General features: G+C 48.0%; 104 protein-coding genes (1 of these 104 running past the window's edge). 54 read left to right on the forward strand and 50 right to left on the reverse strand.

The window, feature by feature from the left end; genetic code table 11:
* Positions 1–70: 70 nt before the first annotated feature.
* Positions 71–2,797: a preprotein translocase subunit SecA gene (gene secA / locus Q4Q54_RS08955; protein ID WP_261273716.1), complete on the reverse strand. Its 2,727-nt coding sequence runs from the start codon at positions 2,795–2,797 to the stop codon at positions 71–73.
* Between the two features lie 60 nt (positions 2,798–2,857).
* Positions 2,858–3,757 (reverse strand): M23 family metallopeptidase, encoded by a 900-nt coding sequence (locus Q4Q54_RS08960; RefSeq protein ID WP_006079901.1) that lies wholly within the window; start codon positions 3,755–3,757, stop codon positions 2,858–2,860.
* Positions 3,758–3,784: 27 nt separating this feature from the next.
* On the opposite strand from Q4Q54_RS08960, the gene Q4Q54_RS08965 reads away from it, so the two are divergent.
* Positions 3,785–4,231 (forward strand): DciA family protein, encoded by a 447-nt coding sequence (locus tag Q4Q54_RS08965; protein WP_311988246.1) that lies wholly within the window; start codon positions 3,785–3,787, stop codon positions 4,229–4,231.
* A gap of 12 nt (positions 4,232–4,243) precedes the next feature.
* Here Q4Q54_RS08965 and lpxC read toward each other — a convergent pair whose 3' ends face one another.
* The 15 genes from lpxC to mraZ all read right to left on the reverse strand — a co-directional run bounded on the left by lpxC (position 4,244) and on the right by mraZ (position 21,249).
* Positions 4,244–5,164 (reverse strand): UDP-3-O-acyl-N-acetylglucosamine deacetylase, encoded by a 921-nt coding sequence (gene lpxC / locus Q4Q54_RS08970; RefSeq protein ID WP_011845621.1) that lies wholly within the window; start codon positions 5,162–5,164, stop codon positions 4,244–4,246.
* Positions 5,165–5,344: 180 nt separating this feature from the next.
* Entirely contained in the window at positions 5,345–6,532 is a 1,188-nt protein-coding gene (gene ftsZ, locus Q4Q54_RS08975) for a cell division protein FtsZ (protein ID WP_006079898.1), read from the reverse strand.
* Between the two features lie 33 nt (positions 6,533–6,565).
* Positions 6,566–7,801: a cell division protein FtsA gene (ftsA, locus tag Q4Q54_RS08980; protein WP_006079897.1), complete on the reverse strand. Its 1,236-nt coding sequence runs from the start codon at positions 7,799–7,801 to the stop codon at positions 6,566–6,568.
* Positions 7,782–8,531, reverse strand: coding sequence for a cell division protein FtsQ/DivIB (locus Q4Q54_RS08985; protein WP_311988247.1), 750 nt, complete (start codon positions 8,529–8,531; stop codon positions 7,782–7,784). Before Q4Q54_RS08985 ends, ftsA begins: the two co-directional genes overlap by 20 nt.
* A gap of 151 nt (positions 8,532–8,682) precedes the next feature.
* The gene (gene murC, locus Q4Q54_RS08990) at positions 8,683–10,149 is read right to left on the reverse strand and encodes a UDP-N-acetylmuramate--L-alanine ligase (protein ID WP_311988248.1); all 1,467 of its coding nucleotides are present in this window, start codon (positions 10,147–10,149) and stop codon (positions 8,683–8,685) included.
* A 2-nt stretch (positions 10,150–10,151) separates the two neighbouring features.
* Positions 10,152–11,240, reverse strand: a complete 1,089-nt coding sequence (gene murG / locus Q4Q54_RS08995) for an undecaprenyldiphospho-muramoylpentapeptide beta-N-acetylglucosaminyltransferase (RefSeq protein ID WP_006079894.1) — start codon at positions 11,238–11,240, stop codon at positions 10,152–10,154.
* Positions 11,240–12,451, reverse strand: a complete 1,212-nt coding sequence (gene ftsW / locus Q4Q54_RS09000; RefSeq protein WP_259511933.1) for a cell division protein FtsW — start codon at positions 12,449–12,451, stop codon at positions 11,240–11,242. The genes murG and ftsW overlap by 1 nt, the downstream gene beginning before the upstream one ends.
* Positions 12,441–13,760 carry a UDP-N-acetylmuramoyl-L-alanine--D-glutamate ligase gene (gene murD / locus Q4Q54_RS09005; protein ID WP_311988249.1) on the reverse strand — a complete coding sequence of 440 codons (1,320 nt, stop codon included), beginning with the start codon at positions 13,758–13,760 and terminating at the stop codon, positions 12,441–12,443. Before murD ends, ftsW begins: the two co-directional genes overlap by 11 nt.
* Before the next feature lie 6 nt (positions 13,761–13,766).
* A complete protein-coding gene (gene mraY / locus Q4Q54_RS09010; RefSeq protein WP_311988250.1) occupies positions 13,767–14,849 on the reverse strand; it encodes a phospho-N-acetylmuramoyl-pentapeptide-transferase in 1,083 nt (360 codons plus the stop codon).
* The gene (gene murF / locus Q4Q54_RS09015) at positions 14,850–16,232 is read right to left on the reverse strand and encodes a UDP-N-acetylmuramoyl-tripeptide--D-alanyl-D-alanine ligase (RefSeq protein WP_011982225.1); all 1,383 of its coding nucleotides are present in this window, start codon (positions 16,230–16,232) and stop codon (positions 14,850–14,852) included.
* Positions 16,229–17,728 carry a UDP-N-acetylmuramoyl-L-alanyl-D-glutamate--2,6-diaminopimelate ligase gene (gene murE, locus Q4Q54_RS09020; protein ID WP_311988251.1) on the reverse strand — a complete coding sequence of 500 codons (1,500 nt, stop codon included), beginning with the start codon at positions 17,726–17,728 and terminating at the stop codon, positions 16,229–16,231. The genes murF and murE overlap by 4 nt, the downstream gene beginning before the upstream one ends.
* Positions 17,725–19,479, reverse strand: coding sequence for a penicillin-binding transpeptidase domain-containing protein (locus tag Q4Q54_RS09025; RefSeq protein ID WP_106648319.1), 1,755 nt, complete (start codon positions 19,477–19,479; stop codon positions 17,725–17,727). Before Q4Q54_RS09025 ends, murE begins: the two co-directional genes overlap by 4 nt.
* 13 nt (positions 19,480–19,492) lie before the next feature.
* Positions 19,493–19,807, reverse strand: a complete 315-nt coding sequence (gene ftsL / locus Q4Q54_RS09030; RefSeq protein WP_220591820.1) for a cell division protein FtsL — start codon at positions 19,805–19,807, stop codon at positions 19,493–19,495.
* 10 nt (positions 19,808–19,817) lie between these two features.
* Positions 19,818–20,759: a 16S rRNA (cytosine(1402)-N(4))-methyltransferase RsmH gene (rsmH, locus tag Q4Q54_RS09035; protein ID WP_311988252.1), complete on the reverse strand. Its 942-nt coding sequence runs from the start codon at positions 20,757–20,759 to the stop codon at positions 19,818–19,820.
* A 31-nt stretch (positions 20,760–20,790) separates the two neighbouring features.
* Complete coding sequence (gene mraZ, locus Q4Q54_RS09040) at positions 20,791–21,249, reverse strand: division/cell wall cluster transcriptional repressor MraZ (RefSeq protein ID WP_006079885.1); 459 nt, start codon at positions 21,247–21,249, stop codon at positions 20,791–20,793.
* Positions 21,250–21,986: 737 nt separating this feature from the next.
* Here mraZ and Q4Q54_RS09045 point away from each other — a divergent pair.
* On the forward strand, positions 21,987–22,316 hold the full coding sequence (locus Q4Q54_RS09045) for a hypothetical protein (RefSeq protein ID WP_006079884.1): 330 nt from the start codon (positions 21,987–21,989) through the stop codon (positions 22,314–22,316).
* A gap of 153 nt (positions 22,317–22,469) precedes the next feature.
* Here Q4Q54_RS09045 and glpK read toward each other — a convergent pair whose 3' ends face one another.
* Positions 22,470–23,954, reverse strand: coding sequence for a glycerol kinase GlpK (glpK, locus tag Q4Q54_RS09050; RefSeq protein ID WP_311906418.1), 1,485 nt, complete (start codon positions 23,952–23,954; stop codon positions 22,470–22,472).
* Between the two features lie 315 nt (positions 23,955–24,269).
* On the opposite strand from glpK, the gene Q4Q54_RS09055 reads away from it, so the two are divergent.
* The gene (locus tag Q4Q54_RS09055; protein ID WP_311988254.1) at positions 24,270–25,571 is read left to right on the forward strand and encodes an FAD-dependent oxidoreductase; all 1,302 of its coding nucleotides are present in this window, start codon (positions 24,270–24,272) and stop codon (positions 25,569–25,571) included.
* A 47-nt stretch (positions 25,572–25,618) separates the two neighbouring features.
* On the opposite strand, the gene Q4Q54_RS09060 is transcribed toward Q4Q54_RS09055, so the two are convergent.
* The 5 genes from Q4Q54_RS09060 to leuA all read right to left on the reverse strand — a co-directional run bounded on the left by Q4Q54_RS09060 (position 25,619) and on the right by leuA (position 32,267).
* On the reverse strand, positions 25,619–26,968 hold the full coding sequence (locus Q4Q54_RS09060; RefSeq protein ID WP_311988255.1) for an outer membrane protein transport protein: 1,350 nt from the start codon (positions 26,966–26,968) through the stop codon (positions 25,619–25,621).
* Between the two features lie 526 nt (positions 26,969–27,494).
* Positions 27,495–28,100 (reverse strand): 3-isopropylmalate dehydratase small subunit, encoded by a 606-nt coding sequence (gene leuD / locus Q4Q54_RS09065; protein WP_311988256.1) that lies wholly within the window; start codon positions 28,098–28,100, stop codon positions 27,495–27,497.
* 27 nt (positions 28,101–28,127) lie between these two features.
* On the reverse strand, positions 28,128–29,534 hold the full coding sequence (leuC, locus tag Q4Q54_RS09070) for a 3-isopropylmalate dehydratase large subunit (protein ID WP_311988257.1): 1,407 nt from the start codon (positions 29,532–29,534) through the stop codon (positions 28,128–28,130).
* Positions 29,534–30,628 (reverse strand): 3-isopropylmalate dehydrogenase, encoded by a 1,095-nt coding sequence (leuB, locus tag Q4Q54_RS09075; protein ID WP_006079879.1) that lies wholly within the window; start codon positions 30,626–30,628, stop codon positions 29,534–29,536. Before leuB ends, leuC begins: the two co-directional genes overlap by 1 nt.
* A gap of 70 nt (positions 30,629–30,698) precedes the next feature.
* Positions 30,699–32,267 (reverse strand): 2-isopropylmalate synthase, encoded by a 1,569-nt coding sequence (gene leuA, locus Q4Q54_RS09080; RefSeq protein ID WP_107949505.1) that lies wholly within the window; start codon positions 32,265–32,267, stop codon positions 30,699–30,701.
* 507 nt (positions 32,268–32,774) lie between these two features.
* Between leuA and Q4Q54_RS09085 the strand changes: the two genes are divergently transcribed.
* Positions 32,775–34,556: a diguanylate cyclase domain-containing protein gene (locus Q4Q54_RS09085; protein WP_311988258.1), complete on the forward strand. Its 1,782-nt coding sequence runs from the start codon at positions 32,775–32,777 to the stop codon at positions 34,554–34,556.
* Here Q4Q54_RS09085 and recQ read toward each other — a convergent pair.
* On the reverse strand, positions 34,538–36,361 hold the full coding sequence (gene recQ, locus Q4Q54_RS09090; protein ID WP_311988259.1) for a DNA helicase RecQ: 1,824 nt from the start codon (positions 36,359–36,361) through the stop codon (positions 34,538–34,540). The genes Q4Q54_RS09085 and recQ overlap by 19 nt on opposite strands.
* Before the next feature lie 439 nt (positions 36,362–36,800).
* On the opposite strand from recQ, the gene Q4Q54_RS09095 reads away from it, so the two are divergent.
* Together Q4Q54_RS09095 and rarD are read left to right on the forward strand one after the other, a co-directional pair.
* Positions 36,801–37,265, forward strand: a complete 465-nt coding sequence (locus Q4Q54_RS09095; protein WP_107403397.1) for a thioesterase family protein — start codon at positions 36,801–36,803, stop codon at positions 37,263–37,265.
* A gap of 201 nt (positions 37,266–37,466) precedes the next feature.
* The gene (gene rarD, locus Q4Q54_RS09100; protein WP_311988260.1) at positions 37,467–38,351 is read left to right on the forward strand and encodes an EamA family transporter RarD; all 885 of its coding nucleotides are present in this window, start codon (positions 37,467–37,469) and stop codon (positions 38,349–38,351) included.
* A gap of 22 nt (positions 38,352–38,373) precedes the next feature.
* Here rarD and Q4Q54_RS09105 read toward each other — a convergent pair whose 3' ends face one another.
* From Q4Q54_RS09105 to radC, 5 genes are all read right to left on the reverse strand, one after another.
* Positions 38,374–38,907: a PH domain-containing protein gene (locus tag Q4Q54_RS09105; protein WP_311988261.1), complete on the reverse strand. Its 534-nt coding sequence runs from the start codon at positions 38,905–38,907 to the stop codon at positions 38,374–38,376.
* 119 nt (positions 38,908–39,026) lie between these two features.
* Entirely contained in the window at positions 39,027–40,346 is a 1,320-nt protein-coding gene (gene argA / locus Q4Q54_RS09110; protein ID WP_311988262.1) for an amino-acid N-acetyltransferase, read from the reverse strand.
* 323 nt (positions 40,347–40,669) lie between these two features.
* Entirely contained in the window at positions 40,670–40,843 is a 174-nt protein-coding gene (gene rpmG / locus Q4Q54_RS09115; RefSeq protein WP_006079871.1) for a 50S ribosomal protein L33, read from the reverse strand.
* A gap of 6 nt (positions 40,844–40,849) precedes the next feature.
* Complete coding sequence (rpmB, locus tag Q4Q54_RS09120) at positions 40,850–41,086, reverse strand: 50S ribosomal protein L28 (protein ID WP_006079870.1); 237 nt, start codon at positions 41,084–41,086, stop codon at positions 40,850–40,852.
* Positions 41,087–41,207: 121 nt separating this feature from the next.
* Entirely contained in the window at positions 41,208–41,885 is a 678-nt protein-coding gene (radC, locus tag Q4Q54_RS09125; protein ID WP_006079869.1) for a RadC family protein, read from the reverse strand.
* Positions 41,886–42,007: 122 nt separating this feature from the next.
* Here radC and coaBC point away from each other — a divergent pair, with 122 nt between their 5' ends.
* The 5 genes from coaBC to folE all read left to right on the forward strand — a co-directional run bounded on the left by coaBC (position 42,008) and on the right by folE (position 47,359).
* Positions 42,008–43,231, forward strand: coding sequence for a bifunctional phosphopantothenoylcysteine decarboxylase/phosphopantothenate--cysteine ligase CoaBC (gene coaBC / locus Q4Q54_RS09130; RefSeq protein WP_311988332.1), 1,224 nt, complete (start codon positions 42,008–42,010; stop codon positions 43,229–43,231).
* Complete coding sequence (gene dut / locus Q4Q54_RS09135) at positions 43,228–43,686, forward strand: dUTP diphosphatase (RefSeq protein ID WP_311988263.1); 459 nt, start codon at positions 43,228–43,230, stop codon at positions 43,684–43,686. Before coaBC ends, dut begins: the two co-directional genes overlap by 4 nt.
* Before the next feature lie 34 nt (positions 43,687–43,720).
* Complete coding sequence (gene slmA / locus Q4Q54_RS09140; protein WP_006079866.1) at positions 43,721–44,314, forward strand: nucleoid occlusion factor SlmA; 594 nt, start codon at positions 43,721–43,723, stop codon at positions 44,312–44,314.
* 135 nt (positions 44,315–44,449) lie between these two features.
* A complete protein-coding gene (locus tag Q4Q54_RS09145) occupies positions 44,450–46,438 on the forward strand; it encodes a S9 family peptidase (RefSeq protein WP_311988264.1) in 1,989 nt (662 codons plus the stop codon).
* A 270-nt stretch (positions 46,439–46,708) separates the two neighbouring features.
* Positions 46,709–47,359, forward strand: a complete 651-nt coding sequence (gene folE, locus Q4Q54_RS09150; protein WP_006079864.1) for a GTP cyclohydrolase I FolE — start codon at positions 46,709–46,711, stop codon at positions 47,357–47,359.
* A 177-nt stretch (positions 47,360–47,536) separates the two neighbouring features.
* Here the strand turns inward: folE and pyrE are convergent, their stop codons facing one another.
* Both pyrE and rph read right to left on the reverse strand, forming a co-directional pair.
* A complete protein-coding gene (gene pyrE, locus Q4Q54_RS09155) occupies positions 47,537–48,178 on the reverse strand; it encodes an orotate phosphoribosyltransferase (protein ID WP_006079863.1) in 642 nt (213 codons plus the stop codon).
* A 176-nt stretch (positions 48,179–48,354) separates the two neighbouring features.
* Positions 48,355–49,068 (reverse strand): ribonuclease PH, encoded by a 714-nt coding sequence (rph, locus tag Q4Q54_RS09160; RefSeq protein ID WP_006079862.1) that lies wholly within the window; start codon positions 49,066–49,068, stop codon positions 48,355–48,357.
* A 537-nt stretch (positions 49,069–49,605) separates the two neighbouring features.
* On the opposite strand from rph, the gene Q4Q54_RS09165 reads away from it, so the two are divergent.
* Entirely contained in the window at positions 49,606–50,469 is an 864-nt protein-coding gene (locus tag Q4Q54_RS09165; RefSeq protein WP_006079861.1) for a YicC/YloC family endoribonuclease, read from the forward strand.
* Positions 50,470–50,526: 57 nt separating this feature from the next.
* Here Q4Q54_RS09165 and Q4Q54_RS09170 read toward each other — a convergent pair whose 3' ends face one another.
* The 3 genes from Q4Q54_RS09170 to Q4Q54_RS09180 form a co-directional block, all read right to left on the reverse strand.
* Positions 50,527–50,706 carry a HipA N-terminal domain-containing protein gene (locus Q4Q54_RS09170; RefSeq protein WP_011982214.1) on the reverse strand — a complete coding sequence of 60 codons (180 nt, stop codon included), beginning with the start codon at positions 50,704–50,706 and terminating at the stop codon, positions 50,527–50,529.
* Positions 50,706–50,987 carry a helix-turn-helix domain-containing protein gene (locus Q4Q54_RS09175; RefSeq protein WP_006079858.1) on the reverse strand — a complete coding sequence of 94 codons (282 nt, stop codon included), beginning with the start codon at positions 50,985–50,987 and terminating at the stop codon, positions 50,706–50,708. Before Q4Q54_RS09175 ends, Q4Q54_RS09170 begins: the two co-directional genes overlap by 1 nt.
* A gap of 386 nt (positions 50,988–51,373) precedes the next feature.
* Entirely contained in the window at positions 51,374–52,507 is a 1,134-nt protein-coding gene (locus tag Q4Q54_RS09180; RefSeq protein WP_115335681.1) for a hypothetical protein, read from the reverse strand.
* 181 nt (positions 52,508–52,688) lie between these two features.
* Here Q4Q54_RS09180 and Q4Q54_RS09185 point away from each other — a divergent pair, with 181 nt between their 5' ends.
* On the forward strand, positions 52,689–53,327 hold the full coding sequence (locus Q4Q54_RS09185; RefSeq protein WP_006086643.1) for an ERCC4 domain-containing protein: 639 nt from the start codon (positions 52,689–52,691) through the stop codon (positions 53,325–53,327).
* Between the two features lie 34 nt (positions 53,328–53,361).
* Here Q4Q54_RS09185 and yjjG read toward each other — a convergent pair whose 3' ends face one another.
* Positions 53,362–54,099 (reverse strand): pyrimidine 5'-nucleotidase, encoded by a 738-nt coding sequence (yjjG, locus tag Q4Q54_RS09190; protein WP_311988333.1) that lies wholly within the window; start codon positions 54,097–54,099, stop codon positions 53,362–53,364.
* Positions 54,100–54,338: 239 nt separating this feature from the next.
* On the opposite strand from yjjG, the gene Q4Q54_RS09195 reads away from it, so the two are divergent.
* Positions 54,339–55,235 carry a LysR family transcriptional regulator gene (locus Q4Q54_RS09195; RefSeq protein ID WP_311988265.1) on the forward strand — a complete coding sequence of 299 codons (897 nt, stop codon included), beginning with the start codon at positions 54,339–54,341 and terminating at the stop codon, positions 55,233–55,235.
* Positions 55,236–55,338: 103 nt separating this feature from the next.
* Entirely contained in the window at positions 55,339–55,815 is a 477-nt protein-coding gene (locus Q4Q54_RS09200) for a PD-(D/E)XK nuclease superfamily protein (protein ID WP_259566514.1), read from the forward strand.
* Positions 55,816–55,850: 35 nt separating this feature from the next.
* Here Q4Q54_RS09200 and Q4Q54_RS09205 read toward each other — a convergent pair whose 3' ends face one another.
* Both Q4Q54_RS09205 and Q4Q54_RS09210 read right to left on the reverse strand, forming a co-directional pair.
* Entirely contained in the window at positions 55,851–57,806 is a 1,956-nt protein-coding gene (locus tag Q4Q54_RS09205; RefSeq protein ID WP_259484179.1) for a DUF2075 domain-containing protein, read from the reverse strand.
* Positions 57,803–58,033, reverse strand: a complete 231-nt coding sequence (locus tag Q4Q54_RS09210) for a helix-turn-helix transcriptional regulator (RefSeq protein WP_311988266.1) — start codon at positions 58,031–58,033, stop codon at positions 57,803–57,805. The genes Q4Q54_RS09205 and Q4Q54_RS09210 overlap by 4 nt, the downstream gene beginning before the upstream one ends.
* A 665-nt stretch (positions 58,034–58,698) precedes the next feature.
* Here Q4Q54_RS09210 and Q4Q54_RS09215 point away from each other — a divergent pair.
* Complete coding sequence (locus Q4Q54_RS09215; RefSeq protein WP_311988267.1) at positions 58,699–59,652, forward strand: sulfotransferase; 954 nt, start codon at positions 58,699–58,701, stop codon at positions 59,650–59,652.
* A 9-nt stretch (positions 59,653–59,661) separates the two neighbouring features.
* On the opposite strand, the gene Q4Q54_RS09220 is transcribed toward Q4Q54_RS09215, so the two are convergent.
* From Q4Q54_RS09220 to Q4Q54_RS09235, 4 genes are all read right to left on the reverse strand, one after another.
* The gene (locus Q4Q54_RS09220; RefSeq protein ID WP_311988268.1) at positions 59,662–61,080 is read right to left on the reverse strand and encodes an MFS transporter; all 1,419 of its coding nucleotides are present in this window, start codon (positions 61,078–61,080) and stop codon (positions 59,662–59,664) included.
* A 196-nt stretch (positions 61,081–61,276) separates the two neighbouring features.
* Positions 61,277–62,341, reverse strand: coding sequence for a phosphotransferase enzyme family protein (locus Q4Q54_RS09225; protein WP_006086635.1), 1,065 nt, complete (start codon positions 62,339–62,341; stop codon positions 61,277–61,279).
* Positions 62,334–63,206, reverse strand: coding sequence for an NTP transferase domain-containing protein (locus tag Q4Q54_RS09230; RefSeq protein ID WP_311988269.1), 873 nt, complete (start codon positions 63,204–63,206; stop codon positions 62,334–62,336). The genes Q4Q54_RS09225 and Q4Q54_RS09230 overlap by 8 nt, the downstream gene beginning before the upstream one ends.
* Before the next feature lie 204 nt (positions 63,207–63,410).
* Positions 63,411–65,072 carry a hypothetical protein gene (locus Q4Q54_RS09235; RefSeq protein WP_311988270.1) on the reverse strand — a complete coding sequence of 554 codons (1,662 nt, stop codon included), beginning with the start codon at positions 65,070–65,072 and terminating at the stop codon, positions 63,411–63,413.
* Positions 65,073–65,324: 252 nt separating this feature from the next.
* Between Q4Q54_RS09235 and gmk the strand changes: the two genes are divergently transcribed.
* The 30 genes from gmk to Q4Q54_RS09385 all read left to right on the forward strand — a co-directional run bounded on the left by gmk (position 65,325) and on the right by Q4Q54_RS09385 (position 96,678).
* Positions 65,325–65,948 carry a guanylate kinase gene (gene gmk, locus Q4Q54_RS09240; protein WP_106648352.1) on the forward strand — a complete coding sequence of 208 codons (624 nt, stop codon included), beginning with the start codon at positions 65,325–65,327 and terminating at the stop codon, positions 65,946–65,948.
* 58 nt (positions 65,949–66,006) lie between these two features.
* Positions 66,007–66,285 carry a DNA-directed RNA polymerase subunit omega gene (gene rpoZ, locus Q4Q54_RS09245; protein WP_007651394.1) on the forward strand — a complete coding sequence of 93 codons (279 nt, stop codon included), beginning with the start codon at positions 66,007–66,009 and terminating at the stop codon, positions 66,283–66,285.
* A 45-nt stretch (positions 66,286–66,330) separates the two neighbouring features.
* Positions 66,331–68,436 carry a bifunctional GTP diphosphokinase/guanosine-3',5'-bis pyrophosphate 3'-pyrophosphohydrolase gene (spoT, locus tag Q4Q54_RS09250; protein ID WP_105251161.1) on the forward strand — a complete coding sequence of 702 codons (2,106 nt, stop codon included), beginning with the start codon at positions 66,331–66,333 and terminating at the stop codon, positions 68,434–68,436.
* A gap of 25 nt (positions 68,437–68,461) precedes the next feature.
* Entirely contained in the window at positions 68,462–68,845 is a 384-nt protein-coding gene (locus Q4Q54_RS09255) for a RidA family protein (protein ID WP_006079838.1), read from the forward strand.
* A gap of 227 nt (positions 68,846–69,072) precedes the next feature.
* On the forward strand, positions 69,073–70,737 hold the full coding sequence (locus Q4Q54_RS09260; RefSeq protein ID WP_311988271.1) for an AMP-binding protein: 1,665 nt from the start codon (positions 69,073–69,075) through the stop codon (positions 70,735–70,737).
* 179 nt (positions 70,738–70,916) lie between these two features.
* The gene (locus Q4Q54_RS09265; RefSeq protein ID WP_006079835.1) at positions 70,917–71,861 is read left to right on the forward strand and encodes a calcium/sodium antiporter; all 945 of its coding nucleotides are present in this window, start codon (positions 70,917–70,919) and stop codon (positions 71,859–71,861) included.
* A 214-nt stretch (positions 71,862–72,075) separates the two neighbouring features.
* The gene (locus Q4Q54_RS09270; RefSeq protein WP_311988272.1) at positions 72,076–72,780 is read left to right on the forward strand and encodes a hypothetical protein; all 705 of its coding nucleotides are present in this window, start codon (positions 72,076–72,078) and stop codon (positions 72,778–72,780) included.
* 85 nt (positions 72,781–72,865) lie between these two features.
* Positions 72,866–73,945, forward strand: coding sequence for a sensor histidine kinase (locus Q4Q54_RS09275; protein WP_311988273.1), 1,080 nt, complete (start codon positions 72,866–72,868; stop codon positions 73,943–73,945).
* Positions 73,945–74,541, forward strand: a complete 597-nt coding sequence (locus Q4Q54_RS09280; protein ID WP_310803130.1) for a response regulator transcription factor — start codon at positions 73,945–73,947, stop codon at positions 74,539–74,541. Before Q4Q54_RS09275 ends, Q4Q54_RS09280 begins: the two co-directional genes overlap by 1 nt.
* 184 nt (positions 74,542–74,725) lie before the next feature.
* Positions 74,726–76,801: an ATP-dependent DNA helicase RecG gene (gene recG / locus Q4Q54_RS09285; protein WP_259523169.1), complete on the forward strand. Its 2,076-nt coding sequence runs from the start codon at positions 74,726–74,728 to the stop codon at positions 76,799–76,801.
* Positions 76,802–77,000: 199 nt separating this feature from the next.
* A complete protein-coding gene (locus Q4Q54_RS09290; protein WP_311988274.1) occupies positions 77,001–77,897 on the forward strand; it encodes a DUF3014 domain-containing protein in 897 nt (298 codons plus the stop codon).
* Positions 77,898–78,244: 347 nt separating this feature from the next.
* On the forward strand, positions 78,245–78,979 hold the full coding sequence (locus tag Q4Q54_RS09295) for a beta-ketoacyl synthase chain length factor (protein ID WP_311988275.1): 735 nt from the start codon (positions 78,245–78,247) through the stop codon (positions 78,977–78,979).
* Positions 78,972–79,847, forward strand: coding sequence for a lysophospholipid acyltransferase family protein (locus tag Q4Q54_RS09300; RefSeq protein WP_311988276.1), 876 nt, complete (start codon positions 78,972–78,974; stop codon positions 79,845–79,847). Before Q4Q54_RS09295 ends, Q4Q54_RS09300 begins: the two co-directional genes overlap by 8 nt.
* Positions 79,831–80,085: a phosphopantetheine-binding protein gene (locus Q4Q54_RS09305; protein ID WP_006079824.1), complete on the forward strand. Its 255-nt coding sequence runs from the start codon at positions 79,831–79,833 to the stop codon at positions 80,083–80,085. Before Q4Q54_RS09300 ends, Q4Q54_RS09305 begins: the two co-directional genes overlap by 17 nt.
* A 9-nt stretch (positions 80,086–80,094) precedes the next feature.
* A complete protein-coding gene (locus tag Q4Q54_RS09310; RefSeq protein WP_011982196.1) occupies positions 80,095–80,343 on the forward strand; it encodes an acyl carrier protein in 249 nt (82 codons plus the stop codon).
* A complete protein-coding gene (locus Q4Q54_RS09315; RefSeq protein ID WP_311988277.1) occupies positions 80,343–80,891 on the forward strand; it encodes a hypothetical protein in 549 nt (182 codons plus the stop codon). The genes Q4Q54_RS09310 and Q4Q54_RS09315 overlap by 1 nt, the downstream gene beginning before the upstream one ends.
* On the forward strand, positions 80,888–82,252 hold the full coding sequence (locus tag Q4Q54_RS09320) for an AMP-binding protein (RefSeq protein ID WP_311988278.1): 1,365 nt from the start codon (positions 80,888–80,890) through the stop codon (positions 82,250–82,252). The genes Q4Q54_RS09315 and Q4Q54_RS09320 overlap by 4 nt, the downstream gene beginning before the upstream one ends.
* Complete coding sequence (locus tag Q4Q54_RS09325) at positions 82,245–82,649, forward strand: thioester dehydrase (protein ID WP_311988279.1); 405 nt, start codon at positions 82,245–82,247, stop codon at positions 82,647–82,649. The genes Q4Q54_RS09320 and Q4Q54_RS09325 overlap by 8 nt, the downstream gene beginning before the upstream one ends.
* Complete coding sequence (locus Q4Q54_RS09330) at positions 82,643–84,502, forward strand: glycosyltransferase (protein ID WP_311988280.1); 1,860 nt, start codon at positions 82,643–82,645, stop codon at positions 84,500–84,502. The genes Q4Q54_RS09325 and Q4Q54_RS09330 overlap by 7 nt, the downstream gene beginning before the upstream one ends.
* A complete protein-coding gene (locus Q4Q54_RS09335; RefSeq protein ID WP_311988281.1) occupies positions 84,499–86,073 on the forward strand; it encodes an aromatic amino acid ammonia-lyase in 1,575 nt (524 codons plus the stop codon). The genes Q4Q54_RS09330 and Q4Q54_RS09335 overlap by 4 nt, the downstream gene beginning before the upstream one ends.
* Positions 86,070–86,501 carry an acyl-CoA thioesterase gene (locus Q4Q54_RS09340; RefSeq protein ID WP_311988282.1) on the forward strand — a complete coding sequence of 144 codons (432 nt, stop codon included), beginning with the start codon at positions 86,070–86,072 and terminating at the stop codon, positions 86,499–86,501. The genes Q4Q54_RS09335 and Q4Q54_RS09340 overlap by 4 nt, the downstream gene beginning before the upstream one ends.
* Positions 86,501–87,316 (forward strand): outer membrane lipoprotein carrier protein LolA, encoded by an 816-nt coding sequence (locus tag Q4Q54_RS09345; RefSeq protein ID WP_311988283.1) that lies wholly within the window; start codon positions 86,501–86,503, stop codon positions 87,314–87,316. The genes Q4Q54_RS09340 and Q4Q54_RS09345 overlap by 1 nt, the downstream gene beginning before the upstream one ends.
* A 2-nt stretch (positions 87,317–87,318) precedes the next feature.
* Entirely contained in the window at positions 87,319–89,850 is a 2,532-nt protein-coding gene (locus tag Q4Q54_RS09350; RefSeq protein ID WP_311988284.1) for an MMPL family transporter, read from the forward strand.
* Positions 89,851–89,873: 23 nt separating this feature from the next.
* Positions 89,874–91,163 (forward strand): NAD(P)/FAD-dependent oxidoreductase, encoded by a 1,290-nt coding sequence (locus Q4Q54_RS09355; protein ID WP_311988285.1) that lies wholly within the window; start codon positions 89,874–89,876, stop codon positions 91,161–91,163.
* Positions 91,164–91,167: 4 nt separating this feature from the next.
* Complete coding sequence (locus Q4Q54_RS09360; RefSeq protein WP_311988286.1) at positions 91,168–91,956, forward strand: DUF3261 domain-containing protein; 789 nt, start codon at positions 91,168–91,170, stop codon at positions 91,954–91,956.
* Positions 91,957–92,005: 49 nt separating this feature from the next.
* The gene (locus Q4Q54_RS09365; protein WP_311988287.1) at positions 92,006–93,205 is read left to right on the forward strand and encodes a beta-ketoacyl-[acyl-carrier-protein] synthase family protein; all 1,200 of its coding nucleotides are present in this window, start codon (positions 92,006–92,008) and stop codon (positions 93,203–93,205) included.
* 1 nt (position 93,206) lies between these two features.
* A complete protein-coding gene (locus tag Q4Q54_RS09370; protein WP_011982185.1) occupies positions 93,207–93,743 on the forward strand; it encodes a hotdog family protein in 537 nt (178 codons plus the stop codon).
* Positions 93,744–93,920: 177 nt separating this feature from the next.
* A complete protein-coding gene (locus tag Q4Q54_RS09375) occupies positions 93,921–94,646 on the forward strand; it encodes a 3-ketoacyl-ACP reductase FabG2 (RefSeq protein ID WP_259570436.1) in 726 nt (241 codons plus the stop codon).
* Positions 94,647–95,906 carry a beta-ketoacyl-ACP synthase gene (locus Q4Q54_RS09380; RefSeq protein ID WP_311988288.1) on the forward strand — a complete coding sequence of 420 codons (1,260 nt, stop codon included), beginning with the start codon at positions 94,647–94,649 and terminating at the stop codon, positions 95,904–95,906. It begins immediately after the preceding gene.
* Positions 95,907–95,934: 28 nt separating this feature from the next.
* Positions 95,935–96,678 carry a hypothetical protein gene (locus Q4Q54_RS09385; RefSeq protein ID WP_311988289.1) on the forward strand — a complete coding sequence of 248 codons (744 nt, stop codon included), beginning with the start codon at positions 95,935–95,937 and terminating at the stop codon, positions 96,676–96,678.
* A 464-nt stretch (positions 96,679–97,142) separates the two neighbouring features.
* On the opposite strand, the gene Q4Q54_RS09390 is transcribed toward Q4Q54_RS09385, so the two are convergent.
* Complete coding sequence (locus tag Q4Q54_RS09390) at positions 97,143–98,138, reverse strand: hypothetical protein (protein WP_311988290.1); 996 nt, start codon at positions 98,136–98,138, stop codon at positions 97,143–97,145.
* A gap of 713 nt (positions 98,139–98,851) precedes the next feature.
* Between Q4Q54_RS09390 and Q4Q54_RS09395 the strand changes: the two genes are divergently transcribed.
* Positions 98,852–99,328 (forward strand): GNAT family N-acetyltransferase, encoded by a 477-nt coding sequence (locus Q4Q54_RS09395; protein WP_311988291.1) that lies wholly within the window; start codon positions 98,852–98,854, stop codon positions 99,326–99,328.
* A 52-nt stretch (positions 99,329–99,380) separates the two neighbouring features.
* Here the strand turns inward: Q4Q54_RS09395 and Q4Q54_RS09400 are convergent, their stop codons facing one another.
* Positions 99,381–100,568 (reverse strand): benzoate/H(+) symporter BenE family transporter, encoded by a 1,188-nt coding sequence (locus tag Q4Q54_RS09400; RefSeq protein ID WP_311988292.1) that lies wholly within the window; start codon positions 100,566–100,568, stop codon positions 99,381–99,383.
* Between the two features lie 163 nt (positions 100,569–100,731).
* Between Q4Q54_RS09400 and Q4Q54_RS09405 the strand changes: the two genes are divergently transcribed.
* Positions 100,732–101,307: an XRE family transcriptional regulator gene (locus tag Q4Q54_RS09405; protein ID WP_311988293.1), complete on the forward strand. Its 576-nt coding sequence runs from the start codon at positions 100,732–100,734 to the stop codon at positions 101,305–101,307.
* A gap of 145 nt (positions 101,308–101,452) precedes the next feature.
* On the forward strand, positions 101,453–101,776 hold the full coding sequence (locus Q4Q54_RS09410) for a rhodanese-like domain-containing protein (protein WP_012586539.1): 324 nt from the start codon (positions 101,453–101,455) through the stop codon (positions 101,774–101,776).
* Positions 101,777–101,861: 85 nt separating this feature from the next.
* On the opposite strand, the gene azoR is transcribed toward Q4Q54_RS09410, so the two are convergent.
* The 6 genes from azoR to Q4Q54_RS09440 form a co-directional block, all read right to left on the reverse strand.
* Complete coding sequence (azoR, locus tag Q4Q54_RS09415; RefSeq protein ID WP_063884975.1) at positions 101,862–102,458, reverse strand: FMN-dependent NADH-azoreductase; 597 nt, start codon at positions 102,456–102,458, stop codon at positions 101,862–101,864.
* 159 nt (positions 102,459–102,617) lie between these two features.
* Positions 102,618–103,070, reverse strand: a complete 453-nt coding sequence (locus tag Q4Q54_RS09420; RefSeq protein ID WP_006086590.1) for a thioesterase domain-containing protein — start codon at positions 103,068–103,070, stop codon at positions 102,618–102,620.
* Positions 103,071–103,193: 123 nt separating this feature from the next.
* Positions 103,194–103,631, reverse strand: a complete 438-nt coding sequence (gene dtd, locus Q4Q54_RS09425) for a D-aminoacyl-tRNA deacylase (RefSeq protein ID WP_006079790.1) — start codon at positions 103,629–103,631, stop codon at positions 103,194–103,196.
* A gap of 17 nt (positions 103,632–103,648) precedes the next feature.
* Positions 103,649–104,254 carry a hypothetical protein gene (locus Q4Q54_RS09430; RefSeq protein ID WP_311988294.1) on the reverse strand — a complete coding sequence of 202 codons (606 nt, stop codon included), beginning with the start codon at positions 104,252–104,254 and terminating at the stop codon, positions 103,649–103,651.
* Complete coding sequence (locus Q4Q54_RS09435; protein WP_311988295.1) at positions 104,251–105,216, reverse strand: alpha/beta fold hydrolase; 966 nt, start codon at positions 105,214–105,216, stop codon at positions 104,251–104,253. Before Q4Q54_RS09435 ends, Q4Q54_RS09430 begins: the two co-directional genes overlap by 4 nt.
* A 36-nt stretch (positions 105,217–105,252) precedes the next feature.
* On the reverse strand, positions 105,253–106,224 hold the full coding sequence (locus Q4Q54_RS09440) for a virulence factor BrkB family protein (protein ID WP_311988296.1): 972 nt from the start codon (positions 106,222–106,224) through the stop codon (positions 105,253–105,255).
* A gap of 81 nt (positions 106,225–106,305) precedes the next feature.
* On the opposite strand from Q4Q54_RS09440, the gene Q4Q54_RS09445 reads away from it, so the two are divergent.
* From Q4Q54_RS09445 to Q4Q54_RS09460, 4 genes are all read left to right on the forward strand, one after another.
* Positions 106,306–106,527, forward strand: coding sequence for a hypothetical protein (locus Q4Q54_RS09445; RefSeq protein ID WP_006079786.1), 222 nt, complete (start codon positions 106,306–106,308; stop codon positions 106,525–106,527).
* Positions 106,528–106,556: 29 nt separating this feature from the next.
* Positions 106,557–107,210 carry a DUF2959 domain-containing protein gene (locus Q4Q54_RS09450; RefSeq protein ID WP_311988297.1) on the forward strand — a complete coding sequence of 218 codons (654 nt, stop codon included), beginning with the start codon at positions 106,557–106,559 and terminating at the stop codon, positions 107,208–107,210.
* Between the two features lie 266 nt (positions 107,211–107,476).
* Positions 107,477–108,691, forward strand: coding sequence for a 4Fe-4S binding protein (locus Q4Q54_RS09455; protein WP_311988298.1), 1,215 nt, complete (start codon positions 107,477–107,479; stop codon positions 108,689–108,691).
* Between the two features lie 84 nt (positions 108,692–108,775).
* Entirely contained in the window at positions 108,776–110,668 is a 1,893-nt protein-coding gene (locus tag Q4Q54_RS09460) for an LTA synthase family protein (RefSeq protein WP_311988299.1), read from the forward strand.
* Positions 110,669–111,250: 582 nt separating this feature from the next.
* Here the strand turns inward: Q4Q54_RS09460 and typA are convergent.
* The gene (gene typA / locus Q4Q54_RS09465; RefSeq protein WP_106651716.1) at positions 111,251–113,062 is read right to left on the reverse strand and encodes a translational GTPase TypA; all 1,812 of its coding nucleotides are present in this window, start codon (positions 113,060–113,062) and stop codon (positions 111,251–111,253) included.
* Between the two features lie 1,023 nt (positions 113,063–114,085).
* On the opposite strand from typA, the gene glnA reads away from it, so the two are divergent.
* Positions 114,086–115,343: the 5' portion of a glutamate--ammonia ligase gene (glnA, locus tag Q4Q54_RS09470; RefSeq protein ID WP_106648392.1), read on the forward strand. The gene runs 152 nt beyond the window's last position; 1,258 of the gene's 1,410 nt are visible here — the first part of the coding sequence; it begins with the start codon at positions 114,086–114,088; its stop codon lies beyond the right edge, outside the window.

Here is a 115,343-nt window from a genome sequence, read left to right on the forward strand (position 1 = left end):
GCAACTTAGATAAGTTGCCTTTAGTGTGCGTTCTATTCTACTTATTCAGTAGGCTTAATCTGTCAGCAGATTAACTTAACTTGCCGTGACATTGTTTGTACTTGCGACCTGAGCCACAAGGACAAGGATCGTTACGACCCACTTTCTCACCATCACGGATCATCGGTGCTTGCGCAGTGACAGCTTCATGCTCATCACCACCGCCAACAAGCGACTCTGCCGCTGCGTGTTGATAGTCGCGCTGGATCTTGGCATCTTCTTCACGACGACGCGCTTCCATTTCTTCCACATCCGACTGAGCTTGAACTTGTACTTTCGACAGCACACTGATGACGTCGTGTTTCAAGGTGTTCAGCAGTTGTTGGAATAACTCAAACGACTCACGCTTATATTCTTGCTTTGGATTTTTCTGCGCGTAACCACGTAAGTGGATACCTTGACGCAGATGGTCCATCGCCGCTAAGTGTTCTTTCCACAGACCATCGAGTGTTTGCAGCATAACGGCTTTCTCGAACTGGCGTAGCACTTGCGCGCCAACCATTTCCTCTTTCGCCTTATACGCATCGCCCCAAGCAGTAATAATACGCTCACGCAGACTTTCTTCATGCAGATCGTCTTCTTTATCTAACCATTCTTGGATAGGTAATTTGAGCATAAATTCTTGGTGTAGACGTTGCTCTAAACCCGGGATATCCCAGAGCTCTTCTACTGATTGTGGTGGAATATATTGATCGATTACCGCGCCAATCACATCGTCTTGGATGTTTTGGATAGTATCTTCAATACTTTCCGCATCCATCAACTCGTTGCGCTGGGCGTAAACCACTTGGCGTTGATCGTTGGCTACGTCATCAAATTCGAGTAATTGCTTACGGATATCGAAGTTACGAGCTTCAACTTTACGTTGAGCATTTTCAATTGCGCGAGACACCCATGGATGTTCGATCGCTTCACCTTCTTCCATGCCCAGCTTTTTCATCATGCCAGAGACACGATCCGAGGCGAAGATACGCATTAAGCTATCTTCCATCGACAGATAGAAGCGTGATGAACCCGCGTCACCTTGACGACCCGCACGACCACGTAACTGGTTGTCGATACGGCGTGATTCGTGACGTTCAGTACCTAGGATGTGTAAACCACCTGCGGCAACGACTTCATCATGACGAACTTGCCAGTCGGCTTTGATCTTAGCTTTTTGATCAGCGGTTGGATTATCGAGCGCATCGATTTCCATGTTCCAGTTACCGCCAAGCACGATATCGGTACCACGACCTGCCATGTTAGTGGCAATAGTCACAGCGCCAGTACGACCTGCTTGGGCGACGATTTCAGCTTCTTTTTCATGGAATTTCGCGTTCAAAACTTGATGTGGGATTTTTTCCTGCACCATTAAGCGCGCTAGCAGTTCAGACTGTTCGATTGAGACCGTACCCACCAACACTGGCTGACCACGTTCGCGGCAATCTTTAATGTCTTTGATGATAGCTTGATATTTTTCATCGGCGGTCAGGTAAACCAAATCCGCCATATCCTTACGCACCATTGGACGGTTAGTCGGCACAACAACTGTGTCTAATCCATAGATGTGCTGGAATTCGAACGCTTCAGTGTCGGCTGTACCTGTCATACCTGCCAGCTTCTCGTATTGACGGAAGTAATTCTGGAAAGTGATCGAAGCCAATGTTTGGTTTTCGTTTTGAATATGCACGCCTTCTTTGGCTTCGACAGCTTGATGTAAGCCTTCTGACCAACGACGACCCGGCATAGTACGACCCGTGTGTTCATCGACTATGATGACTTCATTGTCTTGTACTATGTAATCCACATCACGCTCAAACAGCGTGTGCGCACGGAGCGCCGCGTTAACATGATGTAACAGGGAAATATTTGCAGCAGAATAGAGTGAGTCACCTTCGGCTAACATGCCGCGCTCGATCAGCAGGTTCTCTACTTTTTCTTGACCACGTTCGGTGAAATGCACTTGTTTGGCTTTTTCATCGATGCTGTAGTCACCTTCACCCACATACTCTTCAGAGTCTTCTTTATCCTGACGGATAAGATTTGGGATAAGCAGGTTGATCTTGATGTAAAGCTCAGAGCTATCTTCAGCGGCACCAGAGATAATCAGCGGTGTACGCGCTTCGTCGATTAAGATTGAATCCACTTCATCGATTAGGGCGTAATGCAACGGACGTTGTACCCGTTCTTGCGGCGAAAACGCCATGTTATCGCGCAAATAATCGAAACCAAACTCGTTGTTGGTACCGTAAGTGATATCGGCGTTATAGGCATCTTTCTTTGCCTGCTGACCGAGACCTGCCACGTTGATGCCGACGGTTAAACCAAGGAACTCAAACAGCGGACGGTTATTCTCGGCATCACGACGTGCTAAGTAATCGTTCACGGTAATCACGTGAACGCCTTTGCCCGTCAATGCGTTTAAGTAAGCGGGCAAGGTTGCCGTTAAGGTTTTACCTTCACCCGTACGCATCTCAGCAATACGGTTACTGTCGAGCACCATACCACCGAGTAACTGTACGTCGAAGTGGCGCATGTCAAATACACGCTTAGACGCTTCACGTACTGTCGCAAACGCTTCAGCCATGATGCTATCTAATGAAGCGCCGGCAGCTAAACGCTCACGGAACTCAGCGGTTTTCGCTTTTAATGCTTCATCGGTTAATTTTTCATAATCAGCTTCTAGTGCGTTAATGCTAATAACGATCTTTTGAAGCCCTTTAAGGGTGCGGTCGTTGCGACTACCAAATACTTTTGTCAGTAATTTACCAAACATCTGAATCACTTATTCTCTGTAGGCCAAGTCCATGATGGAAACTAGAAGCCAATGTTTCAATTAACTTGCTTTGCGGTAGACAAACTTTTGTGGATCTATCTGCTGTCCGCCGCGCAACACTTCATAATGCACATGAGCCCCAGTTGAGCGCCCAGTGCTTCCCATACTGGCGATTGCATCGCCTTTTGCGACCACATCACCTACAGTCACTGACAAAGCTTTATTATGGCCATAACGCGTATGTAAACCGTTACCATGGTCTATTTCGACCAACTCGCCATAACCGAACATGTTCCCAGCCCAAGTTACTACGCCTGCAGCAGTCGCAACAACTTTGGCCCCTTCTCGGCCGGTAAAATCAATCCCCTTATGCACAGTCCTGCGACCGTTGAAAGGGTCATTACGTAATCCGTAGGGCGACGATAACCAACCTTTATCGAGTGGGATCCCTGATATATAACGTTCATCATCTATATGGTGGTTAGATGACACTGTTTCAAGTAGTGAAAGCTGAACATTATTATTGTCAATTCGTGATGCCAACTTATCCATATCGTCGATAAGCTGTCCGAGCTCGATGTTAGTGCCTAATTCGCTCAAACCACCCACACCAACTTCGGATGAGAAATCGAAATCTTCATCCAATTTGTTCTGCTGGGCGACCTGTTGACCTAAGGCTTCGAGACGGGTGATCTTGGCTTGCATACGTGCAACATGAGTCACTAGCATAGCCAGTTGAGACTCGGTAGCACTTTTTAGCTCTAAGACTTGTTTCTTTTGTTGTTCGCGCACGAGACGATCGTTATCGACACTGGCTTGCTGATCTTGAAATCGAGCTGAGTTGTGTTGATAAATACCGGACCCAGTGGCCAACAATAGTATTGGAAGTAGCAACCAGCGTTTACTGGGCTGCCAGCGTGTGACGCCATTCCGACCTTGAATAAATACTGTTACACTCATAGCCTAATTCAGCCATCTTATTATCTTATGAAAAAGCCCCCTCAAGATCTCAGCCAATTACTGCATCAATCGGGCAAATTACCCGACCTTGCTGAGAAAGCGGAACTACTTATGTATCTGAATCATCATGTGAAGCAGATTATCGTAGGTCCTGTTGCGGAGCAGCTAAAAGTCGCTAATTTCCGCCAGGGTGTTCTTGTGGTTGAAACCACTTCGGCGGCCTGGGCTGCACGAATTAATTTCCAAAAGCCGAAGCTACTAGCGCAGCTTCAAGCAGAAACGCTCCCAATCCTTACCGCAATTGAAGTTAAAGTCAACCCGAGATTAGCAATGTATGACGCAAAGCCTAAACAGGGACACAAAGAATTAAGCCCTGCGGCAGCGGAGCATATTGCGGCATTAGCGGAAAATATTGGCGGTTCACTGGGCGAAAAACTAAAACGGCTGGCCTCATTGGCCAGCCGTAATAAATAATCTCACCGCTTTTTAAGCAAATACAGCGCCACCTGGCACGGTAAAGCTAACGGGAACATCGGCTTCTTTTTCAAAGCTAACCAACTCCCACGCATCCTGTTGCGCGAGTAAAGCACGCACCAATTGATTGTTCAACGCATGACCGGTTTTATACGCAGTAAACTCACCTAAAATAGCGTGTCCAGCCACATATAAATCACCAAACGCATCTAGAATTTTGTGCTTAACAAATTCGTCCTCATAACGCAGGCCGTCGGGATTAAGGACGCGATATTCATCAAGTACAACTGCGTTTTCCATGCTGCCGCCCAACGCTAGGTTGTTGGCTCGCAGATATTCGATATCACGCATAAACCCAAAAGTACGGGCGCGGCTGATATCTTTCACGAAAGCAGACGTTGAAAAGTCCATCACCACGTGCTGCTGGCTACGAGCGATCTCTGGGTGTGCGAAGTCAATTTTAAAATTGACTCTAAAACCTTTAAAGGGTTTTAGCTCGGCCCATTTGTCGCCATCTTCAACACGCACAGGGCGCTTAATCTTTAAGTACTTCTTAGGTGCGGCCTGCTCTTTAATACCCGCAGACTGCAATAAGAAGACGAATGGGCTCGCACTGCCATCCATAATAGGAATTTCAGGCGCGTCCACTTCGATTACGGCGTTATCTATGCCTAAACCCGCAAGTGCTGCAAATAAATGCTCAATGGTCGAGATACGAATACCTTCGTCATTGACAAGTGCCGTACACATAGTGGTTTCACGAACTTGCTCTGCCTTCGCTGGAATGGCGACGGCAGGACTCAAATCAGTGCGCACGAGTACGATCCCTGAATTAACGGGCGCGGGCATTATGCTCAAAGTGACCTTGTTGCCAGAATGCAATCCGACACCAGTAGTTTTCACCATTTTCTGAACAGTTCTTTGAAATATCATTCAGTTACCCGTTTAAATGCCAATTATAAAGCCTAATATTTGTACACTCAGCGTCGGCAAATTGGCCGCACTGGTTCAACATAATAACATAACTTTATTATGTCACACAAATGCAGCTATGCTGTGGTATTGCCCAAAACGAACAACACCTCACATATACGCTGGACTCAAACGCTATCGCTAGTCAGCTTGCTTACGCAAAAATGCTGGAATATCAAGATAATCCAACTCATGCTTTGTCGATGGTGCAGGCTGTGGAGCTGGCTGTGGAGCCGCTGGCAATACGTTGCCTTTTGGCGCAGCGTAGTTCACATGTACCGCTTCTTCGACATAGGCTTCGACTTTTGGTTCCACAACTACTGGCTCTGGACGAGGCGCAGGCTTAGACACCAATTGAATATCTGGACGCTTTTCAGCACCAATACCAGTAGCAACAACCGTTACACGCAGCTCATCACTCATTTCTGGGTCGATGACAGCACCCACAACCACAGTCGCGTTGTCAGAGGCATAAGCCTTAACGTGATTACCAACCGTTTCGAATTCTTCGATACTCATGTCCATACCCGCAGTGATGTTAACTAACACACCACGCGCACCGGCTAAGTCGATGTCTTCTAATAATGGGCTGGCAACAGCAGCTTCAGCCGCTTCTTCAGCACGGTCTTCACCGCGAGCGACGCCTGTGCCCATCATGGCATTACCCATTTCAGACATCACAGTCTTCACGTCGGCGAAGTCGACGTTAATCAGACCTGGACGAGTGATAAGTTCGGCAATACCTTGTACCGCGCCAAGTAACACGTTATTCGCTGCGGCGAACGCATCGAGTAAAGAAGTGCCACGGCCCAATACTTTTAATAATTTTTCATTTGGAATCGTGATTAACGAATCCACGTGCTTAGCCAGCTCAGCAATACCTTGCTCAGCATAAGCCATACGCTTTTTCCCTTCGAATGGGAAAGGCTTAGTCACAACCGCAACGGTCAGAATACCTTCTTCGCGAGCGATTTGAGCGACAACTGGTGCAGCACCAGTACCTGTACCACCGCCCATACCGGCAGCGATAAAGATCATGTCTGAGCCTTTGATCGCCGCGCGAATGTTTTCGCGGTCTTCTTCAGCTGCTGCACGACCCACATCTGGGTTTGCTCCTGCTCCGAGACCTTTAGTGACATCACGTCCTAATTGAATCGTTGAGCCTGCACCTGATTTTCTCAGGGCCTGAGCATCTGTATTGGTAACGATAAACTCAACACCTTCAATGTTGTGTTTGACCATATGTTCGACAGCGTTACCGCCGCCGCCGCCAACGCCGATGACTTTAATCACCGCGTCGTCTGAGTGAGTATCCATGATCTCAAACATTGTCTGATCTCCGTGTTGCCTGCGTTATGAAAATTAAAATTCGCCCTTAAACCAGCTTTGGACCCGATTCCAAGCGCTAGTTACCCCTTGGCGCTCAGGACGTTCGAACTGACGTTCGATCACCCGTCGTGCACCGTAATGAAGCAGTCCGACTCCAGTGGAGTAAATAGACTGGTCCACGTATTCATATAAACCTTTGATCGGTAGCGGTGACGCTACACGAACTGGCATGCCGAACGTCGCTTCCGCAATATCGACCACACCTTGAATCGACGCTGTGCCACCTGTGAGCACAATACCTGCAGCGATTTGATCTTCTAATCCACTATCTTTCAGCTCTTTGAGCACTAACTCAAACAGCTCTTGGTATCTTGGTTCTACCACTTCGGCGAGCGTGTGACGTGACATGCTACGTGATGGACGTCCACCTACCGATGGCACTTCGATACTGTCTTCGCGGCTCACCATAGAGCTGCGCGCACAGGCGAATTGCACTTTGATTTGTTCAGCATGTGACGACGGCGTGCGGAAAATCTTCGCAATGTCGTTGGTCACTTGGTTGCCCGCAACAGGCACAACCGCACAATGACGCAAGGCGCCGTTGGTATATACCGCAATATCTGTGGTGCCACCGCCGATATCGACGATACACACACCTAAGTCTTTCTCATCGAAGGTCAGCACGGCATCGGCTGAGGCAATCCCAGAGAACACTAAGTCGTCGACCTTAAGGCCACAACGCTCAACGCTCTTAGTGATGTTCTTCGCCATATCATTGGCGCAGGTCACTATGTGTACCTTGGCTTCCATACGCATGCCAGACATACCGATTGGGCTGCGAATGCCGTCTTGCACGTCGATCGCATATTCCTGTGGCAGCACATGCAAGATGCGACGTTCGGTCGGGATCTTCACCGAGCGAGCCGTGTGGATCACGTTATCAACGTCTTCCTGTGTCACTTCTTCATCGTTGATCGAGACCATGCCGTTTTCGTTTTGGCAGGCGATGTGTTTACCAGAGATGCTCAGGTAAACCGATGACACTTGGCAATCGGCCATTAATTCCGCTTGATCGAGCGCACGTTGCACACTGCGAACTATCGAATCTAAATCGTTAACGCCACCTTTATCCATACCTCTTGAGGGATGGTTGCCAAGGCCGACTATGCTGATTTCGCCATCGGGCAGAACTTCGCCTATGATCACTGCGACCTTAGAGGTTCCTATATCCAATCCGACGATAAGGTTTCTATCTTGGTTTTTGATCATTAATTATCGGCTCTCTTGTTTGTGCATCGCCCCAGCCTACGGCCAACCCTGTGTCGTAGCGCAAATCTACTCTGGCGACGGATTTATCTTGTTTCGCCAAAACCGGATAAACAGTTATAAATCGCTGTATCCGTGCAATTTTATCTTCTCGACCTAAATCTAAAACGATGCCGTTTCCTAAGGTCGCGTGCCACGCATGTCGCGGCGTCAAATTCAAACTGGCTAAGGTAAAGCCATTAATCTTTAACAGTGAGTTGATCTGTGCATACACAGTCAGCACCTCAAGACCCATATCGTCTGGCCCTGATAACTGCGGTAAATGCTCCAGCTCTGGGTGCGATGGCGCTTCAAACACTTCGCCATGCACGTTCAACCAAGCGTCACCATTCCAATGGGCTGCTGGTTGCTGCTCCTGCAAATATACCCTGAGTTTCGCTGGCCACTCACGTCTTACCGACGCGCGATACACCCAAGGTAAGTCTTCTAACGCCTGTTGCACTAAGGTGATGTCAGCACTAAAAAAACTCCGCTGCATTAAATCCTGTAGTGCCACTTGTATATCTTTATCTGTGGTGTAAGCCCGCTCACCTTTGATGGCAACGGCCTCAATCGGCAAGGTGCTGGCATCGTTTAAAAATTTATGTAGTTGGTATCCACCAAATACAAAACTGGCCACGATGAAGAATAAAAAGCCAGCCCCGCTCCACAGATACCAATTAACCCGTGACATTCTTGCCCGCCAGTGCCGCCTCTTATCACTCCAAGACACGCTTCATTCCACCTTTAACGACACTCATTAAAAACCACAGAAAACCGGCCATTATATAGACCAAAATCCTTTGGTCAAAATTTCCTTTTCCTCGCAGATCAAGCGCTAAAGATCAGCTTGCTTGCGCAGGTAATTCCGCAACGGCAAAGCCCAATTCTGTCGTCGCTAACAATCGTGACAGGGCGCCAATATTACCTGCACCTTGGGTGAGTAATAAATCCCCCTCTTGCAATACATCGGGCAATACCTCTGCGAGCTGATCAGGACTGGCGATAAAGATCGGATCTAACTGGCCACGCAGGCGAATTGAGCGACATAAGGCTCGGCCATCGGCACCAGTGATCGGCGCTTCACCCGCACTATAAACATCGAGCAACAGTAAACAATCCACTTGGGATAACACTTCCACAAAATCTTCATACAAATCACGGGTACGGGTGTATCTGTGTGGCTGATACGCCATAACCAGACGCTTGTCTGGCCAACCTGCACGGGCTGCTTTAATGGTCGCGGCAACTTCACTGGGGTGATGGCCATAATCATCGACTAACATAACTTCGCCCTTGGGCGTAGCAAACTTGCCCAAATGCTGGAAACGACGACCTATACCTTGGAACTCCACTAACGCCAGAGTAATGGCGCTATCGTCGATTTCATCTTCGGTCGCGACCGCTATCGCAGCTAACGCATTGAGCACATTATGTTGACCCGGTAAATTCAGCACCAGATCGAGATCCGCTTTGCCTTTACGTCTCACAGTGAAACGACACTGATGCCCTTGCTGACTGAAATTCAGCGCTTGCACGTCCGCATCGTCACTAAAACCATAGGTCACGAGTTGACGACCAATCCGCGGCATGATTTCGCGCACCACAGCATCGTCGATACACACAACTGCGACACCGTAAAACGGCAAGTTATGTAGGAAATCCACGAAGGTCGATTTCAATTTTTCGAAATCACCGCCATAGGTATCCATATGATCGGCTTCAATATTAGTTACCACACTGACCATAGGCTGCAAATGCAGGAAGCTCGCATCACTCTCATCGGCTTCGGCAATCAAGTAACGGCTGGTGCCTAATCTGGCGTTGGTACCGGCGCTATTGAGCAAGCCACCAATCACGAAGGTTGGATCCCGCCCCGCTTGACCGTACACGCTGGCGATAAGGCTCGTTGTCGTGGTTTTACCATGGGTGCCCGCAATTGCCACACCATGACGGTAGCGCATCAACTCGGCTAGCATTTCGGCGCGGCGCACAATAGGAATACGTAATTCTTTAGCAGCAAGGATTTCTGGGTTTTCCAGATTAATCGCCGTGGAGACCACGACCACATCCACTTGCTGCACGTTTTCGGCGGCATGACCAATTTGGATCTTGGCACCGAGCAAACACAATCTGTCGGTCACGGCATTTTGCGCGATATCCGAACCACTCACCTGATAGCCTTCGTTCACTAACACTTCGGCGATCCCGCCCATGCCCGCGCCGCCAATGCCGACGAAGTGAATACGCTTAATACGGCGCATTTCTGGGATCATGCTTCTCAGTTGTGCATATCTTTCTGTCTTAGTCATGCTTATCCTTTCTCAGCAAGGCTGATGCACACTGCGGCAACTTGTTCAGTCGCATCCAGTACGGCAACGTCTCTCGCTCTTTGGCCCATACGGGCTAATTCTGTTCTGTCATTGGCAAGCAGTTGTAATTTGCCCGCCAGTTTATTCACGTCCAAGATGGCCTGTGGCAATAGGAAAGCTGCGCCAGCCTCAACCAATACTTGGCCGTTACGGGTTTGGTGATCATCCACCGCATGGGGATAAGGCACCAGAATACTCGGTAGCCCCACCGCCGCTAACTCAGACACCGTCAGCGCACCGGCGCGGCACAATACCACATCAGCCCAGCGATAAGCGGCTTCCATGTCGTCGATAAACTCGGCGATATTCACGCCGCCATCTTGCCCATGTTGCTGATAAGCCGCCTTCACGCCCGCAAGATTATCTTTACCCACTTGATGCCAAACCGTAACAGACTGCTGCTGACTCAGAATCGCAACCGCTTCAGGCATTAGATCATTAAAGACTTTGGCGCCAAGGCTGCCACCGACAACTAATACTTTTAAGGCTTCATCAGCCTCTGGCTTTGGTTCTGCGCCTAAGGCAATCAATTCTTGGCGAATCGGATTACCAACAACCTTGGCCTTCACTGTGGTAAAGGTATTTTTAAAGGCACATAACACTTGCGTCGCAATCCGCGACAACAACTTGTTCGTCATCCCTGGGATGGCATTTTGCTCATGTAGTACCAATGGAATGCCGGCTAATCTTGCCGCCACACCACCTGGGCCACTGGCGAATCCACCCATGCCAAGCACGACATCGGGTTTAAACTCAGCAATCACGGCCTTAGCCTGCAATATTGAGCGCACCACTTTAAAGGGCGCCGCGAGTTTACGTATCAAACCATTGCCGCGCACACCTTTGATATCGATGAAATCAATATCAAATCCATACTGGGGCACTAAACGCGCCTCCATACGATCGGCCGTGCCTAACCAACGCACTTGCCAACCCTGTTGAGCTAGATACTTAGCCACTGCCAGCGCCGGGAACACATGTCCTCCCGTACCACCCGCCATGACTAAAATTCGTTTTCCTGCTGGGGTCATCACTTCAATCTCCCTTGCACGGCCTGAACTAATGTCATGCGCCGTTCGTAATCAATGCGTAGCAACATCATGGCTGCCGCCGTCATGACCCATAAACTACTGCCGCCGTAGCTGATAAAAGGCAATGTCAGTCCTTTGGTCGGTAACATGCCGATACTCGCGCCAACATTAACCACAGTCTGGAAACATACCCAAATACCAATGGCGTAACCTAAATAACCTTCGAATGGCTTATCCATGGCTAAGCACAAATTGCCCAAACGAATCGATCTCAGCGCCACAAACAGCAGCACAGATAACACAGCGATAATGCCGATAAAACCTAATTCTTCCCCGATCACGGCGAAGATGAAGTCAGTGTGCGCTTCAGGCAGATATTCTAATTTTTGAATACTGTTGCCCAGCCCTTGGCCAAACCAATCGCCACGGCCATAGGCCATCAAAGATTGCGTCAACTGGTAACCACTACCAAAGGGATCTTGCCAAGGATCCATAAACGATGTCACCCGGCGCATACGGTAAGGTTCTAACAACACCAAAGCCACAAACGCCAAAACGCCGGCAAAAATCAGGGCGAAGAAATCGAGCAAACGTGCTCCCGCCAAAAACAGCAGACCAACGGTACCGACGAACAACACCACAACCGTCCCTAAGTCGGGCTGCATCAAAATCAGCACAGCGTAAATGGCAAATACCGCAATCGGTTTATAGAAACCCTTAGCGTTCTCGCGCACTTCCTGATGACGACGCACTAAATAGCCCGCCATGTAGATGGCAAAGGCAAATTTAGCGACTTCCGCCACTTGGATGCGTATTGGGCCTATCGATAACCAACGCGTCGCGCCGTTTACCGTAGTACCGACCACTAAAACCGCCAGCAACATCAAGCCCACAACCAATAGCAACATGGGGCTCCAGCGCTGCCAAGTTTGCATTTCAACTCTTAATACAAATGCCGCAATGGCTAAGCAACCCACTAAATAACCCACATGGCGAGTCATAAAATAAAACGGGTTACCCGTGAGCGTTTGCGCTTCGGGCATTGAGGCCGACATCACCATCACAAAGCCAAAGCCAATCAAAGACAACACAGCCGTGAGCAAAGCACGGTCGTACAATTGCACGCCCGGCACTTCGGTATCACGTTGCCAATTGGGCATTGCTGAACGCAAACGCCCAAATAGGCTAAGTTGTCTTACATCACTCGCCATTAAGTTGCTCCACAAGGTTTCTAAAATCGTCGCCTCGAGCCATAAAGTTACTGTACATATCTAAACTGGCGCAGGCTGGTGACAATAAAACGATATCGCCAGAGGTCGCTAATTCAGCGGCTTTCGTTACCGCTGCCGCCATAGTATCGACCTTCACCGCGCCGTCTTTTAACGCGGCAATCTTTTTGCCATCACGACCTAAGGTAATGAGGTGTGTTACTTTCGCTAACGCCACACCTAAAGGTTTAAAATCAGCACCTTTGCCGTCGCCGCCAGCAATCAAAATAATATCGCCTAAGTGATCACTCAAACCATCGAGCGCGGCAACGGTGGCACCGACGTTCGTTGCTTTCGAGTCATTGACATAGGTCACGCCATTCTTAATGCCAACCACTTCACAGCGATGGGATAAGCCGGTAAAGCTACGCGCCACTTTTGCCATAACCTGCTTATCAACACCGACAACATCCACAAGCGCCATTGCTGCGAGTAGGTTGGCATGGTTATGACTGCCAATCAGGGAGACTTCTGTGATCGGCATGATTTCGCTGCTGCCGTGATAAATCTTGCTGTCGCTGATGCCCCATTCGTCCGCTTCTGGCGAAGCTAAACCAAAACTGTTTTGGTTCATTGGCTCTGGCGGTACGGTCAGTTTATCGTCGCGATTAAACAGCACGGCGCGGCTTTGTTTGTATAAACGTAATTTAGCTTCGCGGTAGGCAGCGATATCGCTGTATCTGTCCATGTGGTCTTCGCTGATATTCAAACAGGTCGCCACCACACACTTAAGGCTATGGGTGGTTTCCAATTGAAAGCTCGACAACTCAAGCACAAATAAGTCGGCATTTTCATGCAGTAAATCCAGCGCAGGCACACCGATATTGCCACCAACGGCAACGGCAATACCCGCTTCCCTTGCCATTTCGCCCACAAGCGTAGTGACAGTTGATTTACCGTTAGAGCCAGTAATACCGATAACGCAAGGTTTACGGTCAGCAATCTCACGGGCAAATAGCTCCACATCGCCAATCACTTCGATGCCCATATCCACAGCGGCACGCACCTCTGGGGTATAAGTGGCAATGCCGGGACTGATAATGATCTGCGTCGCTTGCACGAGATAACGGCAATCGAATCCGCCAGAAATCAGCTTCACATCAGGAAAAGACGTCGCTAATGTTTCGGCGCCCGGAGGCTGCCGACGACTGTCCATCACCAATGGCGTAATGCCCTTTCCACACAAATAGCGCACGACGGACAACCCCGTTGCCCCTAAACCTAACACTATGTGTGAATACTGATTTTGCATAACCAATTACCTTAACTTCAACGTGGCTAAGCCAAGTAAGACGAGGAATATCGAGATAATCCAAAAACGCACTATCACCCGAGGTTCAGGCCAGCCTTTTAACTCATAGTGATGGTGTATCGGCGCCATGCGGAAAATACGCTGGCCGCGTAACTTGTACGAACCTACCTGCAGAATGACTGACAGGGTTTCCATCACGAACACACCGCCCATGATCACTAACAAAATTTCTTGGCGAACGAGCACTGCAATTGTGCCCAGTGCAGCACCTAATGACAGAGAACCCACATCGCCCATGAAGACTTGCGCAGGGTAAGTGTTGAACCACAAAAAGCCCAGACCCGCACCGACAATGGCGGTACAGACAATCACAAGCTCACCCGAACCGGGTAAATGCGGAATATGTAAGTAGTTTGCAAACTGCGCGTGACCCGATAAATAAGCAATCAAGGCAAACGCCGCCGCGACCATTACCGTCGGCATAATGGCCAAACCGTCGAGGCCGTCGGTTAAGTTCACCGCATTACTCGACCCCACAATAGTGAAGTACGCCAATACGATAAATACGGCGCCCAGTTGCGGCATTATGTCTTTAAAGAAAGGCACCACTAACTGGGTTTCACCTGGATTTACCGCTGTGGCATATAGGAAAAAAGCAATGAGCAGCGCAGCCAAAGATTGCAGAATGTACTTCCAGCGCGCGATCAAACCTTTAGTGTCTTTACGCACCACTTTGCGGTAATCGTCGATAAAGCCGATCAGACCGAAACTGCCGAGCACAAACAACATCACCCACACATAGCGGCTACCGAGATCGCCCCACAGCAATACACTGATGAAGATAGCGGCCAATATCAGCAAGCCACCCATAGTCGGCGTGCCACGCTTACTAAAATGTGATTCTGGACCATCGTTACGCACGACCTGACCAATTTGCAGTAATTGCAAACGTTCAATCAGTTTAGGGCCAAACCATAAGCTAAAAACCAATGCGGTCAATAAGCCTAAAATGGCTCGAAACGTCACATAGGAAAACACGTTAAACCCGGTATGAAAACGGGTTAAATACTCGGCCAGATATACCAGCATTTACACTAACTCCCCACGCCCGAAGGCTACTGTTAGTCCATCCACGACCCGCTCCATGGCGGCGCTACGTGAACCTTTAACGAGAACCGTTACCTGTCCCGGTAACTGGTTAATATGCTTTATGAGTTTTTCTACTAACGTCGCCACACTGTCATAGTGCTCCGCACCGAAAGCTTGGCTCGTATGCTGACTTAAGGTTCCAGTGCAAAACAAGGCATCTATCCCCTGTTGCTTGGCCAGTTGCCCTAGTTCAGCGTGTAAAAGGGGCGCATTGTCGCCTAATTCTCCTAAATCTCCCAGTACCAGACAGCGATTTTCAGAAATTTCCTTTAACCAAGCGATTGCCGCCCCAACGGACACAGGATTCGCGTTATAGCTATCGTCGATTAGACGAACGCGTCCCAATTGACTCGGCTGCATGCGCCCTTTAACTGGCGTTAATTGGCTTAAGCCTTCTGCGATTTCTGTCAAACTTAATCCCAATGCAATACAAACACTTGCAGCGGCGAGAGCATTACTCACCTGATGACGGCCCGCCAGTGGCAAGACTACTTGGCAAGATTCACCTAAATAATTGAGCATAAAACGATAGCAGCCATCGGCATTGGCCTTATGACCTGTAGCGATGACATCGATATGACGTTTAGCAGCACCATCTTGCTGGGAGAAACTCAGTTGCTTATAAGGTCTTGCCTTAACGCTCATAAAATCGGCGAAGGCATCATCGGCGTTGATGATGGCGGTGCCATCGGCCTGCAGATGATTAAAAATTTCCGACTTAGCCTGCGCGACCCCCGCTTGCGATCCAAATCCTTCTAAGTGGGCACTGCCGACGTTATTCACCAGCGCCACGTTCGGACGCACGAGTCCCGAGGTGTAATCAATTTCACCTTTATGGTTTGCGCCGAGTTCGAATATCCCAAACTCATCCGCTGGCGTTAAACGCAGCAAGGTAAGCGGCACACCGATTTCATTGTTGAAGTTACCAGCGGTATAGAGGATTTGATGCTTTGCCGACAGAATGGTCGCGATCATTTCCTTCACGCTGGTCTTACCGTTTGAGCCTGTTAACGCCACGCAAATCGGATTGATTTGGTCACGGACATAAGCCCCTATCGCGCCCATGGCTTTTTGGCAATCGGGCACAATCAGCTGCGGAATATCAAAGGCTAATTCGCGCTCGACCATTAACGCCGCGGCGCCGTTCTCAATAGCGGTTGCAGCAAAATCATGGCCATCAAAACGCTCACCCTTTAAGGCAACAAACAGGGTTGCAGCGCCGATTTTGCGGCTATCACTGCTTAAATCTTCGATGGTGACGTCGTCACCGACTCGAAACGTACCTAAGTGTTGACTTAGGGTCTCGAGAGAAAGAGGGATCATCTTGATTGCTCCGATAACTGGCGTGCCAGGGCGCGTTCATCATAGTCATGACGCACACCTGCCGCCTCTTGGTAAGTTTCGTGGCCTTTGCCCGCAAGCAAGATCACATCGCCAGGTTTCGCCAATGCCACAACCTCTTTAATTGCTGCGATACGGTCAACCTGAGTCAATGCCTGCTGAGGGTGGGTTAGCCCTTGGATAATATCGGTAATAATTTGCGCGGGGTCTTCACTACGCGCATTGTCGCTCGTCACCATAATGCGGTCAGCATATTGCTCTGCAGCTTTGCCCATCAAAGGACGCTTGCCCTTATCACGGTCGCCACCACAGCCAAATACGCACCATAAATCACCGGCACAATGGCGACGTAGCGCGTTTAACGCTTGTTCAATCGCATCTGGCGTATGGGCATAATCGACCACTAAGGTAATGTTATTCGCAGTTGTGAAACGCTCCATACGACCTGCGACAGGCATTAGGTATTGCACTTGCTCGGCTAACGCTTTCATATCAAAACCTTGCAGATACAAGGCTGAGAGCGCCGCGAGTAAATTAGAAAGATTAAAGGCACCAAGAAGTGGTGAGTGGATTTGAGTCTCGCCCTCGGGCCACACTAAGGTTGCACTGACACCTTGATCGTCAAACTTGGCATTTTTAGTATAAAAAGCCGCGGCTTGATGACCTTCAATACTAAAGCCCCACATTTGCGCAGGCACAGATTTAAGTTCAGTCAACCAAGATGCACCAACCGCGTCGTCGAGATTTAATAAACCGTGACCTAAGGTGCTGAAACGAAATAGGCTTTGCTTAGCGGCGGCATAGCTTTCCATATCGCCGTGGTAATCGAGGTGATCCCGCGTCAGATTGGTGAATACGGCAACATCGAAGGGGACAGCGTCGACTCGGCCTTGCACTAAGCCGTGGCTCGACACTTCCATAGCGCAGACACTCACGCCTTGGGCTTCAAAGTCATGCAACTGACGCATTAAGGTAATAGCATCGGCTGTGGTGTTACCGCTATCGACAAGCTCACCCCAAAGGCCATTGCCAAGGGTGCCCATCACGGCGGCTTTGCGGCCGAGCGACGTTATCAGCTGGGCAATCAGTTGGCTTGTCGAGGTTTTGCCATTAGTGCCTGTAATACCAATCACCCCAAGGGATGTTGCCGCAGACTGATGCGCTAAGGGATAACGCTGGGCGGCAATTGCCGATACTTGGCGGCTCAACTGGAAAACATAAATCTGTACGCCGTGCTCGGCATTATCTCTGAGCAACACTTTGCCATGCTGATCGGCATCATCCGTGTGGACTAATACGGCTGCAGCACCTAAATCTAAGGCTTTTTCAATAAACTGTCTGCCATCGACCTTATGCCCTGGCAGCGCCAAAAACACATCGCCGCGACGTATTGCGCGGCTATCTAAGGTCAAATCGTTGAAGGACTGCGCGCCGGCATAATGCAGCCAAGGCGCAAGCAGATCCCGTAATAACATCATTCTGCTCTCCCGGCGGCGATACCCGCCAATTGCACTTGTTCTTTATCGGTAATGGGTTCAACGTTTAACATTTGCAGTGCGCCAGACATGACTTTGGCAAATGCCGGCCCCGCCACTGAACCACCATAATAGAGATCGCCCTTAGGCTCGTTTACGACGACCACTATCGCTAACTTAGGATTATTCGCTGGGGCAACACCCGCAAATAAAGCAACATAATCATCACCATAACCGCCAGCAACCGCCTTACGGCTTGTACCAGACTTGCCCGCAACTGGATAACCGTCGATATGCGCTAAGGTGCCCGTGCCGCCTTTTTCTGTCACGCCAACCAGCATTTGCATCACATCGTGTGCCACATCTTCAGAAATGACTCGCTCACCGACCGGTGGCTTTTTCAGTTTCATAATTGAGACGGGAAATAAGGTGCCGCCATTGCCTAAGGTGGCGTACATGCGTGCAAGTTGCAGTGTGGTTGCGGTTAAACCGTAACCGAAGGACAAAGTGGCGCGCTCAAAGTCAGACCAACGGTGACGGTCTTGGATCACACCCGCGCTTTCACCCGTAAGGTTGATCCCTGAGAAGCTCCCAAGCCCCATAGATTGATAGGTGCCGAGTAACTGCTGCACCGGAATAGACAAGGCCAATTTACTGATGCCGACGTTACTGGATTTCGCCAGAATACGCGCCAAACTCATGTCGCCATAGTTGGCGGGGTCGCGCACTTGGCGGCCGCCTAAACGCATCCAACCCGGTGAAGTGGCAATAATATCGGTCGATTTAACTGTACCAGCTTCAAGCGCGGCAGCCACAACAAAGGGCTTAATGGTCGAACCTGGCTCGAAGGTATCAGTCATGGCGCGGTTACGCATTCTGAAGGTTTGCAGATTGTCGCGCGCATTGGGGTTGTACGATGGCGTATTCACCATAGCCAACACTTCACCCGTGTGGATATCGAGTACGACGATGGAACCAGAGGTCGCTTGGTTCATCTCTGTGGTGCGTTTCAGCTCGCGGTATGCTAACTGCTGAATCCGTTGATCTATACTGAGCACGAGATCATTCGGGCTTTCGCCTTCTTGGATGATATCGAGGCGCTCAACCACATGACCATCGCGGGATTTACGCACTTTCTGTTTTGAAGGCGTCCCCGTTAGCCAGCTATTGTAAGCATTTTCTACGCCTTCAATCCCAACATCATCAATGTTAGTGATGCCGATTAACTGAGCTGTGATTTCACCGCCAGGGTAATAACGACGGGATTCCGACTTAAGGAAAACACCGGGTAATTTCAGCTGAGTGATGTAGTCCGCGACCGCTGGGGTAATTTGGCGTTTCAAGTAGGTAAAGCGTTTGGTGGGATTACCGCGTACCCGGTCTAATAAATCTTCTACAGGTTCATGCAATACATCAGCTAACGCTTGCCAGCGACGCATATCCGCAAAACCATTGTTATCATTGACTTGTTTAGGGTCAGCCCAAACAGCACGTACTGGCACACTAACGGCCAACATGTCGCCATTGCGATCTGTGATCAAACCTCGCTGCACCTCACGGCTCGTGGTCCGTAAGGTACGCATATCGCTTTCATGGCGTAATTTGTCAGGCTCAATAATTTGAATGTAGGCTGCGCGTCCCACTAGGCTGCAAAATAGCGTACACACAAACCCCACCACTACGTATAAACGCCAATGGATTAGTTGTGGTTTCTGCGGTTTGCTTACCCGTTTGATTTTCGCTTGCCTAGTCATATCTTCCCTATAATCACGGCACCTTTACCACAACTTCTTCGCTGGGTAACGGACGACTCATGTTGAGTTCCTTAGAAGCAATGCGCGTAATACGACTGTGCTCAGTCTGCGATTGCTCCTCTAATAATAAATTGCGCCACTCAATATCTAATCTATCTCGCTCTTGTAGCAACTGATCCCACTGGGTTGTGAGCTGGCGACTAACATGGCTGCCATAAACAACCGCGACCGCATTACAGAGCACGAGCAGCGCTAATAACAAGATCCATTTGTGCTGCCATAAATCGTGTAAGACAATACGTGGCAGGTTGATCGAGGGCTTACTCACAATACGCCCCTTAGTAATCTAAACGCTCGGCAATGCGTAACACTGAGCTACGAGCTCTGGCATTGCGTTCGATTTCTTCGTCGGAAGGCATAATCGCCTTACCAACTGCGCGAAGCTTACGCGACTTGTTAATCTGATCTTCAGTGATCGGAAGACCGTGCGGCACACTCTCGCCTTGGCTATGGCGGCGAATAAAGCGCTTCACAATGCGATCTTCTAAAGAATGGAAACTGATGACCGACAAGCGCCCTTGGGGGGCCAGCACATTGACGGCTCCTTCAAGTGCCTGATCAATTTGATCTAATTCACTATTGATATAAATGCGGATCGCTTGAAACACCCGAGTCGCAGGATGCTTATTGCGTTCTTTATTTTTAGTGATACGCGCAATTAAATCGGCTAAATCTTTGGTACGTAAAAACGGCGTTTTCTCACGATCGGCAGCGATACAACGGGCAATATGACGTGCATTTTTCTCTTCACCGTAAGTTTTAAATATCCAAGCCATATCTTCAATTTCGGCACGAGCCAACCATTGCGCAGCCGTTTGGCCTTGGCTGTTATCCATCCGCATATCGAGTGGACCATCGCGTAAAAAACTAAAACCGCGTTCAGCATCGTCAAGTTGCGGCGAAGACACACCTAAATCGAGTAATACGCCATCTATTTTGCCCACTAGCCCAAGCTCTTCGACGTAATCGGCTAATTGGCCAAAACCACCATGCACGATTTGAAAGCGAGGATCGTCAGCAAATTGTTTCGCCGCTTCAATCGCTTGGGGATCTCTGTCGATGGCGATCAATCGACCATGTTCACCGAGTTGTTGTAATACTTGTCTTGAATGACCACCGCGGCCAAACGTGCCATCGATATAGATGCCATCGTCTTTGATGTTTAAACCGCCAACCGTTTCTGCTAGCAGTACGGATAAATGGGCAAATTCTTGACTCATTACTCTCTTCTTATTTAGTTATCACGACTCGTTAAAGTGAAAAATCCGCGAGGCGCTCGTTACTGGCAAGCTCCTCACTTCGAATCGTTTCCTGACACTCATCGATTTGCTGCAGCCAAGATTGCTCATCCCACAGCTCAAATTTATTCAATTGCCCCACCAGCATGATGCGCTTATCTAAATTGGCATATTGCCTTAGCGGTGGCGGCAGTAATATGCGCCCATTACCGTCGAGCTCCACTTCGTGGGCATAACCAAGTAACAGACGTTTCAACGATCGCTGGGTTTTATCGGTATCGGAAAGCGTTAACAACTTAGCTTCGATCAATTCCCATTCATGGATTGGATACAAGAGTAAACAGGCGGATTGGATGTCGACGGTAATCACGATGCGGCCTTGGTGCTCAAGCTGCAAAGGTTCGCGGTATCGCACTGGAATAGCGATCCGTCCCTTTGTATCTAAGTTGATAGCACTGGCTCCACGAAACACGCTAATTCATCCTTTCCTGTGATTTTTGATCCACAAATATCCACTATTTCCCACAACTGCTAAGTTTAGGGACAGTCGACAAGCAATGTCAAGGGATGGGATCCTTTTATAAATCCAGTCGGCAAGCGGGTTAGCAGCATGTTGAGCACTTAACCTAGCGACAAACTTTTGACATGAAAGACCACGAGAGATCGACTAAACAGAAGAAACTACAGGAATAAATTGCGCCGAAATATTCAGCAACCTTTTGCTTTCAGGTGCTTGCGATGAAAAAAATGGGGGATTAATTCTGTATTTGTGGAATTTTACGGGTCGAGGAATAACCTTAAGCCCAAAAAAGTAACAAAATAAACTTAAATTCAACCTTATTAGACAGTCAAAAAAGAGTTGGATTTAGCACGAAAATCTAAATAATTATCCGAAATAAAGACGATCATCTTTTTGCAGATGGTTGAATATTAATGTCACGATTGCGAGAAGGCTCAAAATTTCTAGCCAAAATCCACCAAAAGCTCTACGCAAATCCAACAAAATTGCCTCGATTTCGAACTCGCTACTACTTGTTTCTTCTCAACCACTATGCTTCTTTCTTGCTGAGCACTGCTTTAATTCACATCTGTTGCTCATACCAAAACCTAAGCCCCTCATTCGCCTTAAACACTTAAACGGCGTATAGTCTAAATATTAACCGACTCCTGCCGATAACACGTTAAGAGCTGTAGTAACAAGGAGGCGTTATGAGTGGATTGGATAGCATTTATGCCATGCTGGCGCAGCCAGTGAAAGCCGTGTTGCACCCTAAACGGGTCGTCGACCAAGTGAGTAGTGCAACCGCAAATGCCCCCGATAGCCATGAAACACCGCAGTCGCAGTTACCCCCAACGTTAGAAGGGCGCGACGCGAAAGTCAGGGAGAGACGCAAAGATGCTGATAACAACAAGAATAAGAAACGCCGTGCATCGGATGAGCCTGAAGAATTAAAAGAAGGTGTCGTGCTTGAAGTGACCGACGATACCGCGGAAATCAAAAAGCCACCGAGCCAACATATTATTGATGTTGAAGTATAAATCCGTCTTAATATAAAACGGAAAAGGCGCAATCCTATTGGATTAGCGCCTTTTTATTCACCACAATCGAGTCATATTTCAAACCAACTCAATATCAAATTTAAGCATGCCTCAAGTCCAACGACTTGAGTTGAATAGCTTAAGTCGAATAGCTTAGGCGCGAGTTCTGGCGACGGCATCTTGCCAACCTGCGTATAACCGCCCCCGAGTCTCGGCATCAATATTGGGGATAAAATGCTTATCGATACAAGCTTTATGTTCAAGCTCAATGACACTCTCCCAAAAGCCCACCGCCAAGCCAGCTAAAAATGCCGCGCCCAAAGCCGTTGTCTCACAAACACTCGGCCTTAGTACTTCGACATCGGTGATATCGGCTTGAAACTGCATCAAAAAATCATTGGCGACCGCGCCGCCATCCACCTTTAAACGCTTAAGGCTGACGCCACTGTCTTTGGTCATGGCATCGAGTAAATCTTTACTCTGGTAAGCGATAGATTCTAACGCCGCCCGAATAATATGATTACGGTTGGCGCCACGGGTTAAACCAAATAGTGCGCCACGGGCATTGGGATCCCAATAGGGTGCCCCGAGTCCCACAAAAGCGGGCACTAAATACACGCCATTGGTATCAGCAACCTTAGAGGCAAAATACTCAGTATCACTGGCGTCACGAATAAGCCCCAGTTCATCGCGCAGCCATTGAATGGTCGCGCCACCCATGAAGACTGAACCTTCGAGGGCATAGTTCACTTCGCCCTTCGGTCCCACGGCAACTGTGGTCAGTAACCCATGGTTAGAGCGCACCGCTTTGGTCCCGGTATTCATCAATAAAAAACAACCAGTGCCATAGGTATTCTTCGCCATGCCGGGCTCGACACACAGCTGGCCAAAAAGCGCCGCTTGTTGGTCGCCCGCCATCCCCGCGACTTGGATTTCACTGCCTTCACCGGCAATCCGCGTAGTGCCATACACGCTGCAGGAAGGCTTAACTTCTGGCAACATCGACAAGGGAATGTCTAAAGCTTCAAGTAACTTGTTATCCCAAGTCAGGCTATGGATATTAAACAGCAGAGTACGGGCGGCATTGGTGGGATCGGTGACATGCACTTTGCCCTCGGTTAACTTCCACACTAGCCAAGTATCGATAGTGCCGAACAACAACTCACCGCGTTCAGCTTGCGCACGGGCATTGGGCACATTATCTAGAATCCACTTGATCTTAGTGCCTGAAAAATAAGGGTCGAGTAATAGGCCCGTGTTTTCACGCACATACTCTTCTAGCCCTTGGGCTTTGAGTTGCTCACAAATTTGAGAGCTGCGACGGCACTGCCACACAATCGCGTTATAGATAGGTTTACCTGTGGCTTTCTCCCAAATGACTGTAGTTTCCCGCTGATTGGTAATGCCAATCGCGGCCACTTCATCGCTGTGGATCCCCGCGCGCGCCAGCACTTCAATTAATACTGAACTTTGGCTTGCCCAGATCTCCATGGGATCATGCTCGACCCAACCCGGATTCGGATACAACTGGGTGAATTCCCGCTGAGACACGCTGACAATGTTTGCGTCGTGATCGAACACTATCGCCCTTGAGCTGGTCGTGCCTTGATCTAAGGCCACCACGTATTTTTTCTGCACGCTTTCCTATCCTATTTCTATTCCGAGTAACACTCTGAATGCCCACGAGTTTGGCTCTATCACCACAACTACGGACTTAAAAAATAATTGTGGATACTGAATATATTCGCAATAACGCCCTATGACCAGCCCAACAGCGACGTTGCCCTAGCGTGGGCTAATTCAAATAAATCATAGAAAGCATACAAATAGAGTTGCAAACAACTAAAGACGACCTACGCTTACATATAATTAGAAAAATCTAATTGATAGAAATTCAGTAAATGCCAACACCGAGGTCGACGCATTGATGATTTAATCAGTTTGAAGGAATGCATGATGAAAAGAGTGATAGTGATAGGTGCAGGACTGGGTGGCGTTTCCGCCGCATTTGAACTTAAGCAACGACTTCCGGCCGACTGCGAAGTAGGAGTGATCAGTGAAGGAGACTATTTTCAGTTTGTTCCATCCAATCCTTGGATTGCCTTAGGGGAGCGAACACGTGATGAAATTAGCCTACCGATAGGCGCTTACTTGAATAAGCGCAAGATCAGTTACTCGGGTGAAGGCGTTACCCATATCGATCCTATTAAGCGTCAGCTCACTCTAGGCAACGGCAGCACCGACCACTATGACTATCTTGTGATCTGCTCAGGCCCCAAACTCGCCTTCGAGAATGTGCCTGGTGCGGGTCCCGAAGGTTTCACTCAATCTATCTGTACGTTAGATCATGCGGAAAAAGCCTACGCGTGTTTTCAGCAACTACTCGCCTCACCCGGCCCCGTCGTGGTTGGCGCATTACAAGGAGCCAGTTGCTTCGGGCCCGCCTACGAATATGTGTTATCGCTCGAACACTTATTGAGAAAACATAAAATTCGCCAGCATGTTCCCATCACTTTTGTCACCAGCGAACCCTATGTTGGCCATATGGGATTAGGTGGTGTTGGTGATTCTAAGTCCTTAATGGAACATGAATTTAGAGAGCGAAGTATCAAATGGATTTGCAATGCAAAAACCACTCACTTCGAGCCAGGCATGGCCTATGTGGATGAGCTAGATAGAAAAGGCGAAGTCGAGTTTCAACATGAGCTACCTTTCTCGCTCGCCATGTTTCTGCCCTCTTTCAAGGGCAGCGCGGCGATTGCAGCCGTACCCGAACTCTGTAATGAAAAGGGCTTTGTGTTGACCGATAGCTATCAACGCTCACCACGCTATCCCGAGATCTACGCCGCAGGTGTCTGTGTGGCGCTGCCGCCACTGGAAAAAACTCCCGTTCCTATTGGTGTACCTAAGACTGGCTTTATGATCGAATCCATGACCACTGCAATTGTGGATAATATTCTCGCCAGCTTAAAAGGCGAGTCTCCCAACACTAAACCCACACTCAATGCGATTTGTCTGGCCGATATGGGCGACAAAGGCGCCGCATTTGTCGCTTTACCCCAAAATCCACCGCGCAATGCTAACTGGACCTCCATGGGTAAATGGGTACATGTCGCCAAAATTGCCTTTGAGAAATATTTCCTCTACAAAGTTCGCCACGGAACGAGTGAGCCCATCTATGAAAAATATGTGCTCGGCAGTTTAGGTATCCATCGAACCCATGAGCCTGAAGATCCAAAACCACCTCAAGAATAAAACAAAAAAGCCCTGAAGATTCAGGGCTTGATTAAACTACGTAGAACTTACATCGTATAGCTCATCTGGATACCCGCAAGCCACACATCGCCGCTTGCTTCGCCGTTAAAGTTAACCGTCGCTAGATTCAATAGATTTTGTTGCTCGTTGATGGGCGCATCGCCTGTTGCTTTGATATAGGTTACAGCAAAATCAAGGTTCAGATTCTTAGTTGCCTGATAACCGGCGCCCACAGAGAACCACAGACGGTCAGAGTCTGGAATTGTGGTTGTGCGCCACTCGTCCTGCGCCGCCGTTTTATCTAGCGCCACACCGGCACGCACTAACCAAGCATTATTGACTTGGTAAGTGGTTCCCAGCGCGAAGCGCCAGTTATCTTCGAAGTGTTCTTCTTTAACTAAATCAGACTCTAAACCGCCCTTAGGTTTAACCTCGCCAGGGAAATACGCCACCAGTTGATCGAATACACTCCAATCGGTCCAGTTCACACTCGCGTGCATGGCCCAGTTATCGGTCAATTGGTGATGGGAAGCAATTTCTGCAAAAGCAGGCAATTCAAGTGGTAAATACCCTTCGATAGATACATCTTGGCCGCCGGTATAAATCACACCTGAAGCATGACCATCTAGCTCTAATTTAACGCCACTGTGATACGCAAAACCTAAACGGTGAGCGGGATTAATCTGCCAGCTTGCACCTAACTGCCAGCCGTAACCGATATCATCACCCTTCATGCTCTTAAGCTCAGTACCACCTGGTGGCAACACAGCCTGCACTGGAGCCGGCAGAGCAGGCTTGATACCATCGACCCAACCGGGTAATGAGGCACCAATTTCGCCCTCACCATAAACAATACGTACACCAGCACCGACGCTGACAGCGTCATTGATGCGATAAGCGATGTTTGGATTAAACTCAACTGTGGTAACCGAAGTCTTATTACCAAAAATGGCCGCGGCGTGGGTCGCAGGTAATTCAGTGGCGAGGCCATAGTTAGAGTTTACCGCTAGGCCCCAAGTCCATTGATCATTTAGCTGATTTGAATAATAAAAGTTAGGTACCAGCGCATCATCGGCCACATCCAGTGCATCGCCACCTTTCATAACGACAGGATCTGGACCAAGTAACGGTGAGCTTAGGCTCACATCACCAGTCACATCGACATTTGGCATCACATAAATACCACCCGCAGAGAGCTGACGACCTTCAAGGTAAGTTAGCATGGCTGGATTTCGACCTTGAGCCGAAGCGTTATCCGCCATAGCGGCTTCACCCGCAAAGGCGCGGCCTAACCCTGTGGCAGAATATTCGGCTAATTGAAAACCTGCGGCATGGAGTTGAGTCGTTGAACTTAACAAGGCTGCAGTGACAGCCAAAGTCAGAAGACGTTTTTGCATTATCATTCTCTAATCATCTTATTGTTATCTGTACTACTTAAATGAGTACTGCGGCATTCAGGCAAAATAGAGCAAACACTCCAGATTGAATGCGCAGCAGTTTACTTATGCAGAAGATGTTTGCAACCAAAGGAGATAAAACAGATGAAAAAACTAAATAAATTCCAATATTGGATATTTTTAGTGATAAAGATCAATATTCAAACATCAAAACACAGTCATCACTAGACTTAAAACTCGCTATTGGAGAAAACCAAAAAAGCAATAAAACCAATAAATATATTAATATCAATGAATTAAATAAATAAAAACCATAAACAACTGTAACTTATTTTTCTTAGCCACATTTAGCATAAATCACTAACATCTGAATGATTTTATATTTAGATAGAACAATCAGTTTAAATAAACATTAAATACAATACGTTAACTAATAGGCATTTAATAGAAAGGAACAAAAACGCCTAGATTTTCATCTAGGCGCATTATCAACATCCATCAGATGGTACAAATGTGCGCTGAAAACCTAACGGCGCCAGCCTTGGATTTGGGTTTCGTACTGACTGATTTGCGCAGCATGGGACAAGGTCAACCCAATCGCATCTAAACCGTTGAGTAGCTTATGTCTCGCCGATTCTGCCAGCGTAAAACTAAACTCGGCGCCCGACGGTGAAATCACTTTGCAGCTTGTGAGATCAACCGTAATTTGTGCACCTGCTTCTGCCGCCACTTCATCCATTAATTGGCGCACCTGCGCGTGGGTTAACACCACAGGTAATAGGCCGTTATTGATTGAGTTACCGTAAAAAATGTCAGCAAAACTCGGCGCAATAATCGCACGCAGACCAAAGTCTGCCAGCGCCCAAGGTGCATGTTCGCGGCTTGAACCACAACCAAAGTTTTCCTGCGCCAACAGAATCGACGCGCCTTTATAGCGGCTTTGATTCAATGAAAACTCAGGATTTGGCAGATCGCCCGCATCATCTAAATAACGCCAGTCGTGGAATAAGTGCACACCAAAACCATCGCGGGTCACCTTAGACAAAAACTGTTTCGGAATGATCTGATCCGTATCGATATTGGTGCTGTCTATCATGACCGCAAGCCCGCTATGGGTTGTAAAAGGTTGCATTAACTTCTCCTCTTGGGTTTACGGTAATTAGTAAGGTTTACGAATATCGACAAAATGCCCTGCCACCGCAGCAGCTGCGGCCATTGCTGGACTCACCAAATGGGTACGACTGCCGCGGCCTTGGCGACCTTCGAAGTTACGGTTACTGGTCGAGGCGCAGCGATCGCCCGCTTCTAATCTGTCGTCATTCATCGCTAAACACATAGAACAGCCCGGTAAACGCCACTCAAACCCCGCTTCGATAAAGATTTTATCTAAGCCTTCGGCTTCGGCTTGTGCTTTTACTTGGCCAGAACCTGGAACGACAATCGCGGTGACGCCACTCGCCACTTTACGGCCCTTGGCATGTACGGCGGCGCTGCGTAAATCTTCAATCCGTGAGTTAGTACAAGAACCGATAAACACCTTGTTGATACTGATATCTGTCATCGGTGTGCCCGCACTCAGGCCAATGTATTCTAAAGCCTTTTCCATACTAGCTCGGGTGCTTGGATTGGCTTCATCAATAGGATTAGGCACTTTGCCATCAATCGCAACGACTTGTCCTGGGTTAGTGCCCCAGGTCAATTGCGGCGCAATATCGGCAGCATCTAACTCAACGACAGCATCAAACACCGCGCCGTCATCGGTTTTAATGGCTTTCCAGTAAGCGACAGCCTCCGCCCAATCTTCGCCCTTAGGTGCAAATTCGCGGCCTGCTAAATAGTCGAAAGTGGTTTGATCCGGCGCGACCATGCCCGCCTTAGCGCCCATTTCAATCGCCATGTTGCACACTGTCATGCGGCCTTCCATCGACAGGGCTTCAATCGCCTCGCCGCAGAACTCCACCACGTAGCCAGTACCACCATCCATACCGATTTTACCAATAATAGCGAGGACGATATCTTTGGCGGTCACGCCATCGGTGACATGACCACGCACTTCAATCTTCATGGTTTTAGCTTTTAACTGACGCAGCGTTTGCGTTGCTAACACGTGCTCAACTTCCGATGTGCCAATCCCAAACGCCAATGCGCCAAAGGCGCCGTGGGTGGCGGTATGGGAATCGCCACAGACAATCACAGTGCCAGGTAAGGTAATGCCTAACTCTGGGCCCATTACATGCACAATCCCTTGATTAGGATGATGAATATCATATAAGCGCACGCCAAAGTCTTTACAGTTTTGCGCTAGGGTTTCCACCTGAGTGCGCGCCATCGGGCTTAGGGCATCTAAACTGGCGCTGCGGGTTGAAGTATTATGATCCATAGTGGCAAAGGTTTTTTCCGGCGCGCGCAGCTTGCGACCCGCCACCTTCAAACCGCTGAATGCTTGAGGTGACGTCACTTCATGGACTAAATGTCTGTCGACATAAATGACCGGCGCTTCGCCTTCAGGAGAAGCAACGATATGTGCATCCCATACTTTTTGGTACAAGGTCTTTGCGTTCGTCATTACACACCTTCCTTTATAGCATTGGCGATAAAGTCACCCATTTCTGCCGTCGATTTCGCTTCACTACGCTTGTCGCTGCTCAATAACTCACCGGTTAAATAGCCAGAGTTCAAGGCTTTGCTCACGGCGCGCTCAATCGCACTCGCCGCTTCTTCTTGTTTCAAGCTATGACGCAACATTAATGCTGCCGACAGAATTTGCGCGACTGGGTTGGCTATCCCTTTACCCGCGATATCCGGCGCACTGCCACCCGCAGGTTCGAATAAACCAAAACCACTGCTGTTCATGCTCGCCGATGACAACAAGCCCATAGAGCCCGTTAACATGGCGATTTCGTCGGATAAAATGTCACCGAACAGGTTAGAACATAACATCACATCGAACTCATCGGGGCGGCGCAGCAGCTGCATAGTCGCGTTATCGATATAGATATGTTCCAGCTCGACATCGGGGAAATCCACCGCCACTTCTTCAACCACTTGGCGCCACAACACTGAACAAGCCAGTACGTTGGCTTTATCCACTGAGGTGACTTTTTTACGACGACCACGGGCGGCTTCAAAGGCGATGCGGGCGATACGGCTAATTTCGCGGCGGCTATAACGCATGGTATCGAAGGCTTCTTCATTCTCGCCTTCACCTTGGCGGCCCTTTGGCTTACCAAAATAAATGCCACCGGTTAACTCACGCACACATAAAACATCAAAGCCACGGGCAGAGATATCGCTACGCAGCGGTGACATATGCTCTAGGCCATCGTGCAGTTTGGCTGGGCGCAGATTGCAAAACAGTTCGAAGTGGCCACGCAGAGGCAATAGCGCGCCGCGCTCAGGTTGTTCATTTGGCGGTAACTTTTCCCACTTAGGGCCACCGACTGAACCAAATAGAATCGCATCGGCCGCTTCACAACCTTTTAGCGTGGCATCGGGAAGTGGGCAACCGTGGTTATCGATGGCAATACCGCCGACATCGTATTGTGTATATTCGATATTTAAATCGAATCGCGCTTCCACTTCACGCAGCACTTTACGCGCCTCTGCCATCACTTCTGGGCCGATCCCGTCCCCTGCTAATACTGCTACTTGATAACTCATACGCCAGCCAACTCCTTTAAATGTGAATGCTTTATGCTCGACCTTGCTATTCTTTGGAAGCTTTTAGCGACTAGACGCCGCCTAGCTCTCGACTCTTTTGCATGCTTTGTTTGTAATCGGCGACCTTGTCTGCGCGGCACGTTAAGTTCATCACATGCACTAAAGCGCGCGCCGAGGCTTCAACGACATCGGTCGCTAAACCTACACCGTGGAAGTTTTGCTCGTGGTAAACGGCAGTAATGTCCACTTGACCTAAGGCATTTTGGCCTACGCCCTTTGCGCCCAACTTGTAGCTGATGATGTCGATACGACGATCAGTAGCACGGGCAATCGCGTTATAGGCGGCATCAACGGGACCATTGCCAGTTGCGGCTTCGGTTTTAATTTCACCGCCCACTTCGATACGAACGGTAGCTGTGGCAACGCCTTCGGTAGAGTCAGACTGCACCACTAATTGCTGCAATTGATAGTGATTATCTTCTTCGGCCTGCGCTTCCATAAAGGCTAAGGCTTCTAAATCATAATCAAATACTTGGCCTTTTTTATCTGCCAATTTTAGGAACTCTTCGTACAGCGCATCCATATTGTAATCGTGCTCGCTATAACCCATTTCCTCCATGCGATGCTTGATCACATGGCGACCAGATCGCGAAGTCATATTCAAATTGTTGCGATTCAAACCTATGCTTTCTGGCGTCATGATTTCATAGGTATTTTGTGCTTTTAACATGCCATCCTGATGGATGCCCGACGAATGGGTAAAGGCATTGGCACCGACAATAGCCTTGTTCGCCTGCACTGGCATATTGCATAACTGGCTGACTAAATTAGAAGTACGGTGAATTTCTTTGGCATTAATGCCCGTTTCTAATCCCAACATCCCCTTACGCGTCGCTAAAATCATCGCGATCTCTTCCAGTGAACAGTTACCCGCACGCTCACCTATGCCATTGATCGTACATTCAATTTGACGCGCACCGTGTTGCACTGCAGTTATCGAGTTAGCCACAGATAAACCTAAGTCATCGTGGCAATGCACTGAGATCACCGCTTGGTCGATGTTCGGCACGCGGTTAAACAGGGTTTGGATAATAGTGCCAAACTCGCTTGGCACTGTGTAACCGACCGTATCGGGAATGTTAATGGTACGCGCGCCAGCAAGAATGGCGGCCTCCACCATGCGACACAGATTATCGATTGGCGTACGTCCCGCATCCTCACAGGAAAACTCCACGTCGTCGGTAAAGCGGCGTGCATATTTCACGGCGCCTACGGCCATCTCTAACACTTGATCGAAAGAACGCTTCAACTTGCTCTCAACGTGAATCGTCGAGGTCGAGATAAAGGTATGGATACGGAATTGATCAGCAACAGACAAGGCCTGCGCCGCAGCATCGATGTCCTTTTCAAGTGCGCGGGATAACGCGCAAACGCGGCTATTTTTGATGGTGCGCGCTATGGTTTGCACCGACTCAAAATCACCGGGTGATGAGACTGGAAAACCCACTTCCATTACATCAACACCTAGACGTTCCAGCGCCATGGCGATCTGTAACTTTTCTTTGACCGAAAGGCTTGCGGCTAACGCCTGCTCACCATCACGTAAGGTCGTATCAAATATAATTACTCTGTTAGACATCTCGCTTCTCCGTGGAACGTCACCGTTCATTATTTAACTTTTGCCGTATTCAGATACAAAAAACCCCGCAACATTTGTGCGGGGTTTGTGAATGCTTTGCCTATTTATCGAGCGTGCAACACTAAGACCTCCGCGTATAAACCGCGAGGAGAGAGAGGAGGAGGTCGAGTTTGCTGCTAATTCTATTCATTTTATTTAAATATTTATTCTGTTCAAATAATCTAGGACGGTTAATATTTAACTTGCCTAGCCAAGAGTGTCAACCCTAATTTTTTCATGTTCCACTGTTCCGCCCCGTCTTAAGGCCAATAACTGTGAGTTTTATCGCCAAATTAGTGATCGACCCCACAGAATTAACCCGCTGTTTGGATTCAGAAATCACTGGGATGTGTTAACTTATTTCTCTTAGAAAAAAATAGTTTTTTATGCAAAAAACGATTAAGAAAAGTTATAATCCCGCCTTAGTGATTAAGGATATTAGAGCTTACGCATTTTATGGAGCACAAAATGGATTTTCGCGTCTTAGTACTGAGCCTGTTGTTATGGCTGTTCCCCTTTGGGGCCAGTGCTATAGACAAGTTAGATGAGCTCACAGAACTCGTCTACCAATATCCCAGTAAAGCCCTGACTCAAATCACAGCCTTAGAAAAACAATTTACGACCCGCGCCACTTCTGACATTAATCGACTCAGATTGAGCGTATTGAAATGCCAAAATCTGCTGCAACTGGGTGAGAACGAAGCCGCAATCAACGTGGCACAGTTAGGCGAGGCCAATGCTAAACAGCTTAAGCTCGATCAGGTTCGCCCCTACTTTTTGATTTGCCAAGCCGACGCCAACCTCAACTACAACAATATTCAAAATGCGCTGCCCTTGCTGGATTCAGCCATTACCTTAGCGCGACGCTATCAACAACCCCAAGCCTTAGTCGATGCCTTACGTTTACGTGGTCAACTCGATACCGACACAGATAACTTCTCCTCTGCCATCGAGGATTTACGTCTGGCCATCGATATTTATCCAGATATTCATACTCAAACCCAGAATTGGGTTTGGCCTCCACAAGCCTATATTTATGCGGCCATGGGCAATTTACTCTACGCAACCCATGATTTCCCCCAGGCCATGTATTACACCAACTTAGGAATACAGAGCCCGGATGCCAAGGGTAAAGTGTTACACATCATTCTACGAAATGCGGCAAGAATAGCGCTCGATAATCAAGAATTCGATTACAGTGACCAACTCGAAAAACAAGCAAAGGCACTACTGCCTGAACTCGGTTCGCCACTAGAGCTTGCCTACAGCTATGCCATTTTGGCATCAATCTCGCTCGATAAAGGCCGCATCGACGCAGCAGAAGAATACCTTTCTATCGCCATCAATACCTTCAAGAAGCACAATCAGCAATTGGCTATGATGCGCTCGACCCGTCTGCTGGCACAAATACGCTTTGCCCAACATCAAGACGATGCCGCATTAATCCTAATGAATCACGCCATTGAACAAGCTGAAAATCTAAAACAGTATTCTGATCTCAAAGGATTTTACGGGATCATGAGCGATCACTACTTAGTGCAAGGAGATTTTAAGCAGGCCTATTCTTTCTTACTCAAACGCTATCGAGCTGCCGAACTCGCCAATCAAGGGATGAACACTGCACGGATATTGCAATTTAAAGCCCGCCTGAATCAACAAGATTTGCAGCAGGATCAGAATAGTCCTGCGCCAGAAAAGGCATCGATCCTCCAAGAGTTAAATCTAGACTGGGCCTATAGCACTTTGTTCTTAATTGCGATGACGTTACTCGGTGGGGCTATTTGGTATTTGATTGATAAGCAAAATAATCGAGCGCCCCGTATCGAAGGCGAGGAGCCTGCGGAAACTCTGCTCCAACAAGTCACATCGGCCTTAAACATTGCCAAACAAGGTAATTATCCGCTGTCTTTATTACTTTTTAATGCGAGTCAAATACGGCAAGTTGACTTGCCGCCCCTGCAGGATGAGCTACAGCACAGATTGCGAGAGCAAGATAAGTTGATCCGATATTCGATGGATGAAATTGTGATTATCCTACCGCACACCTCTGCAGCTGGTGCTAAGAAAGTCGTCACTCAATTAGTGGCCTGTATTCAGCCTTGGCAGGGGTCAAGCAAGGTCAATATTGGTATCGCGGCAATGCAGCAGTTTGATACGTTAGAGTCTTTAATTAAGCGCGCCAGTATCAATCAATTAGGCAAGGTTAAAATCAGTGAGAATAATCCAAACCATTATTCTCCCGCTAAATAAGCCGCGATTTCATCGAGAAAAGCGTCGCCGAAACGACTCAGTTTACGCTCGCCCACTCCGTTAACGGCGAGCATTTCTCCTGCACTGGTCGGCATCATGGCCGCCATTTCCGCCAGCGTCGCATCGTTAAACACTAAATACGGCGGCACATCTTGCTGCTCAGCTATGGTTCTTCGCAGTAACTTGAGTCGCGCGAATAGCTTACGGTCGTAGTTCAGCGGCGCCTTAGACTGGCTCACCTTGCGTTTTGTGGTCGTTAACTGAATGCGCGGTTCGGCGAGCATTAATGCCACCTCACCTTTGAGTACAGGTCGTGCCGATGGGTTTAAGGTTATAGATGAACCTCGCGTCACATCCTGACTCGCCAGTCCCAAGTGGATCAATTGACGGATCACGCTCAACCAATACTCATGGCTCTTGTCTTTACCAATTCCCCAAGTCGTAAGTTTGTCATGGCCTCGGTCAACAATCGGGGCGCCTTTCGAGCCGCGCAATACTTCAATTAAGTGATTAATACCAAAACGCTGGCCTAAACGGAAAATACATGACAACACCTTTTGCGCATCTTCGGTGCCGTTATAACGCTTAGGCGGATCGAGGCAAATATCGCAGTTACCACAGGGCTCTAGTGCGCTCTCATCAAAGTAATGCAGCAACACTTGGCGGCGGCAGGTTTGCGCCTCAGCAAACGCCGCCATGGTATTGAGTTTATGGAATTCGACTTGCTGCTGCGGTCCGGGCTCAGACTGTTCAATCAAATGTCGCACCCGGCCAATATCGGCAGGATCAAACAACATAAAGGCCTCGGCATCAAGCCCATCACGGCCCGCTCGGCCCGTTTCCTGATAATAGGCTTCGATACTTTTAGGGATATCGTAATGCACCACAAAGCGCACATTCGACTTATTGATCCCCATACCGAAAGCCACAGTGGCGACCACTATATCGATTTGATCTTTAAGAAAACTGTCCTGCACTGCGCCACGATCTTCCTGCGTCATTCCCGCATGATAGGCCTTAGCATTAAAACCTTGCAGACATAAACGATCGGCAACCTCGTCGACACGGCGTCGGCTGCTGCAATAAATAATCCCGTTGGTGCCATTTTGCTGGGTTAAAAAATGCCGTAACTGATTCGCAGCATTGAGCTTTTCCGCCACTGTGTAGCGAATATTAGGCCTATCGAAACTCGAGAGTAAACGGAACGGGTCAATCCCAAGTCGCTCGCAAATACTCTGCCGAGTCGCCTGATCCGCCGTTGCCGTCAGCGCCATCATAGGCACATAGGGGAAGAGTTGCTTTAACTGGCCGAGCGCCGCATATTCAGGGCGAAAATCATGACCCCATTGACTGATACAATGCGCCTCATCGATGGCAAACATCGCTAGCTGCAACGACTGCATTCGCTCAATAAAATCTGCGGTTAATAAGCGCTCAGGTGACACATAAAGTAGTTTTAACTCACCGTGGCGCAGTTGCCTTAACACTTCGGCACTCTGCTCGCGCGGCAAAGAAGAATTGAGATAAGCCGCAGCAACACCGGTTTGCAATAAACTATCGACTTGATCTTTCATCAAAGAAATCAATGGGGAAACGACAATAGTGATGCCATTCATCATCAAAGCGGGCAGCTGATAACACAAACTCTTACCGCCGCCCGTTGGCATAATCACTAAGCAATCTTGCCCGCCGCAAACACGTTCTGTCACCTCCCGCTGACCGTCCCTAAAGTCACGGTAACCAAACACCTGTGCTAGGCGTTGCGAGAGCGGATCATCATGCGTGTCGAGTACGAGCTTTTCCATGGATCTTCTATGTCAAAAGTGAGGGGGCCTATTCTATACCCAAACTAGTTCAAAATGCAGGATTCAACGGTAATTTAAAGTACTTTAGACTAGGCCATTCATCGCGATTGTAGCTATTTTAACCCCTAATGGACTAAGCCAAAAATAACGAACGCGGGGTAAAGTACTTTAAAACCCGCCGAGACGAAGCGCCGAAGGCATTCTGAAACTCACATGTTGCGCTAACTTGGGTATAGAGGCCTAAACCGCTCTGTCTTGCGTCAATATGAGATCATCCTTCTAGGTTATTTCGTTACAGTACCTTCATTTCAGCGACAGAGTTGCATTCGCGGTGAGCTTCACTGTAGATTAATTGCTCTAAGCCGCACTTGGTTCATCTCAGTGTTGATAACAAATCCAATTACGCCTAATGCAGTCACTCAGTGACAAGGACCCAATAATGACCAGCCCAATCCAAGCCGAAGCTTTGAGAAGAGTCGCAGCAGTATTTGATCAACATGTTCCTTTCCATAATCTACTCGGACTCGATATCAAGCGTTATGACATTGATGGCGTCGAAGTAGTGATCAACATGAAGCCTGAGCTGATTGGCAATATCCACCAGCAAATCCTCCACGGCGGTGTGACAGCAACGGTACTCGATGTGGTTGGCGGACTAACTGCCTTTGCAGGACTGGTCGCCAGTCGTGATGATTGGGCAGTCGAAGAGCTGCAGCAACGCCTGCAAACCCTAGGCACTATCGATATGCGCGTCGATTATCTACGGCCGGGACGCGGCCTCACCTTTACCGGGACGGGCAGCGTGATCCGTGCGGGCAATAGGGTGTCTGTGTGTCGCATGGAATTACATAATGAGCAAGGTACACATATTGCTTTTGGGACAGGTACTTATATGGTGGGCTAGTCGTTTCACCGTAGATAACTCATTTACCGTCTTAAAGATCAAAGCCAGTAAACATCTTGATTAGCAAGATGTTTACTGGCTTTGATCGGCCACTCAATCTCTTATCGAGATATTCTGTAACCAAAAGAACACGGCGATGCCCTTGAGTCAGCGGTCAGACACACCTACAATCGCCACCTTGTTGTTCTTCGAAGATGTCTCATGCCAGATCTTGAATACCGCAAAGGGATCCTACTTGCCGTCAGTGCTTACTGTATGTGGGGTTTTGCGCCTTTATATTTCAAATTACTCAACCATGTTTCCGCCACCGAAATTTTGCTCCATCGAGTGATTTGGTCATTCGTGTTTATGCTGATCATTATGCAGTTTATCGGCGGTTTTTCTCGCTTACGCTTACTGTTTAAACAGCCTAAACAGTTGATGGTTCTCACCATTACTTCCATATTGATCGCGGGAAACTGGCTACTATTTATCTGGGCGGTAAATAACGATCACATGCTCGATGCCAGCCTAGGTTACTTCATCAATCCTTTACTCAACGTCTTACTCGGTATGTTATTTCTAGGCGAAAGATTGCGTAAACTGCAATGGTTTGCGGTTTCACTCGCCAGCGCTGGCGTATTGATCCAGTTAATCTCTTTTGGCTCTATTCCCATTGTCTCACTGGCACTCGCGGGCACCTTTGGTTTCTATGCGCTACTGCGGAAAAAGGTCAATGTAGATGCCAAAGCTGGTTTATTGGTCGAAACCGCGGTGCTATTACCGGTTGCATTGATCTACCTAGTCGCCACTCTGGATAGCGCCACGGCGAGCATGCTAACTAACGATTGGCAATTGAATCTGATGTTAATGGCGGCTGGGATAGTGACCACGATTCCTTTACTCTGTTTTGCAGGAGCCGCGGTACGGATTCCATTGTCTATGCTTGGATTTTTCCAATATATCGGCCCAAGTATTATGTTCATCCTCGCGGTGAGTCTGTTTAATGAGCCCTTCGATGCAGAAAAAGGCGTGACCTTCGGTTTTATCTGGAGTGCCCTGTTAGTCTTTACCTTAGACATGGCCTATAAACGCAAAGCGGCGTGATTATTATCACGCCGATACACAGTTACAGAAGTGATGATGACTTCTGTAACTGTGCTAAAAATTCACTCCCTTGCGGTACTGTCAGTAATAAACTGTAGCCTTTAGTCGTTGGCACTAACACTAACTGCGATTTATCTGTTATCGCCAAAAATGCCCTGCCTTTCCCTTGTAGATTAAACCAACCCAATTGAAATCCTGGCATGCCTATACCGTTGGTTTTAAAGCTCGGAGTCAATTCTGCTTCTTGTTGCAAATCGACTATGCGTGCCTCGGCGGGCAATAAATCCACGCGGGATAACTGCACTTTATAGAAGGGAACATCCACTGTGAGCTCTGTATCGGTTAACACTAATTCGGCGCTATTCGATTGATAGAAGACCCAAGAAAATCCGCCCATCATCACCAGCAATATACCTACACTCGCCGATTTCGCTATCTTAGGCATATTTTTTAGCCATAACATCAGCAAGATACCCGCTAAACCGAGCAATAAGACGATAAAGCTAAAGATAGAGGTTTGGGTTAAAGGGGCGAGTTCAAAAAATTGAGGACTCATTGGCAGTATCTCCCGTGCAGTGAAGTCTTAATCTGCCAATAAAGACATATTATGTCAATAAAAATGCCAGCGCTAATATGAGTACTAGGCTGGCATTGATTGGATTAATTTAGAACGGCTTAAAGATCGAGCGCGAGAATTTTTGAGCGGCGTTGATAGTTATACAACTGCTTTTTCTTCTGTGGCAGTGCTTCAACATCTTCAATCACAAAACCATGCTCGAGGAACCAGTGAATGCTCCGAGTTGTCAGCGCAAACAAGCGTGAATAGCCGCGGTTTCTGGCCTGATTGATTATGTTCTTTAGCAGCAAACTGCCTCTGTCGGCATCGCGATAATCGGGGTGCACCACCAAACAGGCAAACTCACCCGCATTGTCCTCTTCAAAAGGATAGAGTGCGGCGCAACCAATCACTAAACCATCGCGTTCAATCAACATGAACTGTTCGATTTCGATCTCGAGCTGCTCACGGCTACGACGCACCAGAATACCTTGTTCCTCCAATGGACGGATAAGGTTCAGTACACCGCCAATATCAGCGATCGACGCACAGCGTAAACGCTCGGCACTCTCAGTCACGATTTGCGTGCCTATCCCTTCGCGAGAAAACAGTTCCTGCAACAAAGCGCCATCTTCGAGGTAGCTGACTAAGTGACAACGCGGTACGCCATTACGGCAAGCATCGATACTGGCTTTCAAAAAAGCCATAGTGCCTACGCAGGCAGAACCTTGCTCGGCCAGCTTGTTCATGATGTTTTGCGCATCGTTTGGCATCAATTCGGCAATCACGTCGCCATTGCGATCGAGAATACCGTTCTGTGAGCTAAAACCGATCATCTTGTCGGCTTTGAGCTTGATCGCCACTTGGGTCGCGATTTCCTCGGCGGTTAAATTAAAGCTTTCACCGGTCACAGAAGCCGCTATCGGCCCCATCAACACTATGCAGTGATTATCTAACTGACGTTTTAAGCCTTGGACATCGATACGACGCACTCTGCCGCTTAAGCAAAAATCGATGCCATTATCCACGCCTAATGGCTGGGCAATCACAAAGTTGCCGCTCACTAAGTTAATTTGCGCACCTTGCATCGGCGTATTGCTTAAGCTCATGGATAAACGCGCTGTGATATCAAATTGCAGTGCACCCGCAACTTGCTTGATCACTTTAAGCGAGTCTTCATCCGTAATACGCACGCCTTCGTGGTAGGCAGGTTCGATACCGTTGACTGCTAATGCAGCATCAATCTGCGGCCTAGCGCCATACACCAACACCACTTTAATCCCTAAACTGTGCAGCAGGGCGACATCATTTAAGATGGCGCGGAAGTGATTCTGAGCCAAAGCTTCACCACCCAGCATGACCACAAAAGTTTTACCTCTGTGAGCATTAACATAGGGGGCAGAGTGACGAAATCCATCAACCAGTTCAGTGGTACGCACGCGTTATTTACACCTCATTTTTGAGCTGGCAGCGTCACTATGACATGCCAGGAATGAATCGCTAACTTTCGCGTATGGTATTGCATTTTAATTCACATATAAAGAATTTATTCTCACTAAAGTGCAGTTTTAATGATTTAAAGTGCTTAGAACTGCACTATTTTATATTTTCAGCAAGTGTTCACATTTTTTTAGCTTCACAGGGGATGATTCAGCGGCTTAAGTTTGCGAGGCAATTATCTCAACTTGATGACTAACTACTAAAAAAAGCGCAAAAAAAAGCCCCTTAAATAAGGGGCTTTTCTCGAAACACTAACCAAGGATTACTTGATTTTTGCTTCTTTGTAGATAACGTGCTGACGAATAACTGGATCAAATTTTTTGATTTCCATTTTTTCAGGCATGTTACGCTTGTTTTTTTCAGTTGTGTAGAAGTGACCAGTTTTAGCTGTAGAAACTAATTTGATCTTCTCACGATTACCTTTAGCTTTAGCCATGATCTATTATACCTTCTCGCCACGAGCACGAAGTTCAGCAACAACAACTTCGATACCTTTTTTGTCGATCAGACGAATACCTTTAGTAGATACACGTAACTGTACGAAACGCTTTTCTTCTTCTAACCAAAAACGGTGGTTTTGTAGGTTAGGTAAAAAACGACGACGGGTCGCGTTTTTTGCGTGCGAACGGTTGTTACCAACCATCGGCTTCTTGCCAGTAACTTGGCATACTCTTGACATGTCAATCTTCTCCAAAAACAATTTTAACGCTCGAGCATTAATGTGCCTCGTATGGCCGTCGCCCGAGGCACAAAGAGGGCGCATTTTATACACGATCACAGAGTGAAGATCAAGTGTTAGATTAATTAATCCAGCCTCGTTCTGCAAAAGAAACTATCTCTCGATCACCTACAACCATATGGTCCAACAAGGATACGTCTATGGTTGCTAACGCATTTTTTAATCGCTCAGTTATTCGTCGGTCAGCCTGACTGGGCTCGGCAATACCAGACGGATGATTATGACAAACTATAACTGCTGCGGCCTTTTTCTCCAGCACTAAGCTCACCACTTCACGTGGGTACACTGAGGCTGAGTCTATTGTACCGCGGAATAATTCGACAAATTGAATCACTCTATGCTGGCTATCCAGCAGTAAAACTGCGAACACTTCATAGGAGCGATCGGCCAATTGTCGCATTAAATAGTCCCGAGTTAAATCGGGATTTGTTAAAACTTGACCTCTTTGCAGATTTTCCTGCGCTACACGCCGCGCTAATTCGGCCGCAGCTTGAAGCTGGGCGTATTTTACAGGTCCTACGCCCGGAAGTCGACATACCTGATTTCGAGGAGCACAAAGCAGGTTTCTGAGGCCGCCAAACTCGCTAATAAGCGACCTTGCAAGGTCAACCGCGTTTAATCCCGCCAAACCGTTCCGCAGTAATACCGCCAATAACTCCGCATCCGACAGTTGCCCCGCCCCTTTTTGTAACAGTTTATCTCTCGGACCTTCCCCCTCAGGCCAATCTTTAATGCCCATGCGACCTCCCTGTCATCTCACATATTTTCACTTTACTGAGTATGGACGAGATTTTTTGAACTGGGAGAGTCACTAAAATTCACCGCTTTGTGATATTGTTGGCGGCATTATTTCTATCTCGGATGATGTCTGTGAGTCTGACAAATAAAAACGTCCTGCTGGGCATTGGCGGCGGTATTGCGGCCTATAAAAGTGCTGATTTAGTCCGTCGCTTAAAAGAGCGTGGCTTTGATGTGCGCGTGGTGATGAGCCAAAGTGCGATGGAATTTATCACGCCTTTGACGCTGCAAGCGTTATCTGGACATCCCGTTGCCTCAAGCCTACTCGATCCTGCGGCAGAAGCAGCCATGGGCCACATAGAACTCGCTCGTTGGGCAGATCTCGTCATCATTGCCCCTGCAACTGCAAACCTATTGGCGCGGATTAATGCCGGTATGGCCGATGAGCTGATCACCACCACGTGTCTTGCCACAGAGGCGCCCATTGCCCTGTGTCCAGCAATGAATCAGCAGATGTACCGTAATCTAGCGACGCAGGCGAATTTAACCAGCCTGGCATCCCGCGGCTTTACACTTTGGGGACCCGCCAGTGGCAGTCAAGCCTGTGGTGAAGTCGGCCCGGGTCGTATGTTAGAGCCATTAGACATAGCGGAACTGGCTACACAATTTTTTGCCACGCATGACGCCGTTGAATTTAAGCCACTCGCAGGACAGTCGGTGCTGATCACCGCAGGGCCAACCCGTGAGGCGATTGATCCCGTCAGATACATTTCGAATCACAGTTCTGGAAAAATGGGCTTTGCCTTAGCCAAAGCCGCAGCAGATATGGGCGCAACGGTCACCTTAGTCTCTGGCCCAGTGAGTCTAAGCACCCCAGAAGGCGTGACCCGCATTGATGTTGAATCGGCGCAGAATATGCTCGACGCAGTGATGGATAACGTTGATAAAAAAGATATTTTTATTGGTTGCGCTGCCGTTGCTGACTATCGCATTAGCGACATCGCCACCTGTAAGATCAAAAAATCGGCAGAAGAAATGCAACTTGCGCTGGTGAGGAATCCTGATATCTTAGCCACGGTTGCGAGCTTACCTAACCGTCCTTTTGTGGTGGGATTCGCCGCAGAAACCCATGATGTAGAAGCCTACGCCCGCGATAAACTCAAACGTAAAAACTTGAATATGATCGCCGCAAACGACGTTTCCGTTGCAGGTATTGGCTTTAATGCCGATGCCAATGCCCTGCGAGTGTTCTGGCCGCAAGGTAGCCAAGATTTGCCCGCCACTGACAAACTCACGCTGGCACGGCAATTACTTTCGTTGATAGTGAAAGAAAAAACAAATACATGAAAACACCGATTGAATTAAAAATTCTCGACTCCCGTATCGGCTCAGAATTTCCTTTACCTGCCTACGCCACACCGGGCAGTGCAGGCATGGATCTTCGTGCCATGATCGACACGACTTTGACCATAGCACCGGGTGAAACCGTGCTTATTCCAACGGGGATTGCCGTTCATGTTGCCGATCCCGGGCTGGCTGCTGTGATTTTACCGCGCTCAGGTCTTGGCCATAAACACGGTATCGTACTGGGGAATCTGGTCGGACTCATAGATTCTGATTACCAAGGCCCTCTAATGGTATCTTGCTGGAATCGTAGCAACAGTCCTTTTGCCTTAGAAATTGGCGATCGTCTCGCGCAACTGGTGTTTGTTCCTGTAGTACAAGCACAATTCAAACTCGTTGATGAGTTCGACAGCTCAGATCGTGGTGAAGGCGGATTTGGCCATTCAGGCACTAAATAATCCCCTAAGTCGTTATTGAGCCAAGGATACTGCAATGGCTGTAAGCCCAAAAATTAATCGTCGTGAACATATTTTGCAATGCCTAGCGCAAATGCTAGAAACCAACCCAGGACAAAGGATCACCACAGCGAAACTGGCCTCAGAAGTCGGTGTATCGGAAGCCGCCCTGTACCGTCACTTCCCGAGTAAAGCACGGATGTTCGAAGGCTTAATCGAATTTATCGAAGAGTCGTTATTGTCGCGCATCAATTTAATCATGGATGACGAAAAAGACACCATGAAACGCTGCCAACTGGTGCTGCAACTGTTACTGATTTTTGCCGAGCGTAACCCGGGGATTTCCCGCGTCCTCAATGGTGATGCTCTGCTCGGAGAAAACGAACGCCTGCGCAGCCGCATTAGTAATTTATTTGCCAAGATTGAAACCCAGTTGAAGCAAATCCTACGGGAAAAAACCCTGCGGGAAGGCAAAGGCTTCAACTTAGACGAAGCCATATTAGCCAATTTACTGTTAGCCTTTGCCGAAGGGCGAATCGCTCAATTTGTTCGAAGTGAATTCAAACTCAAACCTACTACACACTTCGATGAACAGTGGCGTTTTATCCAGCACCAACTTCTACAAAGCTAATGATTTTTCAGCATAAAGGACGGTAACTATCGTCCTTTATTTCCGATATTCCTTCCTTGTTTCACTCCATCTTTTGTTTTATCCTCGAAAAACATTTTCAGAACAAAAAACACAATGATTTTACAAGGATGTCAGATGAAACCCTTCCGATTAGCCACTTTGGTTACGCTTTGCTTGCCTATGCTGCCCCTAAACACTTTTGCGGCCGATACCACTGCAAGCAATACTTTGTTGCTAGCACAACAGTTCAGCAAAGGTGATGAGTACTCAGATGTAAAAATATCTCCTACTGGCAAATATTTAAGCGCTATCACAAGTGTCGAGGGTAAAAACGTTCTCTTAGTCTTAGATACCCAAACCAAAAAACTCCTCAATGCGATACGTTTCCCTAGTAATGCTCAAGTCGGCGACTATGAATGGGCCAATAGTGAGCGACTAGTACTGGCAAAAGAATACCTAAAAGGCTGGCAAGACACACCTATCTACTACGGTGAATTGATGGCGGTGAATGCCGATGGTTCACGAAAAGCGTATCTCTTCGGCTTCGAGAGTGGCGAGCAACAAACAGGTTCAAATATCAAGAAAAACACCCCTATGCGGGCGAGCGCGTTTATCCTCGATCCTCTGCCAGAGGATGAACGCTACATGTTAGTCAATGCTATTCCATGGAATGATAGGATCAATCTTGACTTTGAACTATCACAAGATGTCTATCGCGTAGACTTGTTCAATGGCACACGTAAACGCATCACAGGCTCACCTATCGGCCGAGCCCGTTTTATGACAGACCATCAAGGTGAAGTCCGCTTCGTTGCCGGTGAGGACAATAAAAACATGACTAAAGTGTTCTACCGCAAAGACGGTAACTGGGTAAATACCGATAAACTCAATCTAGGTCTTGCTGATTTCAAACCACTCTCCTTTGCCGATGACAAAAATACGATTTATGCCGCCGGTCGCTCCCAAGGTGAAACCTTAGGGGTTTATAAAATTAATCTCGAAACGGGCGATAAAACTGAAATCATTCAGGATGAAAACGTTGACCCTAGCAACTTTTGGATTAACGGCACCAATAAACAACTTTACGCAGTTGAGTTTGAAAATGGCTACCCAAGTTATGCCTTCGTCGATACTGAGGATTCGCATGCTAAATTGCTAAAAGATCTACTTGGTGCTCTACCTGGCCATCAAGTACGAATTGTTAGCGAAACCCGTGATGCAGAAAAACTCGTTGTACTTGCATTTAATGATCGTAATCCTGGTGAATACTACATATTTGATACGAAAAAACTGAAACTTGAATACTTAGCCGCCGCAAAGAAATGGCTCGACCCAGAACAAATGGCTGAGGTAAAGCCCATCAGTTTCACCAGTCGTGATGGTAAACAACTCCATGGATATCTAACTCTACCCTTTGGTAAAGAAGCTAAAAATCTGCCCTTAGTCGTCAATCCACACGGTGGTCCACACGGTATTCGTGACTGGTGGGGCTTTGACCCGCAAAACCAATATCTAGCGAGCCAAGGTATAGCCGTTCTTCAGGTCAACTTCCGTGGCTCGGGTGGATATGGCGATCAATTTGAGCGCGCTGGTTATCAAAAATGGGGTTCAGAAATTCAATACGATATCATCGACGGCACCCAATATGTCATTGATCAAGGTTTCGCCGATAAGGAACGCATCTGTATTGTTGGCGGCAGTTTTGGTGGTTACAGCGCCTTACAAAGCGCCGTACTTGCTCCTGATATGTTTAAATGCGCCATAGGTGTAGCTGGCGTATATGATCTTGAACTGATGTTTGATGAAGGCGATGTTGCCAGTAGGCGCTCAGGCACTAGCTATCTCAAGGATGTGCTTGGCCAAGATAAAGCGGTACTAAAAGCAATGTCTCCTTCTGAAAACGTCGATAAACTCAAAGCAAACATACTATTGGTGCATGGTGGTGAAGATGAGCGAGCGCCAATTGAGCAACTCGAATCCCTCGAGAAGGGCCTAAAAGCTCACAATTATCCTTACCAAAAACTGGTAATGGACAATGAAGGGCACGGTTTTTATAACGATGAGCATAGAGCGAAATATTATGAACAAATGCTCAGCTTCCTAAAAACTAATCTAAAACTTTAGGATTGACTCAAACTTGCCGTCACTGCCAGTCTAAACTCGATTGGCAGTGGCTGATTTAAAGCCGATATCCGATAAGGACTATCGGCTTTTTCATGTGGCCCATGAGTGTTTTTCGGTATGAATTATCTGCAATTCGCGCTATCCTCCTCCCCCTATTCTTGCCCTAGCGAGAATAACAATAATTTGTATCTGATGCTGAACAGCCCAAGTACCACTCGATGCTCAGCATAGGTTTTCTGTTATAGCCGCTACGACGTAGTGGAGGATAAGATGGCATTAAGTGAAGCAGCAGTAAAAGTACAAGCCGCGTTATTAGAACGTGGACTTGAAACCCCAATGCTCCCAAGCGTTTACAGCAGTGAAGAACGTAAAGACAAGATTGAACATCATATGAAAGAAATCCTGACATTAATGTCATTGGATCTGTCAGACGATAGCCTTGCCGATACGCCGCGCCGCATTGCTAAAATGTACGTCGATGAAATCTTCTCCGGCTTAGATTATGCGAACTTCCCTAAGATCACGGTTATCGACAATAAGATGGGCTTCGATGAAATGGTGCGAGTGCAAGACATTAGCCTCACCAGCACCTGCGAACACCATTTAGTGACGATCGATGGTACTGCGACCATAGCTTATCTACCACGCAAAAAAATCATTGGTTTATCAAAGATTAATCGCATCGTGCGTTTCTTTGCCCAGCGACCACAGGTGCAAGAACGTTTGACTCAACAAGTGTTAGTCGCGCTGCAAACCTTGCTCGAAACCAAAGATGTTGCCGTTAAAATGGATGCCGTGCATTACTGTGTAAAATCCCGTGGCGTGATGGACTCCACCAGTTCGACCACTACCACAGCGCTGGGCGGTATTTTCAAATCCAACCCCGCAACCCGCGCCGAGTTTTTGCACCAGTCTAAATAAATGTATTGAAACTTAACGCTATTTAAAATGTGTCGAAATCAATAGCAATCAATACAGCTCAATAAAAAACGCTGCGATTCCTTCTATAGAATCGCAGCGTTTTTTGTTTTCATACCCACTCAATCAAACCTTTCTCAACCTAGCTAAGATCAATGCTGGCTGATTAACTGATTTCACTTAAATGCCGTATTGCTCGCGGTACTGGCTCACGGCGGCAAGTTGCACTTCCATTCCAGGCTTTTCAGACAGATAACTAATGAGGTCGGCAAGTTTAATGATCGCAACAATGCCGCAGCCAAAATCACGCTCAACCTCTTGAATAGCCGATAACTCGCCCTTGCCTTTCTCTTGTCTATCTAAGGCGATCAACACACCGGCTAATTGTGCCTTATGGGCCTCGATGATTTCCATCGACTCACGAATCGCAGTACCAGCAGTAATCACATCATCCACCAACATAACGCGGCCTTTCAGCTCGCTACCGACTAAGCTGCCACCTTCGCCGTGATCTTTTTTCTCTTTGCGGTTAAAGCAGTAAGGGATATCGATATCGTGGTGTTCACACAGGGCAACCGCCGTAGTGGTCGCAATTGGAATGCCTTTGTAAGCTGGGCCAAACAGCAAATCGTAATCAATGCCTGAATCCACTAACGCAGCGGCATAGAAACGGCCTAAACGCGCCAAGTCACGGCCAGTATTGAACAAACCCGCATTGAAGAAATAAGGACTGATACGACCCGATTTAAGGGTAAATTCGCCAAATCGCAACACCTGACGTTCTAAGGCAAATTCAATAAACTCACGTTGATAGGCTTTCACAATATCTCCTTACGGCTTTGTCTTTTATTGGTTTTTATTAGGTAATGTTTTATTAGGCAACATTTAATTCGGTACAGGGCTTGTCTAACACTAGCATCTTGCTGCAGATAAAAAGTTGCAGCTAATAAAAAGCCCCGCACTCTGTAACATGACGGGGCTTTTTCATCACCACACTATTAGTTCAGTGCGGCTTTCTGCACATCGACGATTTCACGAATACTGTTCTTCGCCAATGCCAACAGTTCAAGTAATTCTTCGTGGCTGAACGGCTCGCCTTCGGCGGTGCCTTGAATTTCGATGATCTTGCCCGTTTCCGTCATCACCACATTCATGTCAGTTTCAGCGGCGCTGTCTTCGATATATTCTAGATCGCTGATCGCTTCACCCTTGTAAATACCGACGCTGACAGCAGCGATAAGGAATTTCAGCGGGTTAGATTTAATGATGCCTTTACCACGCGCCCAGTTCAACGCATCCACTAAGGCCACACAGGCGCCAGTGATAGAGGCAGTGCGCGTGCCACCGTCAGCTTGGATCACATCACAGTCGATCACGATAGTGTTTTCGCCTAGGGCTTTCATATCCACACAAGCGCGCAGAGCACGACCGATAAGACGTTGAATTTCTTGCGTACGGCCAGATTGCTTACCGCGAGCGGCTTCACGATCCATACGGCTATGGGTCGAACGTGGCAACATGCCGTATTCAGCCGTCACCCAGCCTTGACCCTGACCTTTAAGGAAACGTGGCACACCTTCAGTAAAACTGGCGGTACAAAGCACTTTCGTTTCGCCAAATTCCACTAACACAGAACCTTCGGCATGGGCCGTAAACTGGCGAGTGATAGTGATGGGACGAGTTTGTGCTGGCGTTCTGTTACTTGGACGCATGCGAGATTCCTGTATTCTGAGTCATTGACCGATTTTGGCTGCATATTATAAGGGCTTGAGCCTTAGGATGCCATGCTTAGGGTGATTCTCTGGCAAACTCATCACACTCAAACGCCAAATCCGTGTCCTTATACCCAAACAACCTGAAGATGCAGAATTCAGCGGGAGTTTAACGCACTTTAGGCAAGGCCATTTATTGCTCCTGCATAAATGGCATTCACGCCATCCATGGCGATTGCGGTTATTTGCGGACCTAGTGGACTAAGTTAAAAATAACCAACGCAGCATAAAGTGCGTTACCCCGTGGTTAACATCAGCCGCCGGGACGGAGCGCCTAGGGCACTTCACTTCCGTGTTGCATCAATTCAAAAGGTAGCCGACATTCTGTCATTGCTGCGCCTTGAATTGAAGCACTCTAGGCGCTCTGAAACTCGTATCTTCAGGCAGCTTGGGTATATTTGCTGTATGCCTTTAATCCTAAAGCCATTGACTCTATAATCGCCTCTCATTATGACGATTAAACCATTAGGACAACCCATGATCCAAAGCATGACAGCCTACGCTCGCATCGAGCACAAAGCACAATGGGGCACAGCCTCCTGGGAAATTCGCTCAGTCAATCAACGTTATCTCGAAACTTACCTACGTTTACCCGAGCAATTCCGCAGTTTCGAACCCGTACTGCGCGACCGCCTACGTAAACGCTTAAGCCGCGGTAAAGTCGAAGTCAATCTGCGCTACGAACTGGCAGACAACAGCAACAACGAGCTGCAATTGAATCAAGCGCTGGCCAAACAGCTATTAGGCGCTGCCAATTGGCTCAAGCAAGAAGCGGGACAAGGCGATGTCAATCTTACCGACATCCTGCGCTGGCCGGGCGTGCTAGCAAGCGGTGAACAAGATATGGATGCCATCGGCGCCGATCTGATGACAGCCTTCGACTCAGCCATAGATCAATTCATCGAAGCCCGCGGCCGTGAAGGCGAAGCCATCAAAGACATGCTGCTAAGCCGCTTAGACGGAGTCAGCGAGCAAATCGCCGTCGTACGCGAGCACATGCCTACTGTGATGCTGTATCAACGCGAAAAGCTCACCAACCGCCTTGCAGAAATCAAAGGTGAACTCGACCCAGCCCGCATCGAGCAAGAAATGGTGCTACTGGCACAGAAACAAGATGTAGCCGAAGAAATGGATCGCCTCGAAGCCCATGTCGCCGAAGCTCGCCGCATCCTCAAAAAAGGCGGCAGCGAAGGTCGCCGTTTAGACTTTATGATGCAGGAATTTAACCGCGAATCGAACACGCTCGCCTCTAAATCCATCAGCACTGAGATCACCTCGGCCGCAGTGGAACTTAAAGTTCTCATCGAGCAAATGCGCGAGCAGATCCAAAACGTTGAGTAATGATAGTTAACGCGTTTTAGATACCAAAAAGCCCTTAATGTAAGGGCTTTTTGTATTTTATGGCGCAGGAAAAAAACCTTTACAAGCTTGCTTGCGTAGCAGCATAGACAAAGAAATTGGGCGACTACCGGGTATAGCTAGCCATTGCTGGGCATACGCAAACTGATGAGAGCCTGTGGATGATTTGGTCAATTCACGCACAAGGTAGCCATTCATATAAACATCAAGCACTGCCATTACCACTCCTCCTTCCATTCTTGCTCAGGCACTGTGGCGTTATCATGGCGGCGCTCATCCACCAGCTGTGGATTCCGAACCTTTATATCTAGCTCTAGGTTTAATGCAGAAAGGATCTTAAACAGCGTTTCTAATTTGGTCGAATCCGGGTTCAACTCAAAGCTTGAAACGGTATCCTGGCGAATACCTACCTTGCTCGCCACCTTGCTTTGCGAGAGCTGCGCGTTCAGCCGCGCATCTTTTAGATACGTACTCAACTGCTTTGCGTTGGTCACCTTCATGATAGCTTTACCTTTAAACTGTTCTTAACTCTTACTGTACACGCTAAGCAGGTAAGTCAAAGTTTACACGCCTAAACCGTTAAAAACACATTCACACGCTATAGGCGTTAAACATAGTTCACCCGCTACGGCGGGTAGCCTGACCATAAAAGACAAAAGAAATGGGGGGAGTCATTGCCAAGGAGCGCTGAATTTAATTGAAATGCAGAACCGACATTCAGTTTCAAATGTCGAATAGTGTGTTGTCGTGTTCAACTACAATCTAATAAACAAAAAACCTTATTTATCATGAATTTATCTTGGCGACTCAATCTAATTCACTTTTAATAAAGCAAAACACATCACTCGATCACAGCGCCATAGCTATTGGCATTAAAATAACTAAATCAAAGCGATAGCATAATTTTCTGTAACGGTTCTAACCGCTTAATCAGTGCTTTACGCTGTTTATTTTTGCTAATAAAAACATCAAAATTTTGTTTAAACTCGCTGGAAGATTGTTTTAGTTGATAAGCATCGAACAACACTTGCAAGGTACGGCCGGCATTATCATAGCCACTGGCACACCCACGAGCAGCCTCCTCAAAAGCACTATCCCAATGGCTTTGATGCGCTTTATAAACCGCTTCAAGATGTTCATTACGCAATAACGTCTCACGGGCAAGACGCTCGGCCTCTGCCATGCGCTCTTCTTGCATCACTTCTTTTTCTGCTACATGCCAGAAGGGATGCAACGATGCAACTGTTACCCAGTCGGAGTACTCTATTGGTGTTTCTTGCGTTCTGAGGAGCGCATACGCATCCGCCGCAAATATTTTCCCTTCATCAAATAAGCAACAAAGCAACGCGTCCTTCTCGGCATCCGTTAGCTTAGCCACCTGCTGCTGTGCCGTTAATACTGTGGGTTGAGGAACATGTGCAGGCATTGACTGCAGCAAAAGATGTAAAGCACGTATCGATGGTAAAGGGATGTCAAAGAGTGTGGTAAATGCCAATTGCGCCTGGGTTAACTGGTGAAAATCAAAGGCTATAAGCGGCAAGGGCTCTAAGGCCATATCATCGTTGGCTTGGCTTAACCAATGAAAATACAAAGCACGATAATCGCCAGTTAATAGTTCTGTCCTTAGTGCCACCAAATGCAGCATAAAGGATTCGGCACTCTCATCGTCGCGGTAGCGATAATCATCTTCTAAAGTAAATATCAGTAATTGGCTCTGCTTATTCTCGACAAAAGACACATAAAAGTCAGCATTTATTACCTTGAAATCACAGGGGATTGTACCGGCTGGCAATTTAAGATACGCATTCACTTGCCCCCAATTGGTGTAATAAAAGCCAATATCAAAAAAATCCATCATTAAGGCTTCTGGATCGGCACTTAAATCACCGTAATGATATTGAACACAAAAGGAGTGGCTGGTGATCTCTGCTCGGCTAGAAATATTCCTTAATCTATTCCGCTGCGGGACCGACAAGCTACTGTTAACACATTCGAATCGATAATACTGATATTCACTCATAGCTAACTCACATTGATTTTCTAGCGCTGTCTTAATGCAGCTGGCCAAACGAACAGATATAGGTATAACTAAATTTTAACTAGGCGACTCAGAAAGCTGAAGACAACTTTTGTGCTTGTTGTTCAGCCTGACTACACTCATAAACAATCCTGAATATGTCACTCGGTTGAGGTCACTAAAATTGGCAGCGGCTAAAATCCCTCTCTTTTATGACGATAGAGAACATGCAGAAAAAATCATCTATGAGCTGTCACTGCACGAAGATCTCTCACTCATCAAAAAACACCTAAAATTGGGTGATTATCAACTCAATGGTTGGCTGATTGAACGTAAAACGTTGCCCGATCTCGTGCAATCATTATGCGATGGGCGCCTATTCTCACAGGTGGCCAGATTAGCCCAGAGCCCAAATCATACCGCCCTGCTTATCGAAGGTTATACACAAGATATCGCATGTTACCAGATACGCAGAGAAGCGTTAATCGGGGCGCTGTGCTCGATTTCAATCAATTTCCACATCCCAATACTGCGCAGTCTATCGCAAACTGAAACAGCCAAAATTCTGTATTTTTGCGCCACTCAGTTAAACCGTAGAGAACATGAATTAACCCTCACGGGACGTAAGCCCAAACGCAAGAAAAATCAGCAATTATTCATCTTGCAAAGCCTACCCGAGGTAGGCCCTAAACTCGCCAATAAACTTTTATGCCATTTCGCCAGTGTCGAGGCAGTCGTAACAGCATCTGAAGAGGCATTGATGCAAGTGGGTGGTATAGGTAAAAATAAAGCAAGTAAGATCCGTGAAGTGCTGACTCGCTAAGTGACTTCACAGCATAAGCTGAGTGCCTGTTGACTTACCCGAACAATAAACTATATAGCTCTTGGTGCGAACTCACTTGATAGTTCGGGGCGATACCGGCAGGTACGTCGTGGCCGTGGACGTTATACCAGCAAGTATGAATACCGGCATTGATACCGCCTTGGATATCTGAATGTGGGTTATCACCGACCATGAGCACAGAATCGCGCTCAGGATGACCCATGAGCTCGAAAGCATGTTCGAAGATGCCTACATCGGGTTTGGCTATGCCGACTTTTTCTGAAATCACTAAAATATCAAAATGATGCTGCAAGCCTGTACGCTCTAATCGCACGGTTTGTAGTTCAGTGAAACCGTTGGTGATGATGCCCAATTTAGCTTTACCTTGCAGCGCGGCTAATAACTCGCGAGCACCGGGTAGCGGCGAACAAATTTCGGCCATTGCTGATAAAAAGGCACTATTGAGCGTCATGGCCGTGACAGATAATTTGGCTGCCCAAGGCTCGAAACGTATGGTCTGCAACTCGGCGGCAGTTATTTTGCCATCTTGATAATCGACCCAAAGCGGTTTGTTAACTAACTGATACTCGTCAAAATCGGCTTGGGTAAAATCGACCCCAAACTCACTAAACATCAACTTAAGCCCTTTTAAGGCATCAAAATAAAATAGGGTTTCATCGGCATCGAACAAAATCCATTGGTAAGGCAAGGACATAGGAACTCTCTTTCTGACAAAATAGCTAAAACCCATCCCCATGCCGTTCAGTGGCATCGAGAATGGTACATCGGCGATTGCGGCAATGCTGTGGCTAGCTGCCGAGCAGTAATCAAGATAAGCGATAAACATGAGCGATGAGCCCGAAAATAACTAGGCTTCACTGTCGACACCCGCAATCAGCAAGTGCATTAGTCTACCTTGCATCAAGGGCGATGATAACCACGATAATAAAAACTGACTGTTGAGGTATCATCAACAATAATGGCAGGGGAACGCGATAATCTAAGGACACCATGGAGCACTTTTCGGCACTACCTATCTTTGTCACTATCGTGGAATGCGGTAGCTTTTCACTGGCAAGTCAAAAGCTTGGGCTGAGTAAATCGGCGGTGAGTAAACGCATTACCCTATTAGAACAAAGTCTGGGTATTCAACTTTTGCACCGTACCACTCGCAGCTTGAGTCTTACCGAAGCGGGCGCCCGCTACTTCGACTATGTTCGCCCTGCAGTTAAACTCGCAGAGGAAGGATTGGACGCTATTTCAGAGCTACAGCAAGCGCCTCAGGGCAATTTGCGCATCGCTGTCCCTATGGTATTTGGCCGCTTGCATATCGCCCCTTTAATCCCCGAGTTTCTGCGTCGTTACCCGAAAATACAGCTGCAAATGCAGATGGATGATAAGACCACCGATTTAATTGCTGGCGGATTCGATCTGGCGATTCGCATCGGCGAACTGCCAGATTCAAGTCTTATTGCCCGTAAAATTGCCCCTTGTTTAAGTGTGATTTGCGCGTCACCCGAGTATCTTGCTCGCCACGCTGCGCCACAAACGCCACAGCAACTCAGCCAACATAACTGTTTGTTCTACTCATATTTTCGTGATGGTGTTGAATGGACCTTCTTAAGCCCACAGGGCCCCACTCGTATCCAGCCGAACGGTAACTACCAAGTCAATAATAGTGATGCCATCCACCAAGCCACACTCGATGGTTTAGGCATAGCCAACCTGCCCCGTTTCATGGTCGACACCGACTTACAAACAGGCCACCTACAAGCCTTGCTCGCAGACCATCCCCTCCCAGAACATGGCATCTACGCGGTTTATCCGCAGCGGAAATATTTGCCGACTAAGGTGAGTGTATTGATCGAGTTTTTGATGGAGTTGTTGGTGAATGGCAACTTAGGGTAAATTTCAAAGTTATAGAACAATTTTATGTAGTGGTTCTAACTGATTGAAAATAAGCCACTCTCAATGCTACATTAAAGGGCGATTTAATAACCAAGGATGGAGAATGAACCAAGAATCACTTTTTGAAGATCTACCTGAAGTCGACTCAGGTAAATATGAAGCAAGCATGTTATCCAATCAGAAGTTTTGTGATCAAGTAGAACAATCCCTTGTGGCGCTAGGCTTCCGTGAAGTACAAGGTGTTCCGTCTCAAAACGAGTTCCTTAAAAGTGTGCCTTATACAGATATGTATGGTGGAATTCGAAAAGCAGCATTCTTAGTACAACATCAAACACTAGGAGCAGTCCGAATTGAAGCTCACAAGCAAGAGCAAAGCGGCTCTGTCGATCAAAAATTTCCTTTTTTCCTAGAGTCTCTTCGCCTCGCGCCAGAGCACAATTTAGTCATTTTACTAGGTGGAAAAGGCTATAAACAAAAAGCTTTTGACTGGATAAAAACTGCTGCAAGTAATATTCAAGACAAACAAATCAAGGTCTTTAGTGACCTTGATGAATTTATTAGTTTTTTCGTTTCAAAATAACCAAAAGGGTCGAACAATTCCGACCCTTTCTTTTACTAAATCACACCAATCCCGCAATCTATCAAGTACTTATAAGTATGATCATAAAAATTTGGATCTCGAGTCTCATCTGATTTATCGCCTTTAGGAACGAATATCACCATGCCCTGACGAGCCCGCGTCAACAATACGCGATAAGCATTTTCAAGGTATTTTTGCCGAACTAATTGGCTTCGTTTTTGCCATTTCGTTCCTACAAACTGCCAGTGCTCAAATGCTTGAGCATTGAAACGGTAATCTGCATCCCAAGCCACAACGCACCAGTCTAGCTCTAGCCCTTGTACATCAAATTCAGTAGCAACATCCTCTAAAAATTCGGCAGAACGAATATCATCGGCCCCACTTAAAAACCACTTAGCAGGGTCTATCTTGTTCTTAACGAAAATACCCTCAGCTTTAAGCCTAATACCGTTAGAAGAAGCAAGCAGCCCCATGGACTCGTTGGCTCGTTTGTGCAGATTAACCCAAGCTTTGGCTTTAGCTATATCCCGAGTGACTTTGATTGGGTAGACATGCTCTATCTCTTTATAGAGGCTAACTGCAAGTCCGCATTGCCCAGAAACGAAGTAATGAACAAAGCTCGATAACTTTTCAGCGCGGAAAGATCGCATGGATGTGGCAAGATGTAAGTTAGGTAAGATATTCGCCCTTGAAACCGAATTCAGGTCTACGCCCATTGAGACATACTCACCAGACAATAAAGCGGTGGAAAAATAGACATCCCAATCTAAGAACCTGTCCTTAAGTGCGTCCAACCAACCTGCTAGACCTGCCTCACCTTTATTAATCTCCTGCCCACCACCGACTAGTGCAATAATAAATGCCCAGTCTTGACGACGGTCCATTACTTCGATGAGAAACTCAGGCTCTGATTTATCAAAGTCGACAATACCTCGCTTACGACGCATAAAATCGCTTGCCTGCTCTTTATCCCACGCCCGTTGAGCCTCATCAAATATGGCCACTTTTTCAGGCGGCACACCACCATTCAGATATTCATCCCTAAAGCGATGGATATTTTGAATAAATGATTCAGTCTCCTTTCTGGTTGCGCTGATAGAATCACCAGTTCTAGAAGATCTATCCCTAGCTAAGGCTTCCTGTAATACCGTCACTAAAGGCCCATTACCACTGAGGAAAACAGAATACTCGTTCTCTTCCCTGTTTGCGTGAATACTCGCAATATTTAGCCCTACAAGGGTTTTTCCCGCCCCCGGAACACCGGTAACGAAACAAATTATTTTTCGCTTATTGATACGAGCATCGTGAATCAACTGAAGTAATTGCTGACTCGTTTGTCCAAGATTTTGAGTGTCTGCTTCACTACGAGCTATATCTTCGACTTTATGCTGCGCATATAGCGCTTGCGCCGCTTCGATAATTGTTGGTGTCGGCAAATAGCCAGAATCAGCCCACAAGTTTGGGTCAAAAGTAGGTTGATTCAACCGTTCAGCGATTTGGCGCATTCTTGAAAACAATTCACTGGGTGAAATACACAAGGTCGAAGCAACATTATCGTCGGCGAATTCTGGATTTTTCGATTGGCTCATCGCTTTGGTGGCGACAAGCAGAGGAACTAGATATTTATCATGACTACCGCGATGAAAGTTCTTTAAATCTAAAGCATATCCATGAGTTTGCCTCATATCTGCAGCGGTAAATACTTTTGCGCCAACTTTAAACTCTACAACAAAAACAATCCCTTTAAATATAATCACGACATCGGCACGTCGTCCCATTCGTGGGATCATAAACTCAATGAAAATATGCCCTTCCAGCTCAACGCTCTCGGCCAAGGAACGTTTGAGAACTTCAATTTCAGTACACCAAGCACGAGTTTGCGTATGCAATAAATGCTGAGTATGGAAACGTGATATCTGCCCGATAATCGCATCGGGCTCATCAGATAGAAAATCTTTAAAACTCGCCAAATAAAATGCTCGTTGAGTCATAATGATCCCTCAACGGTAAAATCATGAAGTTGTTTCGCCGGGATATCTAAAGCACTGGCAAGCTTAAAAAGATTAATCAAACTAACATTGCGTTGCCCACGTTCAATGCCGCTGACATAGGTTCTGTCCATGTCAGCTTTTAATGCAAGCTGCTCCTGAGAAAAAGATCTCTCAAGTCGCAAACTTTTTAGATGAGTACCGAATGAGGTAAGCAAATGATCTTCCATGAATAATCCTTTGAAGAGTTTTCATGATGATCTTTACTTGTAGACAATACATCTACGGACTATGAGTCACATTCAATACCTAGCACTTAATGATTTTGACATAACATCGCACAGAGTAATCACTCACAAAATACAAAATGGTTGTTGCCGCTGATTACATTTAGACAGCAGATTTACCAACCACTCGACAATAAGTATTTGGTACTTCGGCCGCAGGAATTGCCTAGCTATTCCAGAATTCAACATCACGCAGCTCGACCAATTGAGCTAGATGACGGGCGACTCACATTAGCGACCTTTTGATTGAGGTTCACTTATTCGCCTCACATTATGAGTCGAATAGCGCTAATATTCGCCTCATCAATACCAACATGGCTATGCAATGCAGGGAAATGAGCCTTGTTGGTAATCCGGAAGCTCAGTTTCTAAGCCTTATGAGCTTCCACACTTACTATTATTGTGCAGCGACACTTCACTTATCACACAATACGGTGCGCCTTTACTGGGTGCATTGCCGTGGTGCGTGACTTTTATGTATAGCCACCGACAAAGCCTTCGTGCTGAGATATACTGTTGCCGCTGATTTGACACGCCAATGCGAAACGCCGATGTGAAAACTCATTGCTTACACCGCACCACTTGCACACACATTCTGAGCCCAATCTATGCCTGATAATGCCAACAATTCACCAGCTTCTGCTCACGCACAATGTTCTGCTAATGCACAACATATTGGCAATGCAGATCATGCCGCCAATACGCAGCACACTCGTCATTCACAGGTTGCCACGCCAGATGAGATGAATCCTGAACAGTCCAGTACGCTCAGTAGTGAACAGGCAAGTGTAGAAAAACAGAAGGTCTTTATCATAGGTTTGCCGCGTACGGGCACTACGAGTGTGAGTGTGGCGTTGTTGGAGCAAGGGCTTAAAGTGGCGCACATGGCCTTTACTAAACAGGCGTTTATGCTGGCCGATGCGATTTCTGATGTGCCCTGTTTTAGTGATTATCGGCAGCTTGATGGTCTATTCCCGCAGGCCAAATTTGTCTACCTCGAGCGTGATATGGCGAAGTGGGTGCCTTCAATGCAAATGCTCCTGGGTAAAATGCTACCGCATTTAGAGGCAAAATCGGGGCGATTCCACCCGATTATGAAACGCAGCTTTCGGCACACGTTTGCAATCGATAAAGTGATGGGTCCCGCAGATGAGGCACATCTTATTGCTTGTTATCAAAGGCATCAAAACGAAGTGCTCGCTTACTTTCATAACCGAGAAGATTTTATCTCACTCGACATAAGCCATGCAGGGAGTTTGAGTCGCTTGTTGCAATTTTTGGGATTAACCACAGATTGCCCAACCTTAGGCCAAGTGACAGATAGAGCATTCTCGGATTCTCAAACAAAAAGTGCACCAAGCCAGATATCACAGGAAGGAACGAGCCAGGCAAAGGCAGCCGTTCAATCACTGCCAGTCAACACCAGCGAGCATGGACTGGATTTCCCAAAATTAAACGCTGGTACACACGTCGCGGCTTGGCATGAATATAAACATCCCAATAAGGTGAACAGTAATAGCGCTGGCCCGCAAAGCCGTAAGTTTTTCGACTATACGCTTTAGCTGTACGCCCTATTGCTTGCGGCGTTTTACCACAGTGAGCCAATCGAGGCTCACGCCCGAAATGGCATTAAAGCCGCGGATACGGAAGATAAGTTGCAGTAACTGCGGCCTTGGACGCACTTTAGGTTCGACCGAGCGCGGAATAAACCAGAGTGTCACTAAGGCTCGCAGCACGGTCGAAACTAAAAACACCACGAAGATAGGGCTAGATAACACGCTATCCCAACCCGACCAGACTAAAAAATCCGCCGCATGGGAGGCAATCGTGCCGCCCAATATCGCGCCAACAAATACACAGGCCGCACTCAAGGCTGCTTGCAAAGCGGCGTAGGTCGCAAAGTCACTGCGAAAGGGGCGGATATCATAAAGGTAATTTGCCGTGCTTAAGGTGAAGCCGCTCCACGCCAAGCCAGAGAAAGCTTGGATTGCTAAGATATACAGATAGTTATCCGAGAATAGCCACATCAGCGGCAAGCTTGGGATCATACAACTGGTGATGATCATCACTAAACGATTGCCGAATTGATCGCTAAAGCGACCCCAAAATCGCAAGGTGACAAATTGAGTCGCTATCGAAGCCACACTGGCGAACACAAATTCGAGATAAGTAAACTTCAAGCCTTCCAACATATAAACGGCAAAAAATGGTGCCGAGATCGCCACCATGCCCTGCATACTGGCGACAAACAAACTGTACTGACGAAAGGTTTTATCCTTCCACGCCTCGCGAAAATGACCTATGGTTTGCAAAAATACGCCGCGCTGTTTGGGCTCGCGCGGATCGGGATCGTGCAACTGCAGCAGTAGCCAAGCCGAGACAAACCGTCCCATCGCCGCGATAGAAAACAACAGACTAAAGCCCAGCCACGCCATCTGCATCGAGTCGGTTAAGGTGAGTATGCCGCCGCCAATAAAGAACACACTCAAAGATGCGCCCATAGTGAGCCGAGTGCGCGCGGCGAAAAAAGTACCACGGCGCCGTTCGGGAACAATAGAGCCCATCCACGCCCGCCAATGGGGTTGAATTAGATTGATAAAGCCATGGTAACCAACAGCTAAAGCGATAAAGATCCACACCGCATGTTCAGGGCCGAAAGCGGCTAACGCGCCCATCGAAAGCACAACGCAGGCCTGAAAGGCGGCGCAAAAGACGATAAAAGTTCGGCGGGAGAAATGGCTGGCGAGCCAGACAGATAAAAGCTGGGAGATAGCGCCAAAAAGCTGAGGTAAACCTGTGACAAAGCCCATCTGCGCCAGGCTGGCACCGAGAAAAATAGCGTAGGCGTTGAAGAAGTTATCGCTGGTCGCCGTCATCATAGACGAGGCAACCGCCTCCTGCTGCGAGCGACGCAGGGTACATCTTAACCAAGAGTTACGTTCGCTGCGCCGTGAACAAGTGACTAACGGCTGCGCCACAGGTGAATCCATACCAAGCACAAATCCATATAATATTAAGGGATATTGCTCGATTATGTCGGATGAAATGCCATCTGCCTAGAACTTATAACAATCGTATTAAAGCAATCGTATTAAAGCAAAACGCCCAAAGCAAAGCCTTGGGCGTTTTGTTTATCAGTGCATTAGATCTAGAAACTGGCGCAATCACCAAGATCCATATCCTGACTTAGAAATGGGCTTTAAGTACCGTTTCTTGGTCGAGCAAGCTTTGGTACAAGGTAAACTGATTGGCGGCGCGGTCCAGATTATGGCCTTCGCGGTGAATATGGAAATACACATCACCGTTAAGGTAATCCGTTAAAAAACGCACGCCTATCATCAAACAAATCACCCGCGCACCGAGCCACAGACTGCGTTTTTCGTCTTCCGTTAAGACATCACCCAACTCGCTCAAGTAGCCACGGCAAATCGCGGCGAAGATATCTTGGCGCACTTGAACTTTATCCAAGGCCGTAGAGTCTTCTTCCTCTGGTGAGCAGAAAGTGCGAACCATGTCGCCGAAGTCATACATCAGATGACCTTTCATGCAGGTATCTAAATCGATAATCGCCATACTGGACATGTCGCGTTTATCGAAAAGCATATTATTGATTTTAGTGTCGTTATGACAAATTCGCAGCGGCAGCTTTGGCGATATTTCTGCAAGTTCATCCAGCAACGCCTGCTGAGATAACGCGTAATCGACCCAATGACGGCAAAGATCTAAGCGGTGTTGGCTATCGAGTTCGGCGGCCTGTTGCAACAAAGCCATGCGTCCCGGTAAATGGTGAAACTGGGGGATCACATCTTCGAGCTGAGTTGCATCAAAGTCACTCAAGGCTGAGGCAAAATGACCAAAAGCCTTGGCCGCCATTTCTGCTTCTTGCTCTGACTTAACCACTTCGATGCTGAGACTGTGGGGCAAGTAACTGATCGCGCGCCAAAATCCTTGTTCGCCTAAATCGATAGCCAATTCACCCTCTTGGGTTAAACAAGGGCTAACGACTTTCAGGCCGTATTGTTGCTGCAACGACTTAGCGCATAAATGATGGCTAATTTTATCGGCATTGCTAACCAAAGCGTTGGGCGTTTTAAATACCTCAGTATTAATTCGCTGCAATACTAATTCGCCCGCAGGCCAGCGCACCAACAGGGTGTCATTGATGTGGCCATTACCGAGTGCAGAAATTTTTGCCTCGGCAGCTTCAATACCAAAATGAGGCAACACTGACTGCCTGATGAGTTTAATCACTCAATAACTCCGTTAATTTTTGTTTTACCCAGACAGTGTCCTGCGGATAAGTCACGCCGAGCCAGGGCTCACAGGCAACATCGACATAGACAGGCAAACCTTGCTCAATGCCCGCTTGTACTATGGCGGGTAAGTAACATTCAGACTTAGGTTGTTGACCTTGTTGCCCGATAAATTCGGTTAATTCACGTTTAATAACATCAAATATGCTTGGGGAGAAGCCCCAGCAAGTCATAGAGACCAGGGACTCGGGCGGCAAACTCGCATGTCCCTGTGGGCCATCACCCACCAATTGACCAGCTTGATCGGCGATATTGAGCCATTCGGCAACCGATTTAAGCTGACCATTTTCAACCTGACACAGACCCCGGTTAACACCGCCGTGCTCCGACAATGTGAGTTCTATGGGATAAGCCACCATCATCCACTCTGTCGGTCTCCTGCTTAAGCCTTTGGCTAAAGAGGCAAAAGCGCTATCACCATAAAAATCATCGGCATTGATAACGGCCATTGGTCCTTTAACGAGATGGCGCGCACTCCACAGTGCATGGGCCGTGCCCCAAGGTTTAAGCCTGTGGCTGAGATCAACCAGCTGCGCCGCTTCGGGTAAATCCGTTAAGGCTTGATAGCAAAAATGATAGGCAAAATCGGCGGGCAAAAACCGTGTCAGTATCTCAGTTAACTCAGTTTCTAACTCAGGGCGGATCACCAGCACAGCACGCTGAAAGCCACTGCGAATGGCCGACATGATCGATAACACCAACATGGGTTCGCCAGCGGGACCGAGCGCTGCCAATTGCTTATCGCCGCCGAAACGACTACCTAGCCCTGCAGCCATAATGACTAAGGTCAATTCTGTATTCATGCTGGATTGATATATTCAGTTCAAATTTAAAGATGTTTCCCCAAACCGCCGCGTCCAATACCAAGGCATAACGCATTTAAAACGCGGTTTGAGAAAAAGAGGAGCAAAAGTGTAATCTACCCCTCTAATTGTGACTAGCATTTAAGCAGAAATTTTATCGACTTAAGTTGCAGGCCTAAGCTGCGACCTAACTTGCAGTCTAAATCAACGCGCGATGTAATCACCAAAAGTGCGATTCTGTTCCAATATCGCTTGGCTGCCCTTAAGACTGAACTTATAACCACACAGGCTGATACTGCCACGGCGCGCAAGGTCCACTATGATGGCTTGAGTGTCGAGTGGCGTGAATCGCGCCTCGGTTGCTGAGTCGGCTTTCAAGTCCACAGTCACAGGGCGATAGTCAGTGCCATTGTTAAAGGACAACAGGCTACAGGTTTTATCGCCCTTTGCCGTCGCTAAGGACCACAGGTTTTGCGCTTTACCTTTCTCACCGAGCCAACGCATGATCAAGATGTCATCCTCCAGCGCCACAGAAAAGCCGTCAGGTAGCGCGAGCGTCACCCGCTCACCCGCATAGGGTGCAATCGCGTTAACCGTTACCACTTCTGCGCCGTCGCCTGTCTCAGCGTCGCCACTTGGCCAAAGACCCCAAACCAAGGCGAGCAAGACCACAACACCACAACCTATCCCCGCAGGACGCCAATAACGGCGTTCCAGTTTAGGCAGCTTAATCTTAGGCAGTACGAAGAAACGTTTCAGCGGCGCTAAAAACTCGAACAAACCGCGAAACAGCTCGGTCATCGAGCCAGAATCTTTCGCTTCTGCGCGGCGTTGACGCACTTCTTCGGCATGATCTTGATCGTTAAAGCTATCTAGTTCGTCATCTTCTTCGGCGGCAAAACGCCAACCCGGTTCTGTACTGCGTTCGGCGGGATCTAATTGGGCTGCGTTAAAGTCGACATGTTTTAAATCAACATTGGCGACATCAACGTCGACTAAATCAATGTTGGTCTGTTCGACACGACTGGCGTTAGCGGGGCGAAAATCCGCATGACTGTCGGGCACCACAAAATCGGCAGGATTTTGCGTCATCCGAGTAAGGGCATCAAAACGCAGTTCATCTTGGCGCTGGGCCTCAAGCTCGGCATCCGCCGCGCTCATAGTCGAGGCGACAATAGGTTCAGCGACTGTAGATTCTACGACCGTTGATTCAGCGACTATTGGTTTAGCGGCAATGGGTTCAACATGGGCAGATAAATCCACCACTGGCTCAGAGGCCGTTGCGGCGCTAATGGCCTGCGCATGCGACAGCTCAACATGCGGTTCATGTCGCTCAGCTTGAGGTTGCGCTTGAATATGGGCGGTCGATTTAGCTGCCTGTCTTGCGGCAACGTCTGGAGTTTCTATCTCTTTAGCCGCCGCCTTTGGAACGATCGTCGGCTCCACACGGCGCCTAGGCATAGCCTGCGATGTCGGCGCATCCAGCTCAGGACCGAAATAACCGTAGCGATAATCGACTATGGTTGGCGCCGGTAAACGCCAGCCCCAAAATGTCAGCCCCGCGGCTAACGCTAAACTCAAGCCGATTAAGGCAATATGTGCATCGGCCATTAACAGGCCGATGAAAATCAATAAGGGCAAAAGGAATAGGCCAATCAAGCCTTTTGGCTTATCGGCATCGGCCAAACGACGCAAACTGGCGAGCCCCAATAAAGGTAGGCCTAACAATGCCAGCAAATACATCAGAAAATTGGCCCCAAAAGCAGCGGCGGCAAGTGCAATACAGACGTAAACGCCAACACTGATTGCGACAAAACGGGGACGAGAATCACGCCCGTGAAGGCAGAAAAGAGATTTTAACAGCACGACCCTTCCTTTATTGTTGTAAAAACGAGATACAAAAAGACACTCATTGCCTTATTCGCACGAGCGTAACCAATTTACCCGCAATTGTCAGTGCCTACGACCCTAGTCGGATAAAAATGCGCATAATATCGAAGTAAATCTAAAATAGGCTTAAATTGCTGGCCTACAAGCCCTAGTATTTCTATGGTCAAAATCGGTATAATGCTCGGCTTTCTGGGCCCTTCTTGCGTTAACCAATTGGATATTTAGCTCATGACCGCACGCGGAAATTTATTTATTGTGTCGGCGCCAAGTGGCGCAGGTAAATCCTCGCTGATCTCGGCCTTGCTTAAAGACAAGCCCGCTGACATGCAGGTTTCGGTATCACATACCACCCGCGCGCCACGCCCAGGTGAAGTCGATGGTCAACACTATCACTTCGTTAATGTTGAGCAATTCAAAGCCTTAATTGCTGAAAATGCCTTTTTTGAATGGGCAGAAGTGTTCGGCAATTACTATGGTACCTCGCGCCATGTGATTGAACATACGCTCACCCAAGGTATCGATGTTTTCCTCGATATCGACTGGCAAGGTGCCGAGCAAGTGAAAGCTGTGATGCCCGATGCAGTTGGTGTGTTTATTCTGCCACCCTCGAAAGCCGAGCTAGAACGCCGCCTCACCGGCCGTGGACAAGACAGTAGCGATGTGATCGCCAGCCGTATGGCACAAGCCGTATCGGAAATGTCCCACTATAAAGAATATGATTTTATTATCGTCAACGACGATTTTGACACTGCCTTAGCCGATTTGCGTGCCATCATTCGCAGTCAGCGCTTAACAGGTGCTAGTCAGATCCACGCGCAAAATGATATGCTTCACGATCTGTTGGCAGGATAGCTGTCATAGTGTACAATTTTGCGTCATTTTTTCCCTAGATAAACTGGAGTTTCAACACATGGCTCGCGTAACTGTAGAAGACGCCGTAGAACAAATCGGCAACCGTTTTGATATGATCTTGGTTGCGGCGCGTCGTGCTCGCCAAATCGCCGTGCAGGGTAAAGACCCTATGGTTGAAGAGATGAACGACAAACCAACGGTTATCGCCCTGCGTGAAATCGAACTAGGTTTAGTTAACGCTCACACTTTAGATGCTGATGAGCGTCAAACGGTACGTGAACGTGAAGCCGCTGAAATTGCAGCGGTTGCAGCCATTGCTGAAGGCCGTTCATTATAAGCGTTATTGAGTAAACACCTATTTAGGTAAAAGGAGAGCTGCCACTTGTATCTGTTTGAAGGTCTAAAGGAGTCTGCTTCCGGTTACTTAGAACCCGAACAGGTAGAATTGCTCAAGCAGGCGTACCAGATCGCGCGTGATGCCCACGAAGGGCAAATGCGCACGAGTGGCGAACCTTATATTACTCATCCGGTTGCGGTTGCCCGCATCCTTGCTGACATGCGTCTTGATCATGAGACGCTGATGGCAGCACTGCTCCACGACACTATCGAAGATACCCATGTCACCAAAGACGATTTAGCCGAACTATTCGGTGTCGCGGTGGCTGAGCTCGTCGAAGGCGTGTCAAAGCTCGATAAGCTTAAATTTCGCGACAAGAAAGAAGCTCAGGCTGAAAACTTCCGTAAAATGATGATGGCGATGACGCAGGATATCCGCGTTATCCTCATCAAGCTTGCCGATAGAACCCACAATATGCGTACCTTAGGCGCCCTACGTCCCGACAAACGTCGCCGTATCGCCCGTGAAACCTTAGAAATCTACGCGCCCATCGCTAACCGTCTCGGTATCCATAACATCAAGACAGAGTTAGAAGACTTAGGTTTCCAAGCGTATTACCCCATGCGATATCGGGTGCTTAAAGAAGTCGTTAAAGCTGCCCGTGGCAATCGTAAAGAATTGATCCAAGGCATTGAAGCCGCTGTTTATACGCGCTTAAACGATGCGGGTATTCCAGGAAAAGTTAAAGGCCGCGAGAAAAACCTCTACTCCATCTATAACAAGATGCAGAGTAAAGAGCTGCAATTCCAAGAAGTCATGGATATCTACGCCTTTAGGGTGATAGTCGATTCCATCGACACTTGTTATCGCGTACTCGGCGCCATGCACGGACTGTATAAACCTCGCCCCGGTCGTTTCAAAGATTATATCGCTATCCCTAAAGCCAACGGCTATCAGTCACTCCATACCTCTTTGTTTGGTCCACACGGCGTGCCCGTTGAGATCCAAATTCGTACCGAAGATATGGATCAGATGGCAGATAAAGGGGTCGCGGCACACTGGGCCTACAAAGGCGGTGCACAAACAGGCCAAGGCACGACGACTCAAGTGCGTGCCCGTAAGTGGATGCAAAGCTTGTTGGAATTACAACAAAGCGCTAGCACCTCATTCGAATTCGTTGAAAACGTGAAGACGGAACTCTTCCCAGAAGAGATTTATGTGTTCACCCCTGAAGGACGCATTCTGGAATTACCTGTCAATGCCACTGCAGTAGACTTTGCCTACGAAGTGCATACAGATGTGGGTAATACCTGCGTCGGTGCCCGCGTTAACCGCCAAGCGTATCCGCTTAGCCAGCCGTTAATTTCTGGCCAAACCGTTGAAATTATTACCGCCAAAGGCGCACGTCCTAATGCCGCTTGGCTGAACTTTGTGGTAACAGGTAAGGCCCGCGCCAAAATCCGCCAAGTGCTGAAAAGCCTTAAGGGTGATGACGCGATTGCGCTCGGTCGCCGCCTGCTCAACCATGCGCTCGGCAAAACTAAACTCGACAGCATTGCGCCTGAGCAGATTGAAAAAGTCATTCGCGATACTAAACATACCACACTCGATTCACTGCTCGCCGACATCGGCCTTGGCAATGCCATGAGCATCGTTATCGCCCAGCGTTTGATTGGCGATAATCTTGAGAATCAAGAAAGCCGCGACGGCCACATGATGCCAATTCGTGGCGCCGAAGGCATGCTCGTTACCTTCGCCAACTGTTGCCGCCCAATTCCTGGTGATGCCGTGATTGCCCACGTGAGCCAAGGTAAGGGCTTAGTGGTGCACATGGAAAACTGCGCCAACATTCGTGGTTATCAAGGCGAGCCTGACAAGTATATTCCTGTGCAATGGGATAATGTTGAAGGCGTTGATTACCAAGCCAACCTGCGGGTGGAAATTGTTAACCACCAAGGCGCACTGGCGAAGATCACCTCGATCATTGCCGCCGAAGGCTCGAATATTCACAACCTCAGCACAGAGGAACGAGATGGCCGCGTGTATTTGATCAACCTGCGGATTTCGGTGAAAGACAGGATCCATTTAGCCAACGTGATGCGCCGAATTAGGGTACTGCCCGAAGTGCTGCGTACGTCCCGTAATCGTTAATTAACTCAACATTAGAGAGAGCGTCATGGCAGAAAAAATCATTATAGCGACCGAAAACGCCCCTGCGGCCATCGGCACTTATTCACAGGCCGTCAAAGTCGGCAGCACAGTGTATTTATCCGGCCAAATTCCGCTTGTGCCAAGCACAATGCAAATTGTCAGCGATGATTTTGAAGCTCAAGTGGTGCAAGTATTTGAAAACCTAACGGCGGTTTGTACTGCTGCGGGTGGTTCAATCAACGATATCGTTAAGCTCAACATCTTCCTGATTGATTTAAGCCACTTTGCAAAAGTGAATGAAATCATGAGCCGTTACTTCAGCCAGCCATACCCTGCCCGTGCAGCTATCGGCGTGAAGCAATTGCCGAAGGATTCTCAAGTTGAAATGGATGGCGTGATGGAGCTGTAAGCTCAAGCATTCCCCTTCAACCAACAAAAAGGCGCTGCGGCGCCTTTTTTGTTGCCGTCACCAGCCTCTCTGACGCTTGCCATTCTCTTCATCTTATTTTCATACTCAGCTTGTAGGCTTTGGGCTCCATTCTCATATTTTACAATCCTGTAAACTATTTGCGCGAGCTCACAAAACTCGCCATACTGGGTGCAGCCAAAATAACAATAAAGAACAGGGAATTGCCAATGGATACAGCGATTAAGACGCCAATTGAAATGCTGGCGCACTGGGCTAAGACTCAGGGGGATCAAGTCTATTTACGCCAACCTATCAAGGGTCAATTCCTTGATTTTACTTGGGCCGAAGTTCAAGAAAAAGTGCAGCAACTGGCCGGTGCCTTACAGCATCTAGGCCTAGAGCGCGGTGATAAGATTGCCGTACTCTCTAAAAACTGCGCCGAATGGTTTATCACCGACCTTGCGTTAATGCACGGCGGCTATGTCAGCGTGCCGATTTACCCAACGGCCAACACAGATACCATTCGCTATGTGCTGCAACACAGCGGTGCAAAAGCCATTTTCCTCGGCAAGCTCGACCATTGGGCCGACCAAGAAGCCGGTGTCGGCGGCGAGCTGCTACGTCTTGCTATGCCCTACGATACAATGCCAGCCCAATATCAATGGGAACAATTACTTAAACTAGGTTATCCCCTAGTTGATGCCCCGCTACCGACGCCTGAACAAGTGATGACACTTATCTATACCTCTGGCTCAACGGGTCAACCTAAGGGCGCGATTCAAACCTTCGCTAGCTATGGCTGGACCTGCCAAGCGGTAGTGCGTGATTTACGCACCGACGGCAATGACAGACTGTTATCCTATTTGCCTTTAGCGCACATCACAGAGCGCGTCGCGATTGAAGGTTCATCCTTCTATTCCGGCAGCGTGGTCGCCTTCGTCGAGAGTCTCGACTCCTTCGTCGCCGACGTGCAAAGGGCAAAACCGACGGTATTCTTCTCAGTGCCGCGTTTGTGGAGCCTGTTCCAGAAAAACATCATAGACAAAATTGGTGTTAGTAAACTGAATCTATTGCTGAAGATCCCGTTAATCAGCAGCTTAGTGAAGCACAAAATCCATAAAGGCTTAGGTTTGAACCATTGTCGTTTGCTCGGCTCTGGCTCTGCGCCGATCCCGCCGTCGCTGATCCACTGGTATCACAGCATTGGTCTGAATATCTGTGAAGCTTGGGGTATGACAGAAAACTGCGCCTACTCGATTATCAACTACCCTTTCGATGCCCGTAAAATTGGCACAGTAGGTCGCCCGGTTGAGGATTGTCAGATCCGCCAAGGGGAAGATGGTGAACTGCTGCTTAAGAGTCCTGGGTTGATGACGGCTTATTACCAACAGCCCGAAGCCACTGCTGCGGCCTTCGACGCCGATGGTTTCTTCCACACTGGCGATTTATGCTCTATTGATGCCGATGGTTGCGTGACCATTACCGGCCGAGTGAAGGACAACTTCAAAACCGCCAAGGGTAAATATGTCGCGCCAGTGCCTATCGAACGTAAATTGGCGCAGGACCCGCATGTTGAACTGATCTGCGTGATTGGCTCAGGCCTGCCGCATCCGGTCGCATTAGTGCAGTTATCCGAAGGCGCTAATCTGCAGGCCCGCGAAGAAGTCCGCGCTTCACTCAAGGCGACACTCGATAGCGTGAATCCGCACTTAGAGTCACACGAACACGTCGATGCCATTATCGTGGTTAACGACCCTTGGACGATTGAGAACGATGTACTGACGCCGACGCTTAAGATCAAACGCCATGTGCTTGAAAAAGCCTTTAGCGAGCGAGTTGATGGCATTCGTGGCGCCCAAGTTCGCTGGGAAGATGAGTTAACGCAAAAATAGCTCAGCTAAACAGAGAGATGGCCAATATGGTTATCGGCACAAATCAAGCACGCCTCGGCGTGCTTTTTTATGACATATTCTGTCAAATTTCGATAAAACCACGTATCATGTGCGCCAGTCGGCTAAGGGATGATTCCCTTGTACTTTCTCATTCAATATAGGTTTAACAAAGTCCCGTGATGCTCATTACACTCTCGATTATTGGCGGTTTTATTATTTTAACCTTAGGCGCCGAAGCCCTAGTGCGTGGCGCGAGTGCTATCGCCCTACGCTTAGGTATTACGCCACTTATCATAGGCTTAACTATTGTTGCCTTTGGTACTAGCGCACCAGAACTGGCTGTGAGTGTCAAATCTGCCCTCGCCGGAAACAGTGGTATCGCCTTAGGTAACGTTATCGGCTCCAACATTGCCAACATAGGTTTGATCTTAGCGATCACGGCTTTAATCCGCCCTATCCAAGTGCAATCCCAAGTGGTGAAGCGCGATATCCCTTTGATGATCTTGGCGTCTATGCTGTTCTGGGGACTCTTATTAGACGGCGAACTTAGCCTTATTGACGGTGTGGTTTTACTTTCACTACTGGTTGGATATTTAACCTTTAGCTATATCAGCTCGAAAAACAGCAAGAATGAAGAAGAGATTGAAGCGGGCCCGAATAACCCACTGCTTTCTGGCCTGTTCATCCTAGTCGGCATTAGCATGTTAGTTGGCGGCGGTATTCTGTTTGTAAACGGCGCGGTAGATTTAGCGAAAACCTTCGGCGTGAGTGAAGTCATTATCGGCTTAACGATCGTAGCGATTGGTACCAGTATGCCAGAGTTAGTGACCTCAGTAATTGCGGCACTAAAAGGTCAAAGCGATATCGCTATCGGCAACGTTGTGGGTTCTAACTTGTTCAATATTTTGGGCATTTTAGGTGTTACTGCCATAGTGCATCCAGTGTCGTCACTCGGTTTCCAACCCTTCGACTTTATGGTGATGTTAGCCTTAGCCATAGTGATACTGCCTTTTGCATGGACGGGATTACGCATCGGCCGCCGCGAAGGTTCTGTGCTGCTACTGACCTATTTAGGTTATATGGGTTACCTGATTAACCAAGCGAGCGCTCAAGCTTTGGTATAATACTCAGCGGTAATATCCACTTAGAACACCGGAGCCTCTCCGGTGTTTTGCTATCTGAGTTTCGAACTTTTTAAAAAAGACAAGTTTAACACCCTTCAACTAATGACATTTGTCATGCGAAAGCCATGACCTTTGTGTCTGCATTTCTCCAGTCGAATTTCTGATAATGAGTCCGTACCCAAACACGGGGAAACTTACTCAATAAGGAAATACCATGAAAACATTATTAACAGTCTCAAGCTTAGCGCTTATCAGCAGCCACGCGTTTGCAGCATCGCCCTCTAACGCCAACATCACCAGCATAGATGCGGCCTCAAACTCGATGAACCTAGCGCAGCTGCAACAACTGAGTGCCAGCACCCAAGATTACGACAAAGCCTATGCGAACTATCGCTTAGCCATTAGCGCCAATGTCATGGGACAAAAAGCCCTCGCCAGCAGTGCACTGACTAATGCGCAAACCGCATTAGAAGCCTTAGAAACCAGCCAAGCTGACGCGGAATCCCTCGCGCTGTTATCGTCGGTTTATGGCATGCAAATCGCCTTAGACAATAGCAAAGGCGGAACTCTCGGGATGAAATCTGCCAAAGCCATTGCCAACGCCGAACAGTTAGAACCCCAAAATCCACGGGTCGCATTGGTTAAAGCCATCGCCGCCTACAACACACCTGCTATGTTTGGCGGCAGCATGCAAAATGCTAAGACGCTCGCCACCACGGCAATAGAAAGATTCGCCCAACCTTGCGACGACATTTGTTGGGGGGAAGCCGAAGCTTACACGTGGCGCGGGCTCGCTAAACAGGAATTAGGCGATAACCAAGGCGCGAGTGAAGATTGGCAACAGGCTATAAAAGTGCAAGCAGATTACGGTTGGGCAAAATTTTTGCTTCAACAAAATCAGCTATTAAGTGCAAACTAGACCAAGTTGTTAACAGGGACTGATGGCGCTGACCCCAGCGCCAATCCCTAAACAGAATAAATCAACACAGTTTCATAGAGGCATTATGACAAGCACGCATCTTCAGCTCGAACGAAAACTCGCTTGGGTGTATTTGATAAACTTAGTGTTTTATCTTATTCCGCTTGCCATCAATGCGTATCCAGCATGGAAAATCGCCCTTAGCTTTGCCGTGCTGATTCCTTTTATTGCCAGTTATTTTTGGGCCTATAAGTGCAATCAGAATAGCGCCTATCGCCCCATTCTGATGATGGTGGCCATCGCCACAGCAATCACCCCAATCAACCCAGGATCTATCTCGCTATTCACCTTTGCCGCTTTTTTCATTGGTTTTTTTTATCCTCTCAGAACCTGTCTGTTGGCTATTGCCACCTTAATCGGCCTGTTGTTTGCCCTCAATGAGATTTACGACTTTAACAGTTACTACTTTCCGCTTTACGGCTCAGGATTAGTGCTCGGTGTAGGCATGTTTGGCGTAGCCGAACGCAGGCGTCATCAACATAAATTAAAAGAACAGCAAAGCACTCAAGAAATTAGTACCTTAGCGGCTATGGTTGAGCGAGAACGCATTGCCCGCGATCTACACGACATCATGGGCCACAGCTTGTCTTCGATTGCGCTTAAGGCGGAACTGGCCGAAAAACTGCTGGCAAAACAGCAATACCAACTGGCCACAATCCAGCTTAATGAACTCGGCCAAATTGCCCGCGAGAGCCTCAGCCAAATTCGCCACACCGTATCTGACTACAAACATAAGGGGCTCGCGGATAGCGTGACACAACTGTGTAAACTATTGAGGGAAAAAGGGATCAGTGTCGAGCTGACAGGCAATATCCCTAAACTGCCCGCCAGAATGGAGAGCCAGCTGGGATTAATTGTCACTGAACTGGTGAATAATATTTTACGCCATAGCGGCGCAAGTCAATGTATTATCAACTTTATTCAGCAAGCAGATAGGCTAGTCGTTGAGGTCAAAGATAACGGTCCAAGTAAATCTATCGCCGAAGGCAATGGCCTCACGGGGATACGCGAACGTCTCGACAGCTTAGGCGGCAGCTTGAGCTATAATCTCGAACAAGGATATGCATTTACCGTCAGTTTACCTTTGCAGGGAGCAACAGATTAATGAAGATTTTATTGGCGGAAGACCAAGCCATGGTGCGAGGCGCGCTCGCCGCACTCCTCACGCTTGCGGGAGGCTTTAATATCACCCAAGCGAGTGACGGCGATGAAGCCCTAAGTCTACTCAAACAGCAAAGCTTTGATCTCTTGCTAACCGACATCGAAATGCCCGGCCGCACAGGCCTAGAACTGGCAGCTTGGTTAAAGGATCAACATAGTCAAACTAAGGTCGTGGTCATCACCACTTTCGGCCGCGCGGGCTATATCAAACGCGCGATCGAAGCCGGTGTCGGCGGTTTTCTGCTTAAAGATGCGCCCTCAGAAACCTTAGTCAACGCGATTCAACAAGTGATGGCGGGTAAACGGGTTATCGATCCTGAACTTGCCATAATGGCAATTGGTGACGTTGACCCACTCAACGATAAAGAGCGCCGCGCCCTACGCCTCGCCAGTGAAGGCAAATCCACCGCCGACATCGCCGAAACCCTTTTTATCGCCGAAGGCACAGTGCGTAACTACCTCTCCGAAGCCATAGCCAAACTCAATGCCAGCAACCGAATCGATGCAGCACGCATCGCCAAACAAAAGGGCTGGCTGTAATCACGCTCACGGTTAACTACTCTTTCGTTCATATCGACAATTTCTGCGGCCTTAGCCGAAACCTAAGGGCCGCAAACTGACGTTAATTATGCAGGCAAATAAGTCCCTCATTCTGCTTGAGATTGCCTTACGCTTATTCTCTGTTAATATATGTATAAATTCACAGTGATTGAGTGCTAACGACTTGCAGCAATTGGATCTTGTTCCGATCACCGACCTCAAAGGCGTCGCCAAAAAGGTCGCGGAGAAACTCGCAAAGCTCGGCATCACAACAGTACAAGATCTGCTGTTTCACTTACCCCTGCGCTACGAAGACAGAACCCAAATCTATCCGATTGCCGCCCTTATGCCCGGCAGTTACGGCACCATAGAAGCTGAGATCCAATCGACGCAAATCATCCAAGGCCGCAAGCGTATGCTGGTCTGCAATGTGCGCGACGATACGGGTAGCTTGAGCCTGCGCTTCTTTAACTTTTCCGTCGCCCAGCGTAATGCCATGCAAAATGGTTTGATGATCCGCGCCTACGGTGAAGTGCGCCGTGGCGGCCATCAAGCTGAAATAGTGCATCCAGAGTATAAAGTCGTCTATCCCGGTGAAGATGTTCATCTGAGTGATACCCTAACGCCGATTTATCCCACAACTGAGGGCTTAAAACAGGCGAGTTGGCTCAAGCTGACCGAGCAAGCTTTGGTATTACTGGAAGATGGCGGCTTAACTGAGCTACTGCCACCGCAGTTGCAACCGAATAACATCAGCCTTAAACAAGCGCTGCAGACGCTGCATCGACCTCCTGCGGGGATCTCTCAGTTCGATTTAGAGTTAGGCCAACACCCAGCCCAGCAGCGACTCGTACAGGAAGAATTACTCGCCCACAATCTCAGCATGTTACGCCTAAGGCAGCGCAGTAATTTAGACGCTGCCGTCACCATGCAGGCCACGGGGCAGTTGCTCAATCCCTTCCTTGCCGCTTTGCCTTTTAAGCCCACAGGCGCCCAGCAAAGAGTGGTGGCCGATATAGGCAAAGATTTAGAACAACCGCACCCTATGATGCGCTTAGTGCAAGGGGATGTAGGTTCAGGTAAAACCTTAGTCGCGGCGATGGCGGCTCTTCAAGCGATTGAAAACGGCTATCAAGTTGCCATGATGGCGCCAACCGAGCTATTGGCCGAGCAACATGCAACTAACTTTGCCGCTTGGTTTGAGCCACTCGGCCTTAAGGTCGGTTGGCTGGCGGGTAAACTCAAAGGTAAGGTCAGAGCGCAATCCCTTGCGGATATTGAATCCGGCGCCGCCCAGATGGTGATTGGTACCCATGCTATCTTCCAGCAGCATGTGGTCTTTAGCAAACTCGCGTTAATTATCATAGATGAGCAGCACAGATTCGGCGTACACCAACGTTTAGGTCTGCGTGAAAAAGGCGTGAGCCAAGGTTTCCACCCGCATCAATTGATCATGACGGCAACGCCGATCCCGCGCACGCTAGCGATGACAGCCTATGCGGATCTCGACACATCCATTATCGATGAACTGCCGCCGGGACGGACACCCGTGACCACTGTGGCGATTGCCGATTCTCGCCGCAACGAAGTGCTCGAACGGGTACGTAACGCCGTCATCACAGATAAACGTCAGGCCTACTGGGTGTGCACTCTGATTGAAGAATCCGAAGTGCTCGAATGCCAAGCCGCCGAAGACACGGCCGAAGAACTGCGCCTTGCCCTGCCCGAGCTCAATATCGGCCTCGTGCATGGCAGGTTGAAGAGTGCCGAAAAACAGCAAATTATGGCCGATTTTAAGGCGGGCATAATTCATTTACTGGTGGCGACAACCGTGATTGAAGTCGGCGTCGATGTGCCTAATTCCAGCCTGATGATCATTGAAAACCCTGAACGTTTAGGTTTGGCACAACTACACCAACTGCGCGGACGAGTCGGTCGAGGCGCCATCGCAAGCCATTGTGTGTTACTCTACAAGGCGCCATTGAGCCATACTGCCACCCAAAGACTGAGTGTACTCAGACAAAGTAATGACGGTTTCATCATAGCGCAGAAAGATTTAGAAATTCGTGGCCCAGGTGAAGTGCTTGGCACTAAGCAAACGGGACTGGCCGAGCTGAAAATTGCCGATCTGGTGCGCGATCAAGCTTTGATCCCGCACATTCAAAAACTGGCAAATCATGTGATGGCGCAGGCCCCCGAAAAAGTCGATGCGATAATCTTACGTTGGCTCGGGCACAAGCAGCACTATGTGCAGGCTTAGGCAGTAAAGGGTAAAGGCCGAGGAGTGACATCTGCCTCGATACTCAAAATAAATTGTTTATGTTCAGCTAAGCGCTATAGACAAGCGCATGGAAACTTGCAAAATGAACCAGCGGCATCCCAATCGTCCGCTCTTGCACTTTTAATGTTAGCTGCATGTATTCACCACGTTACCTTGACACTCAAGCGAAGGATGTAAAATGCAAGTTAATCAAGATGATAGAATAACACCTCAAGAGACTTCTTCTAGCAGTAATCGCTTTGCGCTTTTTGCGATCGTGCTCGTCGTGCTGCTTTCTGTCGGAGGATATTATTACTACAGCGGTGACTCAGATTCACCTAAACTCATCCCTAACGCGCCAATTGTATTGCCTGAAACACCGCCCTCTGAGCCTATGACGCTCGAAAGTGCGCCAGAACCAGAGACCACAGAGACGACCCCCGTGGCCCCTGAAACGGACAATAACAGCCCAGAAACCCCTGCGGTAACTGAGCCAGAAGTGGTGGTTGAACCTGTACCCGCGCTGGCTGAAAGTGATGCATTTGTGCAACGAAAAGCCCTCGCCATTATCAATAACAATGTGCTGAGTTCTTCACTAGTACAGCAAGATCTCGCACGCCAATTTGTGGTGTTTGTCGACAATTTAGCTCAAGGTGAATTAACCCGCAAAGTGAGCCCACTCAAAGGGCCTGAAAAGCTATTCTCGGTTTCTGAAATCACCAACAAAGTGTATTTAAATCCAGAAGGTTTCCATCGATACGATGCCTATGTTGATTCGATTGCCAAAATGGACGAACAGACGTTAATGGCCACCTATAAGCAAATGACGCCTATGCTAGAGGAAGCCTTTAGCGAACTCGGCTACAGCAATGCCAAATTCAACGACAGAATGCTGCAAGCGATTAAAATACTGCTCGCGGCGCCTATCATTGAAGATCCGATTGAGCTGAGCTCTATTAGCGTTAACTATCAATTTGTTGACCCTAACTTAGAGGCACTACCCAGCGCGCAAAAACTGCTGATCCGTATGGGTCCAGAAAATACCCGCAAGCTAAAAGTGGCCCTACGCAAGCTTGAGAACCAACTGGCGCAGTAAAACCTTGCCGTGGTGAAGACAAAAGGCGCTCGGTGCGCCTTTTTCATTTTGACCGTAAATCGCTAGGATAAAAAAGCCTGTCGAATGAGAATGCTATTGCGATATTTGTTACACAAATTCGATCTAACTGCCGAAAATCGCAGCACTTGATCCCATTGCATTAACCCATACAATGCAAATGGCTTCATAAAAACGCGGGGCATAGTGTAGAATGACCCCGCTGTAGAGGTCATTCCAGCGTCATTCATCAAACGCGTTTACACCTCACTATGGTATGACAATCCATCAATGTTCTAACTTAGTTAGGGATAACTAAGACAGCTTAAATTTAGTGTCGAGGCAAAGTAGTGCAACTAACATTCAGCATTCTCTCTTGGGGCGCTTGGTCTCCCCAATATCAGCACCCGCAAAGTTGGCAAACTTGGTGCAAGAATTCGGCTGAATTAAATCTCGGTACGTCACAGTCTGATAGTACAGCTCCCGCACTCAAACACCTTCCTGCCATGCAGCGCCGCCGTTTTAGTCGCTTAACTAAGATGATGTTAGAGGTGAGTTTTCAGTGCGATATGCCGACGAACTGCCGCTCAATTTTTGCCTCGCGCCATGGTGAGTTGCAGCGCACCATAGGACTGCTCGAAGACATTATCGCCAAACAGCCCTTATCGCCATTAGGATTTAGTCAGTCGGTGCACAACACCGCCAGCGGCATTTTTGGCATAGTGGCGGCCAATACCGCGCCGTCGACCTCAGTTGCCGCAGGTACCGAAACCCTATCACAAGCTATGGTTGAAGCCTTCGCCCAGTTACACCAGTCGCCAGAGCCCTTGCTGTTAGTCTTCGGTGATGATCCTGTGCCACCTGTGTACGATGAGTTTACCCAAGAATTTGAATTGCCTTTGGCCCTCGGCTTACAGCTCGCGCCCTTCGATGCGCCCGCTTCAGTCAAGCTCACAGTGAGCCGCATCTGTGAGTCGACAGCATTAAACCCTTTGACCTATGGCGCTTTTATCCACGCCCTAGCGACAACGCAAAATATTTCAGGCTGCTTATCCCAATGTCATTGGAAGCTAGAGCATGTTTGATACAACCCACAGCCATGACGCTGCCAATAGCCATGAAGATTCAATGCACAATGCCGCTTATACCCCGCCGGAAACTCGCCGCTCAGGACTGAATTATCTACCACGTTGGCTCGGTGGCGTGAGTTGTTATATCGCCTTTGGCTTAGGCGGCTTATTAAGCTCCTTGACCATTCTGCCGCTACTGCGTTTTTGGCCAGGCACGCCTGAGGAACGGATTATTCGAGTCCAAAAGGCCGTGCATCTGATGTTCAAAGGCTTTGTCGCCATGCTCACTTGGGCGGGCGTGATCCACGTTAGCACCCACAGAGCACAACAATTACACGACGCAAAAGGCGTTATCGTTATCGCCAATCATCCCAGCTTAGTGGATGTCGTCGTGTTGATAAGCCTCATGCCCAATGCGGGCTGCATAGTGAAACAAGGTTTATGGCGTAATCCATTTTTGCGTGGTGTGGTGTCCTGCGCGGGTTATATTCCCAATCGCGGCGCCGAACTTATGCTAGAGGATTGCCGTGAAGTGCTCGCTAGGGGCACCAATTTAATTATCTTCCCCGAGGGCACACGCACGGTTGTCGGCGCGACCATTAACGACTTTGCCCGCGGCGCCGCCAATATTGCCTTAAGGACAGAAGCCGATATTTTACCTGTGGTGCTGCGTACCAATGTGCGTGGTTTGACAAAGGAGCAACCTTGGTATGAGATCCCAAGGCAAACCATGGGGATGGCCGTTGAAATCGGCACAACAGTTTCTTACCAGAAGTACCAAGCGGCTTTAGGTGAGCATGCAAAAATGGCCCGGCAGCTGACGCGGGATCTTGAACACTACTATAAACAACAACTCGAAAATAATTATGAACTTAAACAATGAAATAAAGCAGTTAATCATCGACTGCCTCGATCTTGAAGACGTCAGTATTGATGATATTGAAACCGATGCACCGCTCTTTGGCGAAGGTCTAGGCTTAGATTCTATCGACGCCCTCGAACTCGGCTTAGCCATCAAGAAAAAATTTGATGTTAAAATCGAAGCGAACTCGGATGCCACTAAGGCCCATTTCCACAGTGTTGCCAGCTTAGCTAGCTTTATCGAATCCCAGCGGCCATAGGAGAGGAATATGCAAAATCGTGAACAAATCCTCGCCATGCTGACCACTATTTTAGTGGACGAATTCGAAATTGAGGCTGAGGCAATTACGCCTGAAGCCAACCTGTATGAAGAGCTCGATCTCGACAGTATTGATGCCGTCGACTTAGTGATAAAGCTGCAACAAATGACAGGTAAAAAGATCCAACCCGATGAATTTAAATCCGTTCGCACAGTTAACGATGTGGTGAATGCCATCGAAGGTTTAGTTAAAGACTAATGCGCGCCTTGCTACAGGTGTTAACCGCCCTAACCTTGCTAGCCTATCCGGTTGCCGTATATTTAGGGCTGAATTATTTGCCTGCTGGCACCATAGCGCTCGTGCTGTGTGTATTGCTGATTATGCGGTTAATGCTACAAAAGCAAAAGGTTAAGACCTTAGTATTGCCCCTGTTGGTGGGGATTGCGCTTACGGCAGGCAGTTATCTTGCCAAGCGCAGCGACTGGCTTTTGTATTACCCAGTGGTAATAAATCTGACTATGCTGGCGCCGTTCAGTTATTCACTGCACACTGGCCCATGCATGATCGAGCGTTTAGCCCGCTTGAAAGAACCCGATTTACCGGACGAAGCCATTCCATATCTTAAAAAAGTCACCCTACTTTGGTGCGGCTTATTTATCTTCAATGGCACTATGGCGGCTTATACCGCAGGCTTTACTAGCTTAGCAACCTGGACCTTGTATAACGGTTTGATTGCATACGTACTCATGGGACTGCTCCTCGGTGGGGAGTGGTTATATCGCAGCTTTTGGTTGAAGAAAACATGACACAGCTACTCAAAAACTGGTTAACCCAAGGGCCCTTTGCCCAACAACTGATCAGCTTTAATCACCACGACATAGTCACAGGTGCATTATTTACCAATCAGGTAGCGTATTTTTACGAGCAACTGCTCGCCGCGCCCGAGAAAAAATGGCTGCTCGCCAGTGATACCAGCGATCTGTTTGCCGTCGGATTATGTGCCGCACTGTTAGCAGGCAAGGAAATTATCTTGCCTCCCAACACCCAAACCGGCACCTTGAGCGAGTTAACCCACCAGTTTGAAGGCATATTATCGGACAAGCCATTGTGTGAAAGTCAGGCCTTTATTCTACTGAGAAAAGAGCTGAGCCTACCGAGCAAACCTTGGCCCGCGAGCGCGGCTATCGGCGAGTTAGTGCTCTTTACCTCTGGCAGCAGCGGCGAACCTAAGGCGATCCGTAAAACACTTGAACAGTTAGATGTCGAAGTGTCTGTGCTCGAACATACTTTTGCCGAGCATTTGCCCCATTGCAGCGTTGTATCCACGGTTTCCCACCAGCATATTTACGGTCTGTTATTCAAGATTTTGTGGCCGCTCGCCGCCAGTCGACCGTTTTTAAGCGAACAAATTGAATACCCAGAAACCCTAAGTTATTACACTGCCTTGCTGCCAAACCTGTGTTTGATCAGTAGTCCAGCCCAGTTATCGCGTCTGCCTAAAGCACTAGAGCACGAGCGGCAACTGCGCTCACCGAGCTTAGTTTTTAGCTCTGGCGGTCCATTAAGTTTTGCCGCGGCCAAAGGCGTCAACCAGTGCTTTGGTCACCTGCCCATCGAAATTTTTGGTAGCACAGAAACCGGCGGCATCGCCTATCGCCGTCAGCATGAGGCCGATGAACCTTGGCAAGTGTTTGACCGCATCTCAATAGATCAAGATCCGACCGACGGCGCCCTGCTGCTAAAATCGCCCTATTTGGCCGACGATGAATGGCTGCGCTGCGAAGATAAAATCGAACCAACCGAAAATGGCCAGTTTAGACTCAAAGGCCGACTCGATCGCATCGTTAAGATTGAAGAGAAGCGTCTGTCGCTAGCGCAAATGGAAACCCTCATGTGCAGCCACGCCTACGTTGAGCAAGCTGCACTAGTCGTGCTGCCACAGTTTAAATCCCAACTTGGCGCAGTGGTGACCTTGTCAGAACTCGGTAAAAACGTGCTGCAAGAACAGGGCAAACTCAGTATTAACAATGCCCTAAAAGCACATTTACTGACCCAATTTGAGCGCGTCACACTGCCACGCCGCTGGCGTTATCCCAATATTTTACCGCTTAACACTCAGGGTAAGCGTGTCACAGCCCAGTTAGTCGAGTTATTTGATCATGATTAAATCGAGTTTACCGCCGATCCTGCATTCCGATATCGGCATTGATAACATTGAATTACGTCTGTTAGTGGCGGCCGACCTTGAGTATTTTAACGGCCATTTCCCCGAACAAGCCGTGTTGCCGGGCGTGACGCAATTAGATTGGGCGGTGCGTTTAGGCTGCCAGCATTTCGGTTATTCAGAGGCGGTCGCTAACTTAGAAGTGCTTAAGTTTCAGCAACTCATACTGCCGGGCCAAGAAGTCACCTTAAGCATTAGCAATAATGCCGCTAAGGCAAAACTCACCTTCGCCTATCATGATGGTGAAAACCGTTACGCTTCAGGCCGTATCGCCTTTGATAGCACGCCCGTTAACAGCAAATCTGCTACCAACATTAGCGATGAGGCAAGTCAGTGCTAACGCCTCCCAGCGACCTTGTTGAGTCGGCGCAGATCAAACTCGCCTTAGTGATCCCCAATTATAATCACAGCGCCGCGATTGCCCAGACCTTGGCCGAACTCGCCCAATTTAATCTGCCCTGTTATTTAATTGATGATGGCAGCAATGACGAAACCCGTTATTTGCTGCAATCCTTAGCCCAAACCTATCCTTGGGTGACTTTGCTGCTGCATCCGTACAATCGTGGTAAAGGCGCCGCTGTGATGACAGGGCTACGCCGTGCCTACCGCGATGGCTTTAGCCATGCGCTGCAGGTCGATGCCGATGGTCAACATAATCTCGCTGATATTCCGGCTATGTTAGCAAGGGCACAAGCTAAACCCGATGCGCTGATTTCGGGTAAGCCTGAGTACGATGAATCCGTGCCTAAGGGCAGGCTCTATGGCCGTTATCTAACCCATTTTTGGGTATGGGTCGAAACCTTAAGCTTTGATATTCAAGATTCTATGTGTGGCTTTCGCGTTTATCCGCTGGCCGCCACCGAGCAATTACTGCGCCAGCAAGCCTTAACCGAGCGAATGGATTTTGATATTGAAATCCTCGTTAAACTCTACTGGCAAGGGGTTAAGATTTTATTCCAGCCGACCAAAGTCATTTATCCTGAAAACGGTGTCAGCCATTTCCAAGGGGTAGCTGACAATGTGCGTATAACTAAACTGCATACACGACTGTTTTTCGGCATGCTCAAACGCCTGCCCGGGCTGCTGAAACGCAAACAATCGCAGCAACAAGCCTATATTTCAGAGACCTCATCGAAGCCGCAAACAACTGCGACCACCCATTGGTCAGGCATGAAGGAGCGCGGCAGTTACTGGGGCATCAAACTGTTAGCCGAGAGCTATCGCTTTGGCGGCCATTGGTTGTGCCGCGCCATTATGTATCCGGTGATTTGCTATTTTTTCCTCACAGGCAAAGTCACCCGTGAAGCCTCATTAGATTTTCTGCGCCGCGTGCAAATACTTGAGCCGCAACATCCTAAGCTCAATCAGCCCGTAGGTTGGCACGATAGCCTGAATCACTTTTTAGCCTTTGGCAATGCCGCACTCGATAGAATCGATGCCTGGTGCGATCGTATCCAATTGAGCCAAGTGGATTTCCCCGACCGCCAAGTGCTGGCCGATCAGCTCGAAAGCGGCAAAGGCGCGGTGTTATTAGTGTCGCACCTTGGTAATTTAGAACTTTGCCGCGCCATTTCAATCCACCAGCGCAAAGTCAAAGTGAACGTCATGGTGCTAACTAGCCATGCGGAAAACTTCAATAAGGTGCTCAAACAGTTAAACCCAGATAGCACGCTCAATCTTATTCAAGTGACCGAGCTGAATCCTGCTACGTCTATGCTGTTGCAGCAAAAGATAGAAGACGGTGAACTGGTGGTGATTGCGGGTGATAGAACCTCATCGAATACCCAAGGCCGCGTCATGTATGCGCCGTTTATGGGCCAAGATGCCGCGTTTCCCCAAGGGCCGTTTATTTTGGCGGGCTTACTCGATTGCCCTGTGTTTTTAATGTTTTGCCTGCGGGAACAAGGTCGTTATCGGGTGCATTTAGAACGCTTCGCCGAAACACTGAAAGGCCCAAGATCGGGCAGAATGGACAGATTACAGCAGGCCGTGAACCGCTACAGCGAACGTTTAGAATACTTTGCCAGACGCGAGCCTTTGCAATGGTTTAACTTCTTCGATTTTTGGCGCAAAGACAGCGAGCTACAACGCACCCCATCGCATTTAGTACAGCCTAATCCGTTACCGACAACTTCAGCATCATCGCCGATCCCAGAGCAGGATCATAAGACAGACAGGACACAGCATTCATGAGCCACACCAAAGCAGCCGACTCCGAGAGTCAATCAGACCTACAGACTGTTGAGTTCGGCCGTCAATATCTCACATTAGAACAAGTGGTTGCCGTCGCCAAAGGCGCGCCAGTCAAGCTCTGTGATGATGCGGATTATCAAGAATATATCCAAAAAGGTGCGCGCTTTATCGATAGCCTGCTGCACGAAGAAGGCGTGGTCTATGGCGTAACCACAGGTTATGGCGACTCTTGCACAGTCAATGTGAGCTTAGATCTGGTCCACGAGTTACCACTGCATTTAACCCGCTTCCACGGCTGCGGTTTAGGCGAGACCTTAAGCATAATGCAGGCCCGCGCTGTGATGGCTTGCCGTTTAAACTCCTTAGCCATTGGCAAATCTGGCGTGACCTATGAGCTATTAAAGCGCATCGAAACCTTGCTGAATCTCAACATAGTGCCAGTGATCCCAGAGGAAGGTTCGGTCGGCGCCAGTGGTGATTTAACGCCTTTGTCGTATTTAGCCGCCGTGTTAGTCGGTGAGCGCGAAGTGATTTACCAAGGTGAGCGCCAAGCGACTCAAGATGTGTACGCTAAGCTCAACATCATCCCACATGTTCTGCGTCCAAAAGAAGGCTTAGCCCTGATGAACGGCACGGCTGTGATGACAGCTTTAGCCTGCTTAGCCTTTGATCGCGCGCAATATCTTGCTCGCTTGAGTAGTCGCATTACCGCTATGGCTTCGTTAACCCTAAAAGGCAACTCGAACCATTTTGATGAAATCTTATTTGCCGCCAAACCCCATCCAGGGCAAAACCAAATCGCCACTTGGATCCGTGAAGATTTGAATCACCACGAACATCCACGTAATTCGGATCGTCTGCAGGACAGATATTCCATCCGCTGCGCACCGCACATTATCGGCGTGTTGCAGGATGCGCTGCCGTTTATGCGTCAGTTTATCGAAACCGAAGTCAACAGCGCCAACGACAACCCGATTGTCGACGGCGAAGGCGAGCATATTCTCCACGGTGGCCATTTCTACGGCGGCCATATCGCCTTTGCGATGGATTCACTGAAAAATACTGTGGCCAACTTAGCCGATCTTATCGACCGCCAAATGGCGCTAGTGATGGACCCTAAGTTTAACAATGGCTTACCTGCTAACTTATCCGGTTCAACCGGCCCGCGCCGCGCGATTAATCATGGTTTTAAAGCGGTGCAAATTGGCGTGTCGGCTTGGACGGCAGAAGCGCTCAAGCACACTATGCCCGCCAGTGTGTTCTCACGCTCGACCGAATGCCACAACCAAGACAAAGTCAGCATGGGCACTATCGCCGCCCGCGACTGTATGCGCGTGCTGCAATTGACCGAACAAGTCGCCGCAGCTGCATTGCTCGCCATGACCCAAGGTATTGGCCTGCGTATCGCCCAAAATGAACTGGACGAAGCCTCGCTCACACCTTCATTGGCGAAAACCCTCGCCCAAGTGCGCGGTGATTTTGAGACCTTAATTGAAGATAGGCCGCTTGAAGCCGTGCTGCGCCAAACCATAGCTAAAATCCAAGCGGGCGAATGGGAAGTGTGCCGATGAAATCATTGCTCACTATCGATATGGAAATGCAAATTCCCTTCCACGATGTGGATTCCATGGGGATCACTTGGCATGGCAATTACCTGCGTTATTTCGAGATTGCTCGCTGCAAACTGCTCGATGAGCTGGGCTATAACTATCGACAGATGCAAGCATCTAACTATGCGTGGCCGATTATCGATTTGCAGATTAAGTACGTCAAAGCCAGCACCTTCGAGCAAAAAATCACAGTGCGCGCCGAGTTAGTCGAGTGGGAAAACCGCTTAAAGATCAATTATCAAATTCGCGATGTCGAAACCGGTGCGCGCATCACTAAGGGTTATACCATTCAAGCGGCGGTCGATATGAGCACCCAAGAATTGTGCTTCGTTACCCCAGATGTGTTCCGTGACAAAATCGCCACCCTGCTCGCTAAGGTGGATGACTAATGAACCCCTTGCTGACGAAGATCCCTGTACCAACAAAGTGTGCATTATTTCTCTGCTTAGCTTTTGCTTTGATAAGCAGCCTGCCACTCAAGGCCGAAGCCTTAAGTGACAAGCTTGCCACGCCCGGCGCTTATCAAGCACTCTTTAGCCAAAGTGCAGATACCACGCAACTTGTCGCCCTGAGCAAAAAACTTAACTTGGGCGAAACGGTGCGAGGCCACTTTGTGCAATCTCGGCAGTTAAAGGTGCTCAAAAAGCCGTTAATCAGCCAAGGTCAGTTTATCTTCGATCAAACCCAAGGGCTGATCTGGCAACAGATAAAACCCTTTGAATCCCTGCTGATTTTAAAAGATAAGCAACTTATTCAGCGCGATAGCCAAGGTCGAGTCCAAGTCAGCAAGGCCGATGCCTCGGCGAGCGCCGCCGCTATGGGCGATTTATTGCCCAGCCTAGTGCGCGCTATGCTCGGCGGGGATATTTCCGGTTTAAGCGAAAACTTCGAACTGCACTTCCTCAACTCAGACAAGTTAAACACAGAAAAGTTAAGCCCTGAGAAGTTAAGCCCAGAGAACTTGAGTCCAAACAGCCAATGGCAATTAGGCCTGACGCCCAAAGATCCCTTAATGAAAAAAGCCATCACCAATATGGTGTTAGAGGGTGGCGATACCTTGCAATCCCTAGTGCTGCTGAGCGCCGCGCCGAATGTGACACCACAGGATATGACCCGCATCGACTTTAGTGCGCTTTCCCAAGGAGCACTCAGCGAAACCGAATTAGCGCAGTATGCGTTAGCGCTCGAGGCGAATAAACCTTAACCATGGCCTCCAACTTCGCCGTGCGCGCCAGTCAAGCGCTAATGCAATCCCCCCCCAAGTGGCGCCTCGCCATTTGGTTGCTATTGATGCTGTCTGCAAGTCTGTGGACGCTGCAACTCTGGCAAAACGGCGCACGGGTGCAGAGCAATATCCTCGCCATGCTGCCGCATTTACAGCAAGACAAACTCACAGAGCGCGCCCTTAACCAAGTAGAAGCGACGCTCGCCGACCAAGTCTATATTGCACTTGTCGCCAAGAACGAAACCACAGCAATCGCTGCGGCAAAACTGTTGATGCAAACGCTTGAAGACGACCTTGTTGCAAGGGGTAAGCAAGGCGCGCTAACGGATATCCGCAGCGCCGATATACAGCTCGGTGAAGCGCTAGGGCAATTCTATTTTCCCCACAGATTTAAATTCCTGACAGAGCCGCAAGCTGAAGCGTTAGCCAGCCAAAATATTGAAAGTCTGATTGAGGCGGCCACGGCGCAGCTTTACAACGCATTTAGTTACGCCAATAGCAACTTGCTCGCCCAAGATCCGCTGCTGTTATTCCCAGCCAATTTACTCGCCCTCGCGCCGAGTTCAAAAGTCAGAGCCAGCCAAGGGATACTGCTCGCGAATCAAGGCGATAATGTTGCCGCTGTCGTCATGGCAAAGGGGCGAGAAAGCGCTTTTAATCCCAATGCGCAATTAGCGCAGATGACGGCATTAACCCAAGGATTGGATGCCGTTAAACAAAGCTACCCAGATATTACCGTGCTCAAAGCTGGCGCCCTGTTTCATGCCCTTGCGGCAACGCAAACGGCTAAGAGTGAAATATCGATCCTCGGCCTAGCATCCTTACTTGGTGTGATAGCCTTAGTTTGGTTGGCGTTTCGTTCTGTAATGCCGCTACTTCTGGCAATCGTCACCATTTCCAGCGGGCTCTTGCTGGCCGTGACTTTTACCTTAAGCGTATTTGGCGAGCTGCATTTACTCACCTTAGTGTTTGGCACTAGCTTGATTGGCATTGCCATCGACTACAGTTTTCATTTTTACTGCGAGCGCTTAAGCGATACTGAGCGGAGCGCAAAGGCCACAGTGGCGTATATCTTCCCCACGGTGACGCTCGCCTTTATCACCAGCGCCTTGGCTTACGTCGGCATAGGTTTAGCGCCGTTTCCCGGCATGCAGCAAGTAGCGATTTTCTGCGCCGCGGGGCTGCTTGGGGCCTATCTCACCCTCATTCTCGCCTATCCACTGTTAGCCGGCAGTCGTTTGCCCGCAGGCTCTCGCCCGTTAGCGCTCGCGGGGACTTACCTTGCCTGTCTCACTCAGTTATCGAAACGATTTACCACGCCGTTAGGCATGGGCCTATTTGCTTTAGTGATAGTTGTTTGGTGTCTGATTGGCGTAACAAAGTTAACCGTCGATGACGATATTCGCCATTTACAGCAAAGTCCTGCAAGCGTGACTGAGCCAGAAAACCAGCTACGCCAGTTACTCAGTGGCGGCACAGACAATCAATTCTTATTAGTGCGCGCACCGAATGAAGAAGCGTTGCTGCAACAGCTTGAGCGAGTGTCACCCATGCTTGATACCGCCATAACAAACCAAGAGTTAGGCAACTATGTCAGCCTCAGCCGTTATCTGCCTAGTCATCAAAAACAAGACTCGGCTTACCGCTTACAGGGCAAAATTTATCAAACTCAGCTAGAGCTAGTGCTTACAAGTCTTGGGTTGGATGAAAATCTAAAGCCAGAACTGCAAGCCGCCTATTTGGCCGCGAAAACAGAGTACATCACGCCTGCTGCATTCTTTACACTAGGGGCAGGCAAGCAACTCGCGCCGCTGTGGCTCGCGCCAAGTGAGGCTAACAGTCCAGTCAGTAATGGCGCGCTAAATGATGATGGAGCAAGCGCGGAACATGGCGCTGAGCATGGAGCAGATCAGGGTGCCGATTATGGAGCTGATTATGGTGCAATAGTCCTCCTTGGCGGCATTCAGCAAATCGATGCCCTCAAAGCGCGTTTTGCCAGTGATAAAAGCGTGCAGCTTATCGACAAGGTGGCGGACATTTCAGCCGTCATGGGCCATTACCGATTGTTAACCCTAAAGCTGTTAGCCCTTGCACTTGGCATCGCACTCTTGTTGTTTAGCCTGAATTTCGGCTTTAAAAAAGCGGCGGTTGTGGTTGCCGTGCCGGCCCTTGCGGCCTTGCTCACGCTCGCAACCTTAGGCTTAACGGGCTCACCACTGAGTCTGTTCCATGCACTGGCGCTCATTTTAGTTTTCGGGATTGGGATAGACTACAGCTTGTTTTTTGCCTCAGCCCAGAACCACGGCAAGGCAGTGATGATGGCGGTGTTTATGTCCGCCTGCTCGACCCTATTGGCCTTTGGTTTACTTGCCTTTAGCCAGACCCAAGCGATTCACTACTTTGGTTTAACCCTGTCGCTGGGCATAGGGTTTACCTTTTTACTTTCGCCGTTGATTTTGACCACAACACTGGCTTTAACCACCAATCAGCTTCTAACGACAAAAAAGTCCTGATGACTACAAGGAACGTATTTTACATGTCTACACAGGTTCACGATTTATCAACTATGCCAAATTCACTTGATGTCGATGTGGCCATTATCGGCGCAGGGCCTTCGGGCGCCATCGCTGCCAGCCTGCTACACCAGCAAGGTAAGCGCGTGCTTGTGTTAGAGAAACAGCATTTTCCTCGCTTCTCCATCGGCGAAAGTTTACTGCCCTGCTGCATGCAGTTTATCGAAGAAGCGGGCATGTTAGATGCGCTCAATGCTGCTGGATTCCAACATAAAAATGGCGCCGCCTTTCGTCGCAATGGGACTTACACCACCTTCGATTTTACCGATAAATTTACTCCTGGGCCGGGCACCACGTTTCAAGTGCAGCGCGCCAGTTTCGATAAACTGTTAGCCGATACCGCCCAAAGCCAAGGGGTCGACATCCGCTACGGCGAAACGGTCGAGGCGATCGATTTAACCGAGAACCCACGCTTAACGGTGCGCAATGAACAGGGCGAGCTTTATCAAATCAATGCCCAATATGTGCTCGACGCCAGCGGTTTTGGTCGCGTATTACCCCGCTTGCTCAACTTAGAAAGTCCATCTTGCCTGCCTCCGCGCAGCGCCATCTTTACGCATGTGGAAGACAACATCAGCGATGCTAGCTTCGATCGTAATAAGATTTTGATCAGTGTCCACCCTGAACATAAGGACATTTGGTATTGGCTTATTCCCTTTAGCAATGGCCGTTGTTCACTCGGCGTGGTGGCTGAGCCGCAGTTACTTGAGCGTTTACAGGGTTCGCTTGAGCAAAAATTGATGAGCATAGTCAATGAAGAACCAGGGCTAAAAGCCCTGCTGGCAAACGCTAAAGTGGCACAGGAATGCGCCACGCTCAAAGGTTATTCCGCCAATGTGTCACGCCTTGCGACCGGCAAGTTCGCGCTATTGGGTAATGCGGGTGAGTTCCTCGACCCGGTATTTTCCTCCGGTGTGACTATCGCCATGCAATCGGCGTCTATGGCAGCAAAATGCCTGACGAAACAACTCAATGGCGAAACGGTTGACTGGCAAGCCGATTACTCAACACCTTTGATGCAGGGCGTGAATGCCTTTCGTACCTATGTGCAAGCTTGGTATGATGGCCGCTTTCAGGACGTGATCTTCTATGAAGAACCGAACGAGCGTATCAAGCAGATGATTTGTTCTATTCTGGCGGGCTATGCTTGGGATACGAATAATCCCTTCGTTAAAGACTCGGAGCGCCGCCTGAACATGATAGTCGAACTGTGCAGAAACCCAGCCGCCACTCCAGCATTCGCAGAGGTCTAATCGCATGCTGCTAAACCTTAACGCTAAATGGCTAATCATCCCCGCGCTATTGCTCGCAAGCCTTGGGCTAACGGGCTGTAGTGAACTGCTGTTCAGGCAGACCTGTGTCGGACTCGCTAAGGATATGCGTTATTGTTTGGCACCATTGCCCCATGACTTTGCTCCCGCGACCGATAAGCCGTTGACTCAGCCAAGGATAAAGTCCACGACTGAGCCTACAACTAAGCCCGCCATCATGGCGAGTCAGCAAACCGACAGCAACACAGGCGTATCTTCTCCCCAGTCCTTTAGCCAAAAAGTCAGTATTAAAGTGGGGAAAGAGTCCCACGAACTGCTCACTCAATTGGAGTTAGAGGGCGAGCGCATGACGCTCGTGGGTTTAGCGCCACTCGGACAGGCGTTGTTTACCTTGGTTTATGATGGGAATACACTCAGCAGTGAGCAAAGTGTGCTGCTGGGCGACAATTTTAAAGCCGAGTATTTAATGGCGATGATGCAACTGATCTATTGGCCTGAGCAGAGTATTCGCGCCCATTTGGAAGGTGGTCATTTAGTGACTGGTCTTTGCGATACGGTTGAGGGAAATAAGAGCGACACGCTTGTCGATACCCGAATGAATACAATCCCCTGTCGCCAGATCTATAGCCAAGATACCTTGATCAGTAAAAGCGCCCTGCAAACCCATGTGGTGCAAATTCGTTATCAACAAAATGTCGGCGACGCCCTATGGCAAGCCCACATCAGCTTAACTATGCCACAGGCCAAGTTTGAGCTAGAAATCGAACCTATTTAACCTTTTAACACCCGCACTTCGCTGTGCCATGGTAAAAAAACGATACGCTATGATGAACAGAGTAGCCATTACACAGATTGGATTGTGTACCCCGCTAGGGCAAGATCCCCAGCAGGTTTTAGACCGCCTGATCGCGGGTGATACCAGCGCGATGCAGCGCAGTGACACACTCCTGTTCGAGCACCCAACCTTAGTTGCGCCAGTAACGGCTGCGCTGCCGGCGATTCCTGCAAAGCTCATTCAGTTCGATTGCCGCAATAACCAGTTACTCCTATGCGCGGCGCAGCAAATTGCCGCCACGATTGAACAAGCGAAACGGGATTTTGGCCATGCCCGCATTGGCGTTGTGCTAGGCACAAGCACCTCGGGGATTTCTAAAGGTGAAGCGGCCCTGAGCTATCGCAATCAACACGGCCACTTTCCGGCGGATTACCACTATTTCCAGCAGGAGCTCGGCAGCACTAGCGACTTTTTACGCCAATATTTTGAGCTAGATGGCCCTTGCTACACGATTTCAACCGCCTGTTCCTCCAGCGCAAAAGTCTTTGCCAGTGCCAAACGTTTACTCAGCGCTAACCTCTGCGACATGGTGATTGTTGGCGGTGTCGACAGTTTGTGCCAACTGACAGTCAATGGTTTTAATGCTTTGGAATCTGTGTCAAAAGGCCACTGCAATCCCTTTAGTATCAACCGTGATGGCATCAATATCGGCGAAGGCGCAGCCTTATTCGTGCTGACGGCGGGCGAGTCCGATGTCATGCTGGCTGGCATTGGCGAGTCGAGCGATGCCCATCATATTTCGGCGCCACACCCCGAAGGCGCTGGCGCAATCACCGCCATGCAAGCGGCTTTGCAAGATGCGAATATTGCGGCACAAGATATTGGTTACATTAACTTACACGGCACAGCGACACCCAAAAATGATGCGATGGAAAGCCGTGCTGTGGTTGAAGTCTTTGGCGTCAACACCCCGCCCTGCAGCTCGACCAAACCCTTAGTCGGCCATACCTTAGGTGCCGCTGGCGCGATTGAAGCCGCCTTCTGCTATTTATTGCTTTCGGCACATAATCACGGCCAAGCCCTGCCGCCCCATCAATGGGACAGACAAGTCGATCCACAGGACCCGTCCATTGCCTTAGTCGAACGCCATCAAGTCGCCGCAAAAGGCACACTTAATTATGTGATGAGTAATTCCTTCGCCTTTGGCGGCAGCAATGCCAGCCTGATTTTTTGCCGTAACGAGGCCTAAAATGATGCCCTTTATTCAATTCAATTTACCCTTTGCCGAGCAGGATATTGCCGATTTCATCCCCCACAGGGCGCCGATGATCTTGGTCGATAAGATCATCTCTTATCAACGCGATACCTTAGTTACCGAAGTCACGATCACGCCGAAAAGCCCCTATTTCGACGATAAACATCAAGCCGTACCCAATTATGTGGGTATCGAATATATGGCCCAAAGTATTGCCGCACTGGCCGGAGTAGAAGCTAAGCTGCGCAATGATAAAATCCGCGTGGGTTTTCTGTTGGGGTCGCGCAAATTAGCGCTACATGCCAAGCAATATGAACTCGGGCGCACCTATCGCACCCAGGTAAACCGCCTCTATCAAGAGGAGTCGGGATTAGCGGTATTCGATTGCCAGATTTATCTGCTGCCCGAAGCCGGAAGCGATCAAGAGAAAATCTTAGTCGCCACAGCGAATGTGAATGTGTTCCAACCCCAAGACACGCAAGCCTACCTTGATGGAAATCAAGACGCGGGCAATAGAAGCCTTGGGCACTAACTTAGACACAAATATCGAGGCAATGCTGAGACCATGCTGAGACCAAGTAATCACAGCAAACTGAATTAGCCTGTCGATAAAAAGCGTTAGATTAAGCGCCTTAGCAAGCAGCCTTTTACCATAAATACATGAAACCCCATACCGACTCCTAAAGATAAAATGGGGTGGAGAAAACAAATGAATAACAGAGTATTAGTCACAGGTTCGAGCCGCGGCATAGGTAAAGCCATTGCCCTCAAACTGGCCGCAGCAGGCTTCGATATCGCCCTGCATTACCACAGCAATCAAACGGCGGCCGATGACACTGCCACGCAAATCCGCGCGCTTGGAGTCAATGTGAGCCTGCTGAAATTTGATGTTGCCGACCGCGCGACAGTCAAAGCTGCCATCGAAGCCGATATCGAGGCCAATGGTGCCTATTACGGCGTGATCCTCAATGCCGGCATCAACCGCGATACCGCCTTTCCCGCCATGACAGAAAGCGAGTGGGACAGCGTCATCCACACTAACTTAGACGGCTTTTATAATGTGATCCATCCCTGCGTGATGCCTATGGTACAAGGCCGCAAAGGTGGACGTATCATCACTTTAGCTTCGGTATCTGGGATTGCGGGCAACCGTGGCCAAGTGAATTACAGCGCCTCCAAAGCGGGCATTATCGGCGCGACTAAGGCACTGTCATTAGAGCTGGCAAAACGCAAAATCACCGTCAACTGTATCGCCCCGGGCTTGATTGAGACCGACATGGTGGCCGATATTCCTAAGGACATGGTCGAGCAATTAGTGCCAATGCGCCGTATGGGTAAACCCAATGAAATCGCCGCCTTAGCCGCATTTTTAATGTCTGACGATGCCGCCTATATCACTCGCCAAGTGATATCGGTTAATGGAGGCATGATCTAAATGAGCGAGGGGACAAATCAAACGCGCTTGGGTAAGCGAGTGGTCATCACAGGTGTTGGTGGTATTACCGCCCTAGGCCATGATTGGCCGACCATTGCGGCGAGCCTTAAGGCGCAGAAAAACTGCGTCGTCACTATGAGTGACTGGGATAGATACGACGGACTCAACACCCGTTTAGCCGCGCCAATTACTGACTTTGAAGTGCCAAGCCATTATTCGCGCAAGAAAATTCGTTCCATGGGCAAGGTTTCCATTATGGCAACCCGCGCCAGTGAGCTTGCTTTACTCGATGCGGGGTTGTTGGATCACCCTATCGTGTCCTCGGGTGAAATGGGCATCGCCTACGGTTCATCCACGGGCAGTACCGATCCTATAACCGCCTTTGGCGATATGCTGAAAACCGGTGATATGTCGGGCGTCACCGCCACTAGCTATATCCGCATGATGGCGCACACCACAGCGGTGAACGTTGGCGTATTCTTCGGCTTAAAGGGCCGAATTCACACCACCAGCAGCGCCTGCACTTCGGGTAGCCAAGGCATAGGTTATGCCTATGAAGCTATCAAATACGGTCAGCAAACCTTAATGTTGGCGGGCGGCGGCGAAGAACTCTGCCCCACCGAAGCTGTGGTGTTCGATACCCTGTTTGCCACCAGCACTAAAAACTCGACGCCCGAACTCACGCCGCGCCCCTTTGATGCGGATCGCGATGGCCTCGTCATTGGCGAAGGGGCTTGTACGCTGGTGCTCGAAGAGCTAGAACACGCCAAGGCGCGTGGCGCAAAAATTTATGCTGAGTTAGTCGGTTTTGGCACAAATTCCGACGGTCAACACGTCACCCAACCGAATGCGCAGACCATGGAAATCGCCATCAGATTAGCCCTTAAAGATGCGCAGCTTGAGCCTAGCGCCATAGGTTATGTGAACGCCCACGGCACGGCAACGGATCGCGGTGACATCGCCGAGAGTCACGCGACCCATGCAGTTTTTGGTGCTGGTATGCCGATTTCATCCCTTAAAAGCTACACGGGCCACACCTTAGGCGCATGCGGCGCGTTAGAAGCTTGGGTGAGTATTGAGATGATGAATGCGGGCTGGTTTGCGCCAACACTCAACCTTGAGAATATCGACCCACAATGTGCCGATTTGGACTATATCCGCAACGAACTGCGCCCAATCGACACAGATTATGTGATGAGTAATAATTTCGCCTTTGGCGGCATTAATACCTCGCTGATTTTTAAACGCTGGACCAGATAACACCTAAAAACCACATAAGGACATAGCAATGAAACCACTGTTTGCAGGGATGCTGCTGAGCATCAGTTTATTAACCGCACCACTGTTTGCCAAAGAATACACAGTAGAAACCTACCAAGAAGTCTTTAAGGGCGACAACGAATTTAAGCAGAAGCAAGCCATCGAATCCTTAAGCCTTGCAGGTTTATCCGATCCTGCAATATACGACGTGCTCGAAGCTAAACTGCTTGCCTCTTTACCCCAAGCGACTGAAAAAAATGCCATCGACTATAGTGCTTGGTTAGTCAAAGGCTTAGCCTACTCGGGTAACGACAAGTACAGCGAAACCATCAACAGCATTGTAAATGGCAACTATCACAAAAAACTCAAAAAATACGCATCTCAAGCCAATGAAAACCTAGCGCAATATAAAAAGTGGAATACAATTCTTGGGGATAAAAGCCAATATGCTGCCGACCAAAGTCAGCAAAATAATGCCTTTGCCAATGCCCTACGCAGCGATGATTTAGAGTTAATGCGCCTGGCGGCTAAACGCATTATGGATGAACGTCAGTACGATGACTTTATCCTAGCCGTACTCAGTAACGAATTAAAAACGCCACGCTTAATGGCCGATGACAAACTCGCCATCGATACCTATGCCAACATGGCAAAAGCCCTAGCAAGCTCAGGCAATGCCGATTACCGCGACGTGATTGAGAATATTGCGACCACAAGTTCGAACCGAAAACTGCAAAAATACGCGGCAAGCTACCTGAAGAAATTCTACTAAACCAGCCCGTTTTACGCTTAATCGAACAAATCATGGCCGAGCTTATCCTCGGCCATTTTTATATCCGTTTGGATCACTTTTTAAATTAAAAGAAAATTTACTGTTGGCCTTAGCGTTTGCTGATATTCGCCTTTACAGGCTTGCCATGGCATTCACTCACGACACTGTGAAATCTAAGTTGATAAACGAGAGTTACGGAAGGCGAAGAGGCAGTTAAACATAGGTATTGTTCAGAGTGAGGCCAACCATGGTACTGGCTCGACGACGCGCAGCAAGTCCATCCTTGGATGCTCGACCGCCCCGTCCATGGGGCGGACGGTCGTCTCACCAATCACCATGGTTTGCCTTTCAAGCATCAGCGTAACCTTAGGTTCAAAGACTAGAGCTAACATTTAGCGATGGCAATTTTAGAAAAATAACAAATGCCAATACCACACATTAACAGTTCCCTTTAGTCATCCAATTTACGCAAGTGTCACAACGTCTACAGGCACAACAGGCTCAAAACCTTTTGTCGGCTTAAAGGACATGTTATGGATAAAATTTCGCATGCTGTCAGAAGGATCAATTAAATCCATATTCAAACTATTCAAAGTGCTCCTAGATACATACACCGACAATATAGTTTGCTCTTCAAGATATCCAGTAACCTTGTTTAACAGCCTATCGGTAGCATTAATCAACACAAACTCGTCAGGCAAGATTGCAAAAGTTTCTCTAGCAACGCGCAGAACTGAACTACATACATAGTCCTGATACAATTCGTTGAACTTACCTACAGGCATTTTCTTAACTGACAATTTACCACTTTTAAGCAACGATTTTTGCTCATTTGGAATAATATCTGCGCCACGAATATTTATATTTATGGTTAGAAGATAATTCTCCAATACTGAAAAATGTAAACTAGAACCTAAAGTGTCTAACTCGCTAAAAGGATTAAGCTCTTTGATCGTGTTAATTCTTGCTTCTGGATCACCAGCTATAAGCAAATTAGCTTGCTCAACACTTTCCTCCCACTCTTTATAATTCTGCAGCCACTTTTCAAGTGACAACTCAAAATTAATTTGATCTTGCTTTTTAGCAGACTCAATTGCGGCGTCTAGAGCTCTCAGCTTGTTTTCAATACGTTTAAATAAACGGTCAAAAAAACTCGGTTGATATTGTTCTTTTTGACTAATCGCCTCCAACTCTAATCCTTTGATAACAATAGGTTTACTCGGTTCGGTTATAACTGCAACTTTTTCCCAATTAATACTATCACCACACTCTTTGTGCATCGACTGAACAATTTCTATATAATTCTCAAAAAATTCTACATCATAAGCGGCCTGTTCTAACTCGTGCATTTTTGCATGTTCTTTATGTCTAAGTGCTAGCTCTCTTTGAGACTTTTTAGCATTTCTTTCAGCTTTTTTGGCAGCTGCATTGATTGCTCTAACAGTACCTTTCCAGCCCATATCCACCTCTATTAATTATGATTATTGCGAACGTTTTAGTAGTTATTCGCCGCGCTGTTTAATCGCTTGTTGGAGTTTGGCGCTGTCACACTTATGTTAATTTGCATAAATAATGTTATAGGAGTTTGCTTTTTCTAGCAGCTATTTTTTATACAACTGAGACAGTAGTCACTTGATATTGTTTTAGCTTTACTATTCTTCCGCGCTAAATTTAGGTAAATACATGACGTTGATTTACTGCATTCCAGCCCTAAGTTCAGATTAAAACGCGTACAACGACAGAAACAGGTCAACAACTCTTTTATGATTTAAGGACGATCAGACAACTCTAAAGTCAAAAGAATACACCATCCCCTCGGAGTTGCCGCAGGGCGAATAGGCAAATTGCGTGAGTTCGGTCATGGATGACCGACTAGCTTTCGCAGGTGCAGGGACGCATCCTTCGGAAGCGATAGCAAATTTGGCAATGAGCACAAGGGGCTTTCAACTCCGTTGGGGACGCCGGGGGATATCCAAAAGGGGAACAGGCGCTTTTCCCCTTTTGGTCGGGTGTGGGGTGAAGCCCCACGACTTTGACTTTGATTCTGCGTTTAGCTTTAGCTAAAAACTCTTGGCCTAGCATTTGCTTATCCACCACGGCGCAATTGCAAACAGATAACAAAGCGATGACGCCATTATGGATAAGCCAAAATAATAGGAGCACCCGATCTGCCATGAAATCCACCATAAGAGCCATGAAAATCACCTTAGATGACCTTAAAGGGCCTGAGATAGCGGCATTGCTGCAAGAACACCTCGACGATATGCGGGCAACCTCTCCGCCTGAAAGCGTTCACGCATTAGATCTTGATGATCTGCGTCAGTCCAATATTCGCTTTTGGACCCTGTGGGATGGCAATAATTTAGCGGGCTGCGGTGCACTAAAATGGTTAGATGCCGAGCACGCCGAGATCAAATCCATGCGCACCGCCGCGCCCTATAAACAGCAAGGCATAGCTTCTAAAATATTGCAGCACTTGATTAACGATGCCAAAACCGCTGGCGTCAAACGTCTGAGTCTAGAGACAGGTTCGATGGACTTCTTCAACCCAGCTCGCCTGCTCTACTGCAAATTTGGTTTTGAAATCTGTGGCCCCTTCGACACCTACCAACTCGACCCCAATAGCGTGTTTATGACAAAGAAAATCTAAAACACATGCGCCTTAGTCTTTTAAATTCATCTACTAAGGCGCTTTGCTGCAGCTAAGTATTCACTCGCTTCACCACAGCTGCAGTTCTGTGCCCGTTCCACCAATGGATAATAAACCCAAGCAACAGTCCCCAAAATGCGCTGCCGATACCCAGCACACTAAAACCTGATGCCGTGACCAAGAAAGTGATCACCGCTACCTCGCGATCTTCAGTTTTAGCTAATGCGGCGGTAAGGCTATTGGCGATAGTGCCGAGCAGCGCTAATCCGGCGATGGCCAGTACTAATTCCTTCGGGAAAGCGGAAAACAGGCCGACCACAGTGGCGCCGAGTAACCCAGTGATAAAGTAAAACACCCCGCCCCACACTGCCGCCCAGTAACGGGTCGCTGGATTCGGATCCGCCTCTTTCCCCATGCAGATAGCCGCTGTGATGGCGGATAAGTTAAAAGCAAAACCGCCAAAGGGCGCCAGAATTACCCCGATTAGCCCTGTGCTCGTGATCAAAGGTGAAATAGGCGGCCTGTAGCCATTACCGTGCAGCGCAGCAACGCCCGGCATATTTTGCGAGGCCATAGTGACCACAAACAGCGGTAACGCCACGCCAATTACACTCGCCAGCGAAAACTCAGGCATGGTCCATACCGGCATCGCCAGTTGCAACTGAACGGCATCTAACTTGAGTAAATCTAATTGAAAGCTCATGCCGATGCCCACCAGCAAGGTCAGCAAGATGATGTAGCGCGGCGCAAAAGGTTTAACCACGACAAACACCAACAGCATGATCAATATGAGGCTCAGCTGGGTTTGCATAGCCTGAAATAGCCCTAGGCCAAATTGCAGCAGGATCCCCGCCAACATGGCTGAAGCGACTGACTGCGGCATGATGCGAATAAGTTTATCCATCCAGCCCGCCACCCCACAAAGGGTAATTAACATCGAACTCACCAGAAACGCGCCTATGGCTTGGTTGATGCTCAATCCCGCTAGGCTGGTCACCATAAGCGCAGCGCCCGGTGTCGACCAAGCCGTTAGAATAGGATTCTTGTAGTAAAGCGATAGTCCTATGCTGGTCACGCCCATGCCCACACCTAAAGCCCACAGCCACGAACTAATCTGTGCAGGTGTCGCACCCACGGCCTCCGCCGCTTGAAAGATAATCACAGCCGAGCTGCTATAACCCACCAATACCGCAATAAAACCCGCTGATATTTTTGACAAACTCCATGCATCTCGCCACATACTCACTCCCTTCCTCTGCAATTGATGTCGCCACCATGTTGTGCGCTATAACTTATAGAATGAACAAGATAGCCTGCGTGCGCTATAACGTACGAGATGGACAAGATAGCACCTGTGCGTTATAACGTACAAACTAAATTTTTATAAAAATGATGGGGCCATTGTGCAGACGATAAACAGCTATCTCGCCACCACACTCAAAGCACTTCGTAACCAAAAAGGATGGAGTTTAGATAAAGCCGCTCAAGAGACGGGCGTCAGCAAGGCCATGATAGGACAAATCGAGCGCGGTGAATCAAGCCCAACCATTGCGACGCTGTGGAAAATTGCCAGTGGATTCAATCTCTCGCTTTCGACCTTTCTCGAGCCCACGCCCCAGAGCCAAGGCGCAGTATTCCGTAAACCCGACGAATTACGCCAACAACCCGCCACCGACGGCATGCTAGTCGCCTCACTGTTTCCCTTTGAAGACCGTTTCGGTTTTGAGATGTTTGAACTCACCCTGCTGCCAAACTATGAGCGACTTTCTGAGCCCCATGAAGCCGGCGTCACTGAACATGTCATTGTATTAAGCGGCACGATGGAAGTGTTAGTCGATGGACAGTGGCAAACGCTCAAACAAGGTGAAGCGGTACGATTTGCGGCCGACAAACCCCATGGCTATCGCAATCTCAACGACCAAGCAGTGGTCTTCCACGACATCATTCACTATCAACGAGGCAGAGAATCTTGCTTGTAGCAGCTTATCTAACGCCAGTAATGCAGAGTTCGGGCTCTTGCACGGCCAAAGACCAAACCATTACTACCGATAATCTGCAACGCTTGCACTCGCCAATTCATTAGAATAAACTTATTGAAAATTTTCTAATGGTAGGAGCAATGCTATGTTTCAATCTTTACTGGCTAAGTTATCCGGCAGTCACTCGGGCGAAAAGTGTTGGCAATTGATTGAGCAAGGCGCGCGGGTGATTGATGTGCGTTCACCAGAGGAATTTGCCTCCGGTCATTTGCCCCAAGCCATTAATGTGCCATTGCCAACGCTCGACCAATGGTTGCATCAAGTCGATAATAAACAACATCCCTTCGTGCTCTACTGTGGCGCGGGTATTCGAGCGCAAAAAGGCTGCGATATCCTCAAGGCTAATGGTTTTGGCTGCGTGGTGAATGGTGGCTCACTTAAAGATTTAGTCTGCTGCCAACCTAGCTAAAATGCACATACAAAAATGCCAGCCCATTAACGGCTGGCATTATTTATTCAGCTAAATCAAATGGCTCAACTAATCAATGGGACAATTAAGCCTTCAGCTGATCGATACTGTGTTTCGCTTCGCTCATGCCTTTGTCGTGTGCTTCAGGACCCATGTTCAGCGCTTCGGCGTAAACCACTTCAACATTAGTGATACCAATAAAGCCTAAAACCGTTTTCAAGTAAGGTACAACGTGATCCGTTGGGCCATCTTTGTGAGCGCCGCCACGGGTCGTCACTAACACAGCGCGTTTACCTTCCACTAATCCTTTTGGACCTGTTTCAGTGTAAGTAAAAGTCACACCAGCGCGGGCAATGAAATCGATCCAGTTTTTAAGTTGAGTCGGAATAGTGAAGTTATACATAGGCGCTGCGATAACAATAGTGTCGTTCGCTTTTAATTCAGCAACTAAGGTATCTGATAATGCGAGCATTTCTTGCTGACGTGCCGATAATTCTGCACCACCACGTAAACCAGAAGCGATTTCACCGTCTACCATAGGCAGCACGTCTTTACCGCCTAAATCACGTACTGTAATAGCAGCGCCTTGGGTTTCCCAGTGGCTAGCTAAGTGGTCAATTAACACGGCAGATTGTGAATAACCGCCAAGAATGCTTGATTTTAAAATTAAGACTTTAGACATAATCTGCTCCGAAAATAGGTAAATGACTCAGAGTCAGATGGAATATCTCAACTCTATGACGCTAGTGTATTCGCCCATAAAAAAGAAATAAAGTGGATAAAATTTGAGATTCACTTCGATTTTTTAGAAAGGTTATAGGTTGTTGCGACGCGCTATAAATTAACTCGCTTTCGGCGCACTGACATACAGACCTTCGAATACCGCACAAAGCTTAGCATCACAATACAATTGCACAGCTAACTTCACTTTCACTCTGCGACCTCTTTGCAACGGACTAAGATCCACAGTTGGCCATTGCACTGTTACTACTGGGTCACAAGTCACTGGCGCGAGATAACGAATATGGGCATCGGCGAGCACGATGTCCCCCGCAACGCCAGCTAACTGCTGGTTCAGCCACACAGCGCCCCAGCCAGTTAAGGTCATCAAGGTATAAATGCTGCCGGCAAACATGGTCTGATGCAGATTAATATTGGGCGCTATCGGCGCCGTGACTCGAAATTCACCCTCGCTGTAATCGAGCGGCGCAATCTGCATAAATTCACTAACAGGAATAGTACTGTGCCACGTCTGGCGTAATTGAATGAGTAGTTGAGTAAGTAATTCATCCATGTGTATTTACCTCGATACAACCCTCTTCACAGCTAACACCGAATAAGTTCAACACTCTATCCCCCAGAAAAACCACGCGATGACTAATGTAATAGCTAACGCAATAACTCGCGCGATAAGAAGCTACACCTGCAGATTAAAAGTCACTGGGCCATCATTGACTAAGGACACTTGCATATCGGCGCCGAATTGTCCGGTTTCTGTGGTCACGCCCTTAGCGCGGCAAAATGCGACAAACTCTTCATACAGTGCCAAGGCTTGATCCGGCGTACCTGCGCCCGAAAAACTCGGCCTCAAGCCACGGCCCGTATCGGCGGCTAAGGTAAATTGCGACACCACTAACAAAGAGCCACCGACTTGCTCTAGGTTGAGATTCATCTTGCCATTCTCATCGGAAAACACGCGATAACTCATCACTTTAGTTGCCAGTTTTTCCATCTTCTCGCGGGTATCTTCCTGCTCGACGCCCAGCAGAACCAACAGGCCCTTATCGATTGCACCTATGGTTTGATTATCGACAACCACACTGGCGCGGCTCACTCTTTGAATTAACGCAATCACAACTTTTCCTTTTTAGATTAAGGCTTAACGGGAACCATTTGCTGCATGAGCGGGATAGGACGAATATATTGGTCGATACCATCGGGCAAGGATTGCGCTACTTGTGCCAAACCGCCATTGGTCCACAGCATAAAACGACGTAACTCTTCGATTTCAACACGATCGGCAAAGGTGACTGTGCCTTGTATTTGGATCACTGCGCCTTGGTCCAGCAACACGAACTTGGCAAAACTAAGCTTCTGATTCAAAGTGCCAATCACCACAGGCAGCTCTTGGCTAGCCTGTAATTGCGGATGCACGGCATAGAAACGATTCATTAAAATACGGTCAATGCCCGCAGAATTAATGCTCGGCTCAAGCAAAAACTGGTTATCGCCAAACTGCACCGCGACTTTCGTCGGCGCAACCTTGGTGGCCAAGTAGTTAGCGTTAATCAACGCTTGATACAAGCGCTCAGCGGCAGCTTCATTGGTCAATCCCCCCAGTTCAACGACTTTGGGCGCGACGGGTGCACTCACGGTCTCCTGAGCCACCACTGGGTCAATCGCGCTGGTTTGCGAGGGCGCCGTAGCTGCACAGGCAGTTAATCCGAGTAAACTGGCACTGATGAGCAATGTTTTCATTGTATTTCCCTTTGATGTATCCACGACCACATAGCATGGATTTCTGCTGTGACCGCCAAAAACAACGACTCGCTATTGAGCATATGTCCGCCGTCGGCAACAGATTGAATCGTAATAGCATGCTCTAGCCCAGCCACAAAATCGCGCAATAGCGCCGCTGGGCAAATCGCATCCTGCCTTCCTTGCAATAACACACTACGCGCCTTCACCCTAGGCGTCACGCGCTGCAACACAGTCATGGCATTGAAGTAATCATGCCGAGCAAAGTGCAATTCAATATCCGCTAACGCTAATACTGGGTCGGGTAACTGTCTTGGCAACACCAATCTCGCCCCAGCGAGCTTTAGCTCCCACTGAACCCAACGCCGCGCAAAATTGTGTCGCAGGTTTTCATCGGCCGATGCCAAACCTTGATTGTACGAATCCAGCAGTTCAGCCAGCGATGGCGCAACGAGCGCATTACCACTGAAGAGTCGATAAGCCGCAGGTTGCAATTTTGCCGCGCCGTCAGCGCCATAGAGCCAATCTATGCCTTCTTTAGACGGAATAAATAACGCCCACAGCACTTGCGCTATCACCCGCTCTGGGAACAATCCGCTGTAAATTAAGCCTAATGTGGCCCCAAAGGAGCCGCCCGCTAAACACCAGCGCTCAATACCTAACGCAAGGCGAATCGCCTCCATATCGCAGATCAAACCATTAAGATGATTATGGGCTAAATCGCCAAAGGGCAAGGATTGTCCAGAACCGCGTTGATCTAACAGCAAAATCCAATATTGTTCGCCATTAAATAAGGCTAAATCACCGATATCACAACCCGCTCCCGGACCACCGTGCAAATACAACAGCGGAATACCTTGAGGATTACCGTATTGCGCCAGATGTAATTGCTGACCATTGCCAACGCTAAACCAGTCGCGGCGGATAAAAGGGGGAAAGGATTCAGGCACTGATTCAGGCATTAAGTGTTATCGCCATTGCTTAACCGTTTAGGGGGGTCATTCCGATTTCGCCACGGCCTTGAGTGCCGTCACCTCTGCCGACGTTAATACTGACGACGAATCACCTTGGCTGGCATCTGCTAATGGCTTACCATCTAGATCCGTTTCATCCTCATCGGAGCTCGACTCATAATCTAAATACTCTGGCATAGCCGCGGTAATTTCCGCGCCGAGTAATACTATCATCCACGATAAATACACCCAGACAAAGATAATAGGGATCACGGCTAAAGCCCCATAAATAGCTTCATAGCTCGGAAACTGAGTCACATACAAGGCAAAGGCTTTTTTACCTAACTCAAACAAGATTGCGGCGACAATCGCCCCTAATAATGCATGTAGAAACTTCACCTTTTGATTAGGCACCACCATATACAACAGCAAGAATGCAGCAACTGAAAACAGCATGGGCAAACGCTCAAGAAACACGGGCACCACACCCGACAACTGACCGTCAAAAACCTTCAATGACACTACGTAGGAAGTCGCCACCAAACTGGCCCCCACCAAAACAGGACCCAAAGTGATGACCATCCAATACATAGAAAATGCGACCACCACGGAACGCTTCTCTTTAGTACGCCAAATGTTATTAAGGGATTTGTCGATGGCGGAAATCAGCAAAATAGCGACCACCACTAAAGCGGCAATCCCGACAGCTGTGCCCTTAGAGGCATTAGCTACAAACTCATTGATATACACTTGCACTGTATCGCCGGCGGCGGGTAAAAAGTTCTGATAAACAAAGCCTTCTATCTGCCCACGAATGCCTTTAAACACAGGAAAAGCGGACAGCATAGACATAGTCACGGCCACCATAGGCACAAGTGACAATAGCGTGACATAGGCCAAATGTCCGGCGCGGATATTGATCTGATCTTCCACTAAACGCCGCTGCAAATGCAGCAGGAAGTGCCAGATCCCGAGGAATAAGACGCGAATTTGTGCCAGTTCTATCTTCTTAGTCACGGGTTTCTCTTGATTCTGTTGGTATAGACTCGTTATCTTCGTACAATAAACACTTAATTTACAAGTCTAAGGAGTGAATTGATGTCTCAACAAGGATCTGCGGGTAACGTTATTTCCGCTATTGCTAGCCTATTTTTCCCTGGGTTAGGCCAACTATTGCAAGGCCGCATTATGGCCGCACTGTTATTTTTCATTATCACAGTGGTGGGTTATGCCCTCTGGTGGCTAATTGTGCCGGCGGTAATAGGTGCTATCTTTCATCTGTGGAGCATTATCGATGCGGCCCGATTTAAGGCCGATTAATTTCAATTCACTCAGTGACGGAATACCCAATGAAAAGACTGATAACTTCAGGCCTGATTGCCGCAAGCCTCCTGCTCAGTGGTTGCCAAAGTGCCTATTACGGTGCGATGGAAAAGGTCGGTTACCATAAACGCGATATTATGGTCGACAGAGTTAAAGACGCGAAAGAATCCCAAGAGGACGCCCAAAAAGAGTTCAGCTCGGCCCTCGAAGAAATGCAAGCCCTGCTCAATCACGATGGCGGCAGCCTAGAAAAAGCCTATAACAAGGCCAAGGATGAATACGAGTCAGCCCAAAGCGCCGCAGACAACGTCAGCAACCGCATCAAGAAAGTTGAAGATGTGGCCGAAGCGTTATTCGATGAGTGGCAAGATGAAATTGGCGAGATCAGCAAAGCCAGCCTGCGCCGTAACAGTGAAGCTAAGCTCAAAGAAACGCGACGCGCCTACGAACAATTGATCAAAAGCATGCACCGCGCCGAATCAAAAATGCCGCCTATCCTCACCGCCATGAAAGACAATATGCTGTATCTCAAGCATAACCTGAACGCCCAAGCCATTGGTGCGATCAAAGGCGAATTTGCCAGTCTGCAAACCGATATTTCGGGCCTGATTAAAGAGATGAACAAATCGATTAATGAGTCGAACAAGTTTATCGAGTCACTCGAAAAATCAAAAAGTTGAACCAAAGCTGCTACTTAACTCCTAAGCCCTAGCACAATAAAGTGCTGGGGCTTTTTATGCTTTGTGTGACCTCGTCCGCTGTCCCTGCAAGCCATACTTTATTTGTGCAAGCCCAAAACACTTGGCTTTGTGAGCTATGGCGCGCTTTAGTGGATTGATAGCACCAATCTTAGACCTGCCGCACAATTTCATTTAGTACTCAAAAACTTATCATCAGCTCATCACTCAGACACTGTACTCGTTACTCATTTGCTGTATTCATCACTATGACTTTTATCGAATCACTTACTCTGATGTTGGCACTCATGTATCTCGCCTCACTGAGCTATTGGAGCGGCCAGAAATGGGGTGCTGTCGTAACACTGTTACTCAGTGTCAGCGCCGTCGCGATCAGCCTTTACTGGCCTTTAGCACTCGGACTGATTATTGCGCTACCTTTAGCGTTAGTAGGACATAAATTTGCACCTGACTCCTTCAAAGGTGAGATTAAGAACAATACTCTGCGGGAAGGCACTCAACATGTCTTAGCGCTATCGCTTTTACTGGTTGCCGTGCAATACACAATCAATACCGTATTGCTTAAGCAAGGAATTACACCTTGGCTAATGCGCCCCGATGTGGTCGATGCTTTCCTGCCGATTGCCGGCGGCATTGAACTGAAGGCCATTGTCAGTCTAAATTTGTGGGATCAAACCCATCCTGCAGCCGCGGTGATGTTAGCGGCGGTATTGCTCACAGGATTACTTTGTAAGCGGGCATTTTGTGGTTGGGCTTGCCCATTAGGTTTGGCAGGGGAATATTTGTATGCTGTTAGAAAACGCTTTATTAAATCAGAACTAACACCACCCGCTTGGCTCGATTGGCCACTGCGAATGCTCAAGTATTTATTGCTGCTTGGCCTTTGCTACATAGTGATTGGCATGCCAAGTGAGTCGATTCCTTATTATCTCGAAGGTAATTATCACAAGATTGCCGACTTAAAAATGGCACTGTTCTTTCTGACGCCGAGCCTGATTACCCTGTTTGTGTTTGCGCTGATCCTTGCCTTAGCCGCATGGCGCCGTCAGGGATTCTGCCGTTACTTGTGCCCTTATGGTGCCATGCTCGGGATCTTAAGCTTTGCGAGCCCATTAAAAATCCGCCGTGATACTCAGCATTGCCTTATCGAGGCAAAAGGGATGAAATGCGATAAGTGCACCCGCGCCTGCCCAGCAAACATCATAGTGCACACTAAGACTACGGTGCGCAGTGATGAATGCCAGGCCTGTATGCGCTGCGTCGCCGCTTGTCCAAAATCAGCCGCCCTTGGTCTAGGGCTTAAATCTGGCCACAGACTCGGCCATAAGGGATTACTCGCATTAGTGCTCATCGCCTTATTTATGCTGCCGCTTGGCGCTTACTTAGCTGGCTTCTGGCACAGCCAAACACCCGACAATATCCGCATGGAACTGATCCAAGTAATAGATAGAGTGGGGCATTAACTGAGTATAGGTTTGCTTTTGAACTAGTCTAAGTTGGTGTGTTATTATGCACCTCCTTAAACAGTCATTGAAAAAATTTATCGTATGAAACAGAGTAAATTTCGCAGCGTGTTGTTTCTATATATTTCCATGCTATTCATATTAAATTGCTCTCGCATTGCGAATTACATTGTGTATCACGATTATTATAAAGAAACATTCGATTTACTCACGGTGATATTTACATCATTTCGCTTTGATATCATGACTACTGCTTATGTCATGATCATACCTACATTGCTAATATTAGTACCAGGAAGTGGCCGCATTACTTGTTTCATAAAAGATATGGGTTTGAAGCTTGGTTTAATAATGCTATTGCTATCTACACTCGCACTTATTGGAGATTTTATTTATTTTGGTGTAGTAAATAGACACACATTTAGCGATCTACCATTGTTAATGACTGAAACATCTTTTGTATTACCATTTTTAATGAAAGATCATTTCGCGTTAACGATATTTAGCGTTGCTACTATAGCCATAATAATTATTTTGCTGGTGAAAAAATACCAACTATTTTTCTACCACAATAAAAACCATAAGACTCTAGCATCACAAATTGGCGTTTTTGTTATTGCGATCCCTATCCTGATATTATTTCTACGAGGATTAAACTTGCATGGAAAGCCACTTGGCATTATCGATGCATATAAAAACCAAAGTGAGCAGCAAGCTAATTTAATTTTAAATGGTATTTATACAGGTGGTAAAGGTACTACTCAAAACTTCAAGCGTACTGATTATAAATTCTTTAATTCCGAAGAGCTTAAACAACAGCTGAATAAGACAGAAGATGAAGCATATAAATATCCATACGTAAGCCAGTTCTCAGAGAATACACCCAATGGCCGAAATTTAGTTATCATTTTGGTAGAAGCGTTAAGTTATGCTTATATAGATGGATTATCGGGTTCGGACTATAAAGTCACACCATTTTTAGATGAACTGTCAAAAAAAGCTGAGGTTTATGATAATTTTTATGCTGTTGCTCAACGCAGTAACTTAGGTGTTCAAGCGAGCTTGTTTGGCATACCTCCCCTTGAGAGTGTTGGTTATATCGGAGGAGGACTGGAATTATCACGCCTTACAAAAATAGGTAATATTGCTCAAGCTCATGGCTACCAAACCCAAATGCTGCAAAGCTCAAAACGTGACTCGATTCGTTTAGATTCGATAGCCAACTATGCTGGTTTTCAGCAATATCTTGGACGTAGTGATATCCCAATAACACGAACTGACTACCCCGATCCTGATGGCGCACAGTTTGGTTGGGATTATGAGATGTTGATGAAAACACTCGAATTAGCAAACGAAAAAACTAAGCCATTTATTAGTTTTTCGTTTACAGGTACCACCCATATGCCATATGTAGAAACACCGAAGCATTTACAGGTTTATCCATATGGACAAGATACATTCACCGATTTTTTGAATACTGTTAGATATACAGATGAATCTCTTAAAGCATTTTTTGCGGAAGCATCAAAACAGGACTGGTACGAAAATACAACCTTTATGATTTTGGCAGATCACACTTTGTTCAAAACGAAAACGCCGGGCTTAGAAAGCGCATTCCATATTCCGTTATGGATTTATCGTCCTGGGCAAAATATTCCCCCTAAACGACATAAAATACTCGCAAGCCAATTAGATATTTTACCTACCGCTTTTGATTTGCTCGGATTTAATGACGAGTTTGCATCAGTTGGTCGCTCTCTTTATAGGGAACGAAAACCCTATAGTATTGTAGTAAAAGGCGACTTGCTTGGCGCATTTACCAACTCAGGTAGTTTTTTAATCGCTGGAGATAAAATCATATCTGAGAATGAAAGTGTAGACTTTATTGAGAATCAGGCACCTAAGTATGCAGAACAGCTAAAGCTTGAATTTCAACTCTCACAGCAAGCAGTTTTGAACAATACTTGGGTTAAATAGCATCAAAGCACTGCCAATCTAACGAAGCACACTGCAGATAATGGTTTATATCACTATCTGCAGTTTTTAATGTATACACCAGAATATTGATTACAGTTAGTAAATCACTCAATCTTATCGCTGATACTATTCCTATGCGAATATCAGATAAATGGTTTTATAGCTAACCCTATACAGCCAGACCGACAGCAACTGATCCGTTCACTTTTTGACGAATATATTAAAATTTATTCCTTCCGCGATGACAGGCTAACCCGTCGCTTTAGTAAGAACTTTATCAGCTAACCAGGAAGTTACTGACAGGGAAAAATGCCTGCTGTTCACTCGACAATGAATTTGCACAAGACCTAAGCGGAACCATACTAAATGTTAGATCTCTCCTTACAAAATCTTGCCGCAATTGCGTATGGAGAATCGATAAGGAGTAATACAAGATCTCAAGATTCAGCAGTTTGAATTAATCGCCGGCATACCCATGACCAAATCAGCCCCAACAAAAAGCCCCGCATAGTTTCCTATGCAGGGCTTTTTAAACCGATTGACTCACCTTAAGGGTGTGCCACCTGAATCAACAGGCTGGCATTAACCGCGGTTAAAGCGCTTACGATCGTTTTCAGTCAAGTGTCTCTTACGAACACGGATGCTCTTAGGTGTTACTTCAACCAATTCGTCATCATCGATGAACTCAAGCGCTTGCTCAAGTGTCATTGTGATTGGCGTAGTCAGCACTTGCGCTTCGTCAGTACCTGAAGCACGCATGTTGGTCAGCTGCTTACCTTTCAGACAGTTAACTGTCAGATCGTTTGAGCGAGCATGGATACCAACAACTTGGCCTTCGTACACTTCAGCAGCGTGGCCAATAAAGAGACGGCCGCGGTCTTGTAGACCAAACAGTGCGAATGTCAGAGCTTTACCTGTCGCGTTAGAAATCAATACGCCGTTAGCGCGTTGACCGATATCGCCACCTTTGTGTGGACCGTAATGGTCGAACGAGTGGTAAATTAGACCTGTACCAGAAGTCGCTGTTAAGAATTCAGTTTGGAAACCGATTAAACCGCGGCTTGGGATAATAAAGTCGATACGTACACGACCTTTACCATCAAGCTGCATGTCTTTCATTTCAGCTTTACGGGTACCTAACTTCTCGATCACTGTGCCTTGATCTTCTTCTTCAACGTCAACAGTTAACGTTTCGAATGGCTCACACAATTCACCGTCGATGGTTTTCAGAATAACTTCTGGACGTGATACAGCTAACTCATAACCTTCACGACGCATGTTTTCAATCAGGATTGATAAATGCAATTCACCACGGCCTGATACGCGGAAGCGATCTGGACTTTCAGTTTCTTCAACACGCAGTGCCACGTTGTGGACCAATTCTTGTTGTAAACGCTCAAGAATATTACGTGAAGTCACATACTTACCTTCTTTACCCGCAAAAGGTGAAGTGTTGACTTGGAACGTCATGGTCAGAGTTGGTTCATCAACTGATAATGGCGGTAACGCTTCTACAGCGCCAGCAGCACAGACAGTGTCAGAAATTTTCAACTCACCTAAACCAGTGATAGCAACGATATCGCCTGCGTTAGCAACTTCAACTTCAGTACGCTCTAGACCCATGTAACCTAATACTTGGCCCATTTTACCGTTACGGGTTTTGCCATCAGCACCAACAATAGTAACTTGTTGGTTAGTTTTGATGCTACCACGCTTGATACGGCCGATACCGATAACACCCACGTATGAGTTGTAATCCAGCTGCGAAATTTGCATCTGGAAACTACCTTCTGAGTCAGCATCAGGGAATGATACTTTTTCAACGATAGTTTGGAACAGCGGCGTCATGTCTTCACTTGCAACATCTGGATCTAAAGTTGCAAAACCGTTTAACGCTGAAGCGTAAACGATTGGGAAATCTAACTGCTCGTCAGTTGCACCTAAGTTATCGAACAGGTCGAATACTTGGTCGATAACCCAATCAGGGCGCGCGCCTGGACGGTCAATTTTGTTGATAACAACGATTGGCTTTAAGCCTTGAGCAAACGCTTTCTTCGTTACGAAGCGAGTTTGTGGCATTGGACCGTCAACGGCATCAACTAGCAATAATACTGAGTCAACCATAGACAGAACACGCTCAACCTCACCACCGAAATCGGCGTGGCCAGGGGTATCAACGATGTTAATACGGTAGTCGTTCCACTTGATGGCAGTATTCTTTGCCAGAATCGTGATCCCACGTTCCTTTTCAAGATCGTTGGAGTCCATCACCCGCTCAGTGGCTTCTCCTCGGGTTGCAAGGGTGCCTGACTGTGACAGCAACTTGTCTACCAGGGTCGTTTTGCCATGGTCAACGTGTGCAATAATGGCGATGTTACGTAAATTCTCTAGCACGGATAAACCTCTTACCATCAAACAAAAATAGGGATATTTCAGTAATTCGTTATGGCGATCTAGCTCGATCCGCCACAATAAAAAGCGTGCCATTCTACTCCAGAGCGGCCTTGGCGCACAGGATTATTTTTGAACACTTATAAAACAATCCGCCAATCCTTGGGTAATTCCTGCCAATATTCCATTGAGTGAAATCCTCTACCGCCACAGTTAAAGCACTGTTCAATTGCCATATTCGTAGGAAAAATTAGAGTTAAGCAGCTGAATTTGCTATTTTTCATACTCAAGATACAAACCATTTCTGCTGATTTAAACATCAATTAAAATTGATGTCACCGCGATGAAATCATCTCGCCGAGAAACAGCAATAAATTCTAGCGTACATTTAACTTAGCATTCATATTGGCGTTTACGACCGCGAAAACTGAATGTCTTTAAGACTCACTTCATTGTCACGCTATACCTTTATTACGCATCATTGATTCACTTGGTCTGTGAACAGCAAAGACATTTCGCACATGAGAACGAACTCTTTCCTAATAATATGATAATAAACCACTATTGGATTGAGAATGCGTGGCATAGTTGGACAGACTAGCGTGGTTTTATGACAATTATGCGGCGGCGAAATAGCCCAGAGAAACAGTCCCGTTCTGTGCTGAAAAGATGTGCTAGATTCAGTGCTGCTGTCCTTATGCGACTAATGTGAGCCAAGGCGTCACTGCCATCTCACTGCCACATAAGCAGTGCATGTTATTACTTTGGGTCCAAGCCTAGGTTTGCATGAATCAATTCAGTGCGCACCAAAATGGATTGATGCACCAAAATGCCACAGCTAAAAGCACCATAGTGGTGCAAACACGAATCCAATTAAGTGCAGAAAAGGTTTTAAACCATGTTAATCAGCTAGTTAAATTATTGGCATGGATATCGCTTTATCGCTCGTAAGTTTGGCTCAAGATAAATAACTTGAGTTAAAAGATTATAGAAGGGGCATCCCTTTACCCTACCGGAGGCTTGAGAATGTCAGTTGAATCAGTTTTAAAGCAACTTGAAGAATTAGAAGTTAAGTTCGTTGATTTACGTTTTACCGACACTAAAGGTAAAGAGCAGCACGTATCTATTCCTTCTCATCAGGTAGATGCTGATTTCTTCGAAGACGGCAAAATGTTTGACGGTTCTTCTATCGCAGGTTGGAAGGGCATTAACGAATCAGACATGGTACTGATGCCAGATCCAACGACATTCGTACTGGATCCTTTCACCGAAGAAACCACAGCGCTTATTCGTTGTGACATTCTTGAACCCGGTACAATGACGGGCTATGACCGTGACCCACGTTCAATTGCTAAAAAAGCAGAAGCTTACCTAATCTCTACTGGTATCGCTGATACTGTTTTGATTGGCCCAGAACCAGAATTCTTCCTATTTGACGATGTCCGTTTCGGTACTGACATGTCAGGTTGTTTCGTTAAGATCGACGCTAAAGAAGCGGCATGGAACTCAGCGACTAGCTACGAGGGCGGCAACACTGGTCACCGTCCATTTGTTAAAGGCGGTTACTTCCCAGTTGCACCGGTTGACTCATCACAAGACCTACGTAGCGCTATGTGTTTAGTGCTCGAAGAAATGGGCCAAGTGGTTGAAGCGCATCACCACGAAGTGGCGACTGCAGGTCAAAACGAAATCGCTACTCGCTTCAATACTTTGACTAAGAAAGCGGATGAAATCCAAATTCTGAAGTACGTAGTGCACAACATGGCACACGCTTACGGCAAGACGGCGACTTTCATGCCTAAACCTATCGTTGGTGACAATGGTAGCGGCATGCACGTTCACCAGTCTCTCGCGAAAGACGGTGTTAACTTGTTCGCTGGCGACAAATACGCAGGTTTAAGTGAAACGGCGCTGTACTACATAGGTGGTATCATCAAGCACGCTCGCGCGCTGAACGCTTTCACTAACCCAAGCACTAACTCTTACAAGCGTTTAGTGCCACACTTTGAAGCACCTGTTATGTTGGCCTACTCTGCCCGTAACCGCTCTGCATCAATCCGTATTCCAGTGGTACCAAGCCCTAAAGGCCGTCGTATCGAAGCACGTTTCCCTGATCCACATGCCAACCCATACTTAGGTTTCGCAGCGCTGCTGATGGCGGGTCTTGACGGTATCCAAAACAAGATCCACCCAGGTGAGGCGATGGACAAAGATCTGTACGATCTGCCTCCAGAAGAAGCGGCTGAAATCCCACAAGTGGCAACGTCATTAGAAAACGCCCTTG

This window comes from Shewanella sp. SP2S2-4, assembly GCF_031932025.1.
In the GTDB taxonomy this organism is placed as follows: Bacteria; Pseudomonadota; Gammaproteobacteria; order Enterobacterales; family Shewanellaceae; genus Shewanella; species Shewanella baltica.

What these genes read in the sequence shown, in the direction of transcription:
- secA (WP_261273716.1), bottom strand. Translation starts at nt 2,797, where the DNA reads ATGTTTGGTAAATTACTGACAAAAGTATTTGGTAGTCGCAACGACCGC.
- Q4Q54_RS08960 (WP_006079901.1), bottom strand. Translation starts at nt 3,757, where the DNA reads ATGAGTGTAACAGTATTTATTCAAGGTCGGAATGGCGTCACACGCTGG.
- Q4Q54_RS08965 (WP_311988246.1), top strand. Translation starts at nt 3,785, where the DNA reads ATGAAAAAGCCCCCTCAAGATCTCAGCCAATTACTGCATCAATCGGGC.
- lpxC (WP_011845621.1), bottom strand. Translation starts at nt 5,164, where the DNA reads ATGATATTTCAAAGAACTGTTCAGAAAATGGTGAAAACTACTGGTGTC.
- ftsZ (WP_006079898.1), bottom strand. Translation starts at nt 6,532, where the DNA reads ATGTTTGAGATCATGGATACTCACTCAGACGACGCGGTGATTAAAGTC.
- ftsA (WP_006079897.1), bottom strand. Translation starts at nt 7,801, where the DNA reads ATGATCAAAAACCAAGATAGAAACCTTATCGTCGGATTGGATATAGGA.
- Q4Q54_RS08985 (WP_311988247.1), bottom strand. Translation starts at nt 8,531, where the DNA reads ATGTCACGGGTTAATTGGTATCTGTGGAGCGGGGCTGGCTTTTTATTC.
- murC (WP_311988248.1), bottom strand. Translation starts at nt 10,149, where the DNA reads ATGACTAAGACAGAAAGATATGCACAACTGAGAAGCATGATCCCAGAA.
- murG (WP_006079894.1), bottom strand. Translation starts at nt 11,240, where the DNA reads ATGACCCCAGCAGGAAAACGAATTTTAGTCATGGCGGGTGGTACGGGA.
- ftsW (WP_259511933.1), bottom strand. Translation starts at nt 12,451, where the DNA reads ATGGCGAGTGATGTAAGACAACTTAGCCTATTTGGGCGTTTGCGTTCA.
- murD (WP_311988249.1), bottom strand. Translation starts at nt 13,760, where the DNA reads ATGCAAAATCAGTATTCACACATAGTGTTAGGTTTAGGGGCAACGGGG.
- mraY (WP_311988250.1), bottom strand. Translation starts at nt 14,849, where the DNA reads ATGCTGGTATATCTGGCCGAGTATTTAACCCGTTTTCATACCGGGTTT.
- murF (WP_011982225.1), bottom strand. Translation starts at nt 16,232, where the DNA reads ATGATCCCTCTTTCTCTCGAGACCCTAAGTCAACACTTAGGTACGTTT.
- murE (WP_311988251.1), bottom strand. Translation starts at nt 17,728, where the DNA reads ATGATGTTATTACGGGATCTGCTTGCGCCTTGGCTGCATTATGCCGGC.
- Q4Q54_RS09025 (WP_106648319.1), bottom strand. Translation starts at nt 19,479, where the DNA reads ATGACTAGGCAAGCGAAAATCAAACGGGTAAGCAAACCGCAGAAACCA.
- rsmH (WP_311988252.1), bottom strand. Translation starts at nt 20,759, where the DNA reads ATGAGTCAAGAATTTGCCCATTTATCCGTACTGCTAGCAGAAACGGTT.
- Q4Q54_RS09045 (WP_006079884.1), top strand. Translation starts at nt 21,987, where the DNA reads ATGAGTGGATTGGATAGCATTTATGCCATGCTGGCGCAGCCAGTGAAA.
- Q4Q54_RS09055 (WP_311988254.1), top strand. Translation starts at nt 24,270, where the DNA reads ATGATGAAAAGAGTGATAGTGATAGGTGCAGGACTGGGTGGCGTTTCC.
- Q4Q54_RS09060 (WP_311988255.1), bottom strand. Translation starts at nt 26,968, where the DNA reads ATGCAAAAACGTCTTCTGACTTTGGCTGTCACTGCAGCCTTGTTAAGT.
- leuD (WP_311988256.1), bottom strand. Translation starts at nt 28,100, where the DNA reads ATGCAACCTTTTACAACCCATAGCGGGCTTGCGGTCATGATAGACAGC.
- leuC (WP_311988257.1), bottom strand. Translation starts at nt 29,534, where the DNA reads ATGACGAACGCAAAGACCTTGTACCAAAAAGTATGGGATGCACATATC.
- leuB (WP_006079879.1), bottom strand. Translation starts at nt 30,628, where the DNA reads ATGAGTTATCAAGTAGCAGTATTAGCAGGGGACGGGATCGGCCCAGAA.
- leuA (WP_107949505.1), bottom strand. Translation starts at nt 32,267, where the DNA reads ATGTCTAACAGAGTAATTATATTTGATACGACCTTACGTGATGGTGAG.
- Q4Q54_RS09085 (WP_311988258.1), top strand. Translation starts at nt 32,775, where the DNA reads ATGGATTTTCGCGTCTTAGTACTGAGCCTGTTGTTATGGCTGTTCCCC.
- recQ (WP_311988259.1), bottom strand. Translation starts at nt 36,361, where the DNA reads ATGGAAAAGCTCGTACTCGACACGCATGATGATCCGCTCTCGCAACGC.
- Q4Q54_RS09095 (WP_107403397.1), top strand. Translation starts at nt 36,801, where the DNA reads ATGACCAGCCCAATCCAAGCCGAAGCTTTGAGAAGAGTCGCAGCAGTA.
- rarD (WP_311988260.1), top strand. Translation starts at nt 37,467, where the DNA reads ATGCCAGATCTTGAATACCGCAAAGGGATCCTACTTGCCGTCAGTGCT.
- Q4Q54_RS09105 (WP_311988261.1), bottom strand. Translation starts at nt 38,907, where the DNA reads ATGAGTCCTCAATTTTTTGAACTCGCCCCTTTAACCCAAACCTCTATC.
- rpmG (WP_006079871.1), bottom strand. Translation starts at nt 40,843, where the DNA reads ATGGCTAAAGCTAAAGGTAATCGTGAGAAGATCAAATTAGTTTCTACA.
- rpmB (WP_006079870.1), bottom strand. Translation starts at nt 41,086, where the DNA reads ATGTCAAGAGTATGCCAAGTTACTGGCAAGAAGCCGATGGTTGGTAAC.
- radC (WP_006079869.1), bottom strand. Translation starts at nt 41,885, where the DNA reads ATGGGCATTAAAGATTGGCCTGAGGGGGAAGGTCCGAGAGATAAACTG.
- coaBC (WP_311988332.1), top strand. Translation starts at nt 42,008, where the DNA reads ATGATGTCTGTGAGTCTGACAAATAAAAACGTCCTGCTGGGCATTGGC.
- dut (WP_311988263.1), top strand. Translation starts at nt 43,228, where the DNA reads ATGAAAACACCGATTGAATTAAAAATTCTCGACTCCCGTATCGGCTCA.
- slmA (WP_006079866.1), top strand. Translation starts at nt 43,721, where the DNA reads ATGGCTGTAAGCCCAAAAATTAATCGTCGTGAACATATTTTGCAATGC.
- Q4Q54_RS09145 (WP_311988264.1), top strand. Translation starts at nt 44,450, where the DNA reads ATGAAACCCTTCCGATTAGCCACTTTGGTTACGCTTTGCTTGCCTATG.
- folE (WP_006079864.1), top strand. Translation starts at nt 46,709, where the DNA reads ATGGCATTAAGTGAAGCAGCAGTAAAAGTACAAGCCGCGTTATTAGAA.
- rph (WP_006079862.1), bottom strand. Translation starts at nt 49,068, where the DNA reads ATGCGTCCAAGTAACAGAACGCCAGCACAAACTCGTCCCATCACTATC.
- Q4Q54_RS09165 (WP_006079861.1), top strand. Translation starts at nt 49,606, where the DNA reads ATGATCCAAAGCATGACAGCCTACGCTCGCATCGAGCACAAAGCACAA.
- Q4Q54_RS09170 (WP_011982214.1), bottom strand. Translation starts at nt 50,706, where the DNA reads ATGGCAGTGCTTGATGTTTATATGAATGGCTACCTTGTGCGTGAATTG.
- Q4Q54_RS09175 (WP_006079858.1), bottom strand. Translation starts at nt 50,987, where the DNA reads ATGAAGGTGACCAACGCAAAGCAGTTGAGTACGTATCTAAAAGATGCG.
- Q4Q54_RS09180 (WP_115335681.1), bottom strand. Translation starts at nt 52,507, where the DNA reads ATGAGTGAATATCAGTATTATCGATTCGAATGTGTTAACAGTAGCTTG.
- yjjG (WP_311988333.1), bottom strand. Translation starts at nt 54,099, where the DNA reads ATGCCACTGAACGGCATGGGGATGGGTTTTAGCTATTTTGTCAGAAAG.
- Q4Q54_RS09195 (WP_311988265.1), top strand. Translation starts at nt 54,339, where the DNA reads ATGGAGCACTTTTCGGCACTACCTATCTTTGTCACTATCGTGGAATGC.
- Q4Q54_RS09200 (WP_259566514.1), top strand. Translation starts at nt 55,339, where the DNA reads ATGAACCAAGAATCACTTTTTGAAGATCTACCTGAAGTCGACTCAGGT.
- Q4Q54_RS09205 (WP_259484179.1), bottom strand. Translation starts at nt 57,806, where the DNA reads ATGACTCAACGAGCATTTTATTTGGCGAGTTTTAAAGATTTTCTATCT.
- Q4Q54_RS09210 (WP_311988266.1), bottom strand. Translation starts at nt 58,033, where the DNA reads ATGGAAGATCATTTGCTTACCTCATTCGGTACTCATCTAAAAAGTTTG.
- Q4Q54_RS09215 (WP_311988267.1), top strand. Translation starts at nt 58,699, where the DNA reads ATGCCTGATAATGCCAACAATTCACCAGCTTCTGCTCACGCACAATGT.
- Q4Q54_RS09220 (WP_311988268.1), bottom strand. Translation starts at nt 61,080, where the DNA reads ATGGATTCACCTGTGGCGCAGCCGTTAGTCACTTGTTCACGGCGCAGC.
- Q4Q54_RS09230 (WP_311988269.1), bottom strand. Translation starts at nt 63,206, where the DNA reads ATGAATACAGAATTGACCTTAGTCATTATGGCTGCAGGGCTAGGTAGT.
- gmk (WP_106648352.1), top strand. Translation starts at nt 65,325, where the DNA reads ATGACCGCACGCGGAAATTTATTTATTGTGTCGGCGCCAAGTGGCGCA.
- rpoZ (WP_007651394.1), top strand. Translation starts at nt 66,007, where the DNA reads ATGGCTCGCGTAACTGTAGAAGACGCCGTAGAACAAATCGGCAACCGT.
- Q4Q54_RS09255 (WP_006079838.1), top strand. Translation starts at nt 68,462, where the DNA reads ATGGCAGAAAAAATCATTATAGCGACCGAAAACGCCCCTGCGGCCATC.
- Q4Q54_RS09260 (WP_311988271.1), top strand. Translation starts at nt 69,073, where the DNA reads ATGGATACAGCGATTAAGACGCCAATTGAAATGCTGGCGCACTGGGCT.
- Q4Q54_RS09265 (WP_006079835.1), top strand. Translation starts at nt 70,917, where the DNA reads ATGCTCATTACACTCTCGATTATTGGCGGTTTTATTATTTTAACCTTA.
- Q4Q54_RS09270 (WP_311988272.1), top strand. Translation starts at nt 72,076, where the DNA reads ATGAAAACATTATTAACAGTCTCAAGCTTAGCGCTTATCAGCAGCCAC.
- Q4Q54_RS09275 (WP_311988273.1), top strand. Translation starts at nt 72,866, where the DNA reads ATGACAAGCACGCATCTTCAGCTCGAACGAAAACTCGCTTGGGTGTAT.
- Q4Q54_RS09280 (WP_310803130.1), top strand. Translation starts at nt 73,945, where the DNA reads ATGAAGATTTTATTGGCGGAAGACCAAGCCATGGTGCGAGGCGCGCTC.
- Q4Q54_RS09290 (WP_311988274.1), top strand. Translation starts at nt 77,001, where the DNA reads ATGCAAGTTAATCAAGATGATAGAATAACACCTCAAGAGACTTCTTCT.
- Q4Q54_RS09300 (WP_311988276.1), top strand. Translation starts at nt 78,972, where the DNA reads ATGTTTGATACAACCCACAGCCATGACGCTGCCAATAGCCATGAAGAT.
- Q4Q54_RS09305 (WP_006079824.1), top strand. Translation starts at nt 79,831, where the DNA reads ATGAACTTAAACAATGAAATAAAGCAGTTAATCATCGACTGCCTCGAT.
- Q4Q54_RS09310 (WP_011982196.1), top strand. Translation starts at nt 80,095, where the DNA reads ATGCAAAATCGTGAACAAATCCTCGCCATGCTGACCACTATTTTAGTG.
- Q4Q54_RS09315 (WP_311988277.1), top strand. Translation starts at nt 80,343, where the DNA reads ATGCGCGCCTTGCTACAGGTGTTAACCGCCCTAACCTTGCTAGCCTAT.
- Q4Q54_RS09320 (WP_311988278.1), top strand. Translation starts at nt 80,888, where the DNA reads ATGACACAGCTACTCAAAAACTGGTTAACCCAAGGGCCCTTTGCCCAA.
- Q4Q54_RS09325 (WP_311988279.1), top strand. Translation starts at nt 82,245, where the DNA reads ATGATTAAATCGAGTTTACCGCCGATCCTGCATTCCGATATCGGCATT.
- Q4Q54_RS09335 (WP_311988281.1), top strand. Translation starts at nt 84,499, where the DNA reads ATGAGCCACACCAAAGCAGCCGACTCCGAGAGTCAATCAGACCTACAG.
- Q4Q54_RS09340 (WP_311988282.1), top strand. Translation starts at nt 86,070, where the DNA reads ATGAAATCATTGCTCACTATCGATATGGAAATGCAAATTCCCTTCCAC.
- Q4Q54_RS09345 (WP_311988283.1), top strand. Translation starts at nt 86,501, where the DNA reads ATGAACCCCTTGCTGACGAAGATCCCTGTACCAACAAAGTGTGCATTA.
- Q4Q54_RS09350 (WP_311988284.1), top strand. Translation starts at nt 87,319, where the DNA reads ATGGCCTCCAACTTCGCCGTGCGCGCCAGTCAAGCGCTAATGCAATCC.
- Q4Q54_RS09355 (WP_311988285.1), top strand. Translation starts at nt 89,874, where the DNA reads ATGTCTACACAGGTTCACGATTTATCAACTATGCCAAATTCACTTGAT.
- Q4Q54_RS09360 (WP_311988286.1), top strand. Translation starts at nt 91,168, where the DNA reads ATGCTGCTAAACCTTAACGCTAAATGGCTAATCATCCCCGCGCTATTG.
- Q4Q54_RS09365 (WP_311988287.1), top strand. Translation starts at nt 92,006, where the DNA reads ATGATGAACAGAGTAGCCATTACACAGATTGGATTGTGTACCCCGCTA.
- Q4Q54_RS09370 (WP_011982185.1), top strand. Translation starts at nt 93,207, where the DNA reads ATGATGCCCTTTATTCAATTCAATTTACCCTTTGCCGAGCAGGATATT.
- Q4Q54_RS09375 (WP_259570436.1), top strand. Translation starts at nt 93,921, where the DNA reads ATGAATAACAGAGTATTAGTCACAGGTTCGAGCCGCGGCATAGGTAAA.
- Q4Q54_RS09380 (WP_311988288.1), top strand. Translation starts at nt 94,647, where the DNA reads ATGAGCGAGGGGACAAATCAAACGCGCTTGGGTAAGCGAGTGGTCATC.
- Q4Q54_RS09385 (WP_311988289.1), top strand. Translation starts at nt 95,935, where the DNA reads ATGAAACCACTGTTTGCAGGGATGCTGCTGAGCATCAGTTTATTAACC.
- Q4Q54_RS09390 (WP_311988290.1), bottom strand. Translation starts at nt 98,138, where the DNA reads ATGGGCTGGAAAGGTACTGTTAGAGCAATCAATGCAGCTGCCAAAAAA.
- Q4Q54_RS09395 (WP_311988291.1), top strand. Translation starts at nt 98,852, where the DNA reads ATGAAATCCACCATAAGAGCCATGAAAATCACCTTAGATGACCTTAAA.
- Q4Q54_RS09400 (WP_311988292.1), bottom strand. Translation starts at nt 100,568, where the DNA reads ATGTGGCGAGATGCATGGAGTTTGTCAAAAATATCAGCGGGTTTTATT.
- Q4Q54_RS09410 (WP_012586539.1), top strand. Translation starts at nt 101,453, where the DNA reads ATGTTTCAATCTTTACTGGCTAAGTTATCCGGCAGTCACTCGGGCGAA.
- azoR (WP_063884975.1), bottom strand. Translation starts at nt 102,458, where the DNA reads ATGTCTAAAGTCTTAATTTTAAAATCAAGCATTCTTGGCGGTTATTCA.
- Q4Q54_RS09420 (WP_006086590.1), bottom strand. Translation starts at nt 103,070, where the DNA reads ATGGATGAATTACTTACTCAACTACTCATTCAATTACGCCAGACGTGG.
- Q4Q54_RS09430 (WP_311988294.1), bottom strand. Translation starts at nt 104,254, where the DNA reads ATGAAAACATTGCTCATCAGTGCCAGTTTACTCGGATTAACTGCCTGT.
- Q4Q54_RS09435 (WP_311988295.1), bottom strand. Translation starts at nt 105,216, where the DNA reads ATGCCTGAATCAGTGCCTGAATCCTTTCCCCCTTTTATCCGCCGCGAC.
- Q4Q54_RS09445 (WP_006079786.1), top strand. Translation starts at nt 106,306, where the DNA reads ATGTCTCAACAAGGATCTGCGGGTAACGTTATTTCCGCTATTGCTAGC.
- Q4Q54_RS09450 (WP_311988297.1), top strand. Translation starts at nt 106,557, where the DNA reads ATGAAAAGACTGATAACTTCAGGCCTGATTGCCGCAAGCCTCCTGCTC.
- Q4Q54_RS09455 (WP_311988298.1), top strand. Translation starts at nt 107,477, where the DNA reads ATGACTTTTATCGAATCACTTACTCTGATGTTGGCACTCATGTATCTC.
- Q4Q54_RS09460 (WP_311988299.1), top strand. Translation starts at nt 108,776, where the DNA reads ATGAAACAGAGTAAATTTCGCAGCGTGTTGTTTCTATATATTTCCATG.